At 67.7% G+C, this 111551-nt stretch carries 104 protein-coding genes and 3 pseudogenes (2 of these 107 cut by a window edge); 62 read left to right on the top strand and 45 right to left on the bottom strand.

What is annotated here, in order from left to right:
* Positions 1-1646, bottom strand: partial view of a carbohydrate-binding family V/XII gene (locus V5F66_RS16330; RefSeq protein WP_394094262.1) — the 5' portion only. The gene continues 880 nt to the left of window position 1, outside the view; the window shows 1646 of its 2526 coding nt (coding positions 1-1646); the start codon lies at positions 1644-1646; the stop codon falls past the left edge of the window.
* A gap of 179 nt (positions 1647-1825) precedes the next feature.
* Positions 1826-2095: a hypothetical protein gene (locus tag V5F66_RS16325; RefSeq protein WP_041575466.1), complete on the bottom strand. Its 270-nt coding sequence runs from the start codon at positions 2093-2095 to the stop codon at positions 1826-1828.
* A gap of 549 nt (positions 2096-2644) precedes the next feature.
* On the opposite strand from V5F66_RS16325, the gene aqpZ reads away from it, so the two are divergent.
* Complete coding sequence (gene aqpZ, locus V5F66_RS16320; RefSeq protein ID WP_393999483.1) at positions 2645-3334, top strand: aquaporin Z; 690 nt, start codon at positions 2645-2647, stop codon at positions 3332-3334.
* Between the two features lie 199 nt (positions 3335-3533).
* On the opposite strand, the gene V5F66_RS16315 is transcribed toward aqpZ, so the two are convergent.
* Positions 3534-5039, bottom strand: coding sequence for a catalase (locus V5F66_RS16315; protein WP_393999484.1), 1506 nt, complete (start codon positions 5037-5039; stop codon positions 3534-3536).
* Between the two features lie 114 nt (positions 5040-5153).
* Between V5F66_RS16315 and V5F66_RS16310 the strand changes: the two genes are divergently transcribed.
* The 3 genes from V5F66_RS16310 to purN all read left to right on the top strand — a co-directional run bounded on the left by V5F66_RS16310 (position 5154) and on the right by purN (position 7887).
* On the top strand, positions 5154-6050 hold the full coding sequence (locus tag V5F66_RS16310; protein WP_394094261.1) for a hydrogen peroxide-inducible genes activator: 897 nt from the start codon (positions 5154-5156) through the stop codon (positions 6048-6050).
* 98 nt (positions 6051-6148) lie between these two features.
* The gene (gene purM / locus V5F66_RS16305; RefSeq protein ID WP_394094260.1) at positions 6149-7222 is read left to right on the top strand and encodes a phosphoribosylformylglycinamidine cyclo-ligase; all 1074 of its coding nucleotides are present in this window, start codon (positions 6149-6151) and stop codon (positions 7220-7222) included.
* Positions 7219-7887, top strand: a complete 669-nt coding sequence (purN, locus tag V5F66_RS16300) for a phosphoribosylglycinamide formyltransferase (RefSeq protein WP_012114344.1) — start codon at positions 7219-7221, stop codon at positions 7885-7887. Before purM ends, purN begins: the two co-directional genes overlap by 4 nt.
* Positions 7888-7926: 39 nt before the next feature.
* On the opposite strand, the gene V5F66_RS16295 is transcribed toward purN, so the two are convergent.
* The 5 genes from V5F66_RS16295 to V5F66_RS16275 all read right to left on the bottom strand — a co-directional run bounded on the left by V5F66_RS16295 (position 7927) and on the right by V5F66_RS16275 (position 13128).
* The gene (locus tag V5F66_RS16295) at positions 7927-10059 is read right to left on the bottom strand and encodes a molybdopterin-containing oxidoreductase family protein (protein WP_394094259.1); all 2133 of its coding nucleotides are present in this window, start codon (positions 10057-10059) and stop codon (positions 7927-7929) included.
* Between the two features lie 59 nt (positions 10060-10118).
* The gene (locus V5F66_RS16290) at positions 10119-10859 is read right to left on the bottom strand and encodes a TerC family protein (protein ID WP_394094258.1); all 741 of its coding nucleotides are present in this window, start codon (positions 10857-10859) and stop codon (positions 10119-10121) included.
* 157 nt (positions 10860-11016) lie between these two features.
* Entirely contained in the window at positions 11017-11718 is a 702-nt protein-coding gene (locus V5F66_RS16285; RefSeq protein WP_393999490.1) for a TerC family protein, read from the bottom strand.
* 224 nt (positions 11719-11942) lie between these two features.
* Positions 11943-12365, bottom strand: coding sequence for a nucleoside-diphosphate kinase (ndk, locus tag V5F66_RS16280; protein ID WP_393999491.1), 423 nt, complete (start codon positions 12363-12365; stop codon positions 11943-11945).
* A 121-nt stretch (positions 12366-12486) separates the two neighbouring features.
* Positions 12487-13128 carry a TetR/AcrR family transcriptional regulator gene (locus V5F66_RS16275; RefSeq protein WP_198139248.1) on the bottom strand — a complete coding sequence of 214 codons (642 nt, stop codon included), beginning with the start codon at positions 13126-13128 and terminating at the stop codon, positions 12487-12489.
* 114 nt (positions 13129-13242) lie between these two features.
* Here V5F66_RS16275 and V5F66_RS16270 point away from each other — a divergent pair, with 114 nt between their 5' ends.
* From V5F66_RS16270 to V5F66_RS16260, 3 genes are all read left to right on the top strand, one after another.
* Positions 13243-14229, top strand: a complete 987-nt coding sequence (locus V5F66_RS16270; protein WP_012114350.1) for an aldo/keto reductase — start codon at positions 13243-13245, stop codon at positions 14227-14229.
* Between the two features lie 155 nt (positions 14230-14384).
* Positions 14385-15422, top strand: a complete 1038-nt coding sequence (locus V5F66_RS16265; RefSeq protein ID WP_393999494.1) for a sulfate ABC transporter substrate-binding protein — start codon at positions 14385-14387, stop codon at positions 15420-15422.
* 452 nt (positions 15423-15874) lie between these two features.
* Positions 15875-16228 carry a (2Fe-2S) ferredoxin domain-containing protein gene (locus tag V5F66_RS16260; protein ID WP_012114352.1) on the top strand — a complete coding sequence of 118 codons (354 nt, stop codon included), beginning with the start codon at positions 15875-15877 and terminating at the stop codon, positions 16226-16228.
* Between the two features lie 32 nt (positions 16229-16260).
* Here V5F66_RS16260 and V5F66_RS16255 read toward each other — a convergent pair whose 3' ends face one another.
* The 3 genes from V5F66_RS16255 to V5F66_RS16245 are packed head-to-tail and all read right to left on the bottom strand — an operon-like array spanning position 16261 to position 19335.
* Positions 16261-17391, bottom strand: coding sequence for a histidine kinase dimerization/phosphoacceptor domain -containing protein (locus tag V5F66_RS16255; RefSeq protein ID WP_012114353.1), 1131 nt, complete (start codon positions 17389-17391; stop codon positions 16261-16263).
* Complete coding sequence (locus V5F66_RS16250; protein WP_012114354.1) at positions 17391-17828, bottom strand: response regulator; 438 nt, start codon at positions 17826-17828, stop codon at positions 17391-17393. Before V5F66_RS16250 ends, V5F66_RS16255 begins: the two co-directional genes overlap by 1 nt.
* A complete protein-coding gene (locus V5F66_RS16245; RefSeq protein ID WP_393999496.1) occupies positions 17821-19335 on the bottom strand; it encodes a sensor histidine kinase in 1515 nt (504 codons plus the stop codon). Before V5F66_RS16245 ends, V5F66_RS16250 begins: the two co-directional genes overlap by 8 nt.
* Before the next feature lie 247 nt (positions 19336-19582).
* Between V5F66_RS16245 and V5F66_RS16240 the strand changes: the two genes are divergently transcribed.
* Positions 19583-20980 (top strand): glutamine synthetase family protein, encoded by a 1398-nt coding sequence (locus tag V5F66_RS16240; protein ID WP_394052428.1) that lies wholly within the window; start codon positions 19583-19585, stop codon positions 20978-20980.
* A 113-nt stretch (positions 20981-21093) separates the two neighbouring features.
* Positions 21094-22200: a polyamine ABC transporter substrate-binding protein gene (locus tag V5F66_RS16235; protein ID WP_394052430.1), complete on the top strand. Its 1107-nt coding sequence runs from the start codon at positions 21094-21096 to the stop codon at positions 22198-22200.
* 102 nt (positions 22201-22302) lie between these two features.
* Here V5F66_RS16235 and V5F66_RS16230 read toward each other — a convergent pair whose 3' ends face one another.
* Positions 22303-23487: a DegT/DnrJ/EryC1/StrS family aminotransferase gene (locus V5F66_RS16230; RefSeq protein WP_394052432.1), complete on the bottom strand. Its 1185-nt coding sequence runs from the start codon at positions 23485-23487 to the stop codon at positions 22303-22305.
* Positions 23488-23683: 196 nt separating this feature from the next.
* On the bottom strand, positions 23684-24718 hold the full coding sequence (locus tag V5F66_RS16225) for a Gfo/Idh/MocA family oxidoreductase (RefSeq protein WP_393999499.1): 1035 nt from the start codon (positions 24716-24718) through the stop codon (positions 23684-23686).
* Positions 24719-25025: 307 nt separating this feature from the next.
* Here V5F66_RS16225 and panD point away from each other — a divergent pair, with 307 nt between their 5' ends.
* Positions 25026-25478 carry an aspartate 1-decarboxylase gene (gene panD, locus V5F66_RS16220; protein WP_393999500.1) on the top strand — a complete coding sequence of 151 codons (453 nt, stop codon included), beginning with the start codon at positions 25026-25028 and terminating at the stop codon, positions 25476-25478.
* A 27-nt stretch (positions 25479-25505) separates the two neighbouring features.
* On the opposite strand, the gene V5F66_RS16215 is transcribed toward panD, so the two are convergent.
* The 3 genes from V5F66_RS16215 to V5F66_RS16205 all read right to left on the bottom strand — a co-directional run bounded on the left by V5F66_RS16215 (position 25506) and on the right by V5F66_RS16205 (position 27993).
* Entirely contained in the window at positions 25506-26159 is a 654-nt protein-coding gene (locus V5F66_RS16215; protein ID WP_041575468.1) for an outer membrane protein, read from the bottom strand.
* A 267-nt stretch (positions 26160-26426) separates the two neighbouring features.
* Entirely contained in the window at positions 26427-27125 is a 699-nt protein-coding gene (locus V5F66_RS16210; RefSeq protein WP_012114362.1) for an outer membrane protein, read from the bottom strand.
* 244 nt (positions 27126-27369) lie between these two features.
* Entirely contained in the window at positions 27370-27993 is a 624-nt protein-coding gene (locus V5F66_RS16205; RefSeq protein WP_012114363.1) for an outer membrane protein, read from the bottom strand.
* Between the two features lie 278 nt (positions 27994-28271).
* Between V5F66_RS16205 and uvrC the strand changes: the two genes are divergently transcribed.
* The 7 genes from uvrC to V5F66_RS16170 all read left to right on the top strand — a co-directional run bounded on the left by uvrC (position 28272) and on the right by V5F66_RS16170 (position 34544).
* On the top strand, positions 28272-30578 hold the full coding sequence (gene uvrC / locus V5F66_RS16200) for an excinuclease ABC subunit UvrC (RefSeq protein ID WP_394094257.1): 2307 nt from the start codon (positions 28272-28274) through the stop codon (positions 30576-30578).
* Positions 30579-30751: 173 nt separating this feature from the next.
* Positions 30752-31393: a CDP-diacylglycerol--glycerol-3-phosphate 3-phosphatidyltransferase gene (gene pgsA, locus V5F66_RS16195; RefSeq protein WP_012114365.1), complete on the top strand. Its 642-nt coding sequence runs from the start codon at positions 30752-30754 to the stop codon at positions 31391-31393.
* Positions 31390-31641, top strand: a complete 252-nt coding sequence (gene moaD / locus V5F66_RS16190; RefSeq protein WP_012114366.1) for a molybdopterin converting factor subunit 1 — start codon at positions 31390-31392, stop codon at positions 31639-31641. Before pgsA ends, moaD begins: the two co-directional genes overlap by 4 nt.
* Positions 31642-31644: 3 nt before the next feature.
* Positions 31645-32118 carry a molybdenum cofactor biosynthesis protein MoaE gene (locus tag V5F66_RS16185; protein WP_394094256.1) on the top strand — a complete coding sequence of 158 codons (474 nt, stop codon included), beginning with the start codon at positions 31645-31647 and terminating at the stop codon, positions 32116-32118.
* A gap of 205 nt (positions 32119-32323) precedes the next feature.
* A complete protein-coding gene (locus tag V5F66_RS16180; protein ID WP_394094255.1) occupies positions 32324-33091 on the top strand; it encodes an SDR family NAD(P)-dependent oxidoreductase in 768 nt (255 codons plus the stop codon).
* A gap of 93 nt (positions 33092-33184) precedes the next feature.
* Complete coding sequence (locus tag V5F66_RS16175) at positions 33185-33898, top strand: CoA transferase subunit A (protein ID WP_394052440.1); 714 nt, start codon at positions 33185-33187, stop codon at positions 33896-33898.
* Between the two features lies 1 nt (position 33899).
* Positions 33900-34544: a CoA transferase subunit B gene (locus tag V5F66_RS16170; protein ID WP_012114370.1), complete on the top strand. Its 645-nt coding sequence runs from the start codon at positions 33900-33902 to the stop codon at positions 34542-34544.
* A gap of 77 nt (positions 34545-34621) precedes the next feature.
* Here the strand turns inward: V5F66_RS16170 and V5F66_RS16165 are convergent, their stop codons facing one another.
* Positions 34622-35470 (bottom strand): ChbG/HpnK family deacetylase, encoded by an 849-nt coding sequence (locus V5F66_RS16165; protein ID WP_394094254.1) that lies wholly within the window; start codon positions 35468-35470, stop codon positions 34622-34624.
* Positions 35467-36519, bottom strand: a complete 1053-nt coding sequence (locus V5F66_RS16160; RefSeq protein WP_394094253.1) for a glycosyltransferase family 2 protein — start codon at positions 36517-36519, stop codon at positions 35467-35469. The genes V5F66_RS16165 and V5F66_RS16160 overlap by 4 nt, the downstream gene beginning before the upstream one ends.
* Before the next feature lie 307 nt (positions 36520-36826).
* Here V5F66_RS16160 and V5F66_RS16155 point away from each other — a divergent pair, with 307 nt between their 5' ends.
* Positions 36827-37657: a universal stress protein gene (locus V5F66_RS16155; RefSeq protein WP_394094252.1), complete on the top strand. Its 831-nt coding sequence runs from the start codon at positions 36827-36829 to the stop codon at positions 37655-37657.
* A gap of 147 nt (positions 37658-37804) precedes the next feature.
* On the opposite strand, the gene V5F66_RS16150 is transcribed toward V5F66_RS16155, so the two are convergent.
* Positions 37805-38506 (bottom strand): DUF1013 domain-containing protein, encoded by a 702-nt coding sequence (locus V5F66_RS16150; protein ID WP_012114374.1) that lies wholly within the window; start codon positions 38504-38506, stop codon positions 37805-37807.
* Between the two features lie 346 nt (positions 38507-38852).
* Between V5F66_RS16150 and ispH the strand changes: the two genes are divergently transcribed.
* Genes ispH through rnhA form a run of 3 tightly spaced genes read left to right on the top strand, consistent with a single transcriptional unit; the run spans position 38853 to position 41260 of the window.
* Positions 38853-39839 (top strand): 4-hydroxy-3-methylbut-2-enyl diphosphate reductase, encoded by a 987-nt coding sequence (gene ispH / locus V5F66_RS16145; RefSeq protein ID WP_394094251.1) that lies wholly within the window; start codon positions 38853-38855, stop codon positions 39837-39839.
* Between the two features lie 3 nt (positions 39840-39842).
* A complete protein-coding gene (locus tag V5F66_RS16140) occupies positions 39843-40808 on the top strand; it encodes a homoserine kinase (protein WP_394094250.1) in 966 nt (321 codons plus the stop codon).
* Positions 40805-41260 (top strand): ribonuclease HI, encoded by a 456-nt coding sequence (rnhA, locus tag V5F66_RS16135; protein WP_393999509.1) that lies wholly within the window; start codon positions 40805-40807, stop codon positions 41258-41260. Before V5F66_RS16140 ends, rnhA begins: the two co-directional genes overlap by 4 nt.
* 25 nt (positions 41261-41285) lie before the next feature.
* Here the strand turns inward: rnhA and V5F66_RS16130 are convergent, their stop codons facing one another.
* Complete coding sequence (locus V5F66_RS16130) at positions 41286-41489, bottom strand: hypothetical protein (protein WP_012114378.1); 204 nt, start codon at positions 41487-41489, stop codon at positions 41286-41288.
* A 461-nt stretch (positions 41490-41950) separates the two neighbouring features.
* On the opposite strand from V5F66_RS16130, the gene V5F66_RS16125 reads away from it, so the two are divergent.
* From V5F66_RS16125 to V5F66_RS16110, 4 genes are all read left to right on the top strand, one after another.
* Positions 41951-43129, top strand: coding sequence for an efflux RND transporter periplasmic adaptor subunit (locus V5F66_RS16125; RefSeq protein WP_012114379.1), 1179 nt, complete (start codon positions 41951-41953; stop codon positions 43127-43129).
* A gap of 9 nt (positions 43130-43138) precedes the next feature.
* Positions 43139-46318 carry an efflux RND transporter permease subunit gene (locus V5F66_RS16120; protein ID WP_012114380.1) on the top strand — a complete coding sequence of 1060 codons (3180 nt, stop codon included), beginning with the start codon at positions 43139-43141 and terminating at the stop codon, positions 46316-46318.
* A gap of 189 nt (positions 46319-46507) precedes the next feature.
* Positions 46508-47263 carry a rhomboid family intramembrane serine protease gene (locus tag V5F66_RS16115; RefSeq protein ID WP_394094249.1) on the top strand — a complete coding sequence of 252 codons (756 nt, stop codon included), beginning with the start codon at positions 46508-46510 and terminating at the stop codon, positions 47261-47263.
* A gap of 179 nt (positions 47264-47442) precedes the next feature.
* Positions 47443-47874, top strand: coding sequence for a CBS domain-containing protein (locus V5F66_RS16110; RefSeq protein WP_012114382.1), 432 nt, complete (start codon positions 47443-47445; stop codon positions 47872-47874).
* Between the two features lie 114 nt (positions 47875-47988).
* On the opposite strand, the gene V5F66_RS16105 is transcribed toward V5F66_RS16110, so the two are convergent.
* Positions 47989-48627 carry a peroxiredoxin gene (locus V5F66_RS16105; RefSeq protein WP_394094248.1) on the bottom strand — a complete coding sequence of 213 codons (639 nt, stop codon included), beginning with the start codon at positions 48625-48627 and terminating at the stop codon, positions 47989-47991.
* A 272-nt stretch (positions 48628-48899) separates the two neighbouring features.
* On the opposite strand from V5F66_RS16105, the gene V5F66_RS16100 reads away from it, so the two are divergent.
* Positions 48900-50006: a choloylglycine hydrolase family protein gene (locus tag V5F66_RS16100; protein ID WP_394094247.1), complete on the top strand. Its 1107-nt coding sequence runs from the start codon at positions 48900-48902 to the stop codon at positions 50004-50006.
* 64 nt (positions 50007-50070) lie between these two features.
* Here V5F66_RS16100 and pncB read toward each other — a convergent pair whose 3' ends face one another.
* Both pncB and V5F66_RS16090 read right to left on the bottom strand, forming a co-directional pair.
* Positions 50071-51363, bottom strand: a complete 1293-nt coding sequence (gene pncB / locus V5F66_RS16095; RefSeq protein ID WP_012114385.1) for a nicotinate phosphoribosyltransferase — start codon at positions 51361-51363, stop codon at positions 50071-50073.
* A gap of 126 nt (positions 51364-51489) precedes the next feature.
* Positions 51490-51771: a YARHG domain-containing protein gene (locus tag V5F66_RS16090; protein WP_394094246.1), complete on the bottom strand. Its 282-nt coding sequence runs from the start codon at positions 51769-51771 to the stop codon at positions 51490-51492.
* Positions 51772-51962: 191 nt separating this feature from the next.
* Here V5F66_RS16090 and gcl point away from each other — a divergent pair, with 191 nt between their 5' ends.
* The 5 genes from gcl (at position 51963) to V5F66_RS16065 (ending at position 58161) form a co-directional block, all read left to right on the top strand.
* On the top strand, positions 51963-53738 hold the full coding sequence (gene gcl, locus V5F66_RS16085) for a glyoxylate carboligase (RefSeq protein WP_394007365.1): 1776 nt from the start codon (positions 51963-51965) through the stop codon (positions 53736-53738).
* Positions 53739-53952: 214 nt separating this feature from the next.
* Entirely contained in the window at positions 53953-54732 is a 780-nt protein-coding gene (gene hyi, locus V5F66_RS16080) for a hydroxypyruvate isomerase (RefSeq protein WP_012114388.1), read from the top strand.
* Complete coding sequence (glxR, locus tag V5F66_RS16075; protein WP_393999515.1) at positions 54666-55664, top strand: 2-hydroxy-3-oxopropionate reductase; 999 nt, start codon at positions 54666-54668, stop codon at positions 55662-55664. The genes hyi and glxR overlap by 67 nt, the downstream gene beginning before the upstream one ends.
* Positions 55665-55942: 278 nt before the next feature.
* Positions 55943-57499: a pyruvate kinase gene (gene pyk / locus V5F66_RS16070; protein ID WP_394094245.1), complete on the top strand. Its 1557-nt coding sequence runs from the start codon at positions 55943-55945 to the stop codon at positions 57497-57499.
* Between the two features lie 194 nt (positions 57500-57693).
* Complete coding sequence (locus V5F66_RS16065) at positions 57694-58161, top strand: CYTH domain-containing protein (RefSeq protein WP_012114391.1); 468 nt, start codon at positions 57694-57696, stop codon at positions 58159-58161.
* Positions 58162-58230: 69 nt separating this feature from the next.
* Here the strand turns inward: V5F66_RS16065 and V5F66_RS16060 are convergent, their stop codons facing one another.
* Positions 58231-58815, bottom strand: coding sequence for a nuclear transport factor 2 family protein (locus V5F66_RS16060; protein WP_394052458.1), 585 nt, complete (start codon positions 58813-58815; stop codon positions 58231-58233).
* Between the two features lie 54 nt (positions 58816-58869).
* The gene (locus tag V5F66_RS16055) at positions 58870-59793 is read right to left on the bottom strand and encodes a uracil-DNA glycosylase (protein ID WP_394007367.1); all 924 of its coding nucleotides are present in this window, start codon (positions 59791-59793) and stop codon (positions 58870-58872) included.
* Between the two features lie 204 nt (positions 59794-59997).
* Between V5F66_RS16055 and V5F66_RS16050 the strand changes: the two genes are divergently transcribed.
* Complete coding sequence (locus tag V5F66_RS16050) at positions 59998-61671, top strand: electron transfer flavoprotein-ubiquinone oxidoreductase (protein ID WP_394094244.1); 1674 nt, start codon at positions 59998-60000, stop codon at positions 61669-61671.
* 201 nt (positions 61672-61872) lie between these two features.
* Here V5F66_RS16050 and cysG read toward each other — a convergent pair whose 3' ends face one another.
* From cysG to polA, 3 genes are all read right to left on the bottom strand, one after another.
* Positions 61873-63396, bottom strand: a complete 1524-nt coding sequence (cysG, locus tag V5F66_RS16045) for a siroheme synthase CysG (RefSeq protein WP_394094243.1) — start codon at positions 63394-63396, stop codon at positions 61873-61875.
* A gap of 123 nt (positions 63397-63519) precedes the next feature.
* The gene (locus tag V5F66_RS16040; RefSeq protein ID WP_012114396.1) at positions 63520-63864 is read right to left on the bottom strand and encodes a RidA family protein; all 345 of its coding nucleotides are present in this window, start codon (positions 63862-63864) and stop codon (positions 63520-63522) included.
* A gap of 184 nt (positions 63865-64048) precedes the next feature.
* Positions 64049-67051 carry a DNA polymerase I gene (gene polA / locus V5F66_RS16035; RefSeq protein WP_394094242.1) on the bottom strand — a complete coding sequence of 1001 codons (3003 nt, stop codon included), beginning with the start codon at positions 67049-67051 and terminating at the stop codon, positions 64049-64051.
* A 249-nt stretch (positions 67052-67300) separates the two neighbouring features.
* On the opposite strand from polA, the gene V5F66_RS16030 reads away from it, so the two are divergent.
* From V5F66_RS16030 to V5F66_RS16015, 4 genes are all read left to right on the top strand, one after another.
* The gene (locus tag V5F66_RS16030) at positions 67301-67516 is read left to right on the top strand and encodes a hypothetical protein (RefSeq protein ID WP_393999522.1); all 216 of its coding nucleotides are present in this window, start codon (positions 67301-67303) and stop codon (positions 67514-67516) included.
* An 81-nt stretch (positions 67517-67597) separates the two neighbouring features.
* Positions 67598-68212, top strand: a complete 615-nt coding sequence (locus V5F66_RS16025) for an SCO family protein (protein WP_394052472.1) — start codon at positions 67598-67600, stop codon at positions 68210-68212.
* Between the two features lie 91 nt (positions 68213-68303).
* Positions 68304-69005 carry a helix-turn-helix transcriptional regulator gene (locus tag V5F66_RS16020; protein WP_394094241.1) on the top strand — a complete coding sequence of 234 codons (702 nt, stop codon included), beginning with the start codon at positions 68304-68306 and terminating at the stop codon, positions 69003-69005.
* 52 nt (positions 69006-69057) lie between these two features.
* Entirely contained in the window at positions 69058-69432 is a 375-nt protein-coding gene (locus V5F66_RS16015; RefSeq protein ID WP_394094240.1) for a VOC family protein, read from the top strand.
* On the opposite strand, the gene V5F66_RS16010 is transcribed toward V5F66_RS16015, so the two are convergent.
* On the bottom strand, positions 69408-71300 hold the full coding sequence (locus V5F66_RS16010) for a glycosyltransferase (RefSeq protein ID WP_394094239.1): 1893 nt from the start codon (positions 71298-71300) through the stop codon (positions 69408-69410). The genes V5F66_RS16015 and V5F66_RS16010 overlap by 25 nt on opposite strands.
* Before the next feature lie 240 nt (positions 71301-71540).
* On the opposite strand from V5F66_RS16010, the gene V5F66_RS16005 reads away from it, so the two are divergent.
* The 6 genes and pseudogenes from V5F66_RS16005 (at position 71541) to V5F66_RS22330 (ending at position 75221) form a co-directional block, all read left to right on the top strand.
* Positions 71541-72440: a transporter substrate-binding domain-containing protein gene (locus V5F66_RS16005; RefSeq protein WP_394094238.1), complete on the top strand. Its 900-nt coding sequence runs from the start codon at positions 71541-71543 to the stop codon at positions 72438-72440.
* 98 nt (positions 72441-72538) lie between these two features.
* A complete protein-coding gene (locus tag V5F66_RS16000; protein WP_394052494.1) occupies positions 72539-74236 on the top strand; it encodes a lysine--tRNA ligase in 1698 nt (565 codons plus the stop codon).
* A gap of 176 nt (positions 74237-74412) precedes the next feature.
* Entirely contained in the window at positions 74413-74556 is a 144-nt protein-coding gene (locus V5F66_RS15995; RefSeq protein WP_394094289.1) for a hypothetical protein, read from the top strand.
* Positions 74557-74674: 118 nt separating this feature from the next.
* Positions 74675-74860 (top strand): annotated as a pseudogene (locus tag V5F66_RS15990) (transposase); the annotation flags it as partial.
* Positions 74859-75083: pseudogene (locus V5F66_RS22335) on the top strand (aldehyde dehydrogenase family protein); the annotation flags it as partial. The pseudogenes V5F66_RS15990 and V5F66_RS22335, both read left to right, overlap by 2 nt.
* Positions 75069-75221 (top strand): aldehyde dehydrogenase family protein, encoded by a 153-nt coding sequence (locus tag V5F66_RS22330; protein WP_445329426.1) that lies wholly within the window; start codon positions 75069-75071, stop codon positions 75219-75221. The pseudogene V5F66_RS22335 and the gene V5F66_RS22330, both read left to right, overlap by 15 nt.
* 108 nt (positions 75222-75329) lie before the next feature.
* Here the strand turns inward: V5F66_RS22330 and V5F66_RS15980 are convergent, their stop codons facing one another.
* Entirely contained in the window at positions 75330-76241 is a 912-nt protein-coding gene (locus tag V5F66_RS15980) for a LysR family transcriptional regulator (protein WP_394094236.1), read from the bottom strand.
* Between the two features lie 359 nt (positions 76242-76600).
* Between V5F66_RS15980 and V5F66_RS15975 the strand changes: the two genes are divergently transcribed.
* Positions 76601-77659 carry a SphA family protein gene (locus tag V5F66_RS15975; RefSeq protein ID WP_394094235.1) on the top strand — a complete coding sequence of 353 codons (1059 nt, stop codon included), beginning with the start codon at positions 76601-76603 and terminating at the stop codon, positions 77657-77659.
* Between the two features lie 186 nt (positions 77660-77845).
* Here the strand turns inward: V5F66_RS15975 and V5F66_RS15970 are convergent, their stop codons facing one another.
* Positions 77846-77986: a hypothetical protein gene (locus tag V5F66_RS15970; protein ID WP_198139080.1), complete on the bottom strand. Its 141-nt coding sequence runs from the start codon at positions 77984-77986 to the stop codon at positions 77846-77848.
* Between V5F66_RS15970 and V5F66_RS15965 the strand changes: the two genes are divergently transcribed.
* The 10 genes from V5F66_RS15965 to V5F66_RS15920 all read left to right on the top strand — a co-directional run bounded on the left by V5F66_RS15965 (position 77979) and on the right by V5F66_RS15920 (position 86656).
* A complete protein-coding gene (locus V5F66_RS15965; RefSeq protein WP_394094287.1) occupies positions 77979-79151 on the top strand; it encodes an alpha/beta hydrolase family protein in 1173 nt (390 codons plus the stop codon). The two genes, V5F66_RS15970 and V5F66_RS15965, sit on opposite strands and share 8 nt — an antisense overlap.
* 84 nt (positions 79152-79235) lie before the next feature.
* Positions 79236-79478 carry a hypothetical protein gene (locus V5F66_RS15960; protein ID WP_394007388.1) on the top strand — a complete coding sequence of 81 codons (243 nt, stop codon included), beginning with the start codon at positions 79236-79238 and terminating at the stop codon, positions 79476-79478.
* The gene (locus V5F66_RS15955) at positions 79459-80418 is read left to right on the top strand and encodes a VOC family protein (RefSeq protein ID WP_393999530.1); all 960 of its coding nucleotides are present in this window, start codon (positions 79459-79461) and stop codon (positions 80416-80418) included. Before V5F66_RS15960 ends, V5F66_RS15955 begins: the two co-directional genes overlap by 20 nt.
* Positions 80415-80789: a Rieske (2Fe-2S) protein gene (locus tag V5F66_RS15950; RefSeq protein ID WP_012114411.1), complete on the top strand. Its 375-nt coding sequence runs from the start codon at positions 80415-80417 to the stop codon at positions 80787-80789. The genes V5F66_RS15955 and V5F66_RS15950 overlap by 4 nt, the downstream gene beginning before the upstream one ends.
* Before the next feature lies 1 nt (position 80790).
* The gene (locus V5F66_RS15945) at positions 80791-81921 is read left to right on the top strand and encodes an FAD-dependent oxidoreductase (RefSeq protein WP_012114412.1); all 1131 of its coding nucleotides are present in this window, start codon (positions 80791-80793) and stop codon (positions 81919-81921) included.
* A 226-nt stretch (positions 81922-82147) separates the two neighbouring features.
* Positions 82148-83311: an MFS transporter gene (locus V5F66_RS15940; protein WP_394094234.1), complete on the top strand. Its 1164-nt coding sequence runs from the start codon at positions 82148-82150 to the stop codon at positions 83309-83311.
* A 25-nt stretch (positions 83312-83336) separates the two neighbouring features.
* On the top strand, positions 83337-83915 hold the full coding sequence (locus V5F66_RS15935; RefSeq protein ID WP_393999532.1) for a cupin domain-containing protein: 579 nt from the start codon (positions 83337-83339) through the stop codon (positions 83913-83915).
* Positions 83912-84907: a fumarylacetoacetate hydrolase family protein gene (locus V5F66_RS15930; RefSeq protein ID WP_394052502.1), complete on the top strand. Its 996-nt coding sequence runs from the start codon at positions 83912-83914 to the stop codon at positions 84905-84907. Before V5F66_RS15935 ends, V5F66_RS15930 begins: the two co-directional genes overlap by 4 nt.
* Positions 84904-85824, top strand: coding sequence for an NAD-dependent epimerase/dehydratase family protein (locus V5F66_RS15925; RefSeq protein WP_012114416.1), 921 nt, complete (start codon positions 84904-84906; stop codon positions 85822-85824). The genes V5F66_RS15930 and V5F66_RS15925 overlap by 4 nt, the downstream gene beginning before the upstream one ends.
* A 40-nt stretch (positions 85825-85864) precedes the next feature.
* Positions 85865-86656, top strand: coding sequence for a cyclase family protein (locus V5F66_RS15920; RefSeq protein ID WP_393999535.1), 792 nt, complete (start codon positions 85865-85867; stop codon positions 86654-86656).
* A gap of 166 nt (positions 86657-86822) precedes the next feature.
* Here V5F66_RS15920 and V5F66_RS15915 read toward each other — a convergent pair.
* A pseudogene (locus V5F66_RS15915) lies at positions 86823-86951 on the bottom strand (integrase core domain-containing protein); the annotation flags it as partial.
* Positions 86952-87026: 75 nt separating this feature from the next.
* Here V5F66_RS15915 and V5F66_RS15910 point away from each other — a divergent pair.
* On the top strand, positions 87027-87314 hold the full coding sequence (locus V5F66_RS15910) for an integrase core domain-containing protein (protein ID WP_394052504.1): 288 nt from the start codon (positions 87027-87029) through the stop codon (positions 87312-87314).
* A gap of 239 nt (positions 87315-87553) precedes the next feature.
* On the opposite strand, the gene V5F66_RS15905 is transcribed toward V5F66_RS15910, so the two are convergent.
* The 6 genes from V5F66_RS15905 to V5F66_RS15880 form a co-directional block, all read right to left on the bottom strand.
* On the bottom strand, positions 87554-88300 hold the full coding sequence (locus tag V5F66_RS15905) for an SDR family NAD(P)-dependent oxidoreductase (protein ID WP_393999537.1): 747 nt from the start codon (positions 88298-88300) through the stop codon (positions 87554-87556).
* A 75-nt stretch (positions 88301-88375) separates the two neighbouring features.
* Positions 88376-89920 (bottom strand): amidophosphoribosyltransferase, encoded by a 1545-nt coding sequence (gene purF, locus V5F66_RS15900; protein ID WP_394094233.1) that lies wholly within the window; start codon positions 89918-89920, stop codon positions 88376-88378.
* A gap of 22 nt (positions 89921-89942) precedes the next feature.
* Positions 89943-90647, bottom strand: coding sequence for a CvpA family protein (locus V5F66_RS15895; RefSeq protein ID WP_012114420.1), 705 nt, complete (start codon positions 90645-90647; stop codon positions 89943-89945).
* Positions 90648-90789: 142 nt separating this feature from the next.
* Entirely contained in the window at positions 90790-92259 is a 1470-nt protein-coding gene (gene radA, locus V5F66_RS15890) for a DNA repair protein RadA (RefSeq protein ID WP_394094232.1), read from the bottom strand.
* A gap of 102 nt (positions 92260-92361) precedes the next feature.
* On the bottom strand, positions 92362-93435 hold the full coding sequence (gene alr, locus V5F66_RS15885; RefSeq protein WP_394094231.1) for an alanine racemase: 1074 nt from the start codon (positions 93433-93435) through the stop codon (positions 92362-92364).
* 101 nt (positions 93436-93536) lie between these two features.
* Positions 93537-95018: a replicative DNA helicase gene (locus V5F66_RS15880; protein WP_012114423.1), complete on the bottom strand. Its 1482-nt coding sequence runs from the start codon at positions 95016-95018 to the stop codon at positions 93537-93539.
* 273 nt (positions 95019-95291) lie between these two features.
* On the opposite strand from V5F66_RS15880, the gene V5F66_RS15875 reads away from it, so the two are divergent.
* On the top strand, positions 95292-95714 hold the full coding sequence (locus tag V5F66_RS15875; protein WP_394094230.1) for a hypothetical protein: 423 nt from the start codon (positions 95292-95294) through the stop codon (positions 95712-95714).
* A gap of 85 nt (positions 95715-95799) precedes the next feature.
* On the opposite strand, the gene V5F66_RS15870 is transcribed toward V5F66_RS15875, so the two are convergent.
* Positions 95800-96714 (bottom strand): diacylglycerol/lipid kinase family protein, encoded by a 915-nt coding sequence (locus tag V5F66_RS15870; protein ID WP_198139081.1) that lies wholly within the window; start codon positions 96712-96714, stop codon positions 95800-95802.
* 203 nt (positions 96715-96917) lie between these two features.
* On the opposite strand from V5F66_RS15870, the gene V5F66_RS15865 reads away from it, so the two are divergent.
* The 3 genes from V5F66_RS15865 (at position 96918) to V5F66_RS15855 (ending at position 99700) form a co-directional block, all read left to right on the top strand.
* Positions 96918-97346, top strand: coding sequence for a hypothetical protein (locus tag V5F66_RS15865; RefSeq protein WP_394094229.1), 429 nt, complete (start codon positions 96918-96920; stop codon positions 97344-97346).
* A gap of 185 nt (positions 97347-97531) precedes the next feature.
* Entirely contained in the window at positions 97532-98758 is a 1227-nt protein-coding gene (locus V5F66_RS15860; RefSeq protein ID WP_394094228.1) for a GGDEF domain-containing protein, read from the top strand.
* A gap of 321 nt (positions 98759-99079) precedes the next feature.
* Entirely contained in the window at positions 99080-99700 is a 621-nt protein-coding gene (locus tag V5F66_RS15855; protein ID WP_012114428.1) for a YcgN family cysteine cluster protein, read from the top strand.
* 5 nt (positions 99701-99705) lie between these two features.
* On the opposite strand, the gene V5F66_RS15850 is transcribed toward V5F66_RS15855, so the two are convergent.
* A complete protein-coding gene (locus tag V5F66_RS15850; RefSeq protein WP_049775927.1) occupies positions 99706-102612 on the bottom strand; it encodes an EAL domain-containing protein in 2907 nt (968 codons plus the stop codon).
* Between the two features lie 314 nt (positions 102613-102926).
* Positions 102927-103502: a hypothetical protein gene (locus V5F66_RS15845; RefSeq protein ID WP_012114430.1), complete on the bottom strand. Its 576-nt coding sequence runs from the start codon at positions 103500-103502 to the stop codon at positions 102927-102929.
* 278 nt (positions 103503-103780) lie between these two features.
* Between V5F66_RS15845 and V5F66_RS15840 the strand changes: the two genes are divergently transcribed.
* The 4 genes from V5F66_RS15840 (at position 103781) to V5F66_RS15825 (ending at position 108283) form a co-directional block, all read left to right on the top strand.
* Positions 103781-105076, top strand: coding sequence for an NAD(P)/FAD-dependent oxidoreductase (locus tag V5F66_RS15840; RefSeq protein WP_394094227.1), 1296 nt, complete (start codon positions 103781-103783; stop codon positions 105074-105076).
* Positions 105077-105283: 207 nt separating this feature from the next.
* Positions 105284-106327: a substrate-binding domain-containing protein gene (locus V5F66_RS15835; protein ID WP_394094226.1), complete on the top strand. Its 1044-nt coding sequence runs from the start codon at positions 105284-105286 to the stop codon at positions 106325-106327.
* A gap of 55 nt (positions 106328-106382) precedes the next feature.
* Entirely contained in the window at positions 106383-107465 is a 1083-nt protein-coding gene (locus tag V5F66_RS15830) for an ABC transporter permease (protein ID WP_394094225.1), read from the top strand.
* Positions 107462-108283, top strand: a complete 822-nt coding sequence (locus V5F66_RS15825) for an ATP-binding cassette domain-containing protein (RefSeq protein ID WP_394094224.1) — start codon at positions 107462-107464, stop codon at positions 108281-108283. The genes V5F66_RS15830 and V5F66_RS15825 overlap by 4 nt, the downstream gene beginning before the upstream one ends.
* A gap of 247 nt (positions 108284-108530) precedes the next feature.
* On the opposite strand, the gene V5F66_RS15820 is transcribed toward V5F66_RS15825, so the two are convergent.
* The 4 genes from V5F66_RS15820 to V5F66_RS15805 form a co-directional block, all read right to left on the bottom strand.
* Positions 108531-109490: a carbohydrate kinase family protein gene (locus V5F66_RS15820; protein WP_012114435.1), complete on the bottom strand. Its 960-nt coding sequence runs from the start codon at positions 109488-109490 to the stop codon at positions 108531-108533.
* Complete coding sequence (locus V5F66_RS15815; RefSeq protein WP_394094223.1) at positions 109487-109930, bottom strand: RbsD/FucU family protein; 444 nt, start codon at positions 109928-109930, stop codon at positions 109487-109489. Before V5F66_RS15815 ends, V5F66_RS15820 begins: the two co-directional genes overlap by 4 nt.
* Positions 109931-109932: 2 nt before the next feature.
* Positions 109933-111165 carry an ROK family transcriptional regulator gene (locus V5F66_RS15810; RefSeq protein WP_012114437.1) on the bottom strand — a complete coding sequence of 411 codons (1233 nt, stop codon included), beginning with the start codon at positions 111163-111165 and terminating at the stop codon, positions 109933-109935.
* A 277-nt stretch (positions 111166-111442) separates the two neighbouring features.
* Positions 111443-111551 carry the end of a hypothetical protein gene (locus V5F66_RS15805; protein ID WP_012114438.1) on the bottom strand. It continues 770 nt past the right edge of the window, so the window shows 109 of its 879 coding nt (coding positions 771-879); its start codon lies off the right edge, out of view; its stop codon occupies positions 111443-111445.

The following is a 111551-nucleotide window of genomic DNA, read 5'->3' as shown; positions in this document are numbered from 1 at the left end:
GGCCAGCCGGCGGCGAAGCCGAAGGCAAAGCCGTCCGCCACGCCGAGGGCGAAGCCGGCGCCGACGCCATAGGTAACCGGGCAGGAGAACCAGTAGGTGCCCACATAGCCCGGGCAGGTGTAGCCGGTGCCGTAGACCACGGTGCCGCCCGGCGCGACGACAACGCCCATGTAGCCCGGCGTATAGCCCACCACCACCGCTTCCGGGGTGGAGGCATAGATCCGCACATAGGTGACGTAATGGAGCGGCGAGGACACCGGGATCGTGTAGATCACGTCCGGCACCACGTCGGCCACGCGCCACGGGCCGGTGGCGGTCTCGGCGACGAACCAGATGCCGTTGTTCACCGCATAATAGCGCTCGGTATCGAGCTGGATCACCGGCGTCGGGGTGTTGATGGCGTAGTGGAGGCCGGTGCCGGGGATGGGCTCGAAGCGCGGCGCCCCATCGAAGGCCACCTTCAGGGGCACGTCCCGCTTCACTGTGGCGGTCTGCGGGATGGTGGCGGCGATCACCGCCTCCTTGGCCTGCGGCGTGCCGGCCACCGAGACCAGCACGTTGGCCTTGGGATCATTGGGCGAGATCTTCGCGAAATCCTTCGGCAGCGCATCGCTGGCCACGAACGCCCAGGGCCCCTTGAGGTCGGGCGCGCGGAACCAGCGGCCGGAGAGCAGGATGTAATAGGTGTTGGAGGTGGTCTCCATGAACACCGCGTGGTCGGCATTGTTCATGGACAGCAGGTTGGTGCCGGCCACCGGCAGCATCTGCGGCGGGCCGTTGGACTGGATCAGTTCCGCCGGCTGGGTGGCGACGAGGATGGCGGGGGCCGGATTGATGGGCTTGCCCTTGGCGTCGAGCAGCGGGTCGGCGGCCTGCTCCTGGGTCGCGGCCTTGGCGGCGGCGGAGAGCGCATCCGAAATCTGCGGCGTCAGGATCCAGGTGCCGGTGAGGCTGGGGCTCTCATACCAGTGGCCGCCCGCCTCCAGATGATAGGTGCCGGCCTCGTCGAGCAGCAGCAGCGGGCGGGTGTTGGCCACGCGCTGGAAGGTGGGCGCGCCGGAGATGGGCCGCAGCACCGGCGTGCCAGCCACTGGCACCAGCACGGTGGTGGTGGTGGCGAACAGGATCTGCGGCGGGGTGTTGTCCACCGGCTGGGACTTGAGCTTCGCCAGTTCCTGGTTCACCGCGTAGCTCGCCTGCAACTGGTCGAGCGGCACGGTCATGCCGTTGGCCGGCAGGCGCGACTGAAGCGTGGAGCGGATGAGGGAGGCCTTGGCCGGCTCGGTGGGCACCTCCACCCCTTCGATGGAGATGGTGGCGAGGTGGACGAGGCCGGCCGGCTTGTCGACGGCGACGCGGGCCGAGAATCGCACCATGCCGTAGGTGGGCGTGCCGGACTTGGGGCCGATGGCCACTGCCGCGCGGCCGGACATCACATCGCCGGTCCAGCTGTCGATCTGGGGCTGGTAGAGCTGGAGCAACTGATCGCCGGGGAGAGGAAAGTCCCGCGGCCACGCCAGGGGCGCCTGCTGGCCGGCTGCATCCTGGCCCTGGGACGCCGGTGCAGGCTGGGCCTGGCCGCTCGTGCTCCAGAGCAGGGCGGCGGAGAGGACGGCGGCCGAGACGCCGGTCCAGAGTCGCGTCATGAAGTCACTTCCTTCCGATCCGTCGGGGCGGCAGGACGACTAGCATGTTCTCAGGCAAGCGTCAGCGGTACCTTGAGGCGGCGCAAACCACCGTTCCATTCACATGTCGGTGGGCGCCGGCCCCAGCCCGATCCCGATCCCCTGGACGGATCGGGATGGAAGGGCCGCCGCCCGCCTGCTCAGGCCGGCGCGCCACAGGAGCGCTGCCATTTCAGCCGGGGGCCTTCCCACGAGACCGACAGGGTCTTGCGGAAGGGGCAGAGGCTACCGGCGCCCGCAGCTTCGGCGGCCGGGGTGCTCCAGTAGCCCTGCCACCGGTAGGGCGCGCCGCTGGTAGCAACCGCGGCATCCGGGCCGCTGGTCGGGAACGCCCGCACGAGGTCGCCGCCGAACAGGCTCGCTGCGACGAGCGTGGCGCCGACCATGGCGATGATGGAAGACCGTTTCATGGCTTTCTCTCGAACAAGTTCCTGTGGGAAGGCCGCTTCACCGACCGGAAAGACCAGAGCTGGAAGATCTGGCCTCGACGATCTGGCTTGCCGTGTTCCCTTCACCTGAACCGCCCCCCGTTTCGCCCAGTGGCGCTCCGGAGCTTGGTGTGTCGCTGCGCCGGGCATAGGACAGCCGGAACCCCCGGTCGTCCCCCCAACGGAGGATGTATGCCTGTGTCATACGCTCGGCGACCTGAACCGGGTGCATCTGCTTGGTCAGGATTTGTTCATCTTTCCGCGAGCAGGCCCCGGAGCCCGCGTCGCGCGCGCGCGGAAAGATGTGGTGGAGAGATCGCGTGCTTTGGGGTTGTGGGCTTGATCTTTACCCTGATGGGGATTTCGCTGGGCGGGGGCGCCGGCCTGATGGGATCTTGCGCACCGGAGCCGGATCCGATCAGGGCCCCATGAGCCCGATGGGTGAATCCGGTTCCAAACTTGGGAGAGCGCGCACGCGGGCCATGCCTGGAATTCCGGGCCGGCCGGTGCGCCGTTCGGGGAGGGGTTGGCATGAACAAGTATGTGGCCGAGTTCATCGGCACTGCGGTGCTGGTGCTGTTCGGGTGTGGGTCTGCGGTGCTGACGGGCTACGGCTCGGCGCCCATCGGCATGCTCGCCATCGCGTTCGCCTTCGGCCTTGCGGTCACCTCCATGGCCTATGGCATCGGCCACGTGTCGGGCTGCCACATCAATCCGGCGGTCACCATCGGCGTCTGGGCGGCAGGGCGCCTGCCCACCTCTGAGGTGCCCATGTACATCATCGCCCAGGTGCTGGGCGGCATCGCCGGCGCGGCCATTCTCTTCGTCATTGCCTCGGGCAAGCTTGCCGGCTTCGATGTGGCGACCTCGGGCCTTGGCCAGAACGGCTGGGGCGAGGGCTATATCGGCGGCTACGGGCTCGGCGCGGCCATCGTGGCGGAGCTGGTGGGCACCTTCGTGTTCCTGGTGGTGATCCTCGGCTCTACCTCCAAGGCCGGCATCACCCAGGCGGCGGGCCTCGCCATCGGCCTGTCGCTGGTGATGATCCACATCGTGTTCATCCCGGTCACCGGCGTGTCGGTGAACCCGGCCCGCTCCATCGGACCGGCCCTGTTCGCCGGCGGTAAGGCCATCAGCCAGCTCTGGCTGTTCATCGTGGTGCCGCTGGTGGGCGCTTATCTGGCCGGCCTGCTGTTCAAGCTGAAGGTGCTGGAGGACTGAGCTTCCCAAGCCCGCGCGGGCGCCTGAGCGTAAACGCAAGGAGCCCGCGCGGCGCCTGAGCGAAGGCAACGTCCAGCCCGCGCGGCGCTTGAGCGAACACAAGAACTCCGCGAATCAAAAAGGGGATGGGCCGGAGCCCATCCCCTTTCCGGACGCCGGGCGGCGAACCGCCCGGCATCCCCCGCATCTTCCCGGCCGTTCACTCGGCGGCGACGGGACCCGACGGATTCTTCTGCTGCTGGGCGGTCTCCGCCGCCTTCTGGCGGGTTTCCTGCTCCAGCGCCGCGCGCACCCCCGCCCCGTATTCCGGGTGGACCTGCGTGAACAGCGCGATCTGCCGGTCCGCGATCTCCTGCGGGATGCCGTACATGCCCGCCGCGAGGTTGGAGTAAAGGCGCGCCCGCTGGCCGGCATCGAACAGCTCGAACAGCGCCCGCGGCTGGGAGAAGTCGTCATTGCCGATGCGGTGGTTGTAGCGTTCCGCATCGCCCGAGATCTTCAGCGGAGGCTCGGCATATTTGGCGTCTTCCTTCGCGCCGCCGAACGAGTTGGGCTCGTAATAGGCATCGGTGCTGCCCGTCACCTGCGGGAAGAAGCGCATGGCGCCGTCCTTGTGATAGTGATGGACGGGGCACTTGGGGGCGTTCACCGGCAGGTGCTCGTAATGGGTGCCGATGCGGTGGCGGTGCGCATCCGCATAGGAGAAGATGCGGGCCTGCAGCATCTTGTCCGGCGAGAACGAGATGCCGGGCACGATGTTGGACGGTGAGAACGCCGCCTGCTCGATCTCCGCGAAATAATTCTCCGGATTGCGGTTCAGCTCCATCACGCCGATGTCGATGGGCGGATACTCGCCGTGGGGCCACACCTTGGTGAGGTCGAACGGATTGTAGGAGGTCTTCTCCGCATCCAGTTCCGGCATGATCTGGACCTGCACCTTCCACTTGGGGAAGTTGCCGGCTTCGATGGCGCCGAACAGGTCTTCCTGCGTGGATTCGCGGGTGCGGCCCACCACCTGCGTGGCCTCCGCATTGGTCCAGTGCTCATGGCCCTGAAGCGTCTTGAAGTGGAACTTCACCCAGAACCGCTCGCCGGCCGCGTTGATGAAGGAATAGGTGTGCGAGCCGTAGCCGTTCATGTTCCGCACGCCCACGGGCAGGCCGCGGTCGGAGAACAGGATGGTCACTTGGTGCAGGCTCTCCGGTGACAGGGACCAGAAGTCCCACATGGCGGTGGGCGAGCGCAGGTTGGTCTTGGGGTGGCGCTTCTGGGTGTGGATGAAGTCCGGGAACTTGTAGGGGTCGCGGACGAAAAACACCGGAGTGTTGTTGCCTACGAGGTCCCAGTTGCCTTCCGGCGTATAGAATTTGAGGGCGAAGCCGCGCACGTCGCGCTCGGCATCCGCCGCGCCCAGCTCACCGGCCACGGTGGAGAAGCGGGCGATCATGGGGGTCTGCGCGCCGGGCTGGAGCGCCGCCGCCTTGGTGTATTTCGAGATGTCGCCGGTGATGGTGAGGGTGCCGTGAGCGCCCCAGCCCTTGGCATGCACCACGCGCTCGGGGATGCGCTCGCGGTTCTGGTGCGCCAGCTTCTCGAGCAGCTGGTAGTCCTGCATCAGCACTGGGCCGCGCTCGCCGGCGGTCAGCGAATTCTGATTGTCGGCGATGGGGTTGCCGGCCGTGGTGGTGAGTGTGGGTCGCGTCATGAATGGGCTCCCTGAAAAGGCCCGGAGGGCGAAAATCACGAGCGCAGGATGGGCGTCTCCGGGACTGACTACAAATCAGATTGCCTTCAAGATTTGATAAGATAATTTGATCGCATGCTCTCCATCCGTCAGCTGCGCTATTTCGAGGCCCTGGCCCGCCATCGGCATTTCGGCCGGGCGGCGGAAGACTGCGCGGTCACCCAGCCGGCCTTGTCCATGCAGATCCGCGAGATGGAGGAGATGCTGGGCGTGCGCCTTCTGGAGCGCGGTCGCGGTGGCGTGCGGCTCACCCCGGTGGGGGAGGAGGCGGCCGGCCGGGCCCGGGGCGTGCTCGCGGCGCTGGCCGACATGGAGCGCACCATCCGCGACAGCGGCCGGCTGCTGGAGGGGCGGCTGCGCCTCGGTGTCATCGCCTCCATCGCGCCCTATCTGTTGCCGCGGCTGCTGCCGGAGATGGCGCGGAGCCATCCGGGGCTGGAAATCGCGCTGCGGGAGAGCCAGACCGAGCATCTGGTGGCGGACCTCGTCCAGGGGGACCTCGACCTCGTCATCCTGAGCCTGCCGGTCGAGCACCCGGCGCTGGAAGCCATGGCCCTGTTCGAGGACCGTTTTGTCCTCGCGGTGCCGGAGGCATCGACGGACTTCCCCGGGCCGCAGGCGTCGCCCGACAGCATCCTCGCCGGCGACCTGCTGCTGCTGGAGGATGGGCACTGCCTGCGCGACCAGGCGCTCAACGTCTGCCGCAAGGTGGATGCCCGGCAATTGCGCCGCTTCGGCGCCTCCAGCCTCGCCACCCTGGCGCAACTGGTGGCGAACGGGCAGGGCATCACCCTGCTGCCGGACCTGTTCGTGCGCGCCGAGGGCGGGCGCCTGGCGGGGGTGCGCCTGCTGCCCTTCCCCGATCCTGTGCCGGCGCGCACCATCGGCCTGGTCTGGCGCCGCACCCTCCCGTCCCGCAAGGATGTAGCGGCGGTGGCGGACATGGTGAAGGCCTGCCGGCCGGGGCCGTGAACAGGGCGGATAAACCGGGCGCGCATGGCCCGGTTGCGCGCCCTGCCTTGCTTTGCCCCGCATTCAAAGCTAAGCCCCGCGCCAGATACGAGGACTTCATGGCTCAGGACGGACTTTCCTACCGCGACGCGGGCGTGGACATCGACGCGGGCAACCGCCTGGTCGATCTCATCAAGCCGCTGGTGAAGGCCACCGCGCGCCCCGGCGCCGACGCGGACATCGGCGGATTCGGCGGGGTGTTCGACCTGAAGGCGGCCGGCTTCGCCGACCCGCTCCTCATCGCCACCACGGACGGGGTGGGCACCAAGCTCAAGATCGCCATCGACACCGGCGTGCACGACACCATCGGCATCGACCTTGTCGCCATGTGCGTGAACGACCTGGTGGTGCAGGGCGCGGAGCCGCTGCTGTTTCTTGACTATTTCGCCACTGGCCGGCTGGCGCCGGAGGTGGGGGCCCATATCGTCGCCGGCATCGCCCGCGCCTGCAAGGAGGCCGGCTGCGCCCTCATCGGCGGGGAGACCGCCGAAATGCCGGGCATGTACAAGGACGGCGACTACGATCTCGCCGGCTTCTCCCTCGGCGCGGTGGAACGCGGGGAGCTGCTGCCCCGCAAGGATGTGGCGCCGGGTGACGTGATCCTCGGCCTTGCCTCCGCCGGGGTGCATTCCAACGGCTATTCGCTGGTGCGCCGCGTGGTCGAGCGTTCGGGCCTGGCCTGGTCCGACGCCGCACCGTTCGAGGCGGGCCATACGCTGGGCGCGGCCCTTCTCACCCCGACCCGGCTCTATGTGAAGAGCGTGCTGTCGGTGATCCGCTCCACCGGCTCGGTGAAGGCGCTGGCCCACATCACCGGCGGCGGCATCACCGAGAATTTGCCGCGGGTGCTGCCCAAGGGCACGCTGGCCCGCATCGACCTCACCAATCTCATGGTGCCGCCGGTGTTCCGCTGGCTCGCCACCGTGGGCGCCGTGGCGCCGGAGGAGATGCTGCGCGCCTTCAACTGCGGCGTCGGCATGGCCGTGGTGGTGCCGGCCGAGGACGAGGAGACCGTGGCCGATGCCTTCGCCGATGCCGGAGAGTGCGTCATCCGCCTCGGCGTCATCGAGCCCGGTGAGGGGCCGGCCCATGTGGCCTATGAAGGCACTACTGATTTCGGATTCGCGTCGTGAGCGCTGGGTCGAGTGAGGCGCCGCGCCGCACCGCCGTCCTCATTTCGGGCCGGGGCTCCAATATGGCGGCGCTGGTGCGCGCGGCCGAACAGGAAGACTTTCCGGCCGAGATCGCCCTGGTGCTCTCCAACCGCGCCGATGCGGCGGGGCTGGATTTCGCCAAGGATCATGGCATCCCCACCCTGGTGCTCTCCCACAAGGGCTATTCCGATCGCCTCGCCTTCGACGCGGCGCTGGATGCGCACCTGAAGGCGGAGGGCATCGAGATCGTCTGTCTCGCCGGCTTCATGCGCCTGCTCACCCCCTGGCTGGTGGAGCGTTGGCGCAACCGCATGATCAACGTGCATCCCTCGCTGCTGCCGAGCTTCAAGGGCCTGCACACCCACGAACGGGCGCTTGAGGCCGGGGTGCGGGTGCATGGCTGCACCGTGCATTTCGTGCGGGCGGAGATGGACGAGGGGCCGATCATCCTGCAGGCCGTGGTGCCCATCGAGCCCGGCGACACGCCGGACGTGCTCGCCGACCGGGTGCTGGAACAAGAGCACATCATCTATCCCAAGGGCCTGGAACTCCTCGCCGCCGGCCGGTTGACGGTCGAAGACGAGCGGGTGGCGATCGCGGGCGCCAAGGGCGGGCTGAAACCGCTGGTGGTGCCGGCGGTGTGAGACGCCCCCTCTCCGCGAGCAGAGAGGATCGGTCCAAGGTCAATCCGCCAGCTTCTCCAGCCGCACGCGGTTGTCGTGGAATGCGGCGCCGCCCACCGGGGCCACCGGATCGGCGCCGGTCAGGGTGTTTATGCCGCGGCCCTCGCGATGGGCCCGTGCCGGCTGGATCTGCTCCGACACCACCACGCCCCGCAGCACGCCGTCGAACAGGCGCGCCTTCAGCACCACTCGCCCGCGCGGGTTCTCCACCGCCACGAGGTCGCCCTCGGCCACCTTCAGAGCCGCCGCATCCTCCGGATGGATCAGCAGCGAGGGCTCGCCCTCCCGTGCCGCGGAGGTGGGGGTCTCGGTGAAGGAGGAATTGAGGAAGTTGCGCGCCGGCGCGGTCACCAGGCGGAACGGGTGCTCGGGCGTCGCTTCCTCGATCACCGCCCAGTGGTCGGGCAAAGACGGCATGTCCGCCACCGGGCCGAACTTGGCCGGGGCCGGAAAGCCGAGGTTGGCCCAGTCCACGGCGAAGTGGAAGCGCTTGTCGCGATGGCCGAAGCCATTGAGGAAATGCGCGTCCTCGAAGCTCTGCGCCACCTCTATGAAGCGCGCCTTCTCCAGCTCATTGACGGGCGCGCGGCCGCTCTCGCGCAGGGTCCAGTCGATAAGGTCGCGCGGACTCATGGCAAAGCCGGGGTGCTCCGCGCCCAGGCGCTCGGCCAGGGCGGCGATCACCTCATGGTTGGAGCGGCACTCGCCCGGCGGCTCCACCAGCTTCGGACCGAGCTGGATGTGGGGGTGCCCGCCGGCCTGGTAGAGGTCGTCATGCTCGGTGAACATGGTGGCGGGGAGCACGATGTCGGCGAGGAGCGCCGTGTCGGTCATGAACTGCTCGTGCACGGCCACGAACAGGTCCTCGCGCAGGAATCCGGCCCGGACCTTCTCCTGCTCCGGGGCGATGGCCACCGGATTGGTGTTCTGGATGAACAGCGCCTTCACTGGCGGCCCGCCAGCCAGTGCGTCTTCCTCCCCCATCAGGATGGGGCCGATGCGGGACTGGTCGAGCTGGCGGGTCCTCGGATCCAGCCTGTCCAGCCCCTCGATCATCTTCTTGCGCCAGCCATAGGTGCCTGACAGCGAATGCAGCGCTCCGCCGCCCTCATGTTGCCAACTGCCCGCCACCACCGGGATGGAGGCCACGGCATGCATGTTCACCGCCCCGTTGCGGGAGCGGGAGAAGCCGTAGCCGATGCGGAAGAAGGCGCGGGGCGTGGTGCCCACGAGGCGCGCGTAGGTCTCGATCTCGTCCACCGAGAGCCCGCAGATGGCGGCGGCCCATTCCGGCGTGCGGGTTTTCAGGTGCTCTTCCAGCGCCTCGGTGTCGCGGGCGTAGCGGTCGAGATAGGCGCGGTCGGCGTGGCCGTCGCGGAACAGCACGTGCATCACGGCGCAGGCGAGCGCCCCGTCGGTGCCGGGGCGGATGAGGAGGGGAAGGTCCGCCTGCTCCATGGTGGGGGTGCGATAGACATCCACCACCGCAAGCTTCGCCCCGCGCTCCTTGCGGGCGCGCATGGTGTGGGTCATCACATTGACCTGGGTCGAGACCGCGTTGGTGCCCCACAGGGTGATGAGGTCGGAGGCCGCCATCTCGCGCGGGTCGGCGCCGGAGATGCGCCCGGCCCCCGCCATGTAGCCGCTCCAGGCCGGGTTCACGCAGATGGTGGCGAAGAAGCGGGAATAGCCCTTGGCATGGGTCAGCCGATTGATGCCGTCGCGCATCACCAGGCCCATGGTGCCGGCATAATAATAAGGCCAGACCGATTGGGCGCCGTGGGTGCGCTCGGCCTCCAGCAGCCCTGCTGCGATGCGGTCGAGGGCCTCGTCCCATGAGATGCGGGTGAACTGGCCGGAGCCCTTGGGGCCGCTGCGCATCAAAGGATGGGTGAGGCGCTCGGGATGGTTCGCCCGCTCCGCATAACGGGCCACCTTCGCGCAGATGACGCCGGCGGTGTAGGTCTGGGCCTTGGCCCCGCGCACGCGGCCGATGCGGCCGTCGGGCATCACGTCCACCTCCAGGGAGCAGGTGGAGGGGCAGTCGTGGGGGCACACGGAGGCGCGCGTCTGGACCGGGCGGGCAGCCGTAACGGAGGCCTGCGGCGACGTGTTCGGGGCATGCACGTTCATGCCCTCAGGATAAAGGGGGAGACGGTCGCCGTCGCCCCCTCTTTTCCCGCCGGCTCGGCTCAGGCGCCGTGCCCGGCCTGGGCGATGGCCCGCGCCCGGTTGCGCAGCACATAGCCGGCGCCCAGCACGATGGCGGCCCCGATGACGCTTGCCACATAGTGGGGCAGCGGGGCCGGGTGCATGCCGTGGTCGTCCATCTTCACCAGCGACGGGTCCAGGTGCTGGAGGGCGTTGAGGGACATCACGTCGCCCACCAGCATCTCGCCGGCGATCCAGCCCAGCAGCGCCGCGCCGGCCCAGATCAGGATGGGGAAGCGGGTCAAAAGCCGCAGCAGCAGCTGCGATCCGAAGACGATGAGCGGGATGGTCAGCAGCAGCCCGAACACGAACAGTTCCCAGTGGCCGCGCGCGGCGGCGGCGATGGCCACCACATTGTCGAGGCTCATGACCGCATCGGCGATGGCGATGGTGCGCACCGCCTTCCACAGGCTGTCGGACGCCGCCACCTCGTGGCCGTCGCCGTCATTGTCGGTGACCAGCTTGATGGCGATCCAGAACAGCAGCAGGCCGCCTGCCACCTTCAGGAAGGGTATGCCGAGCAGCGCGGAGACGGCGAGGGCGAACAGGATGCGCAGCCCCACGGCCGCACCGGCGCCGAGCAGGATGCCCCATTTGCGCTGACTGGGCGGCAGCGACCGGCAGGCCAGCGCGATGACGACCGCATTGTCGCCGGACAGCAAGAGATCGATCCAGATGATTTGCAGCAGCGAGACCCAGAATGTGGGGGCGGTAAAATCCATCGTTCACTCCATGCAGCGCGCTGGACCACCACGCGCCCGCAACAGGTGTGCGTGTCTCATTCCCAAGCGGAAGTCGAGGCGAACCTTTCGATGACGTTACGTCATTGTGGGGTCAAGAAAAAGGGGCCGAGCAGGCCCCCGCTTTCCTATGGTCGTTTCAGGCTGCGGCGTCGGTGTGTCCGTGGGCCGCTTTCCACCGGTGAAGTCCGAACGCGATGGCGACCACGACCACAGCTCCCGCCGCAGCTACGATGCGGTGAAGATGCTCCGTGGTCTCGGCGCCGAGCCGCTCGATCACCGCCACGTCGCCCAGAAGCATGTCGCCCGCCACCCAGCCGAGCAGCGCCGCTCCAGCCCAGACGAGGAGGGGGAAGCGGTTGATGAGCGCCATTACCAGCGAGGAGCCGGCGATGATGAGCGGGATGGAGATGGCAAGCCCGAAGGTGAGGAGCAGCCAGTTGCCGTCGGCGATGGCGGCCACCGCCACCACATTGTCGAGGCTCATGACCACGTCGGCCACCACCACCGTGCCCACTGCTTTCCACAGGCTGTCGCTGGCCTCAACGGCTTCATCGCCGCCTTCGTTGGGGGCTGCGAGGTCCACGGCGATCCACATGAGGGCGAGGGAGCCGACCAGCTTCAGCCACGGCAGCGCCAAAAGCGTCGCCACGATGCCGGTGAAAAGGATGCGCAGCACCACCGCGATGCCGGAGCCGAGCACGACGCCCATGCGCCGCGCCTTTTCCGGCAGCGACCGGCAGGCCAGCGCGATCACCACCGCATTGTCGCCCGACAACAGGACGTTGATCCATATGATCTGCAGCAGCGCGAGCCACAGCACTGGTGAATCGAGCGACATATTACCCACCCCGGGCCTTTGGTCCCCCGCTTTCTGCGGGTGGTATCCTGCGTCTTGTGCGCCGTATTATGGATTTTGACGCTACGCTAACCTGCCCTTAGGTCCGGTCTCAAGTAAAACCGGATGACGCAGCGCATCATTCGTTGGCGCGCTGCGGCATCCGAGCCTGTTACCGCCGCAAGCGAGGGCCCGGAGATGCGGGTGCATCGCCGGGATTTCCCCGCTCAGCCGACGATTTCGTTGCCGGAGAAGAACTGGGCGATTTCCACCGCGGCGTTCTCGACGCTGTCGGAACCGTGGGCGGAATTGGCCTCGATGGACTCGGCGAACAGCTTGCGGATGGTGCCCTCGGCCGCATTGGCCGGGTTGGTGGCGCCCATCACTTCGCGATACTTGGCGACGGCGTTCTCGGCTTCGAGGACCTGCACCACCACCGGGCCGGAGGTCATGAAGGACACGAGGTCGCCGAAGAAGGGACGCGCGCTGTGCACGGCGTAGAAGGTCTCGGCCTGGGCCTTGGTCATCAGGATGCGCTTCTGGGCGACGATCCGCAGGCCGGCCGTCTCGATGACGGCATTCACGGCGCCGGTGAGGTTCCGACGCGTGGCGTCGGGCTTGATGATCGAGAAGGTGCGCTCGATCGCCATGGGGGACCGTCCTGTCTGTTGCTGGTGGGATGGGATGCCGCAGTGTCCGCGGATGGCGCGGCTCTTAGCAGCCGGAGCCTGAAGGGGCAAGGGAAGGGCTGTCGGCGCGGTATTTCGGTGCCTAAACCGGCTCCAGCACCCCGTCTATGGCCCGCTCCACCGCTTCCGTCGCATCGAACGCCACCGGCACCCCGAGCACGCGCGGCCAGAACAGGGGCTCCTTGATGGCGCCGAGAAACTGCGCCGCCATGAGCTGCGGATCGCGCCCTGCCGGCAGCCGGCCCTCGGCGGCGAGGCTGGCGAGATAGGCTGAAAGCCCCTTCACCGCCGGCTCCTTGCCCGCCGCGAAATAGGCCTTGGACAGCTCAGGAAAGCGGGGCGCCTCGGCGATGACGAGGCGCAGCAGCGGGATCACGTCGGGCCGCGCCCAGTGTTCGGTCAACCGCGCCACATAGGCGCGCAGCACGCCGCGCGGGTCTCCGGTTGCTTCGGTGGGAATGAGGGGCGCGCGGGTGAAATGGGACCACGCCTCGTCGATCACCGCCTCGAACAGCTCGGCCTTGCCGGGAAAGTGCTGGTAGAGCGTGCGCTTGGACACCGGCGCGGCGGCGGCCACCGCGTCCATGGAGGTGCCCTCATACCCCTTCTCCAGGAACAGGCGGCGGGCCGCCGCGCGGATGCGGGCGGTGGTGCCGCGAGTGTCGCGGCGGGGCTTGGTCGCACCCGTGGGGGGCGTGTCGGCGGCAGGCACGGGAGAAGGCATGGGCGGAACGGGGGGACGGGTCATTGACAAAAGTAAACGGTACGGTATAGTTTACATAAACGGCCAGCGCCTGTCGCGCCGCCTGCTATTCCTCTCATAGTCATGAGGTCCCCCATGGACCACCGTCCTCTCGGTCGCTCGGGTCTTTCCGTGTCCGCCATCGGCCTCGGCTGCATGGGCATGTCCGAATTCTACGGCCCCAGCGATGACGAGCAGTCGCTCGCAACCCTAGCAGCGGCCCTCGATCTGGGCATGAATTTCTTCGATACCGCTGACATGTACGGCGTCGGCCACAATGAGCGGCTGCTCGGGCGCTTCCTAAAGGGCCGGCGCGATCAGGTGATCCTCGCCACCAAGTTCGGCAATGTGCGCGGGCCAAACGGCGAGCGCCTGGGCGTTTGCGGCACGCCGGACTATGTGCGCACCGCCTGCGACGCCAGCCTCGGGCGTCTCGGCATCGACACCATCGACCTTTATTACCAGCACCGCGTGGACCCCAAAACGCCCATCGAGGACACCGTGGGCGCCATGAAGGGGCTGGTGGAGGCGGGCAAGGTGCGCTTCCTCGGCCTGTCGGAATGCTCGGTGGAGACGCTGCGGCGCGCCCACAAGGTGCATCCCATCAGCGCGGTGCAGATCGAATATTCGCTGTGGAGCCGGGATCCGGAGGCCGGGATGCTGGACGCCTGCCGCGAGCTGGGCATCGCCTTCGTTGCCTACAGCCCGCTCGGGCGCTCCTTCCTCACCGGTGCGGTGACCAGCCCCGACAGCCTCGCGCCGGATGATTTCCGTCGCGCCAATCCTCGCTTCTCAGGGGCGGCGCTGGCGCAGAACCTCAAGCTCACCGAAGCGTTGAAGGACTTCGCGGAGACCAAGGGCGCCACCAGCGCCCAGATCGCTCTGGCCTGGATCCTGAACAAGCAGGAGCATGTGGTCCCCATCCCCGGCACCCGGCGCATCAAGTACCTGCAGGAGAACGCGGCGGCGACCGTCATCCGCCTGACGCCGCAGGAGATCGCCAGCCTCGACGCCCTGTTCGCTCCGGACGCGGTGGCAGGCACGCGCTATCCTGAGGCCGGCATGGCGCAGCTCGGCCTGTGACGGGCGAGGGGCGGCGCCGGTGGGTGCCGCCCTTTCTCGATCCACAGGGGATGGACCTGCCGCAACGGCGGTTCACATCCCCAATTTCACATGCTATGCATGCGTCATGTGAATTGTACATTTCACCGATTGTGAAATGTGGATGGAGAAGCCTGATGATCAGCCGCCGCGCCGTTCTTGCTCTCGCGCTCGCCGGCGCCGCCGCGGCGCCCCTCGGCACCCTGCCGGCCTTTGCCCAGCAGGGCCCGGCGCCACAGGGGCCGAACACGCTGCTCAATGTCTCGTACGACATCTCCCGCGAGCTGTTCACCGCGGTGAACGCCGAGTTCATCCCGTTTTGGAAGGGCAAGACCGGCCAGGAGCTGACCGTGAACCAGAGCCATGCCGGCTCCTCGCGCCAGGCCCGCGCCATCCTCGAGGGACTGGAGGCGGACGTGGTCACCTTCAACCAGGTGATCGACGTGGACACCCTGGCCAAGGCCGGCTTCGTCGCCAAGGACTGGCAGGCGAAGTTCCCGAACAACGCCTCGCCCTATTATTCCTTCCCCGCCTTCCTGGTGCGCGCCGGCAATCCCAAGGGCATCAAGGACTGGTCGGACCTGGTGCGGGACGACGTGAAGGTCATCTTCCCCAACCCGAAGACCTCGGGCAATGCGCGCTACACCTATCTGGCCGCCTATGCCTTTGCGCTGGAGCAGTTCAAGGGCGATGCCGCCAAGGCCGACGCCTTCGTCAAGAAGCTGCTTGCCAACGTGCCGGTGTTCGACACCGGCGGCCGTGCCGCCACCACCACCTTCGTGGAGCGCGACACCGGCGACGTGCTGGTGACCTTCGAGGCCGAGACCCGCACCATCGAGGGCCTCTATCCCGACCGCAAGCTGGAGACGGTGGTGCCTTCCGTGAGCCTGCTGGCCGAATTCCCGGTGGCGGTGGTGGACAAGGTGGTGGACAAGCGCGGCTCCCGCGCCTCGGCCACGGCCTATCTTGAGTTCCTCTATTCCCCGGCCGGCCAGACCGTTGCCGCCAAGGCCTTCCACCGGGTGGTGGACCCCACGGTAGCCGAGGCGTTCAAGGCCCAGTTCCCGCCGGTGCGCCTGGTGAAGGTGGAGGACGTGTTCGGCGGCTGGCAGAAGCTCCAGACCGAGCATTTCGCCTCCGGGGGCAAGCTGGATTCGCTCTTTACCGGCAAGTGAGCGGCGCGGGGTGAGCGGGGCGGGGTGAGCGGAGCCGGGCGGAGCCCCGGTCGCCCGGTGAGGCGCGCGCGGCCCGGTGACATTCCGCGAGAGGAGGAGGCGGCTTAAGGCGCCTTAAGACGATAGCGCACCGTCGCCGTCCGGCTTGACCGGACGGCCCATGGCCCGGCCGGGACACCGCGGCCGGGTTTGCAAAGCGGTGAGATGGACCTTCCGGTCAAGCCGGAGGGTGACGAGTTAGGATGCGCCGACCTCATCTCTATACCTATGGCGGGGCGGCGCTCTCCTGTGTCGCTTTCCCGCCCTTGTCGGCTTTGGTCGGCGTGCGCACCCGCCCGGAGGCTGGGGCACTTCGCACTAATATAATGGTGTAACGAGACTTTTCAGGATCTGGCAGATCCGGCACACATTTTGAATAGCTCCAGACCAGCCCCACCGAGCCGTGAGCCGTCATGTCCGAAGCTGCTGAAAGCGAAGTTCTCGATATCCCGCAGGTTTATACGCACCACGTGTTCTGCTGCTTCACCCAGCGGCCGCCGCAGCATCCGCGCGGCTCGTGCGGGGCCAATGGCGCGGCGCCCCTTTGGGACCGTCTCGCCAAGAAGCTGGAGGCGTCGGGCCGTCGCGACATCGCCATGACCTCCGCCGGCTGTCTCAGCTTCTGCCAGGCCGGCCCCATCATGGTCGTCTATCCGCAGGGCATCTGGTACACGCCCAAGTCCCCGGAAGACATTGACGAGATCGTCACCTCCCACCTCCTCGGCGGCAAGCCGGTGGAACGGCTGATCATCGTTCCGCGCATCTGAATCATGCCTGACGGCGCCGCCCAGCGGGGCCGTCAGGAGCGTTCGGCGAGGCGGAAGGTGAGCCGCACGCAGGTGCCCTTGTCCCGCGCATCCAGGGTGGGCTCGCAGCCCAGCTTGGTGGACATGGCCCGCACGATACGGGTGCCGAGACCGGTGGACGAGGTCGAGCCGGTCTCCGCGGCTTTCGCAGCCGCCATGCCCGCCCCGTCATCCTCCACCGCGAAATCGATGCGCTCGCCCTGCCGCTTCAGCGCCACCCGTATGGCTCCCTCGCCGCCGGGATAGGCGTATTTCATGGCATTGATCACCAGTTCGGTGGCGATGATGCCCACCGCCACGGCGCGGTCGGGATCGATGTGGATGGGATCGGCATCGAGCGTGATGGTGATGCCGCCAAGGTCCCGGTGGGCCGACACTTGGAGGTCGTCCAGCAGCGAGCCGATATATTGGTCGAGGGCGACGGTGGCGATCTGGTCGGAGGTGTAGAGCCGGCGATGCACCTGGGCCACAGCCGAAACCCGGTTGCGGGCGGAGTTCAGCGCCTCCTTCACCCGTCCGTCCTCGGTGGCGCTGGCCTGCACGTTTAGCAGCGACACGATGATCTGCAGCGAATTGCCCACCCGGTGGTTCATCTCGCGCAGCAGCAGGGCGCGCTCGGCCGCCAGCGCCTCGAAGCGGTCGCGGGCGGCGCGGATCTCCGCTTCCGCCGCCTCATGGGCGCGGCGCATGCGCACCTGCTCCACCGCCGCCACGAAGGCGGCACGCAACAGCTCGATGAAATCGGCCTGGATTTCCTTGACCACATAGTCGGCCGCCCCCGCCTTCAACGCCGCCACCGCGAGCCGGCCGTCCTGGGCGCCGGTGACGTAGACCACCGGCGGGGGACGATCGAGGGCGCAGATGGCGCGCAGGGTGGTGATACCGTCCTGGCCCGGCATGTAGTGGTCCAGGGCCACCACGTCGAAACGCTCCGCGGCGACCAGGGCAAGGCCCGCCTCACCCGAGCCAGCCAGCACCACCTCGAACCCGAGCCGCCCGAGCTGGCGCTGCACCAGGCGGCCCAGCGCCGGGTCATCGTCCACATACAGCACGCGCAGCGGCGCCGGCGGCGCGGACGTGCCGTCCTGGAGCGGGGCGGACGGTTCGGGGGCGGAGCCGTCCATCAGTCTGTCTCCGGAACCTGGATGACGGAGAAGAACAGCCCGAGCTGGCGGATGGCGTTGGCGAAATTCTCGTAGTTGACCGGCTTGGTCACATAGACATTGGCGCCGAGATCATAGCAGCGCTGGATTTCCACCTTGTCGTCGGTGGTCGTCAGCACCACCACGGGTGAGCGCCTGAGGTGCTCGTTGCTCTTGATGCGGGCGAGGATCTCCACCCCGGTCATGTCCGGCAGGTTCAGGTCGAGCAGCACCAGCAGTGCCCGGCCGATATGCTCCCGCCCGGTGCCGTCCGCGCCGAACAGGAACTGCACCGCGCTGGTTCCGTCGGTGAAGGGGAGGATGTCGTTGCGTACTCCGGCGCGACGGATGTTCTTCTCGATGAGGCGCGCATGGCCCTCGTCGTCCTCGACCATCACGATGGTGACGTGTTCAGTCATTGGTCTTTTTTCCGTTGTCCGTTGGCAGGCGGCGCGGCAGCGTAACCTTGAAGGTTGAGCCTTCGCCCAGCGTGGAATCCAGTGAAATCAGCCCGCCCATGCGGCGCACCAATGCCCGCACATGGGCAAGGCCGATGCCTTCGCCCGGCCGGTCCTGGCGGCCGGAGCGGCGGAACAGCTCGAACACCCGGCCGCGATCCTTGGGATCGATGCCGCGGCCATTGTCCTTGACCGTGAAGGTGATGAAGCCGGGGGTATCCACGGCGCTCACCTCGATCAGCCCGGGTACTCCCTCGCGACGATATTTCAGCGCGTTGTCGAGGAGGTTGGTGAAGATCTGCTCCAGCGCCAGGCGATCGGAGTGGATGACGGGAAGCCGTCCCGCCCGGATCTCCGCCCCGGCCTCCTGCATCTGGTGGGCCATGGAGCCGGCGATGCTGGCGACGAGCTCGCCCACGTCCACGTCCACGGGCAGGAATTCCTTCCGCCCTTCCCGCGACAGGGCGAGGATGGCGTGGATCAGCCGGTCCATTCGGGTGATGGAGGTCTTGATGAAGCCGAGGGCCTCCTCGAAATCGGCAGCAAGCTCCCCGTCCGCCTCCGGTCCCTCGCCGGCCTTCTCGCGCAGCTGGGCGAGCCGCTCGAACAGGTCGGTGCGCATGACCTCGATCTCGCTGGTGAAGCCCATGATGTTCACCAGCGGCGAGCGCAGATCGTGGCTGACGATGTAGGCGAAGCTCTGGATCTCGTCGTTGGCTTCCTTGAGGTCGGCGGTGCGCTCGGCCACCCGCTGCTCCAGGCCGGCGTTGACGGCTTCCAGGTCCTGCTGCGCCGTCTCCAGCGCCGCGATGGTGCGCCGGTTGAGGTAGAGCGCAAGGCCGCCAAGGGCGAGCACCACGGTGAAGCCGCCGGCGCTCACGGCGGTAAGCCAGCCGGCGGTGTGTCGCGATGCCGTGTCCCGGCTTTCGAGCAATTGCGCCTCGGCCGCCTTCATCTCTATGAGCAGCGTGCCGAGGCGGGTCATGGCGCCCTCGGAACGGTCGGATTTCAGGTCGGCCTGCGCGCCCTGCACGTCGCCGCTTTTGCGCATGGCGATGCTGCGCTCGAAGGACTCCAGCCGGCTTTGAAGCAGAGGCCGGGCCTCGGCGAGGCGGGCCTGCTGGACCGGGTTGTCCAGCGTCAGCGTGCCGATCTCGTCGAGGGTCGGCAGGGCGCGGGCCTTGGAATCCTCGTAGAAGCGCAGGAACCCTTCGCCGCCGGTGATGAGGAAGCCGCGCTCGGCGCTTTCCGCCCGCCGGATCATGATCTGAAACTGCGAGATCGCGTTCATCACGCGCAAGGTATGGTTCACGCGGTCGGCGTCGTCCTGCGCCCGGTACACCAGCGTGATGGACATGGCGCTGATGGACGCGAGAACCGCAAATCCGAGGATGAGGAGCAGGGTCGGGCCGGGCAGGCGCAGCCCGCCGCCGACCGGAGCGCGCGCGGCTTGCATCACCAGCGCCATGATGCCCTCACGCCGGAAGGACCGGCAACGGCCGGCGCATTCTTGCGGCGCGCCGATGACAGTGAACCCCGCTTTGGTCCCGCCCAGGTCATGTGGTCGTCACGTTCCTCGTCCGCGAGCGCCGATGTGGCGGCCCGGCCGGCCATGTGTCCGGTACCGCTCCAGTTGCATAATTATCGTCGCGCTTGAAGGTTCCCGAGCTTCGCGCTTGGATGAACAGGAAATCGACTTTTTTGAATGGAGTGTCATGCAGGCCCAGGTTCCAGGCCGCCGACCCGACCCTGCCGCGGCCCTCGGGGTCACGGACGAGGCGGCGGATTATGTGACAGCCTTCGGCGTGCCGGAGGTGGTGGAGGTTCTTCTGCCCGACACCTCCGCGGTGCTGCGGGGCAAGTGGATTCCCGGCCATTCCCTGGGCAAGATCTGGAAGGACGGCGTGGCCATCCCGCTCTCCATCTTCGGCCTCGATGTCTGGGGCTGCGAGGTGGACGCCACCGAGATCCACATGGAGACCGGCGACAAGGACGGCCTGTGCTGGCCGGTGCCGGGGACGCTGAAGCCGGTGCCCTGGGCGTCGCGCCACACCGCGCAGGTGCTCATCACCATGCACGAGCCCGACGGCTCGGCCCGCGGCAGGCCGTGGAAGCTCGATCCGCGCCAGCAACTCGCCGCCGTGGTGGAGCGCTTCGCCGCGCGCGGGCTCACCCCCTGCGTCGCCTTCGAACTGGAATTCTACCTGCTGAAGCCGTCGGACGTGCCGGGCGCGCCGCCCGAGCCGGTGTTCCAGGCCACCGGGCAGGCGCGGCAGAACATGTACGCCATGTCCGACCTCGACGCCTACGCCGAGGTCCTGCACGACATGCGCGCCGCGTGCGTCACGCAGGGCCTGCCCGCCGATACCGTGATCGCGGAGGCGGCGCCCGGCCAGTTCGAGGTCAATCTCTACCACAAGGTGGATGCGCTCGGCGCCGCCGACGACGCGGTGCTGCTGCGCCGGCTGATCGACGGCGTGGCACGCCGCCATGGGCTGAAGGCCACCTTCATGGCCAAGCCGCTGGCGGATTTCGCCGGCAACGGGATGCATGTCCATGCCAGCCTGATGGAGCATGGCGGCAACCTGTTCGCCCGCGAGGACGGGGTGGGCGACACCGCCCTGCGCCATGCCGCGGGCGGCATGCTGGCCAGCATGGCCGACGCCACGCTCATTTTCGTGCCGAGCTTCAACGGCTATCGCCGGCTAGTGCCGGGCAGCTACGCGCCGACCTCGGCGAGCTGGGGCTTCGACAACCGGCTGGTGGCGGTGCGCGTGCCCAACGGCCCGCGCCACGCCCGCCGGCTGGAGCACCGCATCGCCGGGGCGGAGGCTCACCCCCACCTCGTGCTCGCGGCCATCCTCGCCGGCATGCTGGACGGGTTGGAGCGGGGCATCGAGCCGCCGCCGCCGCTGGAAGGCAATGCCTACGAGCAGATCGGCGAGCCCCTGTCGCCAGATATGGAGGTGGCGGTGGACCGCTTCGCCGCCTCCGACTTCATCGCCCGTACCTTCGGGGAGGACTACCGGCGCATCTATGCGGCCATGAAGCGGGAGGAATTGGCTGCATTCCGCAGGGTCATCCTTCCATTGGAGTACGAAACGTATTTGTGAAGCGTGGCGTTTCCTGTTGAGGGGGCTCGCGCGACAACATAGCCTTGGGTCCAGGGGGGCACCTTCAGGGCAACCTTGCAAAACATGACCCCCTTTCCAGAGGAGAACGGCGGATGCGTCGTCATTTCGTAGCGGCAATCATGTGTGCCACGCTGGGCTGGGCCGGCGCGGCTTCGGCCCAGGACAAGGTCCTCAACGTCTTCAACTGGTCGGATTATATCGACCCGACGGTGCTGGAGGACTTCACCAAGGAAACCGGCATCAAAGTCCGCTACGACGTCTTCGACAGCAACGAGGTGCTGGAGACGAAGCTGCTCGCGGGCAAGACCGGTTACGACGTGGTGGTGCCGTCCGGCTCCTTCCTGCAGCGCCAGATCAAGGCCGGCATCTTCCTGACCCTCGACAAGTCGAAGATCCCGAACCTGCAATACGCCTGGCCCGAGGTGACCAAGCGCCTCGCCGTCTACGACCCGGACAATGCCCACGCCGTCAACTACATGTGGGGCACCACGGGCATCGGCTACAATGTGGACAAGGTGAAGGAACGGCTCGGCGACATCCCCATGAATACGTGGGACATCGTGTTCAAGCCGGAAATCCTCTCCAAGCTCAAGGATTGCGGCGTCTATTTCCTCGACGGCCCGGAGGAGGTGATCCCCTCCGCCATGAAGTATCTGGGGCTCGATCCAAATTCGAAGAACACGGACGACATCGCCAAGGCCGGCGAACTGCTCATGTCGGTTCGCCCCTATATCAAGAAGTTCGATTCCTCGGGCTATATCAATGCCCTGGCGCGCGGCGACATCTGTCTGGCGGTGGGCTGGTCGGGTGACGTGTTCCAGGCCAAGACCCGCGCCGCCGAGGCCGCGAAGAAGACCAAGAAGCCGCCGGTGAACGTGGCCTACGTGATCCCGAAGCAGGGCGCGCTCATGTGGTTCGACAATTTCGCCATCCCCAAGGATGCGAAGAATATCGACAACGCCCTCGTCTTCATCAACTACATGATGCGGCCGGAAGTGGCGGCGAAGAACTCGAACTTCATTTCCTATGCCAACGGCAACCTGGAATCGCAGAAGTTCATCGACAAGGACATCCTGAACAATCCGTCCATCTACCCGGACAAGGAGACGTTCGAGCGGCTGTTCATCGTCACCACCAACGAGCCGCCGGTGCAGCGGGTCATCACCAAGACCTGGAACAGCTTCAAGCGCGGCAAGTGAGGGGCGGGGCTCGCTTGAACGGCTGAGCCGGACGGTCGGCCCAAACGAAAAGACCACCGGAAGCCCCCGCTTCCGGTGGTCTTTGCTTGTGTGGCCGCACCCTCACCCTTCGGCGAGGGCCTGCTTCACCGCCGCGACGATGCGGTCCTGCGTGGTCTCGTCCAGATAGGCGTGCATGGGCAGGGAGATGACCTCTTCCGCCAGGGTCTCGCACACCGGCAGGATGGCGCCGGCGGAGGGATAGTGCTTGTAGGCCGGCTGCAGGTGCATGGGCAGGCGGTAATACACCGCCGTGGGCACGCCCTGGGCCTTCAGCTTGTCGGCGAGGCCGTCGCGCACGCCAGGGGCGAGGCGGATGGTGTATTGCGCCCACACCGAGGTGGCGCGCCCGTCCACCACCGGCACAGTGGCGACATCCTTCAGCAGTTCGTTGTAGCGCCGCGCCACCCGGTCGCGCGCCGCGATCTCCTCCTCGAAGATGGCGAGCTTCTCGATCAGCACCGCCGCCTGGATGGTGTCGAGGCGGGCGGTCATGCCGATGCGCACGTTCTGGTACTTGTCCACGCCCTGGCCGTGCTCGCGCAGGCTCTTGAGCACGGTGACCAGCTCCGCGTCGTCGGTGAGGATGGCGCCGCCGTCGCCGTAGCAGCCGAGCGGCTTGGCCGGGAAGAAGGAGGTGGCGGTGGCATCGCCGATGGAGCCGGTGCGCTTGTTGTTCCAGGTGCCGCCGAAGCCCTGGGCGGTGTCGCACAAAACCTTCAGGCCATGCTTCTCGGCGATGGGCAGGATGGCGTCATAGTCCGCCGGCTGGCCGAACAGATCCACCGGGATCACCACGCGCGGGGTCAGCCCCTGCTCGACGGCCACCGCGATGGCCTGCTCCAGGCTTTCGGGGTCCATGTTGAAGGTGTCCGCCTTCACGTCCACGAACACCGGGGTCGCGCCCACATAGGGCACCACCTCGGCGGTGGCGCAGAAGGTGAAGGCCGGGCAGAACACGGCGTCCCCCGCCTTCACGCCCCAGGCCATCAGCAGCAGCGCCAGCGCGTCGGTGCCGCTGGAGCACGAGACGGCATGTTTGGCCCCGGCGAAGGCGGCGAGCTGCTCCTCGAAGGCGCCCACTTCCGGCCCGTTCACGAAGCGGCAGGAAGCGAGCACGTCCAGCACCTTCTCGTCGATGCGGGCGCCGATGCGCGCGCGCTGGGCGGCAAGGTCGATGAAGGGGATGGGGGCGTTGTTCGCTGTACTGGAAGCCGTGGTGGGCTTGGCCGTCGCGGGAGACGTCATGGATGATCCCTGTCAGGTGCCCGTCGGACGGGCGGAATGGCGCGGATGCGGCGGGCTTTTACGAACGGACCCGCCCTTCGACAGGCGCCGCGCGGGCGAAACCTGGGGCCGGCGAAGCCGGCTCACAGCCCCTGGGGCGACGCATGCCGGGTCCGGTGCGCGCAAGGCCCGCAGGCGGCCTTGGCCTCCCTGTGTTTCAGCCCAAGGCGCGGCGCTTTTCGGCCGCGGCGTCGGCGGGCGCAGTCTTGGTCGTAGCCGAGCCGGGCAGGCAGGAGATGGCGATCTCCAGGCTCGATACGCCTTCCTCGCCGGTCACTTCCGGCGCGCGGCCGGTGCGCACGGCGGAGAGGAAATTCTCCAGCTCGGCGCGCAGCGGCTCGGCATAGGCCACCGGCAGGTGGCGGGTGGAATAGGAACCGTCCGGCCGGTAGTCGAAATGCTCGGTCACCTGGCGGGTGAGGAGGTCGCCGATCACGTACTTCTTGCGGGTCGCCACATGCACCGTGCGGGCTTTGAACGGCGTCAGCCAGTTGGTGTTGATGTGGGCGAGCACGCCCGAGGTGGTGCGGAACTGGAGGAGGGCGATATCCTCGCGCTCGGCGATGGCGGCCGAGGTCTGCGGCTGCACCTCGAGGATATCCGAGCCGGTGAACCAGCGGATGAGGTCGATGTCGTGTACCGCGAGGTCGATCACCACGCCCACGTTGGACATGCGCGGCGGGAACGGCCCCACCCGGGTGATGGCGATGGAAAGCAGGCTTTCGTCGCGGATGGCCTCCTTCACCGCCCGGACGGCGGGATTGAAGCGCTCCACATGGCCGACCATCAAGGTCACGCCCTTCTCGCGGGCGGCGGCGACGATCTCGCGGCCTTCCTCCACCGTGGAGGCGACGGGCTTTTCCACCAGCACCGAGCAGCCGGCGGCGATCACATCGAGGGCGATGGGGTGATGCAGGTGGGTGGGGGCCGCCACCACCACGGCGTCAAGGCCGAGGTCGAGCAGGGCGCGATGGTCGCCCACAGCCTGGCAGCCGAGGAAGTTGGCGACGCGCTGCGCCTGCTCCTGGTCGGGATCGGCGACGGCGACGAGTTCCGCGCCGGGAAGCTGGGAAAGCACGCGGGCGTGGTTGGAGCCCATGATGCCGATGCCCGTGACGCCGATCCGCACCGGCTGGTCGTCCTTCGGACGAACCCGGGCGCGCTCCGTGCCGGGCGCTGCCGTATGAGCCATTTCAGCCCTCTTCCATCATTCAACGAGTGCGGGCTCTAGCACGATCAACGTTTAAAAGGCGAGGAGGGGCGTCAAATCCCCCATCCCGCCACGTTCAAGAATTGCATCGCCGTGTTACCGGCATATCGCGCCGAACCATGCCGCGCCTCTTCCCACGGCGCGCCGCAGGGCTTATCACAGCGCGCTTTTCGCACGTTCCGTCGAGCCAGATGGATACCGGTCGCGTCAAGAAAACGCAGCAACACACAAGGCTGGGTCATTTGCGCGGGGCAGTGCGATAACGATCCGGCGGGGAGGACGGCTGAACATGCGCAAGATCGTCGCCGGCAAACTGCACGGCCTGACCGTGACGGGGGCCGACCTTAATTATCACGGCTCCATCACGCTCGATCCCGAGCATTGCGAGCAGGCGGGCATCCTGCCGCTGGAATTCGTCGAGATCTGGAACCGCAATTCCGGCGCGCGCATCTCCACCTATGTGATCCTCGGCGAGCGCGGCTCGCGCTGCTGCGTGCTCAATGGCGCCGCCGCCCGCACCTGCCAGCCGGGCGACGAGGTCATCATCTGCAATTCGGTCTATGTGCCGGAAGGCGAGATCGTGGCGCTGCGCCCGCGCGTCCTGACCTTCGACAAGGACAACCGCGTCACGAGCCGCCTCACCTATGAGGTGACGCGCGACAGCCAGGGCGCCTACCACTTCGCCGTGCGCGACGAACGCGGCGACGAGAAGCCGATCCCGCTCCGGGTCGAGGCGTCCTGATGTGCGGCGCGGCTGGCGCGCGCGGGATCAGAACTTGTAGTTGATGCCGATCCTGGCGGTCTGCGCGGTCACGCCGGCGCTGGCGCCGAGGGTGTCGTAGAACTTGGAGCCGAGGTCCGTGTAGAGATACTCGGTCTTCGCAGTCCAATGGTCGGTCAGCGCATATTCGATGCCGGCGCCGGCGGTCCATCCGGTATGGGTCTGCGACTGGCTCGCGCCCAGATAATCGATGGAATTGTTGCCCCAGGCGAAGCCGCCGGTGACATAGGGCAGGATCGGGCCGAAGGCGTAGCCGAGCCGGCCGCGCACGGTTCCGAACGAATCGAGGGTGCTCGACAGGCCCAGGACACCCAGCTGCCCACCCAGCGGACCGGATGCGCTGGCGCCGATGTCGCCGCCCTGGATGTCCGCCTCGATGCCGGCCACGATGTTGTTGCTGAACTGGTAATTGTAGCCGGCCTGACCGCCGCCGAACCATCCTTTGGGATCGACACCGGCCACACCAAGCTCGTCCTGGCCCGACCCCCAGCCATAGCCGGCATTGCCGCCGATATAAAAGCCGGTCCACGAAAACACCGGAGCGGGCACCGCCGCCGGGATTGCCGGCTGCGTCGGGCGTCCAAGATCCGCTGCTGCTGCAGGTCCGGCCGACAGCAGGGCTGCGAGCAGGATCGCAGGCATGGCAAGGAAGGCGCCCCGAGGGGTGCTGCCCGATCTGCCCAATACCGTCCGTTCCATGGCCGCGCTCCCGCGTCTGTCCGCCTTCCAACTTGGTCCGTTGCGCGGGCGGGGCAAGGGCGGCTCGGCGGCAAAGCGATGGCGAGCACCGATTCGCATTCACGAATGCGTGCGTGGGTCCGCAATGAGCGGGGCGGCCAAACAAAAGGGCTCCCGGCCACGGCCGGGAGCCCCTCTCTCACCCGAAGAAACGTCTCGGGTAGCGCGGGATCAGAACTTGTAGTTCACGCCCAGCTTGGCGGTGCTGATGTTCGAGCCGACGGAGTAGGAGTCGCCGAAGTAGTCGTTGGTGGTGTTCTTGTTGAAGCCGAGATAGAGATACTCGGCCTTGACCGTCCAGTTGTTGGTGATGGCGTACTCGACGCCGGCACCGACGGTCCAACCCCACTTGGTGTCGTTGTAGGTGTTACCGTAGAAGTCGCTGAAATTCTGCTTGGCCCAGGCCGCGCCGCCCGTGATGTAGGGCAGGAAGCGGTCGATGCCGTAGCCGAGGCGGGCACGGATGGTGCCGAAGTAGTCGATGTTCTGCGAGATGGCGCCGCCGGTGAACGGTCCGCCCACCACGAGGCTGGAGCTGCCGATGTCCGACCAATCGAAGTCGGCTTCGACACCGATAACGACGTTGTTGGCGAACTGGTAATTGTAGCCGGTCTGCAAGCCGCCGATGAAGCCGTTACCGGTGCCGGGGCTGTAGGAATAGCCGATGAGCGAGCCGAACGGGGTCACGTCATAGGTGTTGTCAGCCCAGCCCCAGCCGACGTTGCCGCCGATGTAGAAGCCGGTCCAGGAGAACGTCTGCACCGGAATGGGCGCCGCCTTCACGGGATAGCGGGTGGCGAGATCCGCCGCGGACGCAGAGCCGGCGAGGAGGGCGAGGGCGGTGGCGCCCAGAAGTGCACGCTTCAACATGTTCATTACCTTTGTTGGTCAATCGGTCCAGCCCGGGGCCTCGCCGACGAGTGGTTACGTCATACAGCCAGGTGATGCGGTCGTCTGTAGCGAACGGGCCACACCCCCAAATTCAAAACGGGCAGAGATGTGGCAAAGTCCTAGCACTTATTCAGGTTTGTGGCGTGACATTCGGTAAAAGCGGCAAACCTGCGACAGGCACAAGGTTTTGCCTTAATCTTTTCCCTTGGGTCATCCTCCGAATTCAGAAGCGATAATTCACACCCGCCCGTAGAATATTGGCGTTGATGCCGCTGTCCACGGGTCCGATCACTGTCGGATAGGTTGCGCTGCCAAGGTCTACGTAAAGATACTCAGCCCGCGCGCTCCAGTTTCGGTCGAAGGCGACTTCCGCGCCGGCGCCGATGGTCCATCCGGTCTGGGTGGAGGAGGAGGAGAGGCCGAGGACATCGAGGCTCCCCTGGCCGTAGGCGAAGCCGCCCGTGCCGTAGACCAGGACGCGGTCGAACGACCAGCCGAGGCGCGCGCGCACGGTGCCGAGATAGTCGAGGCTGTAGCCCCCGGCGGACAGGCCGGAGAAATTGAAGTCGGTCTCCACGCCCAGCACGAACGGGCTGGCGAACTGGTAGTTATAGCCGGCCTGGAAGCCGCCGATGAAGCCGCCCGGATCGCTGTTCACGGTGGAGCCCCAGCCGTAGCCGGCATTGGCGCCGATATAGAAGCCGGTCCAGGTGAAGGCCGCGACGGGCTGCACATAGGGCTGCGCGTATGGCGCGGGATAGCGACCGGAAAGGTCGGCTGCAACCGCCGGAGCGGCGAGCACGACGCCCGCCAGGAGCGCGGTGGAAGCAAGCAGACGGGAACGCATGGACTGTCCTCCAGGGTCCTGCCGGCCTTTTCGCCCCGGCAGTGCTCGCACCCTCGCAGACGAATCTTGCCTAATCCTGTCCCCCACCCGCCGGACGCCTGCATGCCTAATGCGTTGTTAATTCCATAAACATCTGAATCTAAATAAAAAATAGCCGATGCCGGTGCGTCGTTCGTCACCGGGGTAGGTCGGGCGTTGGCGGTGTGGTTGAGCGGCAGTTAACGCCTTCGGCTCCGGCGGAGATTCCATCCGACGCCCCGGCGCACTACATAGGCTCCATGACCGGCAGACGCCCCATCGACCCGCCCGAGATCGCCTTTGCCCGAGACGATCAGGCCACCCCTGCGCCCGAATCCGACGAGATGGAGGCCGCGGACGAGGCCGACCTCCTTATTCTCGACGCCATCGACGCGCCGCCGCCCGGTGCCGAAAGCCTGGCCAGCGGACGCGATGCCATCATCCGCGCGGTCAAGCATGCCCCGGCGGGCCCCGGCGTCTACCGCATGATCGCGGCGGACAGTTCCGTGCTCTATGTGGGCAAGGCCAAGAGCATCAGGAAGCGGGTGCTGAGCTACACGCGCCCGGTGGGTCACACCAACCGCATCGAGCGGATGATCGCCGCCACCGCGTCCATGGAGTTCGTCTCCACCCGCACCGAGCCGGAGGCCCTGCTGCTTGAGGCCAACCTCATCAAGCAGCTGAAGCCGCGCTTCAACGTGCTGCTGCGGGACGACAAGTCCTTCCCCTATATCCTCATTACCGCCGATCACGTGGCGCCGCAGATCACCAAGCATCGCGGCGCGCGCAACAGGCCGGGGGATTATTACGGGCCGTTCGCCAGCGTGTGGGCGGTGGACCGCACCATCAATGCGCTGGAGCGGGCCTTCCTTTTGCGCTCGTGCTCCGACAGCTATTACGAGAACCGCACGCGCCCCTGCCTGCTCCACCAGATCAAGCGCTGCGCCGGTCCCTGCACCGGCGAGGTGAGCCACACCGATTATGCAGAGCTGGTGCGTGAGGCCCGCGCCTTCCTCTCCGGCCGCTCCCGCGCCGTGAAGGAAGAGCTGGCGCTGGAGATGGAGGCCGCGTCCCAGGAGCTGGAATTCGAGCGCGCCGCCCGCCTGCGCGATCGCCTCGCCGCGCTGTCCGCCGTGCAGGGCTCGCAGGGCATCAACCCGAGGGGGGTGGAGGAGGCGGACGTGTTCGCCTGCCACCAGCAGGGCGGGGCCACCTGCGTGGAGGTGTTCTTCTTCCGCACCGGGCAGAACTGGGGCAACCGGGCCTATTATCCCCGCGCCGACCGCTCCCTGTCGGAGGCCGAGGTGCTGGGTGCCTTCCTTGCCCAATTCTATGAGGACAAGCCCTGCCCGCGCCTTATCCTGTTGTCCCACAAGGTGGAGGAGCAGGCGCTCCTGGCCGAGGCCCTCTCGGAAAAGACCGGCCATCGTATCGAGATCGCCGCACCCCAGCGCGGCGAGAAGCGCGACCTCGTGGACCACGCGCTGCAGAACGCCCGCGAGGCCCTGGCCCGCACGCTGGCGGAAAGCGCCACCCAGACCAAGCTGCTGGAGGGCGTCGCTGCCACCTTCGGCCTCAAAGCCCCGCCGCAGCGCATCGAGGTGTACGACAATTCCCACATCATGGGCACCAATGCGGTGGGCGGCATGATCGTGGCGGGGCCGGAAGGCTTCCGCAAATCCCAGTACCGCAAGTTCAACATCAAGTCGGCGGACATCGTGCCGGGCGACGATTTCGGCATGATGCGCGAGGTGCTGCGCCGCCGCTTCTCCCGGCTGCTGAAGGAGGCGCCGCGCGATGGGGCGGGGGAGGGAGCAGGGGAGGGCGAGCCCGCCGCGGGCGCGGCGCAAGGCGTCGAAGCAGGTGCGACGCCCGCAGTGCCCGGCCTTGTGTCCGCCATTCCCGCCGAGCAGGCCGCCAGGCACGCGGAAGACGGCTTCCAGCCGCTGGGCGTGGATGGCCGGGACCAGCCCGGCCATGACACCGGTTCATCCGTGCCGGTCGCGCGCACTCAGCCGGAAGCTGAGCTTTCGAGCGCCGGACCGGACGATTTGCCAGGTCCCGACCCGGAGGAGGCGGAAGCGCTTCCCGACACCTCCGAAGCCTCGCCCTGGCCGGACCTCGTGCTCATCGACGGCGGCCTCGGCCAGCTCAATGCGGCGCGCACGGTGCTGGACGAGCTGGGCATCACCGACGTGCCGCTGGTGGGCATCGCCAAGGGCCTCGACCGCGAGGCGGGGCGCGAGCAATTCTTTCTGCCCGGCCGCACCCCGTTCCGCATGGAGCCGCGCGACCCGGTGCTCTATTTCATCCAGCGCCTGCGCGACGAGGCCCACCGCTTCGCCATCGGCTCCCATCGCGCCCGGAGGAAGAAGGACATCACCGAGGCCGGGCTGCAGGCCATCGCCGGCGTCGGGCCCACGCGCAAGCGCGCGCTGCTGCGCCATTTCGGGACGCTCAAGGCCATCGAGCGGGCTTCGCTGGCCGATCTGGAGCAGGTGGCGGGCATCAACGCTGCCACCGCCAAGGCGGTGTATGATTATTTTCATGAGCGGCCGCCCGGCTGAGCGGCCTTGAGCGACGCCCTTTCGGACCCGGTCCAAGGCCTGGGCTTCGGTATCGCGGACCTGCTGGTTTTGCACGGAGGCTTCCGCCTGCCGCCCGCGCAGCCTAAATAGAAGCCGTCCACCTCCCTCGGGATGTGAACGCACAGGCGGCATCCGACCGACGAAGAGACCCGATGGCAGAGGCAGCGACCCGTTCCCCCACCTCATCCGCGCCCGAACGGGGCGGGCGGGGCCATGCGCTTTCGCTGCCGAATATTCTTACCTATTCGCGCTGCGTGGCGGTGCCGCTGGTGGCGGCCTGCCTGTTCTGGTCGGACATCCTGGAAGGCGGCGCGGTGCTGCGCTGGGTGGCGCTGGCGCTCTATATAGCCGCCGCAATCACCGATTTCTTCGACGGCTACCTCGCCCGCGCGTGGTCGCAGCAATCGGCCATCGGGCGGATGCTGGACCCCATCGCCGACAAGCTTCTGGTCTCCACCTGCCTGCTCATGCTGGCGTCCGACGGCACCATCCGCGGCTGGTCCCTGTGGGCGGCCATCGTCATCCTGTGCCGGGAGATCCTGGTGTCCGGTCTGCGCGAGTTCCTGGCCGAGCTGAGGGTTTCGGTGCCGGTGTCGCGCCTCGCCAAGTGGAAGACCACGCTCCAGCTCGTCGCCGTGGGCGTGCTCATCACCGGGCCGGCCGGGGAGAGCGTGCTGCCGGGGGTGAACCTCATCGGGCTCACGCTGCTGTGGGTGTCGGCGGTGCTCACGCTGTACACGGGCTATGACTATTTCCGGGCCGGCGCCCGCCACCTGGTGGAGGACGAGCGGTGAAGATCCTGTATTTCGCATGGCTGCGCGAGCGCGTCGGGCTCGCGGAGGAAGAGGTGGCGCCGCCCGCCGAGGTGGCCACCGTGGCCGATCTCGCGCGTTGGCTCGCCGGGCGGGACGAGGCCCACGCCTACGCCTTCGAGAATGCGGCGGTGGTACGCGCCGCCCTCGACCGGCGCCACGTGAAGCCGGATGCATCCCTCGCCGGGGTGCGGGAAGTGGCCTTCTTCCCGCCCATGACCGGAGGTTGAGCCGTGTTTTCCGTCCGCATCCAGGAGGCGCCGTTTGATGCGGCCGCCGAAGCGGCGCGCCTCGCGCATGGGCGCACCGATGTCGGTGGCATCGTCACCTTCACCGGCCTGTGCCGGGCCGATGCGGGAGCGGACGGGACGGGGCTCGCGGCGCTCACGCTGGAGCATTATCCCGGCATGGCGGAAGAGGAGATCGAGCGCCATGTGGCCGAGGCCCGCGCGCGCTGGCCGCTGCTGGGCGCCATCGTGGTGCACCGGCACGGGCGGCTGGTGCCGGGCGACCCCATTGTGTTCGTCGCCACCGCCTCGGCGCACCGGGCGGCAGCCTTCGCCGCGGCCGAATTCCTCATGGACTGGCTGAAGACCAGCGCCCCCTTCTGGAAGAAGGAGGAGCGGGCGGACGGTCCTGACGCCGGCGGATGGGTCGAGGCCAAGGCCAGCGACGCCGCCGCGGCGGACCGCTGGGCGCGGGACTGACCGAGCCCATTCCTCGATCCGGCTCCGCCCTCAGGCGAGGAAGGCGCCGTGTACCCAGCCCGATTTCTGCGCATCCGAATGCGACGCGGCCGGTGCTGGCCCTTGCGTCCCGCCGCGCGCCACGTCTATGAAACACAGGCGCCCTACCGAAGAGCCGGACAACGGTCCTCGCGCTGGTGAGAGAAACGATCCAGAGACGCATCCCATGGATTTTCGTGTTTCGCTCGACGGTCGCTCCGCCTTGGTGACGGGCGCGTCCGGAGGTCTGGGGGCCTTTTTTGCCGAGCGTCTGGCGGCTGCCGGGGCGCGCGTGGCCGTCGCCGCGCGGCGGCGTGATGCCTGTGCCGACCTGTGCGCCCGCATCGAGGCCGCCGGCGGCACGGCGCTGCCCATCGCCCTCGACGTGAGCGACGAGGCTTCGGCAGCGGCGGCGGTGGCCGAGGTGGCGGCGGCGTTCGGCGGCCTCGACATCCTGGTCAACAATGCGGGTGTGACCGGCACCACGCCGCTCCTGGACGAGACCGCTGAGGCGTGGGACCGCATCCTCGACACCAATCTGAAGGGTGGCTTCCTGGTGGGCCGGGAAGCCGCGCGCGCCATGGCGAAGACGGGGCGCGGCGGCCGCATCGTCAATGTGGCCTCCATCCTCGGTCTGCGCATCGCCGGGCAGGTGGCGGCCTATGCGGCCTCCAAGGCGGCCCTGGTGCAGCTGACCAAGTCGATGGCGCTGGAATGGGCGCGCTATTCCATCCAGGCCAATGCGCTCTGCCCCGGCTATGTGGAAACCGATCTCAACCGCGACTTCTTCGCGAGCCCGGCGGGCGAGGCGCTGATCAAGCGCATCCCCTCCCGCCGTCTCGGCCGCCTCGAGGATCTCGAGGGCCCGCTCCTGTTCCTGTGTTCAGACGCCGCCCGCTACGTGACCGGGACGACGCTGGTGGTCGATGGCGGCCACCTGGTCTCATCCCTGTGACGGCGCGGCGACGCGCCATTCCGCACGGTCCCGCTTCCGCTTGAGGGACCGGCCTCTTAAGGTCATCGAGGCGCCAGCGCCGAGGAGGAAATGATGCGACACAAGGTGTACCCGGACGCGAAAAGTGCCCTGGAGGGCGTCCTCGCCGATGGCATGATGATCATGGCCGGCGGCTTCGGCCTCTGCGGCATCCCCGAAAACCTCATCGCCGCCATCCGCGACCTCGGCGCGAAGAACCTCACCTGCGTGTCGAACAATTGCGGCGTGGACGATTTCGGCCTCGGCATCCTCCTCGCCAACGGCCAGATCAAGAAGATGCTGTCGTCCTACGTGGGCGAGAACAAGCTGTTCGAGAAGCTGTATCTCGCCGGCGAGCTGGAGCTGGAGTTCAACCCGCAGGGCACCCTGGCCGAGCGCATCCGCGCCGGCGGCGCGGGCATCCCCGGCTTCTACACCAAGACCGGCTACGGCACGATCATCGCCGAGGGCAAGCCCACCCGCGAGTTCAACGGCGAGCATTATGTGCTGGAGACGGGCCTTGTGGCCGACCTCTCCATCATCAAGGCGTGGAAGGCCGACAAGGAAGGCAATCTCGTCTACCGCAAGACCGCCCGGAACTTCAATCCGATGATGGCCACCGCCGGCAAGGTGACCATTGCCGAGGTTGAGGAGCTGGTGGAGATCGGCGATCTCGACCCGGACAGCATCCACACCCCCGGCATCTATGTGGACCGCATCGTCGTCAGCAAGGGCGCCGAGAAGCGGATCGAGAAGGTGACCACCCGCAAGCGCGAAGAGGTGAAGTGAGATGGCCTGGACCCGTGACGAGATGGCGGCCCGCGCCGCCCAGCAGATCCGCGACGGCTTCTACGTCAACCTCGGCATCGGCATCCCCACCCTGGTCGCCAACGCGCTGCCCCCCGGCATGACCGTGAGCTTCCAGAGCGAGAACGGCATGCTGGGCATCGGTCCCTTCCCCTATGAGGGCGAGGAGGACCCCGACCTCATCAACGCCGGCAAGCAGACCGTGACCGAGGTGCCGGACACCGCCTACTTCTCCAGCTCCGATTCGTTCGCCATGATCCGTGGCGGCCACATGGACCTGTCCATCCTCGGCTCCATGCAGGTGTCCGAGACCGGTGACATCGCCAACTGGATGGTGCCCGGCAAGATGGTGAAGGGCATGGGCGGCGCCATGGATCTGGTGGCCGGCGCCAAGGAAGTCATCGTGCTCATGGAGCACGTGGAGAAGTCCGGCGCGCCCAAGCTGGTGGAGAAGTGCACCCTGCCGCTCACCGGCACCAACGTGACCGACTTCGTGATCACCGATCTTGCGGTGTTCGAGTTCACCAAGCGTGGCGGCACGCTGGTTCTTAAGGAACTGGCCCCCGGCGTCACCCTCGACGAGGTGAAGGCCAAGACCGCGGCCAAGTTCGAGGTGGGCCTCGCCTGAGGCCTGCGCCTCTGAAGTCCTGACGATGAAGGCTCCTCCGCGCTGCGGGGGAGCCTTTTTCGTTTCCGCTCCTATGCTTACGCCGCAGCTTTGGCCCGCAGCCCGTCCGGCAGGGCGAGACTGACGTCGGCGGCATCCAGAATGTCGCGCAGGGTGGCGCCGTGGAGCACGGCGTATTCCACCTCCCGCTGCTGGGTAAGGGGATCGCGGGCGGTGAGCGGATCGTCCACCCGGCCGGGATGCACCATCACCAGCCCCCCGTCGGGTACGCCCTTCAGGAAGTGGGTGAGCAGGGTCGCGAAATCGTGGTCGGCGGAAAAGTCGTAGGCGCCGCCGAAGCCGCGATTGGTGGTAAGGCCAAGCCGCGCGGCATCCCGCGCGAACCCGCTGGCGAAGGCGCCGATGAGCCGGCCCTTGGCATCGAAGCCGTGCAGCGCCGCCTTGGCCGGGGTCACGTCCCGCAGCCAGGCGCGAGGCGCAAAGCGGGCGGTGGCGGCGAGCACCGCCTTCCGCACCACCGGCAGGACATGCACGTGCTGGTGGCCGTCCACATGGTCCGGCGGCCGGCCGAAGGCGGTGAGGAAAGCCTCGAACTGCGCCTCGACCTCCGCCGCCACCGCCTTGGCGTCGAGCCGCCGCGACAGGGCCGCGAGCACCACCTGGGACAAGGCGGGGAAGCAGCCGTTCGCTCCCGCCATGCCGTGGGTGAGCGGGGGAAAGGTGCCGGTGAGGGTTACATGCAGGCCGATGCTGACATCGCGTTCCGCGGCCGCGGCCTTGAGCGCGTCGGCCTCCTCGATCAGGCCGTCGAACACGGTCATTACCGAGGTGGCGTTGATCCGGCGCGCCGTGATCAGCCGGCGGATGGCCTCCGACACGCCGGGCGAGATGGCGTAGTCGTCGGCGCAGAGCACCACATGCTTCATGGCTCGGCCCTCGACGCCAGCGCCGAGGGGTGGCCGGGGCCCGCGAAGGACTGCCCGACTATGGGCTGTCCCGCCAGCGGGTGGCCGGCGGCGTCGGTCGCGGCGCGGTTGAGCACGTGGTCGGCCACGTAATAGACCGGGCGCGCCTTGATCTCGGAGAGGATGCGGGCGATGTACTCGCCCATCAGCCCCATCACCAGAAGCTGCGTGCCGCCGATCACCATCAGGCCCACCACGATGGAGGGATAGCCCGGCAGCGGGATGCCCCAGACGAGCCGTTCCACCACGATCCAGCTGCCATAGAACAGGGCGAGGCCCGCCAATATGGCGCCGAACGCGGCGGCAAGGCGCAGCGGCGCCGGCGAGAACGAAGTCAGGGCCTCCATGGACAGGCCGAGCAGCCGCAGGAAGCTCCAGGAGGTGGAGCCGTGGGCGCGCGGCGCCGGCCGGTAGGGCACCGCGATCTGGCGGAAGCCGATCCAGCTCGACAGGCCCTTGAAGAAGCGGTTGCGCTCGGGCATGCGCCGCAAGGCGGCGGCGGCGCGCGGGGACAGGATACGGAAGTCCGCCGCATCCTCCGGGATGGCGGTGGCGGCGCCGAAATTCAGAAGCTTGTAGAAGGCGCGCACGAACAGGCGCCGGCTCGCGGCCTCGTCGGAGCGGTCGGCCTTCACCGCATAGGCCACGTCGTAGCCCTCATCCTTCCACAGGCGCAGGAAGGTGGGGATCATCTCCGGCGGATGCTGGCCGTCGCCGTCCATGAACATCACCGCGTCGCCGCGGGCATGGTCGAGGCCGGCCATGAGGGCGGCCTCCTTGCCGAAGTTGCGCGACAGCGCCACCACCTGGATGTCGATGCCCAGCACCGGCAGGTTGGCGGCGAGCGCGGCACTGCCGTCGCGGCTGCCGTCGTCCACATAGACGATTTCCATGGTGAGCCCGCGGGCCCGCGCTTCGGCGGCGGCGGCGGCGCTCAGGTTGGCATGGAAGAAGGGCAGGCCTTCGGCCTCGTTGTAGAGCGGAACGACGATGCTGAGATCAGGTGTCATGATACTTCCGCCGGGCACGCGCAAAGAATGCAAACTCATCTAGCCGCCTCCGCCCCGAAAGGGAGCAGAAAATTTTTGCGAGGATGCGGAACCTCCGCTGTTCCTCTGCGTTAACGGGTCAGCTCGATCATTCCCCCCATTGATCGTGCCATTGGCGCGGCCGTCTTCCCCCAAGGCGGCCGCGTCGTCATTTGGCGGCCGCCCATCGCGAGGAGTGGGGTCGCTTGCGGGATATCAAGGCCCGAGACTTTGGGCGAGTTTAGGGTAAGGTCGCGTCGTTCAAACGGCCGAACGGGGGCCTTGTGTGATGATTCGCGACATTCTGGTCAATCTCGCCCAAGGGGTTGAGACGGATCGCGCCTGCGATTTCGCGGCGAGCCTCGCTGCAAACTTCGGTGCCCATCTTACCGGCCTGTCGGTCGCCTATGAGATCGATGTGCCGCCCTTCTACATGGGCGCCCTTCCCACCGACTTCATCGATGCGCAGGTGCTGGAGAACCAGGCCGCCGCCGAGAAGGCGTCGGCGCGCTTCACCGCCACCGCAAGCGCTTCCGGGGTCGCCCACGAGGTGCGCAGCCTGTCCGCGTCGCTCGGCGTCGCCGCCAACAGCTTCGCCGAGATGGCGCGGCTGTTCGACCTCACGGTGGTGGCCCAGCCCGATCCGGACCGGCCGGGCCCGGAAGAGGTGATCGCCGAGACGGTGCTGATAGAATCGGGCCGCGCGGTGCTCATCGTGCCCTACGTGCAGACCAAGCCCTTCAGCGCGGAGCGCGCGGTGGTGGCATGGGACGGCAGCCGGCCCGCTGCCCGCGCGCTGGCCGAGGCGCTGCCTTTGCTCCACCGCACCAAGGAGGTGGAGATCTTCCGCGTGGTGTCGCATCGGGACGAAGAAGACACCGTGGGTGCCGACGTGGTGCGCCACCTCGCCCACCACGGCCTCAACGCCAAGGTGCGTAAGCTACCGGTGACCTCCGGCGAGCCCATCGCGGCGGCCATTCTCAACGAGGTGGCCGACCAGGGCGCCGATTTCGTGGTGATGGGCGGCTACGGCCATTCCCGCATCCGCGAGCTGGTGATGGGCGGCGTAACCCGCGAGATCCTCGCCACCATGACCGTGCCGGTGCTGATGGCCCATTGAGGCTATCACATCCTGATGCTGAACGGCGTCCCGGCGTTCAGCCAGCGCAAAAGCAAAGAAGGCCCTCTTCCGCCGGAAGAGGGCCTTCTTTGTTAGGCGCCTGAGAGGGAGAGGCTGGGCACCGGTGGAAGGCCGGTGCGGCCGCCATCAATCCTCGTCGTCGTCCTCGTTTTCGTTCTTCTTCGAGCCGCCGAGCTTGGCGAACACGGTCTCCAGGTCGAGGGATTCGCGGCCCTTGGGAGCCTCCTCGATCTCGTCGTGCCCGGTGGTGACATCCGCCGGCAGCAGGGTCGCGCCACGGTCCTCGATGGGGGTGGCGGGACGGTCCTTGGCGGCACGCTGGACTTCGAGGTCAAGGTCGATCTGGCTGCACAGGCCGAGCGTCACCGGGTCCATGGGCGAGAGCTGGGCCGAGTTCCAGTGGGTCCGCTCCTTGATGGACTGGATGGTGGACTTGGTGGTGCCCACCAGGCGGATGATCTGTGCATCCTTCAGCTCGGGATGGCTGCGCAGCAGCCAGAGGATGGCGTTCGGCCGGTCGTGGCGGCGCGAGACCGGGGTGTAGCGCGGACCGCGGCGCTTCTTCTGCTCCGGCAGGCGCACCTTGGATTCCTGCAGCTTGAGTCGGCGGTCGGGGTTTTTCTCGGCGATGGTGATCTCGTCGCGGGAGAGCTGGCCGGTGGAGATGGGGTCGAGCCCCTTGATCCCCTGCGCCACCTCGCCGTCGGCGATGCCTTTCACCTCAAGGGGGTGGAGCTTGCAGAAATCGCCGATCTGCTCGAACGTCAGGGCGGTGTTGTCCACGAGCCAGACGGCGGTGGCCTTGGGCATCAAAGGTATGTTCGACATGGCGGCCTCTTGCGGCTTGTTGGTCGTCGGACGCTTCGGTCCACGGGCTTGTTCGGTCTGTGACGCCAAGGCTTGTGTGGGCGCTGGCGTCGGTATGTGGTGGCGTCGGCATATGCGGGTTCGCAAGGCCACCCCTCCCCTGGGGCGGACCGCGGAACTCATCGCTTTATCCGGGATCGGACCAACATAAGCGTGCCGGGGGCAAGTTGCAATTGCCCTGCGCGGGAGGTCCGCAAATCGGGCGGTTCCGCAACGGCGCCCCGAAATCGCCGGCGCGCCGTTGCGCTCCCTTGACAGGCGCGTCCCAAGACCGCCAATTCGCCGGATGCCCTCGATCGAGCCCGCCATGGACCCCGCTGCAGCGCCGGATGCCGCTGCAAAGCCGCCGCTCAAGATCCTTCTTGCCGCGCCGCGCGGCTTCTGCGCCGGCGTGGTGCGGGCCATCGACGCGGTGGAGCAGGCGCTGAAGCTCTATGGTGCTCCCGTCTATGTGCGCCACGAGATCGTGCACAACAAATACGTGGTGGAAGATCTCAAGCGGAAGGGCGCCATCTTCGTGGAGGAGCTGGATGAGGTGCCGGACACCGCGGCGCCGGTTATCTTCTCCGCCCACGGGGTGCCGAAATCGGTGCCGGACGAGGCGACCTCCCGCAAGCTGTTCGCCATCGACGCCACCTGCCCGCTGGTGACCAAGGTGCACCGGGAGGCGCAGGTGCATTTCCGCAAGGGCCGGCACATCCTGCTGATCGGCCATGAGGGCCATCCGGAGGTGGTGGGCACCATCGGCCAGCTGCCGGACGGCGCCTTCACCCTGATCGAGACCGCCGAGGATGCGCGCAAGGTGATGCCGCGCGACCCGGACAACCTCGCCTATGTGACACAGACCACCCTGTCGCTGGACGACACGGCGGAAATGATCGCCATCCTGCGCGAGCGCTTCCCGGCGCTGAGCGAGCCGCACAAGGAAGACATCTGCTACGCCACCACCAACCGGCAGGAAGCGGTGAAGGCCATCGCGCCCAGGGTGGAAGCGCTGGTTGTGGTGGGCGCGCCCAATTCCTCCAATTCCCAGCGCCTGCGCGAGGCGGCGGAGCGGGCCGGCTGCGCCCGCGCCGTGCTGGTGCAGCGGGCGGCGGACATCGACTGGAGGGTGTTTTCCAGCATCGCCAGCCTGGGCGTCACCGCCGGCGCCTCGGCTCCGGAGGTGCTGGTGGAAGAGATCATCGATGCCTTCGTCGAACGCTTCACCGTGACGGTCGAGACCGTGACATCAACGGAGGAAGACGTGTTCTTCCCCCTGCCGCGCGCCCTGCGGCCGGATGCGGCGGAGTAGAACGTGGCGGTCTATACAGACGTTGCGCCGGCGGAGCTTGAGGCTTTCCTGTCTGGCTACGACATCGGCACGCTCACCTCTTTCCACGGCATCGCGGAAGGGGTGGAGAACTCCAACTTCCTGGTCCAGACCACGCGCGGCAGCTACATCCTCACCCTCTATGAGAAGCGGGTGAACCGGGACGATTTGCCCTTCTTCATCGGCCTCATGGAGCATCTGGCGGCGCGTGGCCTGTCGTGCCCGCAGCCGGTGGCGCAGCGCTCGGGGGCGGTGCTGTCGGAGATCGCGGGGCGGCCGGCGGCCATGGTCACCTTCCTGCCCGGCGTCTCGGTGCGGCGGCCCACGGCCGAGCATTGCGCCGAGCTGGGGCGGGGCCTCGCCCAGTTGCATCTGGCCGGCGCTGACTTCGCCATGAGGCGGGCCAACAACCTCTCCGTCGCCGGCTGGCGGCCTTTGTTCGTGGCGGCGGACGGGCAGGCCGACGACGTGGCGCCGGGCCTTGCCGATGCCATCGCAGCGGAGCTGGCAACGCTGGAGGCAAGCTGGCCGCAGGGCCTGCCGGCGGGCGTCATTCATGCCGACCTGTTCCCGGACAACGCCTTCTTCCTCGATGAAAAGCTCTCGGGCATCATCGACTTCTACTTCGCCTGCACCGACTTCCTCGCCTATGACGTGGCAGTGTGCCTCAACGCCTGGTGCTTCGAGCCGGACGGCTCCTACAACGTCACCAAGGGGCGGGCGCTCCTGTCCGGCTACGAGGCGGTGCGCCCCCTGTCGGCTGAGGAGAAGGCAGCCCTGCCGCGTCTCGCCCGTGGCGCCGCGCTGCGCTTCCTGCTCACCCGCCTCGTGGACTGGCTGAACGTGCCCGAAGGGGCGCTGGTGCGCCCCAAGGACCCGCTGGAATATCTGAAGAAGCTGCGCTTCCACCAGGCGGTGGACAGCGCGCAGGATTACGGTCTGGCGGCATGAAAGAAGTGGCGGTGTTCACGGACGGGGCCTGCTCGGGCAATCCCGGCCCCGGCGGCTGGGGCGCGATCCTGCGCTTCGGCGCCCACGAGAAGGAGCTGAGCGGTGGCGAGGCCCTCACCACCAACAACCGCATGGAGCTGATGGGCGCCATCTCCGCGCTGGAGGCGCTGAAGGAGCCGTGCACGGTGGATCTGCACACCGACAGCAATTATCTGAAGGACGGCGTCACCAAGTGGATGCACGGCTGGAAGCGCAACGGCTGGCGCACCGCCGACAAGAAGCCGGTGAAGAACCAGGACCTGTGGGAGCGCCTCGATGCGGCGCTAAAGCGCCACACCCTGCGCTGGCACTGGGTGAAGGGCCATGCCGGCCACGCTGAGAACGAGCGCGCGGACGAACTGGCCCGCGCCGGCATGGCCCCGTTCAAGCTCAAGGGCCGACTCAGCGGCTGAGGGCGCGCGGCGCCGGCCGCCGGAGCTATTTCTTCTGGGCCGCCGCTTCCTGTTTCTTGCGCTCAATGCAGCGCGAGATGAGGGTCGAGCGGTCCGCCTGCCGCCCTGGCGGGTTCTCCGCCTGGCAGGCGGCGCGGATCTGGTCGATGGACTTGGTGCCCTGCGCGAGGGCCGCCGGTGTGGCCAGCAGCAGCAGTGCCGGCGCGCATATCCATGCGGACAGTTTCATTCGAAAGCCCCTCCCACTGTTCCGGCCTGTCGCCGGGATAGATCCCGCAAGGGCAGTTTACACTCTCCGGTTGTGGGTGGGGAGGGGCTTCCAAAGGCCTTCTCGCGACCTGAGACCCCGCGCCGGGCCAGAACGCACTTCCCGGGAACCCTGAATGTCGATGACGGCGATCCGGCCGGCTCGCGGGGAAGTGATGCGCCTGCGCCTGATCCCGGCTGGCGCCCTGGTCTAGGCTTGAGCGGCGATTTCGTCGCCGGTGAGACCGGGCCATGTGCTGCCGCTGCGGCGGCGACACGGCCCTCGACAATCGTGGCCTTCGCCGCGATGAACCGTTTTGCATTGCGGCAGCGTGTGCTATCGGATGCGCCGTCTTCCGGTTTCGGCTCGTCGGTTGCGGGGGGTGCCGAACCTTCTTCACATCTTCGTTGGCGGGCGTTCGTCCGTCGAGGAGCCGGATTGCCATGACGCTTGCCCCGCGCCTTTGGGTTGTTCTTGCTGCGTTTGCCCTGCCGCTTGCCGCCTGCGGACAGCCTTCCGCCCAGCAGCAGGGCGCGCCGCCGCCGCCCCAGGTGACGGTGGCCACGCCGCAGACCAAGACCGTCACCGACCAGGACGAATATGTCGGCCGCTTCGTCGCCATCGACGAGGTGAACGTGCGCGCCCGGGTGGCCGGCTATCTGGACAAGATCCATTTCACCGACGGCCAGATGGTGAAGGAGGGCGACCTGCTCTTCACCATCGACCAGCGCCCCTACCTGATCGCCCTCGACCAGGCCAAGGCGAACCTGGACCAGGCCAAGGCCAATCTCGACTTCACCAAGGCCGACCTCGACCGCGCCAAGACGCTGCTGGAGGACCGCACCTCCAACGCTATCTCAAAGCAGACGTTCGACCAGCGCACCCAGGCCGCGCGCTCCGCCGCCGCGACCGTGCTGTCGCAGGAGGCGGCCGTCCACTCGGCCCAGCTCGACCTCACCTTCACCGAGGTGCGCGCCCCGGTTTCGGGCCGCATTGGCGATCGGCGGGTGTCGGTGGGCAATTATGTGGCCGCCGGCTCCGGCGCCACGCCGACTCTTCTGGCGGTGATCGTCTCCATCGATCCCATCCGCTTCGAATTCACCATCGACGAGGCCTCCCTGCTGCGCATCCTGCGCCGCAAGGGCGGGGCCGACGTCTCCGGCGACCCGGTCGCCCTCAAGCTGATCGACGACAAGGATTTCATCCACCCGGGCAAGCTCGACTTCCTGAACAACGTCATCGACCGGGAAACCGGCACCATCCGTGGCCGCGCGGTGTTCGAGAACAAGAACGGCCTGTTCCGCCCCGGCATGTTCGCCCGTATCCGCCTCGATTCCTCCGCCCCCTACCAGGCGCTGGCCGTGCCGGACGTCGCCATCGGCACCGAGCAGGTGAACAAGTTCGTCTATGTGATCGGGCCCGAGAACAAGGTGCTGCAGAAGGTGGTCACCCTGGGGCCGCTGGTGGGCGACATGCGGGTGATCCGCTCCGGCCTCACGGCGGACGACAAGGTGGTCGTCAACGGCCTGATGCGCGTGCGGCCCGGCGTCACCGTCAACCCGCAGATGGCGGAGGCCAGCCCTCCGCCCGCAGCCGCCCCTGCCGCCACCACCGCGAAGTGAGGTGAGAAGATGCGCTTCTCACACTTCTTCATCGACCGGCCCATCTTCGCCTCGGTGGTGTCCGCCGTCGTCATGATCCTTGGCGCGGTGACCTACCTGCGCCTGCCCGTGGCCCAGTATCCCGACATCGCCCCGCCGGTGATCACGGTGACCGGGCAATATCCCGGCGCCTCGGCGGAGATCGTCGCCGAGACCGTGGTCGCGCCCATCGAGCAGCAGATCAACGGCGTGGAGCACATGCTCTACCTGGCGTCCAACTCGACGGCGGACGGCCGCTTCTCCATTTCCGTCACCTTCGATATCGGCACCAACCTCGACATCGCCCAGGTGCAGGTGCAGAACCGCGTCGCCATCGCCCAGCCGCGCCTGCCCAGCGAAGTGCAGCAGGTGGGCGTGGTCACGGCCAAGTCATCGCCCGACCTGATGCTGGTGGTGAGCCTGTATTCGCCCGACGGCTCGCGCGATCCGCTCTTCATCTCGAACTTCGCCAATATCGAGATCAAGGACGTGCTCTCGCGCATCGACGGCGTGGGCTCCATCACCGTGTTCGGCTCGCGCGAATACGCCATGCAGATCTGGCTCGATCCGGACCGGCTGTCCCAGCTCAACCTCACCACCACCGACGTGGTGGCGGCGCTGAAGGCGCAGAACGTCCAGGTGGCCTCCGGCGTGCTCAACGCGCCGCCGGTGCCGGAGCAGCGTGCCTTCCAGATCGCCGTGCGCACCCTCGGCCGGCTTTCGGATGCGCGGGCCTTCTCCGACATCGTCATCAAGCAGACCGACCAGGCGCTGGTGCGGCTGAAGGACGTGGGCCGGGTGGAGATCGCGGCCCAGGACTATGCCTCGACCTCGTTCCTCGACAAGGACATCTCGATCCAGCTTGGCGTGTTCCAGCGTCCCGGCTCCAACGCCCTCGCCACCGGCAACGCCGTGGTGGCCGAGATGGCGCGCATCGGCAAGACCTTCCCGGAAGGGTTGAAGTACGGCATCTACTACAATCCCACCCAGTTCATCCAGCAGTCGGTGGATGCGGTGGTGCACACCATCGGCGAGGCCATCGTGCTGGTGGTGCTGGTGGTGATCCTGTTCCTGCAGACCTGGCGGGCGGCGATCATCCCCATCCTCGCCATCCCGATCTCGCTCATCGGCACCTTCTTCGTCATGGGCCTGTTCGGCTTCTCGCTGAACAACCTGTCCCTGTTCGGCCTGGTTCTGGCCATCGGCATCGTGGTGGATGACGCCATCGTCGTGGTGGAGAATGTGGAGCGCAACATCGAGGCCGGGCTCTCCCCGCGCGATGCCGCCTACAAGACCATGGACGAGGTGGGCGGGGCGCTGGTGGCGATCTCGCTGGTGCTGTCGTCGGTGTTCGTGCCCACGGCCTTCATCACCGGCCTGTCGGGCGAGTTCTATCGCCAGTTCGCCCTCACCATCGCCGGCTCGACCCTGATCTCGCTTTTGGTGTCGCTGACCCTGTCACCCGCCATGTGCGCGCTGCTGCTGAAGCCGCACCGCGCCGCCCACGAGAAGCCGGCCTGGTATGCCCGGCCGGTGGTGGGCTTCTTCGGCGTCTTCAACCGGGCCTTCGAGGGGCTCGGCAACGGCTATGCGTACCTGACCGCGCGCCTGGTGCGGGTGGTGGCGCTGGTGCTGATCGTCTACGTGGGCATCGTCGCCTTCGGCGGCTACCTGTTCACCACCACGCCCCAGGGCTTCATCCCGCAGCAGGACCGCGGCTATCTCATCATCGCCGCCCAGTTGCCCCCCGGCGCTTCCATGCAGCGCACCGAGACGGTGATGAAGAAGGCCGGCGACCTGGTGCTCGGCACGCCGGGCGTCAGCCGCGTCATCAACATCGCCGGCTTCTCCGGCGCCACCTTCACCAACGCGCCCAATGCCGGCGCCATGTTCGTGATCCTGAAGCCCTTCCCCGAGCGCGACGGCCATCCCGAGCAGACGGCGGCGGCGGTGCAGAAGGTGTTGTTCGGCAAGATGGCGGGCATCCAGGAAGCCCAGATGATCGTGGTGCAGCCGCCGCCGGTGCAGGGCATCGGCAATGCCGGCGGCTTCCGCATGATGATTGAGGACCGCTCCGGCGCGGGCCTGCTCGCCCTGCGCAACGCCACCTACGCCATGATGGGCGCCGCCGCCCAGACGCCGGGCCTGATGCAGGTCTATTCGCTGTTCGAGACCTCGACACCCCAGCTGTTCCTCGACATCGACCGGCAGAAGGCGCAGCTGCTGAAGGTCAACACCGCCGACCTGTTCGCGGCGCTGCAGACCTATATCGGCTCGTCCTACGTCAACGACTTCAACCTGTTCGGCCGCACCTTCCGGGTGCAGGCCCAGGCCGACGCGCCGTTCCGCCTCGATCCGAAGGACGTGCTCTCCATCAGGGTGCGCACCGCGGGCGGGGAGACGGTGCCGCTCGGCTCCTTCACCACCGTGCGCGACATTTCCGGTCCTTATCGCGTGCCGCGCTACAATCTCTATCCCGCCGCAGAGCTGGACGGCTCGCCGGCTCCCGGATACTCGCAGGGCCAGGCCATCCAGATCATGCAGGAGCTGGCGGCGAAGGTGCTGCCGCAGGGCTTCTCCTATGAATGGACGGCGCTGGCCTACCAGCAGCAGAAGGCCGGCAACACCGCCATCTTCGCCTTCGCCCTGGGCGTGCTGTTCGTGTTCCTGGTGCTGGCGGCCCAGTATGAGAGCCTGACCCTGCCTCTGGCGGTCATCCTCATCGTGCCCATGTGCCTGGTGGCCGCGCTTATCGGCGTGATCCTGAGGGGGCAGGACAACAACATCCTGACCCAGGTGGGCTTCATCGTGCTCATCGGCCTTGCCGCCAAGAACGCCATCCTCATCGTCGAGTTCGCCAAGCAGCTGGAAGACCAGGGCCATGGCCGGCGCGAGGCTGCGGTGGAGGCCTCGCGGCTGCGGCTTCGGCCCATCGTGATGACCTCGCTCGCCTTCATCCTCGGCGTGGTGCCGCTGGTGTGGGCCACCGGGGCCGGCGCCGAGCTGCGGCAGGCGCTGGGCACGGCGGTGTTCTCCGGCATGATCGGGGTGACGCTGTTCGGCCTGATCTTCACGCCCACCTTCTACGTCTTCGCCCGCTGGCTCGCCGGCCTCGGCGCGCGCCGCGAGACCAAGGCCGAGCCGCCGCACCACCCGGCCCCGGCCGAGTAGGACGACCCTCGGCGGCCGCGCGCCCTGCAGCGCGCGGCCGCGTCTGGTCCGGTGTGAGCCGTGGAGGCCGGTGACGCGCCACCGGTCGCGGCGACGGGGGCACCAGCGGGCCGGCACCCTGGGCCGGTTTGACCCGCCGCATTTTTGACCCACCGCATTTCACTTGCCGCGCCGGGCCCGGGCTCCTATGTGCAGGACGTGTCCCGTGGCCCTTCCTTCCCCGGCGTGCCGGATCGGCAGCCCGTCTTCAACGTGCCCGGCGCGGTCGCCGCCCTGGCGCTGGCGCTGCTGTTCATCCACGCGCTGCGCGCCATCGTGCTGTCGGACGAGGCGGACCTCGAGGTCCTGACCTATTTCGCCTTCGTCCCCGCCCGCTATGGCCTGCCCGACACCCTGTTCTACCTGCCGGGTGGCTTCGGGCCGAAGCTGTGGACCCCGGTGAGCTACGCCTTCCTGCATGCCAACTGGATGCACGTCATCGTCAATCTGGTCTGGCTGCTGGCCTTCGGCACGCCGGTGGCGCGGCGCTTCGGCTCGACGCGGTTCGTAGCCTTCTTCGCGGTGACGGCGGCGGGCGGGGCGCTGGCCCATTACCTGAGCTATCCCGATGCGCTGGTGCCGCTCATCGGTGCCTCGGCCTCGGTGTCCGGCACCATGGCGGCGGCGGTGCGTTTTGCTTTCGCCCCCGGCGCGGCCCTGTCGGGACGGCGCGCCATCTTCGCCGACCATCAGCCGGCGGGCTCGCTGATCGAGAATTTCACCGATCGCCGCGTGCTGGTGTTCGTGGGGGCCTTCTTCGCCCTCAACCTGCTGTTCGCGGTCGGGGTGTCCCTGCCGGGAGCGGACGGGGCGCAGATCGCCTGGCAAGCCCATGTGGGCGGCTTCGTCGCCGGACTGCTGCTATTCCCGCTGTTCGATCCGGTCGGGAAGCGCCAGCCGGCCTGAACGCCGCCGCACTGCGGCACGGGCGGGGCTTCATCTCCCGCAATCCACGTCTCTGACTTTAGTGTGCGCTTGCGTCGCAGCGCATTGCGAGGGATCATCGCTCTTCCAAACCATGCCGCCAGAGAAGACCGGCCAATGCGAAGCCGGTCCCTGGAATGACGAGAAGGGAGCCAACGCCTATGACCGTGAGCGTCATCCTCAGCCGCAAGGGCAACGACATCTGCACCATCGGGCCGGATGCGACCGTGGGCGATGCCGTGGCGCGCCTTGCCGGGCGCCGCATCGGCGCCATCGTCGTGGTTGACGACGCCATGAGCGTGGAAGGCATCATCTCCGAGCGCGACGTGGTGCGCCTGATCGGGGAGCAGGGGGTCAACGTGCTCGCCGAGCCGCTGTCGAGCGTGATGACGCGCGCGGTGGTGACCTGCACGCCCGACGAGACCGTTCCCGTGATCATGGAGCGCATGACGCGTGGACGCTTCCGCCACGTGCCCGTGGTGTCCGGCGACAAGCTGGTGGGCATCATCTCTATCGGCGACGTGGTGAAGTTCCGCGTGGAGGAGATGGAGCGCGAGAGCGCCCAGCTGCGCGACTACATCATGTCGGCCTGATCAGGCCGACTGAACTCAAAGCCTGAAACGAAACCGGCCGGCATGAGCCGGCCGGGACGCATGCGGCGGGATGTGTCCCGCCGCATATGGCTCGTGGGCGCATGGCCCGTGGGCTCAGGCGCCCGGCTGGCGCACCACGCGCAGATAGGGCTTCACGGTCTTCCAGCCTCCGGGGAACTTCTCCTTGGCCGCCTCGTCGGTGACGGAGGGGACGATGATCACGTCCTCGCCGTGCTTCCAGTTCACCGGGGTCGCGACCGAGTGCTTGGCGGTGAGCTGGAGGCTGTCCACCACGCGCAGGATCTCGTCGAAGTTGCGGCCAGTGGAGGCCGGATAGGTCAGGGACAGCTTCAGCTTCTTGTCCGGCCCGATGATGAACACCGAGCGCACGGTGGCGGTGTCGCTCGCGTTGGGGTGGATCAGGTCGTAGAGGTCGGAGACCTTCTTGTCGGAGTCGGCGATCAGCGGGAAGTTGAGGCTGGCGCCGGTGGCGTCCTTGATGTCGCCCACCCAGGCCGGGTGGTTCTCGATGGTGTCCACCGACAGGCCGATCAGTTTCACGCCGCGCTTGTCGAACTCGGGCTTCAGATGGGACGCCTGGCCGAGCTCGGTGGTGCAGACCGGGGTGAAGTTCTTGGGGTGGGAAAACAGGATGCCCCAGCTGTCGCCGAGCCACTCATGAAACTTGATGGGGCCTTCGGTGGTCACGGCCTCGAAATCGGGCACCACGTCGCCAAGTCGCAGGGTCGCCATGATCTTCTCCAATAAACATCGAAAAACTGTATATAACTTCATTATACTACAAGTTTTATGCATTTAAAGGTGAATCACATCGCCTGAATCGCCTGGCCTGAATCACTGGGCCGAATCCCGTGGGCGGACCCCCATCGCCCGCGAACATGGAAGCTGCTGCCGGCGCCCCGCCCGCTCAATGCGGGTTCATCGGAAATCAGGCATTCCAGCGTCACGTTCAGGCGCAGGCGGCGAGACTGAAACAATCAGAACACAAGATGGAGGACGCTTCCTTGAAACGCATCCTGGCAGCTGCGCTTGCAGCATTCCTTCCCATCCAGAACGCCGGGCTCGCCGTGGCCTGCACGGCGGTGAACGTGGTCGCGGCCGATAAGACCGTGATCGCCGGCCGCACCATGGAATGGGCGTTCGACATGAAATGGACGCTCAAGAGCATCCCCAAGGGCACGTCGCTGACGCTGACCGCCCCGACCGACCTCGGCCTGCCTGAGAAGACGGTGGCGACCCTCTATTCCGTCGTGGGCATCAGCGCCGAGGTCATTCCCGGCGGCGCCATCGTCGAGGGGCAGAACGCGGCCGGCCTCGGCATGAGCGGCAATTTCCTGCCCGGATTCACCACCTACCAGACGGTCACCAAGGCGGACACGTCCTACGTCTCCATCCTCGGCTTCGGCGCCTGGGCGCTCGGGATGAACGGCTCGGTGGCCGAGGTGCGCGCCGCTTTGGCGAAGATCAAGGTCTGGGCCGATGCCTCGCTGCCGAGCGGGCCGACGCCGCCCACCCTCCACATGGTCTTCACCGACCGCTCGGGCGCCAGCATCGTCGTGGAATATGTCGGCGGAGACCTGCAGATCCACGACAATGTGGCGAGCGTCCTCACCAACTCGCCGCCTTACGACTGGCATCTCCTGAACCTGCGCAACTATCTCAACCTCTCCACCATGGGCGTCGGCGACCGCCGGTTCGGCACGGCCAACGTCACCGCCATCGGCCAGGGCGGCGGCGCCACCGGGCTGCCGGGCGACTTCACCCCGCCCTCGCGCTTCGTGCGGGCGGCCTTCATGCGCCATTCCATGGCCCAGCCGAAGGACGCCGCCACCGCCACCGCCGCCATCGGCCACGTCCTGAACACCGTGGACATTCCGCTGGGCGTCGCCCAGAGCAAGGACGGCGACACGGTCGTCTCGGACTACACCCAGTGGGTGGCCATCAAGGATCTCACCCACAACCGGATGATGATCTCGGACTATGCCCACCGGGCGACCTTCCTGACCCTCGATCTCGATGCGATCTTCGCCCAGGACAAGCCGAGCGCGCGGCTGGTCACGGACCTGCCGTTTCCGGCCGCGGTGGACGGGACGGCCGCGCTCCGGAACTGAACCGGCGGGCCGGCGCGCAGCCCCTCAGGCCGCCAGCCCCTCAGGCCGCCGGCCCCTCGGCCCCTCAGACCAGGGCGTGGCGCGCCACCTGCTCGCCCACCTCGAACACCCGCTTGTAGCGCTCGATCTCCTCCGCCGGGCCCATGGCCTTGGTGGGGTTGTCGGAGAGCTTCACCGCGGGGCGGCCGTTGGCCGAGACCACCTTGCAGACGATGGAGATGGGGTCGAGCGCGCCATGGGGCGCAAGGCCGCGGAAATCGTTGGTGAGCAGCGTGCCCCAGCCGAAGCCGAGCCGCATGCGCCCGATGAAGGTGCGGTGGATGCGCGCCACTTCCTCGGCATCGAGGGCATCGGAGAAGATGGCGAGCTTCTCGCGCGGGTCCTGGCCCCGCGCCTGCCACCAGGCGAGGGCTTCCTCGCCGCCCTCCACCGGGTCCTTGCTGTCGATGCGGATGCCGGTCCAGTGCGCCACCCAGTCGGGGGCGCGCTTCAGGAAGCCGCTGGTGCCGTAGGTGTCGGGCAGGATGACGCGCAGGTTGCCGTCATAATCCTCCTGCCAGTCGGCCAGCACCTGGTAGGGCGCCCAGGCCAGCTCCTCGTCGTTGCGGGCGAGCGCCGCATAGACCATGGGCAGCTCGTGGGCGTTGGTGCCGGTGGCCTCCACCTCGCGCCGCATGGCGATGAGGCAGTTGGAGGTGCCGAGGAAGCCCTCGCCCAGCCCCTCGATGAGGGACTGCACGCACCAGTCCTGCCACAGGAAGCCGTGGCGCCGGCGGGTGCCGAAATCGGCGATGTTGATGGGGGCGAGGGTTTTGAGGAACTGCACCTTCTCCCACACCCGCGCCATGGCCCGGGCATAGAGGATCTGCAGCTCGAACTTGCCCATGCCCTTCAGCACCGCGCGCGAGCGCAGTTCGTTGATGATGGCGAGCGCCGGGATCTCCCACATGGTGGTTTCGACCCACGGCCCCTCGAAGGTCAGCTCATACTGGCCGTCGCGCTTTTCCAGGTGATAGGCCGGGAAGCGGAAGCCCTCCAGCCACGCCACATAGTCCGGCGAGAACATCTGCCGCTTGCCGTAGAACATGTTGCCGCGCAGCCACGTGCTCTCGCCCCGGGTGAGCCTGAGGGAGCGCACATGGTCGAGCTGCTCGCGCAGGGCGCCCACGTCGATGATCTCGGCGAGGCGGATGGCGGTGGAGCGGTTGTGGATGCCGAAGGTGACTTGCGTCGACCGGTGCCGGTGGAAGATCGTCTGCCCCATCAGCAGCTTGTAGAAGTCCGTGTCGAGCACGGACCGCACGATGGGGTCGATCTTCCAGGTGTGGTTGTAGACGCGCGTGGCGATGTCGGTCATTGGCGTCTTGCGGGTGTTGGAAGGGGCGGCGTCCGGTCAGGGGCGCGTCCGCAGGGCAGGCGCACCACCTATAGCATGTCGGCGCTGAATGCGATCCGTTCGCAGAGATTTCGCTCGGCGTCGGGCTCAGCGGCAGCCCTTGCGGGCTTCCCAGGCCTTCACCTCGTCCACGTAGCGCTGCTGGGATGGGGTGAGCTGGCCGTAGGGCGGAAAGCAGCGCTCGCCGAAGGTGGCGATGGCGTCCGCGGTCTTGAAGCAGTAGCCGCGCTCCGCATAGACGGCATTGCGCTGGACCCACAGCGCCCGGCACGACAATTCGCTCAGCGCCTGGGCGTGCGCCGCCGGGGCGAGGGCCGGAAGCGCGACGGGTAGAAGTGCGCCCGCCATGGCGCAAAGCAGCGTGCCCATCTTCCGCATTCCCGCCTCCCTTTCTCGACCGTTGCGCAAGGGTAGCACCGGCCCCGAACCGCGAGAATGACGGCGTCGCGCATGATTGTTTCTCTCAGGGCATCAATGTCATTCCGTTTCTTCCCATAGAAGCGAAGACGGGCCGGGCGTATCCAGTATGCAAGTCAAAAAGACCAATAGGAGGAAAAGCCATGGCCCGCATGCGTGCTGTCGATGCCGCCGTCCGTGTCCTTGAGAAGGAAGGCATCCATTGCGCCTTCGGCGTTCCGGGCGCAGCCATCAACCCGCTCTATTCCGCCATGAAGGCGCGGGGCTCCATCCGCCACGTGCTGGCGCGCCACGTGGAGGGCGCCTCCCACATGGCCGAGGGCTACACCCGCGCGGTGGCCGGCAATATCGGCGTGTGCATCGGCACCTCCGGCCCCGCCGGCACCGACATGATCACCGGCCTCTACTCGGCCTCGGCGGATTCGATCCCGATCCTGTGCATCACCGGCCAGGCCCCCCGCGCCCGCCTCTACAAGGAAGACTTCCAGGCGGTGGACATCGAATCCATCGCCAAGCCCGTCACCAAGTGGGCGGTCACCGTGCGCGAGCCCGCGCTGGTGCCCATGGTGTTCCAGCAAGCGTTCCACGTCATGCGCTCCGGCCGTCCCGGCCCGGTGCTCATCGACCTGCCCATCGACGTGCAGCTCGCCGAGATCGAGTTCGACGAGGAGACCTACGCCAGCCTGCCGGTCTACAAGCCGGCGGCGACCCAGGCGCAGATCGACAAGGCGATGGAGATGATCGTCGGCGCCAAGCGCCCGCTCATCGTCTCCGGCGGCGGCGTCATCAATGCCGATGCCTCTGACCTGCTGGTGGAATTCGCCGAGCTGACCGGCATCCCGGTCATCCCCACCCTCATGGGATGGGGCACCATCCCCGACGACCATCCGCTGATGGCCGGCATGTGCGGCCTGCAGACCTCGCACCGCTACGGCAACGCCAACATGCTGGCGTCCGACTTCGTGGTCGGCATCGGCAACCGCTGGGCCAACCGCCACACCGGCTCGGTGGAGGTCTATACGGAGGGGCGCAAGTTCATCCACGTGGACATCGAGCCCACCCAGATCGGCCGCGTGTTCGGGCCGGACTTCGGCATCGTGTCCGACGCCAAGGCGGCGCTGGAGCTGTTCGTTGTCGCCGCGAAGGCGCTCAAGGCCGCCGGCAAGCTGCCGGACTGGTCCACGTGGGCCAACGAATGCCTGGAGCGCAAGCAGACCATGCTGCGCAAGTCGCACTTCGACGTGGTGCCGCTGAAGCCCCAGCGGGTCTATGAGGAGATGAACGAGGCGCTCGGCCGCGACGTCACCTATGTGACCACCATCGGCCTGTCGCAGATCGCCGGCGCGCAGTTCCTGCACGTCTACAATCCGCGCCACTGGATCAATTGCGGCCAGGCCGGCCCGCTCGGCTGGACCCTGCCGGCGGCCCTCGGCGTGCGCGCCGCGCGGCCCGATGCCAAGATCGTGGCGCTCTCGGGCGACTACGATTTCCAGTTCATGGTGGAAGAACTGGCAGTGGGCGCCCAGCACAAGCTGCCCTACCTGCACGTGGTGGTGAACAACTCCTACCTCGGCCTCATCCGGCAGGCGCAGCGCGGCTTCAACATGGACTTCGAGGTCAGCCTCGCCTTCGACAACATCAATTCGGAGGAGGCCGGCGCCTACGGCGTGGACCATGTGGCGGTGGCCGAAGGCCTCGGCTGCAAGGCCATCCGCGTGCGCACCCCCAACGAGTTCAAGGACGCCTTCGCCAACGCCCAGAAGCTCATGGACGAGCATCAGGTGCCGGTGGTGGTCGAGTTCATCCTGGAGCGCGTCACCAACATCGCCATGGGCCTTGAGATCAACGCGGTGAACGAGTTCGAGGAAATCCTCGACGTGCCGCTGGATCAGGTCCGCGCCCTGGAGCCGGCGGAGTAAAACCCGCACGCTCCGCTCCCGGCATCTGCGGCATCCTCCGGCTTCTCCGGGGGGTGCCCTTTGCCGCCCCTCGCCCCTTTCCAAAAAGCCGTGGATGCCCCGCAAGTGCGGGGCATGGCGGCATGACAAAAGCGTTTTCAAGCGAAGTGGATACCGGTTCGCGTGAAGAAAACGCGTCAGGATATAGCCCAAGGCTCAGCCCGCGGAGAGACGCATGCCCAAGTTCTGCGCCAACCTCACCATGCTGTGGAACGAGATCGACTTCCTCGACCGGTTCAAAAAGGCGGCTGAGGCCGGCTTCACCGGGGTCGAGTATCTCTTCCCCTATCCGTATGAAAAGGATGTGCTGGCGGAGAAGCTGGCCACCTACAAGCTCACCCAGGTGCTGCACAACCTGCCGGCCGGCGACTGGGCGGCGGGCGAGCGCGGCATCGCCTGCCTGCCGGGCCGCGAAGGCGAGTTCCAGGACAGCGTCGGCAAGGGCATCGACTATGCGAAGGCCCTCGGCACCAAGGCGCTGAACTGCCTCGTCGGCCTGACCCCGAAGGATGTTCCGGCCGAGAAGGTCCACGAGACCCTGGTGAAGAACCTGAAGTTCGCTGCCGCCGAGCTTAAGAAGGCCGGCATCCCCTTCGTGGTGGAGGCCATCAACACTCGCGACATCCCGGGCTTCCACCTGCACAACACCAAGCAGACGCTGGCGGTGCTGGACGAAGTGGGCGCGGACGACATCTTCTTCCAGTACGACATCTATCACATGCAGATCATGGAAGGGGACCTCACCCCCACCATCCGCACCAACATTGCCCGCATCAAGCACATCCAGCTGGCCGACAATCCGGGTCGCGGCGAGCCGGGCACGGGCGAGATCAACTATCCGTTCCTGTTCAAGGCCATCGACGACACCGGCTATGACGGCTGGATCGGATGCGAATACAAGCCCAAGACCACCACCGACGAGGGCATCGGCTGGTTCGCGCCCTACAAGGGCTGATCCTCGGGCTTCCCATCGCGCACGAACAACACGACTCTTCAGGAGAAACGCACATGAACGTCGGATTCATCGGCCTCGGCATCATGGGTTCCCCCATGGCGGGACACCTCATCGACGCCGGCCACACCCTGTTCGTCTATGACGTGTTCCGCATCCCCGCGGAGCTGACCGCGAAGGGCGCCACCGCCTGCGCCTCCTCCGCCGACGTGGCCAAGGCCGCCGACGTCATCATCACCATGGTGCCGGATACCCCGCACGTGGAAGAGGCCCTGTTCGGCAAGGGCGGCGTCGCCGAGGGCCTCGCCAAGGGCAAGATCGTGGTGGACATGAGCTCCATCTCGCCGGTGGCCACCAAGGGCTTCGCGGAGAAGATCAACGCGCTCGGCTGCGACTATCTCGATGCCCCGGTCTCCGGTGGCGAGGTGGGCGCCAAGGCCGCCTCCCTCACCATCATGGTGGGCGGGCCGGAAGGCGCGTTCGAGACGGTGAAGCCCCTGTTCGAGAAGATGGGCAAGAACATCACCCTCGTGGGCGGCAACGGCGACGGCCAGACCACCAAGGTCGCGAACCAGATCATCGTGGCCCTTACCATCGAGGCGGTGGGCGAGGCCCTGCTGTTCGCCTCCAAGGCGGGCGCCGACCCGGCCAAGGTGCGCCAGGCCCTGATGGGCGGCTTCGCCTCCTCCAAGATCCTCGAGGTCCACGGCGACCGCATGGTGAAGCGTACCTTCGATCCGGGCTTCCGCATCGAGCTGCACCAGAAGGACCTGAACCTCGCGCTCCAGAGCGCCAAGGCCCTGGGCGTGAGCCTGCCCAACACCGCCACCTGCCAGGAGCTGTTCAACGCCTGCGCCGCCCACGGCGGCTCCAAGTGGGACCACTCCGCCATGGTGAAGGCGCTGGAACTGCTGGCGAACCACGAGATCGCCTGAGCGCGGGGCGGGTTCAGGCCCGCCTCGACTGGGTTCAAGCCCTCCCCCACGCGGGGGGAGGGGCGGGGCCGGCCGCGCCGGCCTCCTGTCCCTGCCATGGCGCCGCAGCGCGACCACCGCCGAAGGGCGTCGAGCCGCCCTCGTCATCGGTCAGCCGTGCTGCCGCTTATGCGACTTTATGCGTACATGAAGGGCGCGCATGATGTCCCTAGAGACGCACGACTCAACAAGACGCACAACCAACGCGTGATCAAACGCGGGAGCCGGAGGAAGACCCCATGCCCACGAAGCGCCAGCAGCCCCTGAAGCGCCAGCGTGCCACCAAGATCGTCGCCACCGTCGGCCCCGCATCCAACAGCGAGGAGAAGCTGAAGGCGCTGTTCCTCGCCGGTGTGGACGTGTTCCGGCTCAACTTCTCCCATGGCACGCAGGAAAACCATGGCGAGGTGCTGGCCCGCATCCGCCGGCTGGAAAAGGAGATGAACCGGCCCATCGGCGTCATCGCCGACATGCAGGGCCCCAAGCTGCGCATCGGCCGCTTCAAGGACGGCGCCATCGCCATCAAGGCCGGCGACATCCTGCATTTCGATGCCGACGTGGACCGGCCGGGCGACGAGACCCGCGTGCCGATCCCGCACCCCGATATCCTCGCTGCGCTGAACGTGGGCTCCACCGTGCTGTGCGACGACGGCAAGGTGCGCCTGAAGGTGGTCAAGAAGGGCGAGGGCTTCCTGGAGGCCCAGGTGGTGGCAGGCACCCGTCTGTCCAACAACAAGGGCTTCAACATCCCCGACGTGGTGCTGCCGCTGTCGCCGCTCACCGACAAGGATCGCCTGGACCTGGAGTTTGCCTGCGAGGCGGGGGTGGAGTGGATCGCCCTCTCCTTCGTGCAGCGGCCGGAGGACATCCACGAGGCCCGCGCGCTCATCAAGGACCGCGCGGCGGTGATGCTGAAGATGGAGAAGCCGTCGGCGGTGGACTATCTCACCGAGCTGGTGGAGCTGTCCGATTCCATCATGGTGGCGCGCGGCGACCTCGGCGTGGAAATCTCGCTGGCCGAGGTGCCGGCGCTGCAGAAGCGCATGATCGCCGAGGCGCGTAAGTTCGGCCGCCCGGTCATCGTCGCCACCCAGATGCTGGAATCCATGATCACCGCCCCGGTGCCTACCCGTGCCGAGGTGTCGGACGTGGCCACCGCCGTCTATGAGGGCGCCGACTGCGTGATGCTCTCCGCGGAGACGGCGGCCGGCCAGTTCCCGGTGGAGGCTGTCACCTTCATGGACGACATCATCCGCCACGTGGAGTGCGATCCCGGCTACCGACAGGCGCTGGACGCCACCCAGGCGGAATGGGGCAAGACCATCGGCGACGCGGTCACCAAGGCCACTTACCAGGCCGCCATCGCGGTGGATGCCTCGGCGCTGGTGGCCTTCACCCTGTCGGGCACCACGGGCCTGCGGGCCGCGCGCGAGCGCCCGGCCATCCCGATCCTCGGCCTCACCCCGAAGATGGAGACGGCGCGTCGTCTGGCGCTGTCCTATGGCGTGCACGCCGTGCACATGAAGGAGGACATCCACTCCTTCGGCGACATGGTGGACACGGCGGTGCGCACCGCCGTGGAGCACGGCCTGGGCAAGCCCGGGGACCGGCTGGCCATCACCGCCGGCGTGCCCTTCGCCAAGCCAGGCACCACCAACATCATGCGCATCACCACCATCGGCGCCGACAGCCCGCCCTCCCGCCACGACGCCGACACGCCCGCGGTGCGCTCGTCCAAGGGGCATGAGAGCAAGGGGCAGGAGAAGAAGGCGCACGGCAGCAAGGTGCACGCCTGAGGCGATGCGGTGCGGCCGGGCAACTCCCGGCCGCACCAGCCGTTCTCGCATTCCACGATCCTGCCGCCGCCTTCTGCCGCAGGCGGGCGCACGAAATCGTTTTCTTGCTTCGGTCGGTGCCATGGAACCACCCTGGCTCTGGACGTGCCGGCGCAAAATGGGGTTAAGCTGACGCCTCTTAGGTCAAGCAGCTGATGCCCGTCGAAATCGAGCGCAAATTTCTGGTCAAGTCGGCTGGCTGGCGCGCCGGAGCGCGCGCCTGCACCATCCGGCAGGGCTACCTGTCCAGCGGCGGGGCGACCGTGCGCATCCGGATCGCCGATGCCGAAGCCTTCATCACCGTGAAGGGGAAGACCGAAGGAATCGCCCGCGCGGAGTTCGAATATCCCATTCCGCTCGCGGATGCGCAGGCCATGCTGGAGACCCTCTGCGCCCAGCCGCTGATCGAGAAGACCCGCTATGCCGTCGAGCACGCCGGTCGGACCTGGACGGTGGATGTCTTCGAGGGTGAGAACGACGGCCTCGTCATGGCCGAGGTGGAGCTTCAAGGCGCCGACGAGCATGTGGAGCTGCCGGACTGGGCGGGCGAGGAAGTGACCGACGATCCCCGCTACCGCAATTCGTCCCTCGCGAAGGCTCCGCTCGGCACCGCCGACCTTTGAGCGATCGGCGGCTGAGCGATCGGCGGCCGAGACCGCAACGGTTAGCCTAAGCGCGCGCCAACCGCTGGTTCACTGGCCAACAGGCGCATCGGGGAAATCGTGCCAGCGGGCAATCTTCCAGCCGTCGGCGCCCTTCACCAGCCAGCCCTCGTAATTGAGGCTCGAGACGACGCTGAAGGTCCGGCCGTCGCTCGTATTGGCGAGCAGCCCGACGACGCTGACATGGGCCGCCGCGTCGGACTGGTCGATGAACACGATGTTCGACATGAGGTGCCGCCGCACGTTGCCGGACGCAGCGAACCCCTTCATCCGCTCGCGCCAGAAAGCGCGAAAGCCTTCGCCGGAAAACGCAACCGCTGGCCCACCGGGCATGCCTGCGACGAATACCGCATCGTCGGTGAACAGACCGAGCCAGGCATCCGCCTGACCATTGTCATAGGCCAGGGAATAGACCCGGATCAGGTTTTCGATCGCCAGGCGGTCAACGGCGCTGAAGCCGGTACTGCCGGGATTCCTCGGGGGCGTGAACACCCGCAGGGGCTTGGCATCGTTGGCGATGGTCGCGCCCTCGGGAAGGTGCGTTTGCGCTGCGGCACCCCCGCAGGGAAGCGCAAATGCCGCCACCGCGCAGGCCACCCGTAGAAGCGTTCTCAAGATCGTCTCTCCCCATCCGTTCCAGGCGGCCGGTCGGCGCTGGCGGATCGACCATCAGTGCCCGTTCGCGAGCGCGGCTTCCACTGCCAGCATGTCGCGCCAGGCGAGGCGCTTGCCCAGCGGCGTGCGCAGCAGATAGGCCGGGTGGAAGGTGGCGATGGCGCGGATGGTCCGGGTGCCGCTCTCATAGTCCATGAACCGGCCGCGCAGCCGGGTGATGCCCTCGGTGGTGGCGAGCAGCGCCTGCGCCGACGGGCCGCCGAGGCACACCAGGATATCCGGGTCCGCCAATTCGATCTGGCGCTTGATGAAGGGCAGGCACACCGCCGTCTCCTGGGGCGTCGGGGTGCGGTTGCCCGGTGGGCGCCAGGGGATGACGTTGGCGATATAGGCGCTGGTGCGGTCGAGGCCGATGGCCGCCATCATCAGGTCCAGCAGCCGGCCCGAGCGGCCCACGAAGGGCAGGCCCTGCTGGTCCTCGTCGCGGCCCGGCGCCTCGCCCACAAACATCACCTTCGCTTTGGGATTGCCGTCGGCGAACACCAGCCGTGTCGCCGTGCGCTTCAGGGCGCAACCCTCGAAGCCGTCGAGGATGGCGCGCAGGGCGTCCAGACTCTCGGCATTCCGCGCCGCTTCCCGCGCCGACATCACCGCCTCATCCGGCGGCTGGGTCACCAGCGCCGACGCACCCGCGGCCGACGCCGACAAGGTACCGGAGCGCGGCGCGGGAGCGGCCGGCGGCGCGGGGCGCGCGGAAGCCTGCGGTCGTGCGGCGGTAGGCGGCGGTGGCATGTCCGGCGCCGGGACAGCCGGCGGGCGTTGCGTGCGACTGCGTGCCTGCTCGGCCGCGCTTTCAGCGAAGCGATCCACCGGAGCCTCGCCCACGGCCACGTCCACGCCCGCCTCCAGATAGAAGGCGAGAATATCGGCGATGTCGGAGAGGTGATCTTCGGGGTGATCTTGGGGCGTCGCGGTCATGGCATCATTCTAGAGCCGGATCGCCGGGAGCGGAAACCGCAGCGTTCCGGCCGGCTCCCGTGCGCCGGAGCGGCTTACCCAAATTGGTCATCTTGTACCCGCTTAGGGCAATAGATTGTCGTATGCGGCATAGACGCAATTGTCATTGCGCTGCAACCGTGGAAGAAGTCCAACCAAGAAACGAGAGAGACGGGAGCTTGATGCATGAGCGCGGCGGATTTGCCTGAACGCGAAGGCATGGATTATGACGTGGTGGTGGTTGGCGCCGGGCCTGCCGGGCTTGCCACCGCCATACGCCTGAAGCAGCAGGCGGCCGAGCGCGGCAGCGACATTTCGGTGGTGGTGGTGGAAAAGGGCTCCGAGGTGGGCGCCCATATCCTCTCCGGCGCGGTCATCGATCCGGTCGGCCTCGATGCGCTGGTGCCCGGCTGGCGCGAGGAGGCGGATGCGCCGCTCTCCGTCCAGGTCAATGACGATCATTTCTACCTGCTCGGCCCCGCCGGCGGCATCCGCCTGCCCAATTTCGCCATGCCGCCGCTGATGAACAATCACGGCAATTTCGTCGGCTCGCTGGGCAATGTCTGCCGCTTCCTCGCCGCCAAGGCCGAGGCGCTGGGGGTGGAGATCTATCCCGGCTTCGCCGCCGATGAGATCCTCTTTGACGACAAGGGCGCGGTCACCGGCATCGCCACCGGCGACATGGGCGTCGACAAGAACGGCGTGCCCAAGGGCGAGTTCACCCGCGGCATGGAACTGCGCGGGCGCTACACCGTGTTCGCCGAGGGCGCGCGCGGCCACCTCACCAAGCAGCTCATCGCCAAATACGGCCTCGACGCCGGTCGCGACGTGCCGAAGTTCGGCATTGGCCTCAAGGAGCTGTGGAAGGTGAAGCCGGAGAAGCACAAGCCCGGCCTGGTGCAGCACGGCTTCGGCTGGCCGCTGGACGGCAAGACCGGCGGCGGCGCCTTCCTCTACCATATGGAGGACGAGCAGGTGATGGTGGGCTTCGTGGTCCACCTCAACTACCAGAACCCGTATCTCTCGCCCTTCGACGAGTTCCAGCGCTTCAAGACCCACCCCTTCTTCAAGGACACCTTCGAGGGCGGAAAGCGCATCGCCTATGGCGCGCGGGCGCTTTCGGAAGGCGGCTACCAGAGCGTGCCGAAGCTGAGCTTCCCCGGCGGCGTGCTGGTGGGCTGCGCGGCGGGTTTCGTGAACGTGCCGCGCATCAAGGGCAGCCACAATGCGGTGCTCTCCGGCATCCTGGCCGCCGACCACCTCGCCGGGGCGCTGGCCGAGGATCGCGGCCACGACGAGCTCGCGAGCTACGAGGCGGCGTGGCGCTCCTCCGCCATCGGCGCGGACCTGAAGAAGGTGCGCAATGTGAAGCCGCTGTGGTCCAAGCTCGGGACCTTCCTCGGCATTCCCTTGGGCGCGCTGGACATGTGGACCAACACGCTGGGCTTCTCGCTGTTCGGCACCCTGAAGCACGGCAAGACCGACGCCGCCTCGCTGAAGCCGGCCAAGGACTGCAAGAAGATCACCTATCCCCGGCCCGACGGCGTGCTGACCTTCGACAAGCTGTCCTCGGTGTTCCTCTCCAACACCAATCACGAGGAAAACCAGCAGGTGCATCTGGTGGTGAAGGACATGGCTTTGCAGAAGGCGTCGGAGCACGACATCTATGCCGGCCCGTCCAACCGCTACTGCCCGGCCGGCGTCTATGAGTGGATCGAGGAGGGGGCGGACGCGCCGCGCTTCCAGATCAACGCGCAGAACTGCGTGCACTGCAAGACCTGCGACATCAAGGACCCCAACCAGAACATCACCTGGACCGCCCCCGAAGGCGGCGGCGGACCGAACTATCCCAATATGTGAGGGGCGGGGAGGGGCTACACCCACCGCATCACGCCCTAACGCCATCTCGCCGCCGTCATCCCCCGGCTTGACCGGGGGATCCAACGAGTCGCTTGCCCGGCCCGGTGGCGTGGATGCCCCGGTCAAGCCGGGGCATGACGAGAGTGTGTTTGGGACGTATTCCTGAAGGGGGCAGCGCGGGCTGGCGTCGGGATTCGCCCCTCAGCCGCCGTTGGCGGCAGCCTGGACGATCTGGGGCAGGGCCTCCACCGCCACTTCGGCCAGGGCCTGGCCATAGAGGATGAGGCAGGGGCCTTGCGCGCCCGCCTCGGCGGCGCGGGCCACCTCTTCCGCCAGCGTCGCGACTGTGGCGAGGATCACCTTCTCCTCCGGCCGCGTCACCGAGAACATGGCCACCGCCGGCGTCGCCGGATCGATGCCCGCGGCCATCAGGTTGCGCACCAGGTCCGGCAGGGTGCGGCGGGGCATGTAGACCACCGTCGTCGCCGCCTTGTCGGCCAGCGCGTTGAAGTCGAGGTCCTTGGGCAGCTTGCCGTCGCGGGCATGGGCGGTGACGAATTGCAGCCGCCGTGCATGGTCGCGGTGGGTGAGCGAGGTGACCAGCCGGCTCGCCGCCCCCTGCGGTGCCGAGATGCCGGGGATAACCTCCACCGGCACCCCCGCCGCACGGCAATGCGCGATCTCTTCCCCGGCGCGGCCGAAGATCATGGGCTCGCCGCCCTTCAGGCGCACCACGCGGCGGCCTTCCTTGGCGAGGTCCACCATCAGGGCGTTGATGTCGTCCTGCTTGCAGGAGGGGCCGTAGCCGGTCTTGCCCACCAGCATCTTCTTCGCCTCGCGCCGGGCGAAATCGAGGATCGCGCCGGAGACGAGGTCGTCATAGAGCACCACGTCCGCCGATTGCAGCGCCCGCACCGCCTTGAGCGTGAGTAGCTCCGGATCGCCGGGACCTGCGCCCACCAGCACCACCGAGCCCCCATGGCCGGAGCGGTGTGGCGTGCCCTCCGCCTCGATGGCGGTGAACAGGGCGGCGCGGTCGGTGTCCTGTGGCGCCCGGTTGGGCTCGGTGAGCGCCGTGGCGGCGAAGCGTTCCCAGAAGGCGCGGCGGGCGTGGTGGGAGAGGCCGCGCGCGGTCACCGCCTGCCGCCACGTCTTTGCGGCCAGCGCCCAGGCCTTGAAGCCCGAGGGCAACAGCGCCTCGATCTTGGCCCGCACCGCCTGCCCGAAGACGGGCGCCGCTCCGTCGGTGGAGATGCCCACCACCAGCGGCGAGCGGTTCACGATGGCGCCGAAGGTGAAGTCGGAGAGGGCCGGCTTGTCGATGGCGTTCACCGGCACGCCGGCAGCGCGGGCGGCGGTGGTGAAGCTGAGGGCGTCCGCCTCTTCGTCAAAGCCGGCCACCGCTAGGACGGCGCCGGGGATGTCGTCGGCGTGCCAGTCGCGCACATGGATCGAGATGGGTCCACGGGGCGGCGCGCCGGCCAGCCGCCACAGGTCCTCGCAGACATGGGGGGCGATCACCTCCACCCGCGCCCCGGCGGCGGAGAGCAGTTCCGCCTTCCAGGCTGCCGGCTCGCCGCCGCCCGCCACCAGCACGCGCCGGCCCTCCAGGCCAAAGAACACCGGCAGGCGCGCGAGGGCCTCCATGCGCGCATGTCCGGCCTGGCGCGGGGCGCGGGGCGATAGGGCGCCGGAGTTGGGGGTGTCGGGGCCGGTGGCGGCCATGGGGAAAGGTGCTCCCGAAACTGTTGGATCTTCAACGTAAGGCGTGCCGGTCTGCCGATCAACGCGGCTGCGGCCCTCCGGCGGACGCGCGGGGCGCCGCCGGAGGATGTCGAACGCTGAAGCTCAGCCGCGGGCGGCGACCACGATGATTTCCACCAGGAACTTGGGGGCAGCGAGCTTGCCCTCGCTGGTGGCGCGGGCCGGCGGGTTCTCCTGGTCGACCCAGGCGTCCCACACGCTGTTCATGCCGGCGAAATTGGCGATGTCCGACAGCCAGATGGTGGCGGTGAGGATGCGCGACTTGTCGGTGCCGGCGCGGGCCAGCAGGGCGTCGATGGAGGCGAGGACGGCCTTGGTCTGGCTTTCCACGTCCGGCCCCTCGGCCACCTGGCCGGCGAGATAGACGGTGTTGCCGTGGATCACGGCTTCGCTCATGCGGCGGCCCTTGTCGAGCCTCTCGATGCTCATGGGATGGTCCTTTCGGTTGGATGGCAGGTGTCTAGCAAATGTGCGGGGGGCTGTGCCACCGGGCGCGGCGCCGGGCGTGAAAGTCGATGTCCGGACTGGGATCTCCCGTGAACCCTCCCCCGCACGCGGGAGAGGGGGTGCGCTGGCGCCGGAACGGCCGCCGGCCGGGACGCCGGACGCCCCCTCAGTGCGCCTCTTCCCAGTTCTTCGCCGCCCGCGCGTCCACCTTCAGCGGCACGGCGAGGGCGACGGCGGGGGCGGAGGCGGTTTCCATGCACTGGCGCACCACGGGGATGGTGGCGTCCGCCTCGCCCTCGGGCACCTCGAACACCAGTTCGTCGTGCACCTGCAGCAGCATGCGCGCGGATAGCTTCGCCTTCTCCAGCGCCGGCTCCATGCGGATCATGGCGCGGCGGATGATGTCCGCCGCCGTGCCTTGCAGGCGGGCATTGATGGCGGCGCGCTCGTTGAAGGCGCGGATGGAGGGGTTCTTGGCCGCGATCTCGGGATAGTGGCAGCGTCGGCCGAACAGGGTCTCCACATAGCCGTGCTCGCGACAGAAGGTCTTGGTCTCCTCCATATAGTCGCGGATGCCGGGGAAGCGCTCGAAGTAGCGCTTGATGTATTGCCCCGCCTCCTCGCGCGGAATGCCCAGCTGGTTGGCGAGGCCGAAGGCGGAGATGCCGTAGATGATGCCGAAATTGATGGCCTTGGCGCGCCGGCGCACCTCGGCGGGCATGTCCTTCACCGGCACGTTGAACATCTCGGAGGCGGTCATGGCGTGGATGTCCAGCCCCTCGGTGAAGGCGGTGCGCAGGGCCGGGATCTCGGCGATCTCGGCGAGGAGCCGCAGCTCGATCTGCGAATAGTCCGCCGACACCAGCAGGTTGCCCTCTTCCGCCACGAACGCGCGGCGGATGCGCCGGCCTTCCTCGGTGCGGATGGGGATGTTCTGCAGGTTCGGGTCGGAAGAGGACAGCCGCCCGGTGGTGGTGGCGGCCAGCGCATAGGAGGTGTGGACGCGCTTGGTCTGCGGGTTCACGAAATGGGGCAGGGCGTCCGTATAGGTGGAGCGCAGCTTGGAGAGCTGGCGCCAGTCCAGGATCTTCTGCGGCAGCTTGTGGCCGGCCTCGGCCAGTTCTTCCAACGCGGTGGCCTTGGTGGACCACATGCCGGTGGCGGTCTTGGTGCCGCCGGGCAGGCCCATCTTGCCGAACAGGATGTCGCCCATCTGCTTAGGGCTGCCCACGTTCAGCCGCTCGCCGGCCAGCTCCGCGATCTCGTCCTCGATGCGCGCCGCGCCCTGCGCGAACTCGGAGGAGAGGCGCGCCAGCATGGCCTTGTCGATGGAGATGCCCCGGCTCTCCATGCGCGCCAGCACGGCGATGAGCGGGCGCTCCAGCGTCTCGTAGACGGTGGTGCGGCCCTCGGCGGCGAGGCGGGGCTTCAACACCTGCCACAGGCGCAGGGTCACGTCCGCATCCTCGGCGGCATATTGGGTGGCGGGCTCCAGGGCGACCTTGTCGAAGGTCACCTTTCCCTTGCCCTTGCCGGTCACTTCCGAGAATGCGATGGGCTGGTGGCCGAGATGGAGCACCGACAATTCGTCCATGCCATGGCCGTTCTTGCCCGCGTCCAGCGCGTAGGACATGCACATGGTGCAGTCGAACGGGGCGACATCTATGCCGTGGCGGGCCAGCACCAACTGGTCGTACTTCACATTGTGCCCGACCTTCAGGGTGCCCTTGTCCTCCAGCACACCCTTCAGCGCGGCGATGGCATCGCGGACCGGGATCTGGCCGGGAAGCTGCCCCTCGCTGAACAGCCCGTCGCCGGCCCCGGTATGGGCAAGGGGGATGTAGCAGGCCTCGTTGGGCGACAGCGCGAGCGAGACGCCCACCAGGTCCGCCTGCATGGGATCGAGGGAATTGGTCTCGGTGTCGAAGGCGAGAAGTCCCTGGTCCTGCGCCTTGGCGCACCACGCCTTCAGCTCGGCGAGGTCGAGGACGGTGCGGTAGGCCGTGCGGTCCACGGGGATGGTGCGTGCCGTGCTGGCGCGGGCATGGGCGAGGTCGGACGGGGTTAGGGTGCCATCCATGGCGTGCGCCACGGCCGAGACCGCGGGCGCTTCCCCGCCCTTGGCCGGCGCTGCGCCGTCCGTCTCCTCGGCCGAGGCGGGGGCGGCGGGGGAGAACAGGCCGGCGGGGGCGAGCCTGGGGTCGGCCTCCACCTCGGCGGCCTCCACGCCATAGGCCTCGGCCACGCGGCGGGTGATGGTGGTGAACTCCATGGCCTTCAGGAAGGCGATGAGGCGCTTCGCGTCGGGCGCCTCCAGCACCAGGTCCTCCAGCGGCACCTCCACGGACACGTCGCGCACCAGCGTGACCAGCGTCTTGGAGATGCGCGCCGCCTCGGCATTGGTGAGCAGCGATTCGCGCCGCTTGGGCTGCTTGATCTCGCCGGCGCGGGCCAGCAGGGTTTCAAGGTCGCCGTATTCGCCGATGAGCTGGGCGGCGGTCTTGATGCCGATGCCGGGCACGCCGGGCACGTTGTCGGTGGAATCCCCCGCCAGCGCCTGCACGTCGGTGACCTTCTCCGGCGGCACGCCGAAATATTCGAGCACCTCGCCCACCCCGATGCGCCGCTCCGGCCGCGCCCCGCGCCCGCCGCTCTCGCCGGAAGCAGGGTCGTACATGGCGACCCTGGGGCCGACCATCTGCATCAGGTCCTTGTCGGCGGAGACGATGAGCACGTCCGCGCCCGCCTTCACCGCCTGGTCGGCATAGGTGGCGATGAGGTCGTCCGCCTCGTAGCGCGCCTGCTCCACCGGAATGAGGCCGAAGGCGCGCACCGCCTCGCGCATGAGCGGGAACTGGGGAATGAGTTCCTCGGGCGGCTCGGAGCGGTTGGCCTTGTAGTCGGGGTAAAGCTCCTTGCGGAAACTATCCTCCGACTTGTCGAAGATGATGGCGAGGTGGGTCGGCTTGATGCCCACCGCCCCGTCGCGCACGAATTGCAGCAGCTTGGTGCAGAACAGCCGCACCGCCCCGGTGGGCAGCCGGTCGGAGCGGAAATTGTACTTTCGGTCCTGGTTGATGGACTGGAAATAGGCGCGGAACACGAAGGACGAGCCGTCCACCAGGAACACATGGTCGCCGGGCTGAAGCGGGCGGGGGGAGGGCGACATTTCAAGGTCCTCAGGAACAAGTCCGCGCAGGCAGGCGCTCAACAATGGCGCGCACGATGCCCGAGGGGCCGGCCCGGAACAAGTGCGCGTCCCGCGCAGTCCCCGGCGCCGGCACGGGCGGGCGGCGCGGCGCCCTGTCACGCAGCGGTGAGGCGCCGCCATTGGATTTGGCCGGCCGCCCACGCTATCCTGCGCCGCGCTCCCGGCCGAAGTCCGGCGCGGGGCCGCCGCAACGGAACCTGACCAGCCATGGCCCTCTCCCTCCACCGCCAGATGGATGCCGCCGCCGGCTCTGCGCCGCGCGGGTCGCAGTCCGGCCGGTCGGGTTTGGGGGCGCGCATGGTCGTGGTCGGCAGCGTGGCGGTGGCCGGGGCACTGTTCGCGGCCGCCTGCGTGCTGTGGGCGCGACATGGCGCCACCGTCTTCTTCGACATCATGAGCGCGGGCATCGCTGCCTGCCTGTGACCCCCCCACCCGGCGCGGGTTCGCTGACGCCCTGGCGCAACCACGTCCGGACCCGATCGCAAAGGCCAAGATCGCCAGCCCATGTCCCAGATCAAGCTGTCGCAACGCACCAAGATCATCGCCCTGTTCTGCGCCTTCGCGGCCGGCGCCCTCGTCATGGTCACCGCCGTGACCATGCTGGTGGGTAGCCCGACGCCGCGGGTGACGAGCACCGGCACCGCCGCCGTGGGTGGGCCGTTCAAGCTGGTGGACCAGACCGGCGCCCCGGTCACCGAAGCCGCGCTGAAGGGCAAGCCGAGCCTCATCTTCTTCGGCTTCACCCATTGCCCGGACGTGTGCCCCACCGCCCTGTTCGAGATGTCGGAGATCCTCACCGCCCTCGGCCCGGACGCGGACAAGGCGCAGGTGTTCTTCGTGACCGTCGACCCCGAGCGCGATACGCCGGAGGCGCTGAAATCCTATCTGTCGAGCTTTGCCCCGCAGATCCGCGGCCTCACCGGCACGCCGGAGGCGGTGGAGGCGATCAAGAAGGAATACCGGGTTTATTCCAAGAAGGTGCCGCTGACCGGCGGGGACTACACCATGGACCACACGGCGGTGGTCTATCTCATGGACAAGTCCGGCACCTTCGTCGCCCCGTTCAATTCCAAGCGGCCGCCGGCCGACGCCGCGGCGGAGCTGAAGCGCTATTTATGAGGCCTGACGCCGGCCGGATCGGCTGAACGCCGCGCCCGGACGCGGCACCGGCCGCCCTGAACCGGCCACGGCCGCCCGCAGGCGTGTGCCCATGTCCCGTTCCGAACGCCTTTTCGTTCTGCTCGACCTCCTGCGTCGCCACCGCCGTCCGGTCAGCGGCAAGGCGCTGGCGCAGGAGATAGGCGTCAGCATCCGCACGCTGTATCGCGACATCGCCAGCCTTCAGGCGCAGGGCGCGCACATCGAGGGCGAGCCGGGCGTCGGCTATGTGCTGAAGCCGGGGTTCCTCCTGCCGCCCCTCATGTTCACGCTCGAGGAGATCGAGGCCCTGGCGCTGGGCTCGCGCTGGGTGGCCGAACGCGCCGACGGCCGGCTCGGCACGGCGGCCCGCGGCGCGCTGGCGCGCATCGAGGCGGTGCTTCCGGCCGATCTGCGGGCGGAACTCGAAGCCTCGGCCCTGCTCATCGGCCCCGGCCAGACGATCCCGGGCGACAGCATCGATCCCGCCCTGCTGCGCAAGGCGATCCGGACCGAGCGGAAGCTGTGGCTCGCCTATAGCGATGCCTCGGCCGCGCCCTCACAGCGTGTGGTCTGGCCCTTTGCGCTGGCGTTCTTCGATCAGGTGCGGGTGCTGCTCGGCTGGTGCGAGCTGCGCGGCGATTTCCGCGCCTTTCGCACTGACCGCATCCAGGACGCGGAACTGCTCGATGCCCGCTATCCCAGGCGCCGGCAGGCCCTGCTGAAGGCGTGGCGTCAGTCGCAGTCCCGGGGGCATGATGCTGACGGAAACTGACAGTATGTTGCCATAAGCATGGCTCCCGATCGAAACCGAGCAGGAGCACATCGTGACCGAGACCAACAATCTTCTCCTTTATGTCAGCGACCCCGAGGCCAGTGGCCGCTTCTATGCCGGGCTGCTGGGGCGTGAGCCGGTGGAGGTGAGCCCGACCTTCGTGCTGCTGGTGCTGCCCTCCGGGCTCGCGCTGGGCCTGTGGAAGGCAACCGGCGTCGAGCCGGCACCCACGGCGTCGGGCGGCGGGAGCGAACTGGGATTCAAGGTGGCGGGCGCCGCCGACGTGGATGCCGCTTATGCCGCATGGCTGGCGCGTGGGGCGAGGATCGCCCTGCCGCCCACCGACCTTGATTTCGGCCGCAGCTTCGTTGCGCTCGATCCCGATGGGCACCGCTTGCGCGTCTATGCCTTGGCGGACGCCGCATGAGCGGGGCCGACCTCGGGGCTCGTCGCAGCGCCTATGGACGGGCTCCGGCGGAGCGCGGCGGCCTGCGCCACGCGGTGGCGGGCGACGCCGTGCTCGGTCTTCTGCCAGTGGTGAGGCCGGCGTAGCAGCTCGATGAGCGCCCGCCACGCCGCCGCCGACAGCAGCAGCCAATAGAACGGGATGCCGAGCACCACCTTGAGCCCCGGCACCCGGGCGCGCCGGCGCAGCCCCACATAGGTTATGGCGGCGGTGCCGGCGTAGCCTGCGAACAGGGTGGTGAAGGTGAGGGCCGAGGTCAGCGCCTCGGCCATCGAGCCGCGCGGCAGGCCGATGACCCCGCGCAGCAGGTCAGCCAGCAGCAGGGCCACGCAGAACGGGTGGACGAGGGCCGCCGCGAACGGGCCGGCGGCGAGCAGCAGCAGGGCCAGCGCGGGGCCCACCCCGAGATCCGCCATCAGCGCCCCTGGCTGACGCAGATGCACCAGCAGCGTCTGCGCCCAGCCCTTGAGCCAGCGGGTGCGCTGGCCGACCCAGGCGCGGGCGGTCACCGGGGCTTCCTCATAGGTGGTGGACGAGATCACCCGCGTCTGCCAGCCGGCGCGGGCGAGGCGGATGCCGAGGTCCGCGTCCTCGGTGACGTTGAACGGGTCCCAGCCGCCCACCTCATCCAGCACCCGGCGGCGGAAATGGTTGGAGGTGCCTCCGAGCAGGATGGGTAGGCCCAGCGCGCTCAGCATGGGCAAGAGCACGTCGAACTGGGCGGCATATTCGGCGGCGAATGAGGCGGCGATCCAGCTGTCGTCGCCATTGTCGATGGCAAGGCGGGCCTGCACGCAGGCGATCTTCGGCCCGCCCGTGCGGAAGGCTTCCAGCGCCCGGCGTAGCTGGTCCGGCTCCGGCAGGTCCTCTGCATCATAGATGGCGACGAAGCTGCCGCGGGCCGCCGCGAGCGCCACCTCCAGCGCCTTGGGCTTGGTGCGCGGGCCGATGGCGGGTACCGGCACCTCTTCCATGTGCGGCGGCAGGGTGAGGGCGGCGATGGCGGCGCGGGTGCCGGCGTCGTCGGCTTCCACCACCAATTTGATGTCCAGCTTCTCCGGCGGATAGTCGAGCGCGCCGAGGGCGGCCACCAGATGCGGCACGCTGGCCGCCTCGCGATAGAGTGGCACCAGCAGGGAATAGACCGGCAGCTGCCGGTCATCCAGCGTCGGCGGCGGGTCGGGCGGCGCATCATAGGCGCAGGCGGCAAGGCGCAGGGAGACCCAGCCGAGGAAGACCAGCGACAGCAGCGCCTGCACCGCAAGCACGCCCTGTTCCGGCGCCAGCGCCACAAGGCCGGCCAGTGGCAGGCCCACCACCAGCGCGATGCGCCCGAGGACCCGCTTGGGGTCGAGGGTGGCGGCGGATTTCAGCGGGTCGCGGTCGGGAAGCCGCTTGACGGCGGCTTGTGCCAGCATGGGGCCGGCGGCGGTCAGGACCGCGCGCCGGACCGCCCCCGGCACCGCGAGGCGCACCCGTCCGGCAAGGCCCGGATCCCGCCGCAGCGCGCGGAACAGGCGCCGCACGTCGCGCCCCCGGGCAGCGAGGGTGAAACGTGGGCGCCCCCCGTCCGGCGCTTCGATGCGCACCCCGGTGCGCAGGACGGCTTCGGCGGTGGCGGCGTCGGGCGGTGGGGCGGCGTCTTCGGGGGCGGCGACGGCAAGGCCGAGATGGGTGGCGAGCAGGTCGGTTGCTTCCGCCTCGTCCACCACGCCCTGTGCGACGAGCACCTCGTCGGCGCCGACGCCGAGCTGGCGTGCGCGCCGGGCGGCAGCCCGGAGATCGTCGTGCGGCAGATGGCCGACGAATGGCCGCAGTTCGAAAGGCAAAGGTTCGGCGCCCCGGCGCCGGGCGGCCACAAGCGATGCAGGCGTCGCACTCAGGCCGTGCACGGCGCTGCTTTTCGGGCTATTTCGCTCCTCGGCCCGCCGCCCGGCCCACCCCTTGTCGGCGGACCGCGCATCCCCCACCATGCGCCGCCCCTTCGAGTGCAACCCTAAGGTAACCGCGCCGACATGGCTCTACCAGTCCTTATCGCCCGCCTGCGGGCCGTGGTCGCGGGCCGTGGCTTGAGGCGTCGCCTTTGCGTCGTGCTCGCGCTGGCGGCCCTGCCCTGGGTCGCGCAGGCCCAGCAGCCGCCGGGGCCGTCGCCCGTGTGGGGTCCGGTCCGGGGCGGGCAGGTGAGCGGTGGGGGCGCCGGCGGCGTATCGGTGCCCAATTTCTGGAATGTGGAGCGACGGCTGGAGCGGCCCGATGCCGCGCGCCTGCCCAAGGAACTGCGCTTCGTTACCACCGACGACTACCCGCCCTTCAACTTCCTGAATGCCGATGGCGCCCTGACCGGCTTCAACGTGGACCTCGCCCGCGCCATCTGCGCCGAGCTGGGGGTGACCTGCGTGATCCAGGCGGCGGCCTTCGACACGCTGGCCGACAGCGTCGAGCAGGGCCGGGCGGACGCGGCCATCGCCGGCCTCACCGCCACGCCCCAGTCCCGCGCCGCGCTGGATTTCTCCGAGCGCTATCTGGGCACCCCGGCGCGCTTCGTGGGCAAGCGGCAGGAGACGCTCGCCGCAGCCACGCCGGAAAACGTGGCCGCCAAGAAGGTGGCGGTGGTCGCCCGCACCGCCCACGAGGCCTATCTGCGCTCCTTCTTCAACGAAGCCGCCATCCGCCCCTATCCGGACCTGAAGGCGGCCCAGGAGGCGCTGAAGGCAGGCCAGGTGGACCTGCTGTTCGGCGACGGGATCACGCTCGCCCTGTGGCTCAATGGCGCCGACAGCGCCAATTGCTGCCGCTTCCTGGGCGGCCCCTTCACCGAGAGCCGCTTCTTTGGCGACGGCTTCTCCGTGGCGGTGAAGGAGGGCAACGACACCCTGCGCCACGCCATGGACTTCGCCCTGCAGCGCATCTGGGAAAAGGGCGTCTATACCGACCTTTACCTGCGCTGGTTCCCCATCGGCTTCTATTGAGGAGCCATCGGGGCCCGTCGCGGACGGTGTTTCGGCCCGCCCGCGTTGACGCCACCCGCCGACATTCCTAAGTTCGCGCTCCTTTTTTGGAGCCTGCCATGTCCGCCGCCCCGTCCGATACTGCCTTGTCCGCCTTCGCCGATCCGGCCGACCTCGCCGGCGAGCTGAAGCGCGTGGCCGAGACGGCCACGGCCTGGCCGTTCGAGGAAGCGCGCAAGCTGGTGGAGCGGCTGAAGCGCCACCCCAAGGAGCGCGGATCGGAAGAAGTGCTGTTCGAGACCGGCTACGGCCCCTCGGGCCTGCCGCACATCGGCACCTTCGGTGAAGTGGCGCGCACCACCATGGTGCGCCACGCCTTCCGCGTGCTGACTGAAGACAAGGTGAAGACCCGGCTCGTCGCCTTCTCCGACGACATGGACGGCCTGCGCAAGGTGCCGGACAACGTCCCCAACAAGGACATGCTGCAGAAGGCCCTGGGCCTGCCGCTGACCAAGGTGCCCGACCCCTTCGGCACCCACGACAGCTTCGGTGAGCACAACAATGCCCGCCTGCGCGCGTTCCTGGACGCCTTCGGCTTCCAGTATGAATTCATGTCGGCCACCGACTGCTACATGTCCGGCCGGTTCGATGCCACGCTGCTGAAGGTGCTGCATCATTACGAGAAGGTGATGAACGTGATGCTGCCCTCCCTGCGCGAGGAGCGGGCGGCGTCCTATTCCCCCTTCCTGCCCATCTGCCCCCGCACGGGCCGCGTGCTCCAGGTGCCGATCCTGGAACACCATGTGAAGCACGGCACCGTCACCTACGAGGACCCGGACACGAAGGAAAAGGTGACAGTCCCGGTCACCGGCGGCGGCTGCAAGCTGCAGTGGAAGCCCGACTGGGCCATGCGCTGGGTGGCGCTGGGCGTCGATTACGAGATGGCGGGCAAAGACCTCATCGATTCCGTGAAGCTCTCCAGCCAGATCGCCAAGGCGCTCGGCGGCGAGCCTCCGGAGGGCTTCAACTACGAGCTGTTCCTCGACGAGAAGGGGCAGAAGATCTCCAAGTCCAAGGGCAACGGCCTGTCCATCGAGGACTGGCTGAAATACGCCTCCCCGGAGAGCCTCAGCCTGTTCATGTTCCAGTCGCCGCGCTCGGGCAAGCGGCTCTTCTTCGATGTCATCCCGCGCAACGTGGACGATTATTTCGGCTTCCTCGGCAAGTATGAGGAGCAGGACTGGAAGCTGCGCCTCGGCAACCCGGTGTGGCACATCCATGCAGGCGAACCGCCCAAGGTGGACATGCCGGTGTCCTTCACCATGCTGCTGAATCTGGCCTCCGCCTCCAACACCGAGGATGAAAGCGTGTTGTGGGGCTTCCTCAACCGCCACGTGCCAGGGGTGTCCGCCGAAACCCATCCCAAGCTTGCCGAGCTGGTCGGCTACGCGGTCAAGTATTTCCACGATTTCGTTAAGCCGAACAAGGTGTTCCGGGCGCCCGACGCGGTCGAGCAGGAGGCCCTCGCCAAGCTCGATGCGGCGCTGGCGACCCTGCCGGCCGGCGCCACGGCCGACGACATCCAGAACGCGCTCTACGACGTGGCCCGCCCCATCGAGCGCTATCAGGACCTGAAGGCGAAGGGCGCCACCCCGGAGCGGCCGGGCGTGTCTATCGAGTGGTTCAACACCCTCTACCAGGTGCTGCTCGGCCTCGGGCGCGGCCCGCGCTTCGGCTCCTTCGTGGAGATCTACGGCGTGGCCGAGACCCGGGAGCTGATCCGCAAGGCCCTGGCCGGGGAACTGGCGACGGCTTGAGGGGTCACCATGGCCGGGCAGGTTTTGACCGAGTCGGACATTTTCTGGCCGTGGCGATTTAAAGCCTGCTGGCGCAACTCGGCTATCTGCTGGTAGGCATCGACTGGCGGCATCCGCAGAGGACGTGGCGACCTGGCGCGTCAGGGGGATTTGGGCGTGGCGTAGGGACGGCGGATATGCTTCCATTTCCCTATATGGACCCTTTGCCGAGCGACCTTGCTGCGGCTCGCGCCATGATCCTGGCGGAGCGTGCCGCGCGGCTGAAGCTGGAGATCAAGAAGCTCCGGCGCGAGTTCTTGGCGGTGTGGACACCGACTTGAGCCAGATAACGGTGGCGGCGCGAATGACGTTGCCCCTCCTGGCTAATCCAGCTTGAAGTTCGTTCTGGCCCATTGCGAGGACCAGACCATGAGGCGTAGCCGGTTCACGGAAGAGTAGATCATCGCCATCCTGAAGGAGCACGAGGCCGGGGTGCCGGTCTCCGACCTGTGCCGCAAGCACGGGGTCAGCGATGCCCGCATCTACAAGTGGAAGGCCCGGTTCGGCGGCATGGAGGTGTCGGAAGCCAAGAGGCTGCGGGCGCTGGAGGACGAGAACGCCAAGCTGAAGCGCATGCTGGCCGATCGTCACCCGGCGCAGCGGCCCCACCGTGAGCGCGATGCTGCGCGATCCGCGGGTACGTAAGGTGAGCTTCACTGGCTCCACCGAAGTTGGGCGCATCCTCCTGAAGGAGGCGGCCGATGGTATCCGGAACGCCTCCATGGAACTGGGCGGCAATGCGCCATTCCTGGTATGCGCCGATGCCGCCGTGGAAGCTGCCGTGGAGGGCGCCATGATCGCCAAGATGCCCGGGCTGAACCGGGGCGTGGTGTCCGATCCTGCCGCTCCCTTCGGCGGTACCAAGGCGAGTGGGCTGGGGCGCGAGGGCGCTTCCGTAGGGATCCATGAATATTTGGAAACCAAATATACGGCCGTGAGCTGGTAAATCGTGGCCGTGCCTGCGCCGCCCCGCTGGCAGCGCCGGCCCAAGTGTTCAAATGGAAACGCCTTCATATAAAACAAAGAACCGACACTGACCAAAAATGACTATGGCTCATTCGCCGAGGTCAGCCGCCTCCTGCTCGATCATCTCGAGCGCCAAGCGCGCGGCCGGCTCGCTTTCGGAATAGCCGTGCCAGAGGATCTGCTGCCTGATCACCGGCATGTCGAACATTGGCGTGACGAGGCGTATGGGCGACCGCTGGACCCTCATCCTTGCATAGCTCAGCGGAAGGCTCGCGAGCATCGGCGTGCCGACGATGTAATCGACTAACAGGCCGAAGCTTTCGCACTCGACGCGCGCGGAGTGCTCGCAGCCATGTTTCATCAAGAATTCCTCGACCACCGAGGGCTGGCTCAGATCGCCGAAGCGACAGACAGCCAGGGGATGGTTGAGGAATTCGTCGAGCGTCAACTGGCTGCCGACCTCGGTGTTATCCCGACAGGCAATCACGACGAAGCGGTCCGCGAAGAGGAATTTGGTGTTGGGCCAGTTTTGATACACATAGCCGGGCGCGACGAGAAAATCGTAAGTGCCCTGCAGAAATTTCTGGATGGCCGCGGCGGAGATGGGCACATGCCGAAGATTGACATGTGAGGTGGCCGAGACCAGCCGGCGCCCGACCCGCGTGAGGAGAACCGAAGCGATATAGTCGGAGGCAACGATGGAGAAGGTGCGTTCGGTCGTCTCGGGGTCGAACACGCTCCGCTTCTGCGCGATCACGCGCGACAAATGGATGAACTTCGCCACAGGTTCGCGTAGGTCGATGGCAAGCGGCGTGGGCTCCAGCTTGCGGCCAACCATGACGAACAGCTCGTCGTCGAAGTGACGGCGAAGCCGCGCGAGGGCGTTGCTCACGGTCGGCTGCGTCAAGTGAAGCTGTCTGGCCGTTCGGCTCACATTCTCAGACTTCAGCAGGGAATCGAACAGGACGATCAGGTTGAGATCAAGCCGTTCAAATCGCATCAGGGGCCTCCCTTTGTTGTTTGATTTTCGTTTCTCGTTTTTCTGCGCCCCACCAAGCCCCTCCCGCAAGCCTCAGCCGGCCATAGAAAATCGGAATATGTAGAATTGAAACAAATGATTGGCGTTTTTCAAGCATCTGCCTATATTTTTTGACATACAACAAATAAAAAAATGCGAATAGCGAATTACGCCTCCGCATCAAATAAAAATCCAGGGAGATGAAGATGCGATATTTGAAATTTTGGAGCTTCGGCTTACCGTTCGCGAGCCCGCCTGGACGCTAGACTCAGGTTGCTTGGGCGTTCACGCCGTCGTTCAGACGTGACCCCGCTCGTTCGCCGAGGGGCAACGGGGTTCGCATGGGCGACGCGCGCCATCGTGCGTCCGCTGGCCTGCTTCAACTGCGCCGCATCATCCGCAAAGCCGCAGCCGACATGCACCGCGGGACGCGGCGCGCCCGGTTGACATCATTGATGGGTATTCGCATGAACGTTTCGCAGCGAGTCATCGCTATCTCTTTGCTCTCGATTTCAATCATGGCGACCAACGGTGCGCTCGGTTCCGAAAGAGGAGCGCTGCCGTTCGCCGTTGGATCCACGGGCGATTTCGTCGTCGAGTTTCCTCCCATTCCTGGTCTTTTTTTGGTTAATCAGACTTCATATACTAGCATCAGCGGACTGAACGGCGATAATGGCAAGACAGTTATTGGCAGTGATTTTACTGGTTCAGCAGTCGCAAATACAAACCGCTTCCTCTACTCCTGGCTGGGAGACTATGGTAATTTCCATATCTATTCTCAGCTCGTCGTACCCGTAGTCACGGGATCAACGACGCTGAAATTTTATGGAGCAACGGCCTCGGCGGGAGGTGATACGGGCTTTGGCAACGTGGTTTTTTCTCCACTGATCGTTACATACTCGTTCGATAAGAATAATGCACTCGTCGTTGCTTACGATTATGCGAGCAGTATTGGCACCTATAGCTCGACAGCAGCCTTCAATCCGGCGACGGGTTATGCATCGCACCAGCCGATCATTGGCTTCAGGCACAATGACAAGGACGGATTTTATGTCGGTATTGTCGGGCGCGGTATTTTCAACGAGACCAATCCCGATACGCAATATCACAGTGGCAGCGCGATCGAAGCGGATTTCCGCACCGGCTGGAATTTCGGCAAGCTGAGCGTTGGTCTGGTCGGCGGCTATTATCATCAATATCAGGCCGATAGCGGACTTGGTAGCCTGAACGGCAAGACCCAGCTTCTCAACATTGGCCCTGCCATCAGCTACGACTTCGGGCCACTGATCCTCGGCGTCAACATTCAGACGGCCGCTTATGCGGCCAACACCTCCAAGGGGACGACTGCCTGGTTGAACCTGGCGCTCCCGCTCTGGGTGCCACCGCCGCCCGCCCGGTAATTATGCTCCGCCCGACACCCAGGGCGCGTGACAGTATAATGAGCGCTGACGCATCAATAGCAAGAGGAAGGCGCGACAGGCCGCTCGGTCTGGCCGTCCGACGGCCTGGCATCAAATTGTAATGAGGCGGCATTGTGCCACAACTGTGGCGATTATTAATAATAGATTGGTGTACTTTGTAGGCATTTATAATAAAAATGTCTTCAATTCATAAAATAAACTGGCAATAATATTGCCGTATGTCACGCTCGCGCGGTCTGCTGGTGCCTGTGCGGTCACCTTGGATGCTGCTTCGGGTGCGGTGGTGAGGGAGAGGGTGATGTTCAAGTATTTCTCAAGTAATTATCCCTGGAACCTCGCTGTCGATCTGGCCATCGAGATGGGCGCCAAGATCGGCGAGGTCGAGGCCATGTGCGGGCCACTCCAGGAGGCGGCGCGGCAGCCCGATGCGGCGGGTGTCGCCGCGTTCCGCCAAAGCTGGTGCGACATGGCGGACAAGCTGTGTGCACTGGCCGAGGAGGACGAGGCGCGCGGGCGCACCCTTTCGGCCGGCGACAAATATGGCCGTGCCGCCACCTATTATCTCACCGCCGAACGCCTGATGGCCCATGGCTCAGCCGGGCGGACGGCGCTTTATCGGCGCTTCCTTGGCGTCTTTGAGCGCGGCATAGCGCTTGCCGGCGAGAATTGCCAGCGCGTCGAGATTCCCTACCACGGCGGGCATCTCAGCGGCCTGTATGTGCGCGCCGAGGGGACGGCCGGGCCGGCGCCGTTGCTGCTTCAGGTCAACGGCCTCGATTCAACTAAGGAAATGAAATACCGCGTCGGGCTGCCCCACTGGCTGGCGCGGCGCGGCGTGGCATCGCTGGTCGTCGATCAGCCCGGCACCGGCGAAGCGTTGCGGTTGCATAATCTCACGGCGGTCTACAATGCGGAGGTCTGGGCCAGCCCGATCGTCGACTGGCTTGAGACGCTGGACGACGTTGATCCCAGGCGCATCGGCATGGAGGGTGTCTCGCTGGGGGGGTACTATTGCCCGCGCGCCGTGGCCTTCGAGCCGCGCTTTGCCTGTGGCGTGGTGTGGGGCGCCAACCACGATTGGCGCGATGTCCAGAAGAAGCGGCTCCAGCGCGAGGGCAATTTCCCCGTGCCGCATTATTGGGACCACGTCCGCTGGGTCTGGGGTGCCCGTGACATGGACGATTTTGTGCGGATCGCAGAAGACGTTCATCTCGACGGCGTGCTCGATCGGATCAAGGTGCCGTTTCTGGTCACCCACGGAGAGAAGGATTCGCAGATTCCGCTCGTCTGGGCACAGCGGACCTATGATCAACTGGTCAACAGCCCAAAGCGTGAGCTGAAGATCTTCACCGATCGCGAAGGCGGGTGTCAGCATTCCAGCTTCGACAATTCGGCCAATGCGGGCGCCTTTATCGCGGATTGGGTGGCCGAAGTGCTGGGCGGGCGCACCGCGGCCGAGGCGGCGGAATGACCGTCGCGGAGCGGGCAACGGCGATGGTCCTCGCAAAGCAATCCGTGTTTACCCCGCTATCGGGCTCCCCGGCGCTGGTAGGGGGTGAAAACGAACATCATCGGTCCGGATCATCGGGTCTTCGGTGTGGACGACCTTCGCGCCCGTGGCCGCGATCCGGCGGATTTCGCACCGCAGGCCGTCGATGACAGCGGCACCGGCCGTGCCTTGCGGCAGTCCAGCTTCGACACTTCTGCCAACGCCGGAGCCGACATCGCCGAGAGGGATGCGGCAACGCGCAGCGGCCTGACACATTCGGAGAGCAAGCATGAATATCATCGGACCTGATGCGTTGGTCTTCGGCGTCGACGACGTCGCGGCCTGCGCCACCTATCTGACCGATTTCGGTCTGCAGCCGACCGGCGATAACCTGTTCGAGGCTCTCGACGGAACAGGTATCGCGATCCGCCACCGCTCCGACGCCGCCCTGCCTGCGGCGATCGAGACCGGCAACATGTTGCGGCAGATCATCTATGGCGTGGCCGATGAGGCGACCGTTGACGCCATTGCCGACGAGCTCGGCAAGGACCGGCAGGTTACGCGGGGCGGCGACGGTTCCATTGAGGCCTTCGACGATCACGGATTTGCCCTGAAGTTCCAGGTCAGCGTCCGCCGCCCGCTGGACTTGCCCGGCGAGCGCGTCAATGCGCCCGGCGCGCCTGCACAGCGGGCGCCGAACGAGCGCGGCGTCTGGCAGGAGATGCCGGCCAAGCCGCGCACGCTCTCCCATGTGGTGTGCTTCGTGCCCGACATTGACACGGCGGAGGCGTTCTACGTGCAACGCCTGGGTTTCAAGGTCACCGATCGCCTGCTCAATGCGGGTCCGTTCCTGCGCCCTGCGGGGACGCAGGACCACCACACGCTGTTCTTCATCCAGACGCCGCCTTTCATGCAAGGCTGCGAGCACTTTGCCTTTCACATGGGCGGCCCCACCGAGCTGATGCTGGCCGGCACACGCTTCGCACAGGCGGGCTATCAATCCTTCTGGGGACCTGGGCGGCACAAGATGGGCTCGAACTGGTTCTGGTACTTCAACAGCCCGCTCGGATGTCACGCCGAATATGATGCGGACATGGACCTTCACGATGACGAATGGGTTCCGCGCGCGACGCCCATGAGCGCGGAGGCCTCGCAGGCGTTCCTGTTCGAGTACCGGGAGAAATGGGCGCCGGGCGGTCCGCCGTCGGCGGGCAAGCCGCAGGGCGATGCCGGGGGACACGCGGGATGAACGCGGCCCGGCTGCGGGACCACGTGGTGATCGCGCAGGCGGGCGCCATCGCGGAGGGCGAGGCCCGCGCCGTCCCCCTCCCGGGCACGGCGAAGGACAAGCTGGTCTTGGTGCGCCGTAACGGCGTCCTGCGTGCCTTCCGCGATGCCTGTCCGCATTACGGCGACACGCCTCTGGCATGGCGCGCGGGCGCATACCTCAATGCCGGGCGCGATCGCATCGTCTGCGCCGCCCACGGCGCGGAATTCGACATCGAGACAGGCCGTTGCGTCCTTGGCGCAGCGCTTGGCCTGTCGCTGGAAATGGTTTCGGTCACGGTCAATGCGGCCGGCGACGTACTTCTTGAACAAGAGAACAAGGGAGAGGAATGACATGCCGGTGAGCTGCAAACGCATCCTAATCATCGGCGGCGGCTTCTCGGGCATGGCCGCGGCCATCGAACTGCGGAAGCGCGGCGCGGCCATCGATGTAGTCGAGATCGATCCCGGCTGGCGCACATATGGCGCGGGCATTACGTTGGGCGCGCCCACTCTCCGCGCTTTAGACACGCTGGGCGTTCTTGATGAATTCCTCCAGCATGGCTACGCATCGGACGAGACCGAATTGCTCTCCAGCGCAGGGCATCCGATCGCCCGGCTGCCGACACCGCGCCTGGCGCGGTCGGATGTTCCGGGAGCAGGGGCGATCATGCGCCCCGTCCTGGCCCGCATCCTGGCGCAGGTGACCCTGCGCTCCGGAGCTGAGGTGCGGCTCGGCGTCACCTTCAAGACGATCGCGCAGACCGACGCCGGCGTGGACGTTACCTTCAGCGACGGCACGCGCGGCACCTATGATCTCGTCGTCGGAGCCGATGGCCTGTATTCGAAGACCCGCAGCATCCTTTATCCTGCGGCGCCCGCGCCGCGCTACACTGGGCAGTGCGTCTGGCGTGCCGTGCTACCGCGGCCGCCAGAGGTGTCCAAGGCGATCATGTGGCTGGGCGCCAAGGTCAAGGCGGGCGTCAACCCGGTCTCGCGGGAGGAGATGTACCTGTTCGTCACCGAGGATCGCCCCTCGAATGACCGGGTCGACCCTGCGGATTTCCTGAAGTTGCTCAAGGCGTTGATCGTCCCATTCACCGCGCCCGTCATGCAGATGGTGCGCGAGAGCCTCAATGAGGCCTCGCAGATCGTCTATCGCCCGCTCGAAGCCCTGCTCTTGCCGCGGCCGTGGTCTCAAGGACGGGTAGCGCTGATCGGCGATGCCGCCCACGCCACCACGCCGCACCTTGCATCGGGAGCCTGCATCGGGATTGAGGACGCGATCGTGCTGGCCCAGGAACTGGAGCGCTGCGACAGCATCACGGACGGGCTCGCCGCCTTTGAAGCGCGGCGCTGGGAGCGCTGTCGGATGGTGGTTGAGAACTCGGTCCGGCTCGGCGAAATCGAGATTTCGGGCGGGAGTCCCGAAGAGCATGGGCAGATCATGCACCAATCGATGACGGCACTCGCTGCCCCGATCTAGGGGCTTGACCGCGTCAAGGGATTCCGCCGGAAGCGGGGTTCTCTTGCCGGAGATAATCAAACAAAATCAATAATATGACGAGTATCGCGGCCCGCCTTGAGCGGGAACGAGAAGTCCGACTCGCTTCATTAGAGCCGGATCCGCTCAGATTGCGATGCAATCCGACCAGCGCGTGCTCTGGAACGGCGCACGACCTCAGGTCAAAAAATCAAAGGGGAGGACAGCGATGCGTACAAGCACGGAAACCTGGTTCGGTCGCGCCGCGCTCATGGTGGCGCACTGCGCTGGGATGCTGGATCTCGTCGCGCTGCCCGTCTGGGTGGGGACGCTGATCGGGGACTATAAATTCGATCCGGCCTATGCGGGCGGGCTGGTGACGCTGTTCCTCATCAGCGCCGTGTTGAGCAGTATCCTGTTCGCGCCGAGATTCAACCGCATCCCGATCCGTCCCACGGCCGCGATCAGCTATGCGCTCGCGGCGCTGGCGTTCTTCGGGGCAACCCTGACCCGCGACTTCGTCATCCTGGCGGTGTTGCACGTCGTGGCTGGCGCCGCCACTGGCTGCGGCCTCAGCCAGGCGCACGGCACGATCGGGCGCGCCGCCAATCCGCATCGGCTGTTCGCCATCGTCGGAATGGCGCTCGGCGTTTTCGCCATCGTGTTTCTTGGGGCGACGCCGCAGGTGATCGCGGCGTTTGGCGGGGCGGCCCTGTTCCAGGTCTTCGCCGGCGTGATGGCGGTGTCGGCGATCGTCGCGTGGATCGCCTTCCCGCCGGCGTCCGCCCGTTCCGCCGATGCGCTGTTTTCCGCCTCTGCCCGTCTTTGCCCGGCCGTCTGGTTCGGCATCGCCGGCATCGCTTGCATGGCGCTGACGCAGGCGATGATCTTCAGCTTCGTGCAGCGGATCGGCATTGACCGGGGGTTCGGCGGGGACGCCGTGTCAGGTGTCCTGATCGCGCTCGGCGTGGTCGACCTGCTCCCGGCGCCGCTTGCCGCCGTTCTGGAAAACCGCCTGTCCGCCCGCGCGGTGCTTCTCGCAGGTCCATTCGCCCAGGCGGTGCTGGCGCTGGTCATCTGCCTGTCGAGCAGCTTCGCTGCCTATGCGGTCCCGACGGCGGTGTTCGCGGCGGTGATGATTTTCACCCACACCTTTGCCTTCGGCATTCTCTCGCGTCTGGACCCCACGTCGCGGGCACTGGCCGCGACCCCCGCCATGCTGATGACCGGCGCCGCCATGGGGCCGATTATGGGCGGCATCCTCGTGCAGACGCTCGGCTACGGCGGGCTCGGCGTCGCGGCCATGATCGTCGCGTTCGTCGCCATGGTCCTGTTCTCGCGCGTCCATGCCGCGCCTCGGGCCGTGCTCACGGCCCCTCCCGCTCAAGCGTGAACCCTTACAGCAGCTGGAGATGATCATGTCCTTCCCTCCGATCCGCCGTGTCGTCACCGGGCACGACGCGGAAGCCCAGGCGATTATCGTCACCGATGGCGCGCTGCCGCATGTGGTGGAATTGACGCATATACCGGGCACGATTTTTCATGAGGTCTGGTCGACCGCCGGCAGCCCGGCGCCGGTGGGCAATGGCCCCGATCCGACCCTCGGGGCTCTGATCCTGCCGCCACCGGAGAACGGCACCCGTATTCGTTTCGTGGATATTCCGCCGGATACGGACGAATTCATGCTGCACGGCGCCGCGCGCATGACGGCGGCGTTCGCTGAAATCGGTGATGCGTCTGCCTCCACGGTGAAGCTCCATTCGCCGCATCCGCTGATGCACCGGACGCAATCCATCGACTATGGCATCGTGATTTCAGGTGAGATGACGCTTGTGCTGGACAGGGGCGAGACCTTGCTGCGGCAGGGCGATGTGGTCATCCAGCGCGGCACCAATCATGCGTGGGCCAACCGGTCGGGCCAGCCGTGCCGGATGCTGTTCATCCTGGTGGACGGACGCTACGACCCCGAAATCGCTCCTGACGGGAGACACCCATGAAATTCGCCACTTATGCTGATGGCTCCCTCGACGGGCGGCTCTTGATTGTCTCAAGGGACCAGTCCCGCGCCGTCGATGCCACGGCGATCGCCCCCAACCTGCTCACCGCCGTGCAGCGCTGGCGCGAGGTGGAGCCTCACCTTGCGCGGCTCGCCGGCGAACTGGAGGCGGGCGTCGTCGCGGAGGCCGTTGCCTTCGACCCGTCGCTCGCGCTCGCGCCGTTGCCGCGCGCGCCGCAATGGCTGGATGGGTCGGCCTTCCTCAATCATGGTCGCCTTATGGACCATGCATTCAACAAGTCGCCGATCCCGGATTTTGAAACCACTCCCGTAATGTATCAGGGCGCGAGCGACGATTTTCTCGGCCCCCATGCCGATGTGCCCTTCGTCAGCGAGGACGACGGAATCGATCTGGAAGGCGAGTTCGGCGTGGTCGTTGACGAAGTCGCGATGGCGACGCCTGCCGCCGCCGCGCCGGATCACATCCGGCTCATCGTGCAGATCAACGACTGGAGCCTGCGCATCATCGGTGCCCGCGAGATGCCGCGCGGCTTTGGCTTCCTTCAGGCCAAGCCTTCCACGAGTTTCGCTCCCCTGGCGGTGACACCGGACGAACTGGGACCGTGCTGGTGCGACGGTCGCGCCGACCTCTTCCTCCATGTGCTGCGGAACGGTGAGCGCATCGGCGCCGCATCCGGTCGCGAGATGGCATTCTCCTTTCCGGAGCTGATCGCCCATGCCGCGCGCACGCGGCGGCTGACGGCGGGCACGATCATCGGCTCGGGGACGGTCTCCAATGCCGACCGCGCTGCCGGATCCAGTTGCCTGGCAGAGCACCGGGTCATCGAGCTTCTGGATCAGGGCGCCGTGCGGACGCCGTTTTTGAGTTTCGGCGACCGAGTGGAGATGCAGGCGTGTTTCCCCGACGGCCGTCCCGGACCATTTGGTCGCATGGACCAGCGGGTTGTCCGCGCTGCGGGGGTGCCGGCATGAACACGCTCGTCACCGGCGCGGCCGGCTTTCTGGGAGCGAACCTGTTGCGATCGCTGCTGGCCGATCCCAGGGGAGGGCACATTGTCGCCGTGGATCTGGTGCCGCAGTCGTTTCCCGATGCGAGTGGGCGGTTGCGATGGATCACCGGGGGACTCGATGATCCGGCGGGGCTGGCGGCGGTGGCGGCAACGCGCTTCGATACGGTCTTTCATCTGGCGAGCATCCCCGGGGGCCTCGCGGAGCGCGAGCCTGCACTTGGCCGCCGGGTCAACCTCGATGCGACGCTGGCGCTCTTCGATCGGCTGGCGGAGGCGGGCACCCGGCCGCGCGTCGTCTTCGCCAGCAGCATCGCTGTCTATGGCGAGATGGCCGGTGACGCCGTCCATGCCCTGACGCCGACGCGGCCGACGCTGACTTATGGCGCGCACAAGCGCATGGCGGAAATCGCGCTGGCGGACCTGACCCGGCGCGGCGGGGTCTCGGGCATCGCCCTCCGGCTGCCGGGGCTCGTCGCCCGGCCGGGCGGGTCCACGGGGCACGGCTCGGCGTTCATGAGCGACCTCCTGCGGTCCGTCGCAGCGGGCCAGCCCTATGTCTGCCCCGTGGGTCCCGAGGCGACATGCTGGTGGATGTCGGCGGCCTGCGCCGTCGCCAACCTCCGGCATGCCGCCGCTATCGTCGCCACCGGCGACATTCAGCTGCCGGCGCTGCACCTGTCCGTCGGCGAGGTGGTGGCGGCGCTCGCGGAAACCTTCGGCCCGGCGTGTGGGCGCCTCGTCACCCATCGGCCCAGCCCGGAGATCGAACGGCTGTTCGGCCGCTTGCCCCCGCTGTGGGCGCAGGAGGCGGAAGCGCTGGGCTTCGCACACGACGGCTCGGCGCTTCGGCTGGTCGCAGCGGCGCTGGCCGCGGATTGAGCCGGTCATTTCTTCCCCGACCCGACACAGGAAAAACGAGATGCCCCTTCCGTTTCCCAAGTTCCGCCTGCTGGACCTTTCTGTGACACTCGCGAACAACCCCTTCACCGACCCGCCGGGATACGGCCCGGAGATCGTGTATCTCGACCATGACCGGGGGGCCGATGATTTCGCGAAGATCTTCCCCGGCCTTGCCAAGGAGGATTTTCCCGGCGGCGAGGGCCCGGCGGCTGAGCGCCTGCACGTCTCCGCCCACAACGGCACCCATATGGATGCGCCCTGGCACTATGCCTCGACCATGGATGGCGGCGCGCCGGCCAGCACGATCGAGCAACTGCCGCTCGAGTGGTGCTTCCAGCCGGGGGTGAAGCTCGATTTCCGGCAGATGCCCGATGGTCATATCGTCACCGCCGCCGACATCGCGGCCGAGCTGGACAGGATCGGCCATGAGCTGGCCCCGCTGGACATTGTGGTGGTGAACACCGCCGCTGGCGCGAGATATGGCCAGCCCGGCTATATCGATGTGGGCTGCGGCATGGGACGGGAGGCGACGCTTTACCTGCTCGAACGTGGCGTGCGGGTGGTGGGCACCGACGCCTGGAGCTGGGACCCACCGTTCTCCTTCACGCGGCAGCGCTATTTGGAAACCGGCGATGCCAGTCTGATCTGGGAAGGCCACAAGGCGGGCCGCGACATCGGCTACGGCCAGATGGAGAAGCTGACCAATCTCGATCTCCTGCCGCCCGACGGCTTCTGGATCTCCTGCTTTCCCTACAAGATCGAGCGTGGATCGGCGGGCTTCATCCGCGCGGTCGCCTTCCTGCCAGAGTAGGGTCGTGCGGCTGAGCGGAACAGCAAAGTATCGTAAGGTGATTATTTCTTTTCAAAATTCCCATTCGGAATTAGATGCAGTAATGGGCTGGCGCCTCACAAGCAGTGAGGTAGTCCCCACTGCGTGGACAGTTTGGCGGCTTTGCTAAGCTTGGGTCTGGTGGGCGTTACGCCGCCATGTTGATGCCGTCGCAGGCCGTATGGACCTCCTCCAGCGTTCTGCCGCCCAGGGCCGAGTGCGGCCTCGTGCCATTGTAGTAGCTGATCCAAGTGCCGATGCCGGCCCGGGCCTCGGACCTGTAGCTCGACAAGGCGATGTTGCAGGACGTGCTGTCAAAAAAGCTCTGAGGCCTGCGCGCAGACGCGAGCTTGTGGACAGGCTGCGCGACGATTGGAAAGTGTCGGCCAGGCGGGCCTGTGCCACCTTGGCGGTCGATCGAGCGCTCTATGCCTACAAGTCGGAGCGAGGCACGCAGGCCGAGCTGAACCAGCGGATCAAGGAGATCTGCGAGACACGCGTGCGCTATGGGTATGACGAAGCGCGGGCGAAAATGGAGGCTTGGCGTAGAGACTATAACGAGGTTCGGCCGCACAGCGCGATCGGCAACAAGCCGCCGATCGCCCTCATGAATGGCTCTCCGGCATCCCCGCCGGCATGAGCCCTAACCCCGGAATTTTCCAGCTCCGGATGGCCTAGAAATGGGGAGCGCTCCCGGTCCGGATTTCAGGGACCACCTCATCACCCTGCAAGGCGAACTGGGCACGATCCTCGACGGGATCGACCGCACCGGAAGACCCGGCTACAAGCCCTATCCTGACCTACCGACTTCCCGTTTGTCGGTCTCGGCAAAAACTCGGGCGCGTCCCGGCCGTCCAGCTTGGCGCCCGCTCAGACCCCTCACACCGGCATCTGGAAGCTCAGCAGCTTGCCCTGGGGGAAGTCGTAGAGCTTGCCGGTTTCCATGAAGGTGGGCAGGCACAGGGGCAGGATGGCGGCGGCCGCCTCCTCGGGGGCGGGGAGGGTCATGGGGTCCTCGCCCGGAAACGCCTTGGCCCGCATCAGGGTGCGGATGGGGCCGGGGTTGAACAGGTTCACCTTGAGATTGCCGGAGACGCTCTCCGCCGCCCAGGTGCGGGCCATCACTTCCAGCCCCGCCTTGGTGAGGGCGTAGGGTCCCCAATAGGCCCGCGCCTTGTGGGCGGCGCCGGAGGAGATCATCACCACCCGCCCGGCCGGCGACAGCTTCAGGAGCGGATCGAACGAGCGCACGCAGCGCCAGTTGGCGGTGAGGTTCACCGCGACGATGTCGTCCCAGTCCTTGGGATAGACATGGCCCAGCGGCGACAGCGGGCCGAGCACGCCGGCATTGGCCACGAACACGTCGAGCCGCCTGTAGCGCTCGAACAGCGCGCCACCGAGCCGGTCGATGGCCTCGGAATCCTTGAGGTCGAGCGGCACCAGGGTGGCGGTGCCGCCCACGGCACGGATGTTGTCGTCGATGTCCTGGAGCCCGCCATCGGAACGGCCGACGCAGACCACATGGGCGCCGGCCCGGGCCAGCGCGATGGCGGTGGCCGCGCCAATGCCGCGGGTGGCGCCGGTGACGAGGGCGATCTTGTCGGCGAGGGGCCGGTCGGCGGTCATGCGGCTTCCGTGGACTGAAGGGAAAAAAACACCCTCCCCCGCAGGTTGGGGGGAGGGCTTTTCAAGAGGCGCGTTTCAGCTCGCCTCGGCCAGGAGCGAAAGCTGCTGCTGGCCCACGGCGCCGGCCCGGTCGGTGAGCGGGGTGGGATAGTCGCCGGTGAAGCAGTGGTCGGTGAATTGCGGCTTCACCGGATCGCGGCCCTCGAAGCCCATGGCGCGGTAGACGCCGTCCACCGAGAGGAAGGCCAGCGAATCCGCGCCGATATAGCGCCGCATGCCTTCCAGATCGTGGGTGGCGGCCAGCAGCTTGTCGCGGTCCGGGGTGTCGATGCCGTAATAGTCGGGATGGGTGATGGGCGGGGAGGCGATGCGGAAATGCACCTCCCGGGCACCGGCGTCACGCATCATCTGCACGATCTTCACCGAGGTGGTGCCGCGCACCAGGCTGTCGTCCACCAGCACGATGGAGCGGCCTTCCACCACCGAGCGGTTGGCGGAATGCTTCATGCGCACGCCCTGGTCGCGGATGGACTGGGTGGGCTGGATGAAGGTGCGCCCCACATAATGGTTGCGGATGATGCCCAGCTCGTAGGGGATGCCCGAGGCCTGGGAGAAGCCGATGGCCGCCGGCACGCCGGAATCCGGCACGGGAACGATGACGTCGGCATTGGCGGGGCTCTCCTCCGCCAGCACGCGACCCATCTTCTTGCGCACCTGGTAGACCGAGCGCCCGCCGACCACGGAATCGGGCCGGGCGAAATAGATGTACTCGAAGATGCAGGGCCGCGGCGCCATCTCCGGGAACGGCTTGAATGACTGCAGGCCGTCCTCGTCGATCACGATGACCTCGCCGTTCTCCACGTCGCGCACATAGCGCGCGCCGATGATGTCGAGGGCGCAGGTCTCGGAGGCGAGGATGGGCGAGCCGTCCAGCATGCCCAGCACAAGCGGGCGGATGCCGAGGGGGTCGCGGGCGCCGATGAGCTTCTTGTTGGTGAGGGCCACCAGGGAATAGGCCCCCTCCAGCGCGCGCAGGGCGTCGGTGAAGCGGTCGATGAAGCGCGGCTTCTTGGAGCGGGCCACCAGATGGAGGATGACCTCGGTGTCGGTGGTGGACTGGGTGATGGCCCCGTCCCGGACCAGCTGCTTGCGCAGGGTGAGGCCGTTGGTGAGGTTGCCGTTGTGGCCGACGGCGAAGCCACCGGCGTCGAGCTCGGCGAACAGGGGCTGCACGTTGCGCAGCAGGGTCTCGCCGGTGGTGGAATAGCGCACATGGCCCACCGCCATGTCGCCGGGCAGGCGCTCGATGACGCTGGCGTCGGAGAAGGCGTCGCCCACGAGGCCGAGGCGCCGCTCCGAATGGAAGCGCTTGCCGTCGTAGGAGACGATGCCGGCCGCCTCCTGCCCGCGATGCTGGAGCGCATGCAGCCCGATGGCGGTGATGGCCGCCGCCTCCGGGTGATTGTAGATGCCGAAGACACCGCATTCCTCGCGGAGGCGGTCGCCGTTCAGGTCGAGATCCGCCTGTTCGGCTTGGGTCAGCCCGGCCAGCCGGGGATGGCCATCCTCGGAACGGGGGTCGTCGCCCGCGGTCATCGGGGCGTCACTGTCGAAATCCATCATGCACCTCCGCTCGGGCGGCTTACTGGCCGGTGCCGCGCGTGCTGGCGACGAGCTGGTCGAGGCCTTGGCGTTCCGTGGGGCGGTAGGACTTAACCCCCGCAACGGATGCGTCAGCCGACCCGGCTGGTCTTGTGGTGCCCCCCAAATCCGAACGCTGCCCCCCCGTCGGGGCGGCCGGGGCGGCGGGCGTGTCGCCCTCCTCTCCGGCGGGCGGCTTCTTCAACTTGTTCAAGATGGTGTTTTCAGGGTCATCCGGCAACTGCGCCTTAAGCCACTCCCCCGCGCTCTTGATGGCGGGGAGCGATTTTGCATTGGCGACCCACGGCGGCAGCTTCTCCGGCGGCACCAGCCAGTTGAAGAACAGCATGGCGATCACCATGAGGAGCAGGCCGCGCGCCAGCCCGAACATGAAGCCCAGCGTGCGGTCCAGCGCGCCGATTCGGCTGTCGAGCACCACGTCGGAGATGCGCGCCGTGATGATCGTCGCAAGCAGAAGTGTGCCGAGGAACAGCACCGCAACCGTGACGGCAAGAGCTGCCGTATCCTGGGCGATGTATTGCTTCACCACCGGCAGGAGCTGCTTCTGGAAATACACGGTGACGCCGGCTGCAACCACCCATGAGAGGATGGAGAAGACCTCGCGCAGGAAGCCGCGGACCATGGCCAGCAGCCCCGAAATCAGCATGACCGTCAGAACGATGATGTCGAGCAAAGTCACAGGCATCGGCGCAGTGTTCCGTCATCCGCGCACCGCGACGTGCGCATGCGCGCGGCACGCCGTCCAGGTGTTGCCTGGGGGGAGCCCGCCGCGCGGCTGATATAGCTTGCGCGCCGGCCCGCGTCACCTTCCTGCGTTACAGCTTGGCCTATCCGGCCTCGTCGTCCGCCCATTCCGCGTGCTCGACGGCCCGGGGCCTTTTGTCCCGCTCGCCGCCGCCCCGCGAATCGCGCATGGCAGGCCGGCGAGGGGCGCAGGCCGCGATGGCCGCCACCAGTTCCGCCAGCGAGCCCACCGGCTGCAGCGAGACTTGCGCGTCCACCCCGTCGAGACCGCCTGATGGCAGCACGGCGCGTGCAAATCCCAGCTTCGCCGCTTCCTTCAGCCGCGCCGCCGCTTGCGCCACCTGCCGCACCGCGCCGGTGAGGCTCGCCTCGCCGAAATAGACCGCATCCGCCGGCAAAGGCGCGCCGGTGAGGGAAGAGACCAAAGCTGCCGCAACGGCAAGGTCGGCCGCCGGCTCGCCGATCCTCAGGCCTCCGGCCACGTTCAGATAGACATCATGCCCGCCGAGCCGCACGCCGCAGCGCGCATCCAGCACCGCCAGCACCATGGAGAGGCGGTTGGGGTCCCAGCCCACCACGGCGCGGCGCGGGGTGCCGAGCGAGGAGGGCGCCACCAGCGCCTGGATCTCCACCAGCACCGGCCGCGTGCCCTCCATGCCGGCGAACACGGCGGTGCCCGGCGCGCCGGCATCGCGGTTGGAGAGGAACAGCTCGGAGGGATTGGCCACCTCGGACAGGCCGCGCCCGGTCATCTCGAACACGCCGATCTCGTCGGTGGGGCCGAAGCGGTTCTTCTGGGCCCGCAGGATGCGGAACTGGTGACCGCCGTCGCCCTCGAAGGAGAAGACGGCGTCCACCATATGCTCCACCACCCGCGGCCCGGCGATCTGCCCGTCCTTGGTGACGTGGCCGACGAGGATCACGCACGCCCCGGTCTGCTTGGCGTAGCGCACCAGCAACTGGGCCGAGGTGCGCACCTGCGTCACCGTGCCGGGGGCGGATTCCACGCTGTCTGACCACATGGTCTGGATGGAATCGATCACAACCATGTGAACATGCGGGCCGCCGGACAGGGTGGCGATGATGTTCTCGGCATTGGTCTCGGCGGCAAGGCTCACCGGCGCCTGGTCCAGACCGAGGCGCTGGGCGCGCATGCGCACCTGGTCCACCGCCTCCTCGCCGGACACATAGATCACCCGCTGGCCGCTCGCCGCCAGTGCCGCCGAGGCCTGCACCAGCAGGGTGGACTTGCCGATGCCGGGATCGCCGCCGATGAGGAGCACCGAGCCGGGCACGAAGCCGCCGCCCGCCACCCGGTCCAGCTCGCCGATGCCGCAGACCATGCGGGGGGCGGGCGTGGCGGTGCCCTGCAGGGTTTCCAGCACCACTGAGCGGCCCTTGCGGCCCGAGCGCTGGGCGGCAGGCAGGCTGGCGACGACGGCGACTTCCTCGGCAAGGGTGTTCCAGGCACCGCACGCCTCGCACTTGCCCTGCCAGCGGGTATAGGCCGCGCCGCAGGACTGGCAGATGAAGGACGTGTCGCGCTTGGCCATGATGCTGTTCCGCTAGAGCACGCACCGATCAGATTGCGGAGCGAATCTCCCTGCGCTCATCCATTAGAGCACAAAATAGGAACATATGGTCCAGATGGCCCCTTACGCGCCCACATAATGCCGGGCGTAGCGGGCGCCCAGTGAGGTGAGCACCTCGTAGCCGATGGTGCCCGAGCGGGCGGCAAGATCATCCACGCTGATGCCGTCGCCGAGGAAGACGGCGGTGTCGCCCCGTTGCACCACGCCGTCCGGCAGGTCGGTGATGTCCAGCGTGGCGAGGTCCATGGAGACCCGGCCCACCAGATGGCAGCGCTGGCCGTGGACGATGGCCTCCACCCCCTTGATGGCGTCGGTGGAGCCGCCGGCGCGGAACAGTCCGTCCGCATAGCCGATGGAGACGGTGGCAAGCCGGCTCGGTCGCTTCAGCCGCTGGGCGGCGCCATAGCCCACCGTCTCGCCGGCCGGGGCGGTGGAGACCTGCACCACCTTCACCTCCAGCCGCACCACCGGCCGCAACGGCGGTACCCCGTTGATGGCGATGCCGCCATAGAGGAAGATGCCAGGCCGCACCAGCTCGAACCGGAAGTCGCGGCCGAGCAGGGTGCCGGCCGAATTGGCCAGCGATCCCGGAATGCCGGGGAAGCGGCGCACCACGTCGGCGAACACCATGCGCTGGCGGGCGGTGAGCACGTGCCCCGGCGTGTCGGCGCAGGCGAGATGGCTCATGATCAGGCTGGGGGTGAAGCCCAGCAGGCGGAAGGTGCCGGAGAGCTGCACCGCCTCCTCCAGCGACAGGCCGAGCCGGTGCATGCCCGTATCCACATGGATGGCGGCGGGCAGCTTGACGCCGGCGTCGCGGCAATAGTCGCTCCAGTCGGAGATTTCCGGGGTCGATCCCAGCACCGGGCGCAGATTCGCGGCTGCGTAGTCGGCGGCGCAATCCGGCAGAAGGCCGTTCAGCACATAGATGATGGCCTCGGGCAGCAGGGCGCGCAGGGCCACCGCTTCCTTGAAATGGGCGACGAAGAAATTGCGCGCGCCGGCCCGCCACAGCACCGGAGCGACCCGGTCGATGCCGAGGCCGTAGGCGTTGGCCTTGACCACGGCGGCGCATTCGGCCGGGGCGGCAAGCGCCGCGATGGTGCGCCAGTTGTCGGCGATGGCGCCCAGATCCACGGTGAGGATGGCGCCGGCTTCCCGCGCCTCGCGGTCGGCGGTCTCGTGCGCGGCGGCGAGGGCCGCGGCCTCAGCTGCGGCCTCCTCCGCCGAGGGCGCGCTCAGTGGCGCTCCGGCAGGTGGTCCTCCCGCGCCAGGTTGGAGAAGCGGGTGAACTGGGGCTCGAAATGCACCTTCACCGTCCCCGTGGGGCCGTGGCGCTGCTTTCCGATGATGACCTCGGCCGTGTTCTCGGCCGCCTTCATCTCGATCTCCCACTTGAACCACTCCTCTGTGCCGGCCTTCGGCTCCTTGCTTTTAAGGTAATATTCCTCCCGGAACACAAACATGACCACGTCGGCGTCCTGCTCGATGGAGCCGGATTCGCGCAGGTCCGACAATTGCGGCCTCTTGTCGTCTCGCGCTTCAACCTGACGCGACAGCTGCGACAGCGCCATGATGGGCACTTGCAGCTCTTTCGCCAAGGCCTTCAGTCCGGTGGTGATCTCGGTGATCTCCTGGACGCGGTTCTGGGACGAGCTTTTGGACGAGCCGGACAGGAGCTGGAGATAGTCCACCACCATGAAGTCGAGCCCGCGCTGGCGCTTCAGCCGCCGCGCCCGGGCCACCAACTGGGCGATGGAGAGGCCGCCGGTGTCGTCGATATAAAGCGGGATGGTCTGCATGGTCTGGGCGGCGGCGGCGAGCTTGGAGAATTCGCTCTCCGAGATGTCGCCGCGGCGGATCTTGTAGGAGGCGATCTCGGCCTGCTCGGCGAGGATACGGGTGGCGAGCTGCTCGGCTGACATTTCCAGCGAGAAGAAGCCGACGATGCCCCCCGACACGGTCTCGATGCCGCCGTCGGGCCGCGTCTCGCCGCGATAGGCGGCGGCGATGTTGAAGGCGATGTTGGTGGCGAGCGCTGTCTTGCCCATGGCCGGGCGGCCGGCGAGGATCACGAGGTCGGAGGGCTGCAAGCCGCCCATCTGGTGGTCGAGGTCGTCCAGCGCCGTGGCGATGCCGGAGAGGTGGCCGTCGCGCTGGAAGGCCTTGGAGGCCATGTCCACCGCCTCGCGCAGCGCCTCGCCGAAGCGCTGGAAGCCGCCGTCGTAGCGGCCGGTCTCGGCGATCTCGTAAAGCCGCTTCTCCGCCTGCTCGATCTGGTCCTGCGGGGTGGCGTCCACCGGGGCGTCGAACGCCTCGTTGACGATCTCCTCGCCGATGCGGATCAGGTCGCGCCGCACCGACAGGTCGTAGATGGTGCGCCCGTAGTCCTCGGAATTGATGATGGTGGTCGCCTCCGCCGCGAGGCGGGCGAGATATTGCGGCCCGGTGAGGCCGGCCACGTCGAGGTCCGAGGGCAGGAAGGTCTTCAGCGTCACCGGCGTGGCGAGCTTGCCGGCGCGGATCAGTGCGCTCGCCAGTTCGAACACCCGGGCGTGGATGGGCTCGTAGAAATGGCGCGGCTCGAGGAAGTCGGAGACCCGGTAGAACGCCTCGTTGTTGACGAGGATGGCGCCCAGCAGCGCCTGCTCCGCCTCCAGATTGTGCGGGGCCTGACGATAGGAGGGTTCGAGATCACCCGGATTGGGGAGGTCGAGCATGGCGCCAAGGTTCCGCTGGATGGGTCACTTCCTTACCAAGTCCGGGGTCCCGAGCACAGTAAGTTCTTTGTTTGTTCCGAAATCAAGGGGGTGCTTTTTTCCACAGGGGGATGGATCTGGGGATAGCGGGTACAAGCCGGTCCCGGCTCCGCGCGTGAGCGCTGCGCCGGCTTCCCTTTCAGACGCGGTTGGTTCCGGCGACTTCTGGCTTTGCTCGCTCCCGCAAGGTGGGATAGAGCCGGTGCCGACGGCACGAATGCGAAGGGAATCGTCATGCGCGGAAATCTCGGCGGCGTGTTTGGCCGCGCCATTCTGGCGATGGCGATCGCCGGCCTGTCCTTTTCCGCCCTCGCCCAGAGCGGGGACCCGCTGGCGCCGCCGCCGGATCTCGGCGCTCAGGGCCTTCCGGTGCCTGTCGATGGCACCGCCATCTACGGCCAGAACACCCCGCCGCCCGAGGGCATGATGGCGATCCCGGTGCCGCCCTCCACCTGCGCCGGCGTCGCCCAGGTGGTGCGTACCCAGGGTCTCATCCTGATCCCCACCGGCAACGGCAATGCCCAGCGCTATGTGCACGACGAGCGCTTCTGCGCCGAGGACCAGATCACCAAGCCGGCGTGGATCGCCACCTCGGACAATCCGCGCTGCTTCGTCGGCTACACGTGCGGCGAGAGCAACGACGACGGCTCGAACTGATACCAACGGCCCCGGTCTTTGACCGGTGCCGAGAGGGTGTCGCTCAGGCGCCGCGCGAGCCTAGCCAAAGGCCCGGCCGATTCGCTCACGTCACCGCCTGGGCGTCGTGCTCGCGCCACTGGATGGCGGCGGGCGGCACCAGCAGCTTCAACGCGCCGGGGGCAATGGCGTAGCGGAGCGGCACCCGCTCGCGCTCCACTTCCCCGTCGGTGGCCACCCAGGCGCGCTCGCGCCGGGCATGGATGGTGACGCGCCGGGCCTGGAAGGCATGGATGCCGGGCTTGTCGCGCCAGGCATTCACCAGCACCTCCGCGCCGGTCTTCAGCCGCGCCAGGGTGCCGCGGTCCTCCGCCACCAGCACCTCCAGAAGCCCGCCGTCGAGCCGCGAGCGGTGCCAGCCGGGGGCGTCGAAGGCGTTCACCGTCACCAGCGCCGCATAGGCCTCGATGGGCTCGCGCACGCCCGCCACCTCGACCTCGATGGACATGCGCCCGGAGCGTGCCACCGCCTTGCCCAGCGCCATGAACCAGCCCAGCACCCGCCCGCGCTGGGCGCGCAACTGCTCGCGGGCCAGCGCCATCTGGCTGAAGAAGCCCACCCCCGACACCCCGTGGAAGGCCCGCCCGTTCAGGAGGCCCACGTCCACCTGCATGGGCCGCGCCTTCTGCAGGGCATCGAGGGCGCCCGCCAGGTCGCGGGGCAGGCCGATGTCGTAGGCCAGCATGTTCATGGTGCCGAGCGGCAGCACGCCGAGGGTGACCTCGGTGTTGGCGAACACGGAGGCGGCATAGGAGACCGTGCCGTCGCCGGCGCCCACCACCACCGTGTCAAAGCCGTCGCGCTCGGCGGAGGAGATGGCGCGGGCCATGGCCTCGCCCTGGGCCACCACCACGTCCACGTTCGTGCCCGGCCGCGTCAGGGCCTCGTCCACGATGGTGCGGACCCGCTCCGGCCCCATATCGTGGATGGTCCCGGCCTTGGCATTGAGTACGACCCGCATCCGCCCCATCGTGGCATCCTCCAGACCGGCACAAGCGCCGGCGCGGCCTTAAGGTTCCCGTCAGAGCACGCGCCGCTCGGCCGGCATTGCAAGCTGGTCTGAGAACGGGTTCTCTTTCCCGGAGTGGAGAGCGATTCACCGATCGGATCGCGCTTCAGGGGACGCGCGGCGGTGCCGGGCTCATCTCATCAAGGGTTCCGATCATGGCCAATGTGCCCCCGTCTTCCAACCCGCCCCGGCCGTCCAAGCCGGCATCCTCCCCTTCCATCCTGCGCCTGCGGGCCGGGCTGCTGCTTCTGGTCGCATCCGTGGTGCTGTGCGGCGCCGGCGGGCATTTCGTGGCGCGGCAGTTCGGCCTCGGGATCGGCTGGGCGATCCTGCTGGCCGTGGTGATCTGGGTCGGCGTCGGCATCCTCATCGCGCGGCTCGATACCCGGCTGTTTTTCGGCGCGGCGGTGGCGGTCACGGCGATTGTGGCCTATTTCGTCTATGATTTTTCGTCTTCGGCCCTCGGCTGGTCCAGCACGGTCTCGCTGGTGCTCGCCTTGCTCGCGACCCTGTTCCTGGCCTTCACCTTCTACGATTTCCGGCGCCTCAAGCACGAGCTGCGCCTGTGGGCGTACAAGAGATAAGGGCGCGTGCGGCGCCTGAACCTGTCAGATTGCATGGCAAGATGATCGGCCTGTAAGCCAAGGCTTGACTTTGCCGTTGCGGCACATTGAAGTTGCGGTGTGGCCGGTTGCAATGCAGGGGCGTGCGATGCGGCGGCCCTGGCGCAAAGGGGGGCGTCCCGCGTGCGGGCGCTCGAAGGCAAAGAATGTCCGAGGGACGCCTTTATCTCCTGGCCGGCCCGGCCGTCTCGCTCGTTGTCGCCTGCGTCTTTCTCCTGGTCTGGCTGCACCACCGCCAGCGGTCCTACGTGCCGTTCTTCGCCGTGGCGTTCTGCGCCTATGCCATGGCCGCGCTGTCGCAGCTGTTCCAGATCCCGGCAGGTGTCGGGCTCAATACCATGGTCTCGGGCCTGGTCTACACGTTCGGCATCTTCTGCCTTGTGCAAGGAGTGCTGGCGCGGTTCGGCAAGGCAGGCGCCGCCCCGGTGCTGGCGGCCGTCTCCGTGGCGATCCTCGGGCTGCTGTACTACTTCATGTATGTGGACCGGAGCCTCGTGGCCCGGATCTATGTGCAGAATTTCGGCTACGGCGTGATGTTCCTGTTTGCCGCTGTCGAGATCTTCGGGGCCAGTGGCCGGCGGAAGGTGGACCGGATCCTGTTCTGGGTTTTCCTGCTGTTCGGCCTCCATTTCTTCGTGCGCACCGTGCTCACCCTGTCCATCTCGCCCGACCTGTTCGCGCTCGATCGGATGCGTACCGAGGGCGCCGACGCGCGGACCATCGGCCTGCTGTTCCGCCGCTCGCCGTTCTGGCAGGTGCTCAACTTCTCGCTTCTGGTCAGCGGCCTGCTGGTGGCGCTCGCCCTGCTTGGCGCCATCGCCGTCGATGCCATGGACGAGCTGGAGCGGCAGGGCCGCATCGACCCCTTGACCGGGCTCGCCAACCGCCGCGGCTTCGACGATCTCGCCCAGGAGCTCATCGCCGACAAGGCGAGCCATCCCCAGAGCCTGGTCTATTTCGACATCGACCGCTTCAAGGGCATCAACGACGGTTTCGGCCATGCGACCGGGGACCTGGTGCTTGCCACCGTCGGCGGCCTCGTCGCCCGCGTGGTGATGCCGCGAGACGTGGCGGCCCGCCGCGGCGGCGAGGAGTTCGTGGTGCTGCTGGCCAGCACCAGCGCCCGCAGCGCGTTCCACTTCGCCGAGCGGATGCGCGCCGAGCTGCGGCGCACCTCGTTCCCCATGCTGCCGCCGGGCGCCGTCGTCACCGCGAGCTTCGGCGTCGCTGAGCGCCGGCCCGACGAGGACCTGGCGGACCTGCTCCACCGCGCCGACCAGCTGGTCTATGCCGCCAAGCACGCCGGCCGGGATCTTGTCCTCACCGACGACGGCGTCCTGGCGGTGCCGGTGGTGGGGCAGGGCGCCGGTTGATCCAGATCAACGTCGCGCGCGGAGCAGGTGCCTAGCCTTCCAAAAAACATCGGGAGGCCCAAGGGCCCCCAAGGGGAGGCCAAGGACATGCCTGCGCAAGTTGCTCTCGTCGTGACCGGGATTGTCGTCGCCTTTGGCGGTTTCGCCTTGGTGCTCGCATTCGCGGACTACTACACCCACGCCGGCCGCAAATCCTGACGGTGTAACTGGCGGTTGGCGCGCGCACGGCCGCGGGCAAGGCGCACCGAGGCGCACCGACCTGACATGCACCGCCGCGCGCGGGAGCGGACGCGGCGGGTCCGGTGTGCTAGAGGGGCGGCCATGAGCAGCCCCGAAAAGAGCAGCCCCGAAGACGCCCCTCGGGACGACATCGCCCCGGACGCCCCGGCGCCCGATGGGGCCAGTGTCCCGTTCTGGCGGGCGAAGCCGTTGTCGGCCATGAGCACCACCGAGTGGGAGAGCCTGTGCGACGGCTGCGGGCGCTGCTGCCTCGTGAAGCTCGAGGACGAGGACACCGGGCAGGTCGCCTATACGGATGTCGCCTGCCGCCTGCTGGATGCCGCCACCTGTCGCTGCTCCGACTATGAGCGGCGTTCCGAGATCGTCTCCGACTGTGTGCGCCTGACCCCTGAGAGCGTCGCGGAGCTGAACTGGCTGCCGCCCACCTGCGCCTACCGGCTGGTGGGCGAGGGCAAGGACCTGCCGTTCTGGCATCCGCTGGTGTCGGGCGATGCGGGAAGCGTCGCGGCGGCAGGCATCACGGTCTCGGGCAAGGTGGCCGGCAGCGAGAACGAGTTCGGCCTGTTCGAGCTGGTGGACCACATCGTCGCCTGGCCGGTGCGCTGGCCTCGGGGTGCAAAAGGCGCGGCCAAGCCGAGCCCGAAGGGCACGCCCGGCGCAAGCCGCCGGCGGCGTCCGAAGGCCGGTGAGCAGAAAGCCTGACAGGCCTATTCGGCGGCGGTGGAGCGCTTCTTGCGGGTCTCCACCGGAGCCGGCTCGATCAGGGTGCGGCACTCCTCGGCGGTGAGGGGCTCGCCGAAGACCACGCCCTGGCCGTATTCGCAGCCGAAGCGCGCCATCTCGGCGGCCTCGGTTTCCTTCTCCAGGCCCTCCGCCATCACGTCCATGCCGAGGTCGTGGGCGAGATCGATCATGGCGCCGACGATCACCGGCCGGGCCGCGCGGGCGGCACCCTTGGCGGTGTCGCGCACGAAGCGCGGGTCGATCTTCACGCTGTCGAACGGGAAGCGCTGGAGATAGGAGAGGGCGGAATAGCCAGTGCCGAAATCGTCGAGGCACAGGCCCGCGCCCAGCTCCCGCATGCGGCCGAGCACCACGGCGGCATATTCGGGGTTCTCCATCACCAGGCTCTCGGTGACCTCCAGCTTGAGCGATCCGGGCGCCACCGCGTTGCGGGCGAGCACGGATTTCAGGTCCTGGATCAAATCGTGCCGTAGCAGCTGGCGGGACGAGACGTTCACATGCATGAACAACGGCGGGTCCACCCGCAGGGTGCGCTGCCACTGGCCGAGCTGGCGCGCAGCGGCGTCGAGCACGAACAGGCCGAGGTCGAGGATGAGCCCGGTCTCCTCCGCCAGCAGCAGGAATTCGGAAGCTGCGAGTTCCCCGAGGCGCGGATGGTTCCAGCGCATATAGGCCTCGAACCCGCCGATGGCGCGGTCGCCCAGGCGCACGATGGGCTGGTAGCGCACCGAGATCTGGTTCCTGGCGAGGGCCTCGCGCAGCTCGCCTTCCAGCACCACCCGGTCGATCTTCTGCTGGCGCATGGCCGGGCGGAACACCTCGATGCGGTCGCCGCCGATGCGCTTGGCGTAATACATGGCCAGCTCGGCGTCTTTGAGCACCTCCTCGCGCTTCGACTGGTCGGGGCCCGCCAGCACCAGACCGATGGAGGCGGTGACGAACACTTCCCGGTCCGCGAAGGCGATGGGCGCGCGCAGTGAGCGGCGCAGGGTGTCGGCGAAGGTGGTGATGCGCTCGGCGTCGCGCTCGGACATGAGGATCATGCCGAACTGGTCGCCGGAGATGCGGGCCAGCGTATCCTGCGGCTTCAACAGGCGCATTAGGCGGCGAGCCACCGTGAGCAGGATGGAATCGGCCACCGCCATGCCCACCTGCACGTTGACCTGCTTGAAGCGGTCGAGGTCGATGACCATCACCGTCGGCTTCACCTTGTCGTCGAGGCGGGCCATGGTGAGGGCTTGGGACAGGCGGTCGAGGAACAATTCCCGGTTGGGCAGGCCGGTGAGGTTGTCGCGCACCGCGTCGTGGAGCAGGCGCTCGGCGGCGATGCGCTCGCCGGTCACGTCCATCAGGGTGCCGACGCAGCGCACCACTTCGCCGTCGGCACCCACCACCGGGCGGGCCTTCAGGTTGAAGGTGAGGTAGTGGCCGTCGATGGCGCGCAGCCGGAAGTCCTGGTCGATGCGGCCGCGGCGCTGGTCGATGATGCCGTCCAGCGTGGCGCGGAAGCGGTCGCGGTCGGCGGGGTGCAGCACCTCCAGCCAACCGGCGGCCTCGGTCTCCAGCGAATGCCGCTTGAGGCCCAGCGCCTCCTCCGCTTCGGGGGAGGTGTAGATGCGGTCGGTGTCCACATCCCAGTCCCACACGATGAGGCCGGAGCCGGCCAAGGCCAGCGCCCGGCGCTCCAGCTCCGAGGTGGAGCCCTGGATGCCGCCGATGCCGGCGAAGGCATGCTGCATCACCGTGAAGCCAATGAGCATGACGATCAGCACCAGGCCGCCGGAAAGGGCGGGGGCGGCAAGGTCGTTGGTGACGAAGCCCGCCACCGTGAGTCCGGCCATGAGCACCCACACCACCAGCAGCGACCAGGTGGGGATGATGAGCACCGCCCGGTCATAGCCGTGCTGGCTGAGCCAGATGATGACGCCGAGCCCCGCCACCGCCACCGCCAGCAGCGACAGGCGGGCGATGCCGGCCGCCACCGGGGCGTCGAGCAGGGCCACCGCCACCAGGGCGGCGAGGAAGGTGAGCCAGCCGGCGGCCACGTGCACGTAGCGCACGTGCCAGCGGTTGAGGTTGAGATAGGCGAACAGGAACACCAGCAGCGTGCCGGTGAGGATGGCCTCGCCCGCCGCGCGCCAGAATTGCTCGGCGATGGGCGACAGGCCGAACACCTTGGACCAGAAGGCGAAGTCGAGGCCGATATAGCCCAGCACCGCCCAGGCCAGCGCCGCCGCCGCCGGGAACATCACCGAGCCCTTCACCACGAACAGGATGGTCAGGAAGAGCGCCAAAAGGCCGGCGATGCCGATGACGATGCCGTGGTAGAGGGTGAAGGCGTTCACCCGGTCCTTGTAGGCGTCCGGCTCCCACAGATAGAGCTGGGGCAGGGTGGGGCTGCCCAGCTCGGCCACGAAGGTGACGGTGGAGCCGGGATCCAGCGTGATCAGGAACACGTCGGCGTCGGGCGCGGTCTGCCGCTCCGGCTTGAAGCCCTGGCTGGGGGTGAGCGAGGTGATCCGCCGGTTGCCGAGATCGGGCCAGAACAGGCCGGAGCCGGACATGCGGTAGTGCGGGGCGACGATGAGGCGGTCCACCTGCTCGTCGGTATTATTGGTGAGGGCGAAGGCGATCCAGTCGCCGTGGCTGCGCCCGTCGGAGGTGGGCACCTCGATGCGCCGGACCACGCCTTCCGCGTCGGGTGCGGTGGAGATCTGGAACCGGCCGTCCTCGGTTGTCTCGCGCTGCACGGCGGGCAGCAGGTCCACCACCTTGGCGTCGAGGCGCAGGGCGATGGCCTCCATCGCCCGTGCGCTGCCGGCGGGCAACGTCAGCAGGGGCGCCACGACGAGCGCTACGAGGAGCGCCATCGGCAGAGCAATGACGCGAGCGAGCAACGACCGCAATGTCAGGTCTCCGCACCCGGACTGCTGCCGGGCCGAGTTTCGGTTGAGGAGGGCAGCCTGCCGAAGGTGCGACGCAAAGTGCTGGACGGCAAGAGCTCAAGCTCATCCATGAGGAATGCATGTGCGCCGGGGCTGGCCTCGCGCGAGCGATTCCCTAGCCAAGCCGTGCGGCCGGAGCAAGGCGCCTGACGGCTTCATCATACCGCCAAAGCGTCCGGGGCCGGAAAAAACGAATGCGCGCCCGGGGTGGGCGCGCATTCGAACCCTTATGCGACCGCTCAGAAGAAGCGGCGGGCGTTGTCCCGGTCGTCGGCGGAGAGCGGGGTCGGCTCGCGGGTCAGGCGGGCGGCCTCTTCCCGGCGCACATATTCGGAGAACGGGTCGAGGGCTTCCTCCACCGCTTCCTCGGCGCGCGCGGAGATCACCTCCAGCGGGGGCTGCGGCGCGGGCCGGGCGGCGGGGGGAGCCGGATGGACCTCCTCGGCCGGCACGGCGCGCTCGGAATCGGTGGTGCGCGAGGCCTTGGCGTCGAGCCACGGCAGGGGATAGGGCGAGGCGATGTAGGCCACGCCGTCTTCCTGCTCCCAGGCGATCATGTGGATGGCCTCTTCCGCCGGCATGCCGGGCAAAGAGAACATCTGCGGCAGCTCGCGGGCGCCGCCGCTCCAGCCGATAGTGTGGGCGAGCTGGAAGGCTTCGTCGAGGAAGGCGGTCACGGCAGCGAGCCGGTCCGCACGCAGCGCCTGGGCGAAATCCACATCGAGAAGCCGGCGGAGATAGGTCTCCACGCTGTCCCCGGCAGCCCACTGGGCGCCCGAGGCGAACTGGTAAACATAGACGCGCGGACTTGCCATCACGCAGCTCCGATAAACCATAACTGGGGGCCCCTCATACCAAAAGGGACCCGAAAACACAAAATCGTGCTGCAACTTAACCAGACAAGGCTTAAATTTTTGTGATCCTGCGGTGCAGCACAAGGCGCATTTCGGCCCGGTCCTGGACCGCCGGAGCGCGTTCGGATCGGGTGGCGCGACCATCGGATCGGCAAAGCCCGCTCTATCCTCCATTCTGAGAGGGAATCACCGGTCCGGGCCGATCGGGTCCGGTGCAGGCCCAGGGGAAAGGGTGCCCGATGCCGATCGCTCCGCGTTCCCATGGCCTGTGGCAGGTCACGGCTCCGCCGGCGCCGGCGCTGGCACCGCTCTCGGGTGCGCTTCGGGCCGACGTGGCCGTGGTGGGGGCGGGATATGCCGGCCTGTCGGCGGCGCTGCGCCTCGCCGAGGCGGGCGCGCGGGTGACCGTGCTGGAGGCGGCGGAGGTGGGCTTCGGCGGGGCCGGGCGCAATGTGGGCCTCGTCAATGCTGGCCTGTGGGTGATGCCGGATGTCATCCGCGCCGCCCTGGGTGAGGCGCGGGGCGAGGCGCTGATCGGCTTCCTCGGCGCAGCGCCGCAAGCGGTGTTCGACCTGGTGGCAAGGCATTCGATCCCCTGCGAGGTGGCGCCCGTGGGCACGTTGCATTGCGCAGTGGGCGCCGCCGGACGCGCCGAGATCGAGGCCCGCGCCGCCCAGTGGCAGGCACGTGGAGCGCCGGTGCGGCTGCTGGAGGCCGGTGAGGCGCGCGACATGGTCGGCGGCGGCGACTTTACCGGCGCGCTGCTGGATCTGAGAGCCGGCACGATCCAGCCGCTGGCCTATGCACGGGGACTGGCGCGGGCAGCGCTTCAGGCCGGGGCGCAGATCTTCGTGTCGAGCCCGGTTGTCGGGGCCGAGGAGACCCCTGCCGGCTGGCGGCTGGCCACGCCGGGAGGAAGCCTCGAGGCCGACCATCTCATCGCCGCCACCGATGCCTATGGCACCGGGCCGTTCGCCCCGCTGCGGCGCGAGCAGGTGCACCTGCCCTATTTCAATCTCGCGACCGCGCCGCTGCCGCCAGCGGCGCGGGCCACCATTCTCCCCGGTCGGCAGGGAGCATGGGACACCCGATCCATCCTCACCTCGTTCCGCGTGGATGCGGCGGGGCGTCTGGTGTTCGGCAGTGTTGGCGCTCTCGACCGTGTCGGCGGCACCATCCACCGGGCCTATGCCTGCCGGGTTCTGGCGCGGCTTTATCCGCAGCTCGGCGGGATAGCCTCCGGGGTGGCCTTCGAGGCCGGCTGGCACGGCATGATCGGCATGACCGCCGACGCCCTGCCGCGTTTCCACCGGCTGGGGCGCTCCGGCGTCGCCGTGGCCGGCTACAACGGACGCGGCATCGCGCCGGGAACAGTGTTCGGCGCCTTGCTGGCGGACCTCGTTCTCGGCCGGGTGCGGGAGGCGGATCTACCGCTGCCGCCAAGCGCGGTGGAGGCGGCCCGCTGGCGGACGGCACGGGAAGCCGTTTATGCCGCCGGCTCCGGTCTCGCCCACCTCGTCGCGGCGCGGCTCTAAGACCCCAGCCGGGGGCGCCTTCGCCTTCACAACCGCGTTTTGCTGCCTTCCGCCAGGTCGGGAGGCGCTGGTGTTGCTCGATCTTCTATTAATAACTCAGATGGATTTATCTATTGACTCGCCATGCGCCCTGCGCTCAGATGCCATGCGGATAACGCATCCGTCCGGCAAGCGGAAACCGCGCCGGCGCATCTGGGAGGACGTTCGATGCACCTGTGGCCACGGCTGCTGATGGCAGCTTCTGTCGCATGGGCCGGGCTGGCCGCGACATCGTCCGCCGGGGCTGCGGAAAAGCCCGCAGACAAGCCCATCGTGGGCATCGTCATCAAAACCTCCACCAACCCCTTCTTCGTCAAGATGAAGGAGGGCGCGGAAGCCGCCGCCGCGCGGCTGGGCCTGGAGCTGCGATCCTTCGCCGGCAAGATGGACGGCGACACCGATGCCCAGGTCACCGCCGTCGAGAGCCTGATCGCCGCCGGCGCCAAGGGCATCCTGATCACCCCGTCGGATTCCCGCGCCATCGTGCCGGTGCTGGAGCAGGCGCGGGCCAAGGGCATCCTGGTGATCGCCCTCGACACGCCCCTCGATCCCCCGGGCGCGGCGGACGCCACCTTCGCCACCGACAATGTCCTCGCCGGCAAGCTGGTGGGCGAATGGGCGGCCAAGACTTTGGGCGCCAATGCCAAATCCGCCAAGGTCGCGCTGCTCGACCTGAACGTGAACCAGATTTCCGTGGACGTGGACCGCGACCAGGGCTTCCTCAAGGGCTTCGGCGTGAACGTTGCCGACCCCGCCGTCATCGGCGACGAGAAGGACAGCCGCATCGTCGGCCACGATGTCACCCTCGGCAATGAGGAGGGCGGGCGCCGGGCCATGGAGAACCTGCTCCAGCGCGATCCCTATGTGTCCGTGGTCTATGCCATCAACGAGCCCGCCGCCGCCGGCGCCTATGAGGCGCTGCGCTCCATCGGCCGCGACAAGGACGTGCTGGTGGTGGCCGTGGACGGCGGCTGCCCTGGCGTGCGCAACGTGAAGGACGGCGTCATCGCCGCCACCGCCATGCAATTCCCCCTCGCCATGGCCCAGATGGGCGTCGAGGCGGTGCTGAAATACGCGACGGACGGCACCAAGCCGAAGCCCACGGACGGGCAGGACTTCGTCAATACCGGCGTGGAGCTGGTGACCGACCGGCCGGTGCCGGGACTGCCCTCCATCGACACCGACGCCGCCCTGAAGAAATGCTGGGGCTGATGGGCCCCGTTAAGGCACGCGTGCGCCGGCCGGAACGGCCGGGGAGGGATCTGCAATGACAGACACGAGTGGGGAGAAACGCGGGATGCAGGCGTTCGAAACCGTCCTGGGCAAACAGGACACGCGGGTTGCGGAGTTCGAGGTCCACGCCAGGTCCCCGCTCCAGATGCTGCAGCATTTCCTGCACGCCAATCCGACCGCGGTACCGGCCATCGTGCTGGTGCTGGGGGTGGCCGTGTTCTCGGCCATCGTGGGGCCGCGCTTCTACTCGGCCTTCAACCTGTCGCTGATCCTCCAGCAGGTGACCATCATCTGCATCATCGGGGTGGCGCAGACGCTGATCGTGCTCACGGCCGGCATCGACCTGTCGGTGGGCGCGGTGATGGTGCTGTGCTCGGTGATCATGGGTAAGCTCGCCGTCGCGCTGGGCCTGCCGGTGCCGGTGGCGTTCGCCGCCGGGCTTGCCACCGGTGCGGCCTGCGGCGCGTTCAATGGCCTGCTGGTGGTGCGGTTGAAGCTGCCGCCCTTCATCGTGACGCTGGGCACCTGGTCCATCTTCTTCTCGCTGAACCTCTGGTATTCCGGCGCCCAGACCATCCGTGCCCAGGACGTGGCCAAGGCCGCGCCGTTCCTGCAGTGGCTCGGCACGCCGGTGGACCTCTTGGGCGCGCGGCTCACCTACGGCACTTTCTTCATGCTGGGGCTGGTGGCCATCGTCTGGTACGTGCTCAACCGCACCGCCCTCGGCCGCCACATCTATGCGGTGGGCGATGATCCGGACGCGGCGCGCCTCGCCGGCATCCGTACCGACAAGGTGCTGTTCAGTGTCTATGTGGCGGCGGGGGTCATCTGCGCGCTGGGGGCGTGGGCGCTCATCGGCCGCATCGGCTCCATCAGCCCGCAGGCGGGGCAGACCGCCAACCTCGACAGCATCACCGCGGTGGTGATCGGAGGGGCCAGCCTGTTCGGCGGGCGCGGCTCCATCATCGGCACCCTCATCGGCGCGCTCATCGTCGGGGTCTCGCGCTCCGGCCTCGCTCTGTCGGGGGTGGATGTGCTGTGGCAGGAGTTCGCCGTGGGCAGCCTCATCATCGTCGCGGTCACCCTCGACCAGTGGATCCGGAAGGTGTCGGCATGAGCACGAATACTTTCAGTACGAGCCATCTCGGCACGGACACCGGCGTGCGCCGGCCGCTCATCGAGGCGCGGGGCCTGGTCAAGCGCTACGGCCGTGTCACGGCCCTCGACCATGCGGATTTCGACCTCTATCCGGGGGAGATCCTGGCTGTGATCGGCGACAATGGCGCCGGCAAGTCCTCCCTCATCCGCGCCCTTTCCGGGGCGCTGGTGCCGGACGAGGGCGAGATCCGCTTCGACGGCAAGCCGGTGCAGTTCCGCTCCCCCCTCGACGCGCAGGCGGCGGGCATCGAGACCGTCTATCAGTCACTGGCGCTGGCGCCGGGCCTGTCGATCGCCGACAACCTGTTCCTCGGCCGCGAGCTGCGCAAGCCGGGGGTGCTCGGACAGGTCTTCCGCATGCTCGACCGCAAGACCATGCAGCGCATGGCCCGCGAGAAGCTCACCGAGCTGGGGCTGATGACGGTGCAGTCCATCAACCAGCCGGTGGAGACGCTCTCGGGCGGCCAGCGGCAGGGCATCGCGGTGGCCCGCGCCACCGCCTTCGGCTCGCGGGTGGTGATCCTCGACGAGCCCACAGCTGCGCTGGGCGTGAAGGAATCCCGCCGGGTTCTGGAGCTGATCCTCGACGTGCGCCGGCGCGGCATCGCCGTGGTGCTCATCAGCCACAACATGCCCCATGTGTTCGAGATCGCCGACCGCATTCACATCCACCGGCTGGGGCGGCGGCTCACCGTGGTCCAGCCCTCGGCCTGCACCATGTCGGACGCGGTGGCGCTGATGACCGGCGCCCGCGCGCCACAGGAGCTGGCCGCCTGAGGCCGGGGCGGTCATGGTGGCGTTCCGCGCCGCCGGGATCATCCCGCGCGGGGCGGGCAGGTCATGGCACAAGCGCGGAAACAAGCGCCCGGATCACGGCATCGCATGCCGTGATCCGGGCGTGTTGCTTTGGGAGTGGCGCGGCGCTGTGCCGAGGTCAGGGCGCGCCCTTCCGTCATGACCGGCCTTGGGCCGGGTATCCCGTTTCAACACTCGGAGCACCGCTTGAAAGCCGTCCCGGCTTCCCTCAGCTCGCCATGGCAAGCGTGAGGCTGGCTTCCACTTCGGCGGCGGTGGGCAGGTCCGCCCCGGCGCGCGAGCAGGTGATGGCGGCGGCCGCCGTGCCATAGGCCACCAGCTCGCCCATGGCCTCGGTGTCGAGGGTGGCGATGGCAGCGCCTTCGAGGCGGCCGGTGCGGTGCAGCCCGGCGAGCAGGGCGGCGTGGAAGGTGTCGCCCGCGCCCACCGTATCGCGCACCACGACGCTGCGCCCCGGCACGCTGACCTCCCCGAGCTGGGAGTAGGCGACGGCGCCCTTGTCGCCACGGGTGATTACCACCAGCTTCGCGCCGAGGTCGAGGAACCGGCGCGCCGCATCGGTGAGGCCCATGCGCCCGCCGAAGGCGATGTGGATGTCCTCGTCGCTGGCCTTCACGATGTCGGCGGTGCGGAAGAAGCGCTCCGTCGTTTCGGCCCAGCGGCTCAGGTCGCCCACCACCCCCGGTCGCAGGTTGGGATCGACGCTGATGACGCGCCGCCCGGCTTCCCGCTCGGCCAGCGCCGCATAGGTGGAGGCCACCGGCTCCACCACCAGGGTGTAGGAGCCGAAGGTCAGGGCGCGCACCTCGTCCGGCAGGACCGGTGGCAGGCGGTCGGGGGCGAGCATGCGGTCGGCCGCGCCCGCGCCATGGAAGGAATAGAGCGGCTGGCCGTCGGCCTGGGTCGCTACCACCGAGATGGTGGAGAGGCTGTCGGAGCGCACCACGAAGCGCGGGTCCACGCCCTCGCGGGCCAGCACGTCCACAAGGTGGGTGCCGAACCGGTCGCTTGAGATGCCGCCGAAGAAGGCGGTGGGCGCGCCGAGCCGGGCCAGGCCCACCGCCACGTTGAAGGGGGAGCCGCCGGCCACCGCGCGGGCCGGCATCTCGTTGCCCTCGGGGGCGCCCACCAGCAGGTCGATGAGGGCTTCGCCGCAGACCAGGATCATGCCATGTCCCCTTGCGGCCGGATCACGCCCTTGCGCAGGATGATGTTGCCGTAGAGCCGGCGCTCGCCGCTGGCGACGATGGCATAGGCCGCGCGCACCCGGTCGTAGAAGCTCGGGCCGGCGATGGGCACCAGGCTGAAGCCGGGCTCGCGGGCGGCGATGGCGGCCTCGAACTCCGAAAACACGCTCTCCTCGCGCGCGCAGTCGCCGAAGGCGCAGGGCCGGAAGGCGGCCTCAGGCACGTCGGTATCGAGCGGCATCACCGAGAGCACGGCATCGACGAGGCGCGGGGCATCGTGTCCGTCCATGCGCACCAGCCGCCTGGCGTGGGCCTCAGCCGGATAATTGGCGTCCACGATGGCGATCTCGTCGCCGTGGCCCATGGCGCGCAGGGTGGCCAGCAGATCGGGGCCCAGCAAGGGGTCGATGCCTTTGAGCATGGTCAGTCCTTGAACAGAACGTCGAGGTCGCGGCCGAAGGTGTCGAGCAAAGGCAAGGCGGCACCGCCGATGGCGCGCGCCGCGCGGCCCATGGTGCCGGCGACGATGCGGGTCTCGGTCAGGCCCTGCCGGTCGAGGCGCGCGAAGGCGGCGGCTGTGCGTTTCACCAGCTTGTCCCGCACCGGCGCCGGGAAGGCGCCGTCGATGACCATGGCCTCGAAATCCACCACCGCGAGGCAGGAGGCGATGGCCTGGGCGAGGCCCTCGGCGGCCTCCTCGATCCAGGCGTCCACGGGGGCGGAAAAGCGGCTCCAGTCGTCGGGCTGCTCCCACAACTGGGAACCGGCGATGCCGATGGCGCCGAGCTGGCGCTCCAGCCGGTAGAGGGAGGCCGAGCGGATGAGCTGCTGGACCCCCGCGCCGCCGCCGGGTCCGCGGGCCACCACCGGCATGGAGCCGAAGGCGCCGGCATTGCCGCTGCGGCCGGGAAACAGGCTGCCGTTCAGCACGATGCCGCCGCCGATGAAGGTGGCGATGTAGAAATAGGCGAAGTCGCGATAGGCCGAACCGCCGCCGAAGGTCAGCTCTGCGGCGCAGGCGGCGGTGGCGTCGTTGATGACCCGCACCGGACCGGGGGCGATGCGGGACAGCTCGGCGCCCAGGTCGAAGTCGTGCCACCCGGCAAGGGCATCCTTGGGGGCCTCCAGCACTTCCTCCCAGTTCCACAGCTCGAACGGCGTGGCGATGCCGGTGCCGCAGATGCGCGCCTGGGCTGCGGGCGAAAGCGTCGCGATGAGGTCGGGAAGGGTGCGGCCGGCGAAGGCGATGAGCTGGTCGGGCAGGGGATAGGGATAGGTCAGGCGCTCGCGCCGGCGCACGCCCGCGACGAAATCCATCAGCACCAGCTCGCAGGCGCGCCGGCCCACCACCATGCCGAGGCCGTAGGCGCCGTCGGGATTGAGCGAATAGGGCACCGCCGGCTGGCCGATCCGCCCGCGCTGGCGCTCGCCCGCGAGGAGCAGGCCGTCGGCCTCCAGCCGGTTCATGACCACCGTGGTGGTCTGCAGCGACAGGCCGGTGAGGCGGGCGATGTCCACCTTGGTCAGGCGACCGTGGCGGCGGATGAGGGAGAGGATCAGCCGCTCGTTGTAGAGGCGCACGCCAGTCTGGTTCGTGCCGCGCCCGTGCGAGGCGTGGACCGGGCCAGAATCGTCCTTCAGGGGACTGCGCTGCATGAAACCCTCGACCCCAGTTCCTCGACCCTAATTCCCTCGCGCCGGTTCGGCGCCCTTGCGAGCCGCCCGGTGGCGCCCGTGCGCGACGGATCGTCTTGTTGTCGCAGGATGATGAACGAGGATACAAACATCGTCAATTAATAACTCGTTCTGATTTATTAATGAGGAGGCTTGCTCCGCCTCGCGCCACGGTGCCCTTCCGCGCACCTGCGCCGATCACACGCCGCCGTCATGCGATCGGCCGGAATATCCGCCTCCTGAACCGGGAGCGCTTCGCTCAAAAGTGATAGGCGATGCTCATGAAGGGGCCGTGCAGCGTCGTCTCGTAGCGGAAGTTGGCGCGCGGGCCGGTCACCGATTCGTAGTCGGTATAAAGCGCCCGGTAG

Source organism: Xanthobacter versatilis, from assembly GCF_043193975.1.
Classification (GTDB): Bacteria; Pseudomonadota; Alphaproteobacteria; order Rhizobiales; family Xanthobacteraceae; genus Xanthobacter; species Xanthobacter autotrophicus_E.
This window is presented reverse-complemented; position numbering and strand designations above follow the sequence as displayed.

What these genes read in the sequence shown, in the direction of transcription:
- V5F66_RS16325 (WP_041575466.1), bottom strand. Translation starts at nt 2,095, where the DNA reads ATGAAACGGTCTTCCATCATCGCCATGGTCGGCGCCACGCTCGTCGCA.
- aqpZ (WP_393999483.1), top strand. Translation starts at nt 2,645, where the DNA reads ATGAACAAGTATGTGGCCGAGTTCATCGGCACTGCGGTGCTGGTGCTG.
- V5F66_RS16315 (WP_393999484.1), bottom strand. Translation starts at nt 5,039, where the DNA reads ATGACGCGACCCACACTCACCACCACGGCCGGCAACCCCATCGCCGAC.
- V5F66_RS16310 (WP_394094261.1), top strand. Translation starts at nt 5,154, where the DNA reads ATGCTCTCCATCCGTCAGCTGCGCTATTTCGAGGCCCTGGCCCGCCAT.
- purM (WP_394094260.1), top strand. Translation starts at nt 6,149, where the DNA reads ATGGCTCAGGACGGACTTTCCTACCGCGACGCGGGCGTGGACATCGAC.
- V5F66_RS16295 (WP_394094259.1), bottom strand. Translation starts at nt 10,059, where the DNA reads ATGAACGTGCATGCCCCGAACACGTCGCCGCAGGCCTCCGTTACGGCT.
- V5F66_RS16290 (WP_394094258.1), bottom strand. Translation starts at nt 10,859, where the DNA reads ATGGATTTTACCGCCCCCACATTCTGGGTCTCGCTGCTGCAAATCATC.
- V5F66_RS16285 (WP_393999490.1), bottom strand. Translation starts at nt 11,718, where the DNA reads ATGTCGCTCGATTCACCAGTGCTGTGGCTCGCGCTGCTGCAGATCATA.
- ndk (WP_393999491.1), bottom strand. Translation starts at nt 12,365, where the DNA reads ATGGCGATCGAGCGCACCTTCTCGATCATCAAGCCCGACGCCACGCGT.
- V5F66_RS16275 (WP_198139248.1), bottom strand. Translation starts at nt 13,128, where the DNA reads ATGCCTTCTCCCGTGCCTGCCGCCGACACGCCCCCCACGGGTGCGACC.
- V5F66_RS16270 (WP_012114350.1), top strand. Translation starts at nt 13,243, where the DNA reads ATGGACCACCGTCCTCTCGGTCGCTCGGGTCTTTCCGTGTCCGCCATC.
- V5F66_RS16265 (WP_393999494.1), top strand. Translation starts at nt 14,385, where the DNA reads ATGATCAGCCGCCGCGCCGTTCTTGCTCTCGCGCTCGCCGGCGCCGCC.
- V5F66_RS16260 (WP_012114352.1), top strand. Translation starts at nt 15,875, where the DNA reads ATGTCCGAAGCTGCTGAAAGCGAAGTTCTCGATATCCCGCAGGTTTAT.
- V5F66_RS16255 (WP_012114353.1), bottom strand. Translation starts at nt 17,391, where the DNA reads ATGGACGGCTCCGCCCCCGAACCGTCCGCCCCGCTCCAGGACGGCACG.
- V5F66_RS16250 (WP_012114354.1), bottom strand. Translation starts at nt 17,828, where the DNA reads ATGACTGAACACGTCACCATCGTGATGGTCGAGGACGACGAGGGCCAT.
- V5F66_RS16245 (WP_393999496.1), bottom strand. Translation starts at nt 19,335, where the DNA reads ATGGCGCTGGTGATGCAAGCCGCGCGCGCTCCGGTCGGCGGCGGGCTG.
- V5F66_RS16240 (WP_394052428.1), top strand. Translation starts at nt 19,583, where the DNA reads ATGCAGGCCCAGGTTCCAGGCCGCCGACCCGACCCTGCCGCGGCCCTC.
- V5F66_RS16235 (WP_394052430.1), top strand. Translation starts at nt 21,094, where the DNA reads ATGCGTCGTCATTTCGTAGCGGCAATCATGTGTGCCACGCTGGGCTGG.
- V5F66_RS16230 (WP_394052432.1), bottom strand. Translation starts at nt 23,487, where the DNA reads ATGACGTCTCCCGCGACGGCCAAGCCCACCACGGCTTCCAGTACAGCG.
- V5F66_RS16225 (WP_393999499.1), bottom strand. Translation starts at nt 24,718, where the DNA reads ATGGCTCATACGGCAGCGCCCGGCACGGAGCGCGCCCGGGTTCGTCCG.
- panD (WP_393999500.1), top strand. Translation starts at nt 25,026, where the DNA reads ATGCGCAAGATCGTCGCCGGCAAACTGCACGGCCTGACCGTGACGGGG.
- V5F66_RS16215 (WP_041575468.1), bottom strand. Translation starts at nt 26,159, where the DNA reads ATGCCTGCGATCCTGCTCGCAGCCCTGCTGTCGGCCGGACCTGCAGCA.
- V5F66_RS16210 (WP_012114362.1), bottom strand. Translation starts at nt 27,125, where the DNA reads ATGTTGAAGCGTGCACTTCTGGGCGCCACCGCCCTCGCCCTCCTCGCC.
- V5F66_RS16205 (WP_012114363.1), bottom strand. Translation starts at nt 27,993, where the DNA reads ATGCGTTCCCGTCTGCTTGCTTCCACCGCGCTCCTGGCGGGCGTCGTG.
- uvrC (WP_394094257.1), top strand. Translation starts at nt 28,272, where the DNA reads ATGACCGGCAGACGCCCCATCGACCCGCCCGAGATCGCCTTTGCCCGA.
- pgsA (WP_012114365.1), top strand. Translation starts at nt 30,752, where the DNA reads ATGGCAGAGGCAGCGACCCGTTCCCCCACCTCATCCGCGCCCGAACGG.
- V5F66_RS16180 (WP_394094255.1), top strand. Translation starts at nt 32,324, where the DNA reads ATGGATTTTCGTGTTTCGCTCGACGGTCGCTCCGCCTTGGTGACGGGC.
- V5F66_RS16175 (WP_394052440.1), top strand. Translation starts at nt 33,185, where the DNA reads ATGCGACACAAGGTGTACCCGGACGCGAAAAGTGCCCTGGAGGGCGTC.
- V5F66_RS16170 (WP_012114370.1), top strand. Translation starts at nt 33,900, where the DNA reads ATGGCCTGGACCCGTGACGAGATGGCGGCCCGCGCCGCCCAGCAGATC.
- V5F66_RS16165 (WP_394094254.1), bottom strand. Translation starts at nt 35,470, where the DNA reads ATGAAGCATGTGGTGCTCTGCGCCGACGACTACGCCATCTCGCCCGGC.
- V5F66_RS16160 (WP_394094253.1), bottom strand. Translation starts at nt 36,519, where the DNA reads ATGACACCTGATCTCAGCATCGTCGTTCCGCTCTACAACGAGGCCGAA.
- V5F66_RS16155 (WP_394094252.1), top strand. Translation starts at nt 36,827, where the DNA reads ATGATTCGCGACATTCTGGTCAATCTCGCCCAAGGGGTTGAGACGGAT.
- V5F66_RS16150 (WP_012114374.1), bottom strand. Translation starts at nt 38,506, where the DNA reads ATGTCGAACATACCTTTGATGCCCAAGGCCACCGCCGTCTGGCTCGTG.
- ispH (WP_394094251.1), top strand. Translation starts at nt 38,853, where the DNA reads ATGGACCCCGCTGCAGCGCCGGATGCCGCTGCAAAGCCGCCGCTCAAG.
- rnhA (WP_393999509.1), top strand. Translation starts at nt 40,805, where the DNA reads ATGAAAGAAGTGGCGGTGTTCACGGACGGGGCCTGCTCGGGCAATCCC.
- V5F66_RS16130 (WP_012114378.1), bottom strand. Translation starts at nt 41,489, where the DNA reads ATGAAACTGTCCGCATGGATATGCGCGCCGGCACTGCTGCTGCTGGCC.
- V5F66_RS16125 (WP_012114379.1), top strand. Translation starts at nt 41,951, where the DNA reads ATGACGCTTGCCCCGCGCCTTTGGGTTGTTCTTGCTGCGTTTGCCCTG.
- V5F66_RS16120 (WP_012114380.1), top strand. Translation starts at nt 43,139, where the DNA reads ATGCGCTTCTCACACTTCTTCATCGACCGGCCCATCTTCGCCTCGGTG.
- V5F66_RS16110 (WP_012114382.1), top strand. Translation starts at nt 47,443, where the DNA reads ATGACCGTGAGCGTCATCCTCAGCCGCAAGGGCAACGACATCTGCACC.
- V5F66_RS16105 (WP_394094248.1), bottom strand. Translation starts at nt 48,627, where the DNA reads ATGGCGACCCTGCGACTTGGCGACGTGGTGCCCGATTTCGAGGCCGTG.
- pncB (WP_012114385.1), bottom strand. Translation starts at nt 51,363, where the DNA reads ATGACCGACATCGCCACGCGCGTCTACAACCACACCTGGAAGATCGAC.
- V5F66_RS16090 (WP_394094246.1), bottom strand. Translation starts at nt 51,771, where the DNA reads ATGGGCACGCTGCTTTGCGCCATGGCGGGCGCACTTCTACCCGTCGCG.
- gcl (WP_394007365.1), top strand. Translation starts at nt 51,963, where the DNA reads ATGGCCCGCATGCGTGCTGTCGATGCCGCCGTCCGTGTCCTTGAGAAG.
- hyi (WP_012114388.1), top strand. Translation starts at nt 53,953, where the DNA reads ATGCCCAAGTTCTGCGCCAACCTCACCATGCTGTGGAACGAGATCGAC.
- glxR (WP_393999515.1), top strand. Translation starts at nt 54,666, where the DNA reads ATGCGAATACAAGCCCAAGACCACCACCGACGAGGGCATCGGCTGGTT.
- pyk (WP_394094245.1), top strand. Translation starts at nt 55,943, where the DNA reads ATGCCCACGAAGCGCCAGCAGCCCCTGAAGCGCCAGCGTGCCACCAAG.
- V5F66_RS16065 (WP_012114391.1), top strand. Translation starts at nt 57,694, where the DNA reads ATGCCCGTCGAAATCGAGCGCAAATTTCTGGTCAAGTCGGCTGGCTGG.
- V5F66_RS16055 (WP_394007367.1), bottom strand. Translation starts at nt 59,793, where the DNA reads ATGACCGCGACGCCCCAAGATCACCCCGAAGATCACCTCTCCGACATC.
- V5F66_RS16050 (WP_394094244.1), top strand. Translation starts at nt 59,998, where the DNA reads ATGAGCGCGGCGGATTTGCCTGAACGCGAAGGCATGGATTATGACGTG.
- cysG (WP_394094243.1), bottom strand. Translation starts at nt 63,396, where the DNA reads ATGGCCGCCACCGGCCCCGACACCCCCAACTCCGGCGCCCTATCGCCC.
- V5F66_RS16040 (WP_012114396.1), bottom strand. Translation starts at nt 63,864, where the DNA reads ATGAGCATCGAGAGGCTCGACAAGGGCCGCCGCATGAGCGAAGCCGTG.
- polA (WP_394094242.1), bottom strand. Translation starts at nt 67,051, where the DNA reads ATGTCGCCCTCCCCCCGCCCGCTTCAGCCCGGCGACCATGTGTTCCTG.
- V5F66_RS16030 (WP_393999522.1), top strand. Translation starts at nt 67,301, where the DNA reads ATGGCCCTCTCCCTCCACCGCCAGATGGATGCCGCCGCCGGCTCTGCG.
- V5F66_RS16025 (WP_394052472.1), top strand. Translation starts at nt 67,598, where the DNA reads ATGTCCCAGATCAAGCTGTCGCAACGCACCAAGATCATCGCCCTGTTC.
- V5F66_RS16020 (WP_394094241.1), top strand. Translation starts at nt 68,304, where the DNA reads ATGTCCCGTTCCGAACGCCTTTTCGTTCTGCTCGACCTCCTGCGTCGC.
- V5F66_RS16000 (WP_394052494.1), top strand. Translation starts at nt 72,539, where the DNA reads ATGTCCGCCGCCCCGTCCGATACTGCCTTGTCCGCCTTCGCCGATCCG.
- V5F66_RS15995 (WP_394094289.1), top strand. Translation starts at nt 74,413, where the DNA reads ATGCTTCCATTTCCCTATATGGACCCTTTGCCGAGCGACCTTGCTGCG.
- V5F66_RS22330 (WP_445329426.1), top strand. Translation starts at nt 75,069, where the DNA reads ATGATCGCCAAGATGCCCGGGCTGAACCGGGGCGTGGTGTCCGATCCT.
- V5F66_RS15980 (WP_394094236.1), bottom strand. Translation starts at nt 76,241, where the DNA reads ATGCGATTTGAACGGCTTGATCTCAACCTGATCGTCCTGTTCGATTCC.
- V5F66_RS15975 (WP_394094235.1), top strand. Translation starts at nt 76,601, where the DNA reads ATGGGCGACGCGCGCCATCGTGCGTCCGCTGGCCTGCTTCAACTGCGC.
- V5F66_RS15965 (WP_394094287.1), top strand. Translation starts at nt 77,979, where the DNA reads ATGTTCAAGTATTTCTCAAGTAATTATCCCTGGAACCTCGCTGTCGAT.
- V5F66_RS15955 (WP_393999530.1), top strand. Translation starts at nt 79,459, where the DNA reads ATGAATATCATCGGACCTGATGCGTTGGTCTTCGGCGTCGACGACGTC.
- V5F66_RS15950 (WP_012114411.1), top strand. Translation starts at nt 80,415, where the DNA reads ATGAACGCGGCCCGGCTGCGGGACCACGTGGTGATCGCGCAGGCGGGC.
- V5F66_RS15945 (WP_012114412.1), top strand. Translation starts at nt 80,791, where the DNA reads ATGCCGGTGAGCTGCAAACGCATCCTAATCATCGGCGGCGGCTTCTCG.
- V5F66_RS15940 (WP_394094234.1), top strand. Translation starts at nt 82,148, where the DNA reads ATGCGTACAAGCACGGAAACCTGGTTCGGTCGCGCCGCGCTCATGGTG.
- V5F66_RS15935 (WP_393999532.1), top strand. Translation starts at nt 83,337, where the DNA reads ATGTCCTTCCCTCCGATCCGCCGTGTCGTCACCGGGCACGACGCGGAA.
- V5F66_RS15930 (WP_394052502.1), top strand. Translation starts at nt 83,912, where the DNA reads ATGAAATTCGCCACTTATGCTGATGGCTCCCTCGACGGGCGGCTCTTG.
- V5F66_RS15925 (WP_012114416.1), top strand. Translation starts at nt 84,904, where the DNA reads ATGAACACGCTCGTCACCGGCGCGGCCGGCTTTCTGGGAGCGAACCTG.
- V5F66_RS15920 (WP_393999535.1), top strand. Translation starts at nt 85,865, where the DNA reads ATGCCCCTTCCGTTTCCCAAGTTCCGCCTGCTGGACCTTTCTGTGACA.
- V5F66_RS15905 (WP_393999537.1), bottom strand. Translation starts at nt 88,300, where the DNA reads ATGACCGCCGACCGGCCCCTCGCCGACAAGATCGCCCTCGTCACCGGC.
- purF (WP_394094233.1), bottom strand. Translation starts at nt 89,920, where the DNA reads ATGGATTTCGACAGTGACGCCCCGATGACCGCGGGCGACGACCCCCGT.
- V5F66_RS15895 (WP_012114420.1), bottom strand. Translation starts at nt 90,647, where the DNA reads ATGCCTGTGACTTTGCTCGACATCATCGTTCTGACGGTCATGCTGATT.
- radA (WP_394094232.1), bottom strand. Translation starts at nt 92,259, where the DNA reads ATGGCCAAGCGCGACACGTCCTTCATCTGCCAGTCCTGCGGCGCGGCC.
- V5F66_RS15880 (WP_012114423.1), bottom strand. Translation starts at nt 95,018, where the DNA reads ATGCTCGACCTCCCCAATCCGGGTGATCTCGAACCCTCCTATCGTCAG.
- V5F66_RS15875 (WP_394094230.1), top strand. Translation starts at nt 95,292, where the DNA reads ATGCGCGGAAATCTCGGCGGCGTGTTTGGCCGCGCCATTCTGGCGATG.
- V5F66_RS15870 (WP_198139081.1), bottom strand. Translation starts at nt 96,714, where the DNA reads ATGCGGGTCGTACTCAATGCCAAGGCCGGGACCATCCACGATATGGGG.
- V5F66_RS15865 (WP_394094229.1), top strand. Translation starts at nt 96,918, where the DNA reads ATGGCCAATGTGCCCCCGTCTTCCAACCCGCCCCGGCCGTCCAAGCCG.
- V5F66_RS15860 (WP_394094228.1), top strand. Translation starts at nt 97,532, where the DNA reads ATGTCCGAGGGACGCCTTTATCTCCTGGCCGGCCCGGCCGTCTCGCTC.
- V5F66_RS15855 (WP_012114428.1), top strand. Translation starts at nt 99,080, where the DNA reads ATGAGCAGCCCCGAAAAGAGCAGCCCCGAAGACGCCCCTCGGGACGAC.
- V5F66_RS15850 (WP_049775927.1), bottom strand. Translation starts at nt 102,612, where the DNA reads ATGGCGCTCCTCGTAGCGCTCGTCGTGGCGCCCCTGCTGACGTTGCCC.
- V5F66_RS15845 (WP_012114430.1), bottom strand. Translation starts at nt 103,502, where the DNA reads ATGGCAAGTCCGCGCGTCTATGTTTACCAGTTCGCCTCGGGCGCCCAG.
- V5F66_RS15840 (WP_394094227.1), top strand. Translation starts at nt 103,781, where the DNA reads ATGCCGATCGCTCCGCGTTCCCATGGCCTGTGGCAGGTCACGGCTCCG.
- V5F66_RS15835 (WP_394094226.1), top strand. Translation starts at nt 105,284, where the DNA reads ATGCACCTGTGGCCACGGCTGCTGATGGCAGCTTCTGTCGCATGGGCC.
- V5F66_RS15830 (WP_394094225.1), top strand. Translation starts at nt 106,383, where the DNA reads ATGACAGACACGAGTGGGGAGAAACGCGGGATGCAGGCGTTCGAAACC.
- V5F66_RS15825 (WP_394094224.1), top strand. Translation starts at nt 107,462, where the DNA reads ATGAGCACGAATACTTTCAGTACGAGCCATCTCGGCACGGACACCGGC.
- V5F66_RS15820 (WP_012114435.1), bottom strand. Translation starts at nt 109,490, where the DNA reads ATGATCCTGGTCTGCGGCGAAGCCCTCATCGACCTGCTGGTGGGCGCC.
- V5F66_RS15815 (WP_394094223.1), bottom strand. Translation starts at nt 109,930, where the DNA reads ATGCTCAAAGGCATCGACCCCTTGCTGGGCCCCGATCTGCTGGCCACC.
- V5F66_RS15810 (WP_012114437.1), bottom strand. Translation starts at nt 111,165, where the DNA reads ATGCAGCGCAGTCCCCTGAAGGACGATTCTGGCCCGGTCCACGCCTCG.